The organism is Aliikangiella coralliicola, from assembly GCF_007004725.1.
Lineage (GTDB): Bacteria > Pseudomonadota > Gammaproteobacteria > Enterobacterales > Kangiellaceae > Aliikangiella > Aliikangiella coralliicola.
Window position 1 is genome coordinate 403,701 of sequence record NZ_ML660167.1, and the last position, 97,180, is coordinate 500,880.

18 protein-coding genes (1 of these 18 running past the window's edge) are annotated in these 97,180 nt (G+C 42.5%); all 18 read right to left on the reverse strand.

Features of this window, described 5'->3' with window-relative positions:
* Positions 1-1,254, reverse strand: partial view of an SDR family NAD(P)-dependent oxidoreductase gene (locus FLL46_RS19005; RefSeq protein WP_142932920.1) — the start only. 12,762 nt of this gene lie to the left of the window's left edge; the window shows 1,254 of its 14,016 coding nt (coding positions 1-1,254); its start codon is at positions 1,252-1,254; its stop codon lies beyond the left edge, outside the window.
* A 261-nt stretch (positions 1,255-1,515) separates the two neighbouring features.
* A complete protein-coding gene (locus FLL46_RS19010) occupies positions 1,516-18,441 on the reverse strand; it encodes an SDR family NAD(P)-dependent oxidoreductase (RefSeq protein WP_142932921.1) in 16,926 nt (5,641 codons plus the stop codon).
* Between the two features lie 322 nt (positions 18,442-18,763).
* The gene (locus FLL46_RS19015) at positions 18,764-29,224 is read right to left on the reverse strand and encodes an SDR family NAD(P)-dependent oxidoreductase (RefSeq protein WP_142932922.1); all 10,461 of its coding nucleotides are present in this window, start codon (positions 29,222-29,224) and stop codon (positions 18,764-18,766) included.
* Positions 29,225-29,226: 2 nt separating this feature from the next.
* On the reverse strand, positions 29,227-50,403 hold the full coding sequence (locus FLL46_RS27440; protein ID WP_142932923.1) for a non-ribosomal peptide synthetase: 21,177 nt from the start codon (positions 50,401-50,403) through the stop codon (positions 29,227-29,229).
* A gap of 355 nt (positions 50,404-50,758) precedes the next feature.
* A complete protein-coding gene (locus tag FLL46_RS19025; RefSeq protein WP_142932924.1) occupies positions 50,759-51,499 on the reverse strand; it encodes an SRPBCC family protein in 741 nt (246 codons plus the stop codon).
* A gap of 220 nt (positions 51,500-51,719) precedes the next feature.
* Positions 51,720-52,118: a hypothetical protein gene (locus FLL46_RS19030; RefSeq protein ID WP_142932925.1), complete on the reverse strand. Its 399-nt coding sequence runs from the start codon at positions 52,116-52,118 to the stop codon at positions 51,720-51,722.
* A 133-nt stretch (positions 52,119-52,251) separates the two neighbouring features.
* Positions 52,252-53,577 (reverse strand): MATE family efflux transporter, encoded by a 1,326-nt coding sequence (locus tag FLL46_RS19035; protein ID WP_142932926.1) that lies wholly within the window; start codon positions 53,575-53,577, stop codon positions 52,252-52,254.
* A 51-nt stretch (positions 53,578-53,628) separates the two neighbouring features.
* Entirely contained in the window at positions 53,629-57,867 is a 4,239-nt protein-coding gene (locus tag FLL46_RS19040) for a non-ribosomal peptide synthetase (RefSeq protein WP_142932927.1), read from the reverse strand.
* Entirely contained in the window at positions 57,864-64,562 is a 6,699-nt protein-coding gene (locus FLL46_RS19045) for a non-ribosomal peptide synthetase (RefSeq protein ID WP_142932928.1), read from the reverse strand. The genes FLL46_RS19040 and FLL46_RS19045 overlap by 4 nt, the downstream gene beginning before the upstream one ends.
* Complete coding sequence (locus tag FLL46_RS19050; RefSeq protein WP_142932929.1) at positions 64,559-67,528, reverse strand: beta-ketoacyl synthase N-terminal-like domain-containing protein; 2,970 nt, start codon at positions 67,526-67,528, stop codon at positions 64,559-64,561. Before FLL46_RS19050 ends, FLL46_RS19045 begins: the two co-directional genes overlap by 4 nt.
* 106 nt (positions 67,529-67,634) lie before the next feature.
* The gene (locus tag FLL46_RS19055) at positions 67,635-77,300 is read right to left on the reverse strand and encodes a non-ribosomal peptide synthetase (RefSeq protein WP_142932930.1); all 9,666 of its coding nucleotides are present in this window, start codon (positions 77,298-77,300) and stop codon (positions 67,635-67,637) included.
* A gap of 1 nt (position 77,301) precedes the next feature.
* Positions 77,302-79,149: an aspartate aminotransferase family protein gene (locus FLL46_RS19060; protein WP_168204239.1), complete on the reverse strand. Its 1,848-nt coding sequence runs from the start codon at positions 79,147-79,149 to the stop codon at positions 77,302-77,304.
* A gap of 12 nt (positions 79,150-79,161) precedes the next feature.
* Positions 79,162-90,060: an SDR family NAD(P)-dependent oxidoreductase gene (locus tag FLL46_RS19065; protein ID WP_142932932.1), complete on the reverse strand. Its 10,899-nt coding sequence runs from the start codon at positions 90,058-90,060 to the stop codon at positions 79,162-79,164.
* Positions 90,061-90,751: 691 nt separating this feature from the next.
* Positions 90,752-93,178, reverse strand: coding sequence for an ADOP family duplicated permease (locus tag FLL46_RS19070; protein WP_142932933.1), 2,427 nt, complete (start codon positions 93,176-93,178; stop codon positions 90,752-90,754).
* Positions 93,175-93,939, reverse strand: a complete 765-nt coding sequence (locus FLL46_RS19075) for an ABC transporter ATP-binding protein (RefSeq protein WP_142932934.1) — start codon at positions 93,937-93,939, stop codon at positions 93,175-93,177. Before FLL46_RS19075 ends, FLL46_RS19070 begins: the two co-directional genes overlap by 4 nt.
* A 35-nt stretch (positions 93,940-93,974) precedes the next feature.
* On the reverse strand, positions 93,975-95,225 hold the full coding sequence (locus tag FLL46_RS19080; RefSeq protein ID WP_142932935.1) for an efflux RND transporter periplasmic adaptor subunit: 1,251 nt from the start codon (positions 95,223-95,225) through the stop codon (positions 93,975-93,977).
* A gap of 1,087 nt (positions 95,226-96,312) precedes the next feature.
* Complete coding sequence (locus tag FLL46_RS19085; RefSeq protein WP_142932936.1) at positions 96,313-96,825, reverse strand: transcription termination/antitermination NusG family protein; 513 nt, start codon at positions 96,823-96,825, stop codon at positions 96,313-96,315.
* Positions 96,826-96,999: 174 nt separating this feature from the next.
* Positions 97,000-97,180 (reverse strand): hypothetical protein (locus FLL46_RS27130; RefSeq protein WP_168204240.1); only part of this gene is annotated, 181 nt, incomplete at its 5' end.

Genomic DNA, 97,180 nt, shown 5'->3' on the forward strand with positions numbered 1-97,180 from the left:
GTTTTTAACACCCATTTTATCGAGCTGCTTTTCAAGCCGACCGACTTGAACATCAGCCAATCCGCAAACCATAACGGTTTGTTGTTCAATCGATGTTTGTGCAGCCGCTTTCGGTTGATTAGCCGCGTCAATTTGGCTTGCTTTCCATTGCGGTGTGGCGAGTAAAATACCGTTGCTCGCAGTTGAAGCAATATTGGTTTCATTGGGAATGTCAGTATTTAATACTCGCGAAGTAAACTCTCTGATTTGTATACATACCTGCCCTTGCTCATCACAAAGGTCAATGTCCAACTTGGTGATCCTGTCATCTGGCTTAGCGCCTTCGGAATAACGTACCCAGGCAAACATTTGTGAAGTACAAGGCGAAAAAATGCGAATGGCGCCTAACGCGAATGGCAAAGACGGCTGGTCAGGGATTTGATTAATATCGTCAACTAAGCCAAGGGTCGATTGTAGTGCACTGTCCATCACACTGGGATGAAGGATATACTCATTTTGTGTGGACTCAACACTGGTGGGCAAATGTAGTTTAGCGAGTAACTGATTTTCGCCCTGGTAAATGGCTGAAACCCCTTGATGAGCTGCGCCATAATTGAGCCCCATATTGTTATACGCGGTATAAATGGAATCGGCATCGAGTTGTCCCCGCTGCATTTCATTTTTGAGTTGCTCAATGTTGAGTTTTTGCGGCGAGCCTAAGTTGACGTATGCTGCCTGGCCCTGACAATGAATTAATTCCTGGTCACTGTCTTCACTTGCCGAACTGTATACTTCGTACTCGAGTTGTTCGTCATAAGAGCCAGGCGATGACTCTGAACCATCGGCCTCGTCGACAAATAGCGCGATTGCGACATCCTTTGGTTCAGCCACAACGATAGGTTGTAACCAAACGATATTGCGTAGCTCTAAAATGGTTGACTCAGATTGCTCCGGCATTGCTTGCTCAATGGCAACACGGGCCATTTCCAGATAAGCCACTCCCGGCAACACACTGTTTGCTGTTGCCTCCGACTGTTGCCCTGACCTCATGCTCACCTGATGATCAGCCAGGAAGAATTCGTCTCCAGTAAAAGTAGAACCGTAACTCTGCTGGCTTAAATCGGAGGTATTAATCTGTAATAGCGGATGAATGGCACTTGCTTTGGCTGAAGCATTTGAGTTCAGAGAAAACTGCTTAACAAGTGCTAGCGCGTTATTTTTTGATAGTCGCTTACTTTTTAATTCTGAAACTACGTATTCTATAAAATCTATCATTTTGCTGCTCGCTATCTGGAATTTCTATTTCGTATCAATGATTGGTTAACACTTTTGACTTAAGCGCTCGCGCCAGACAACAACTCAATGAACAACAGCTCACTGGACAACAATGAAGCATTGTTATCCAGGCAAGCATGTTCAAGCACAGCTATTAAGCACAATCGTCCAGGCACAATTATCCTGGCGTGCAAAAGCACCTTGTTAAAAGGTCAAACAAAATTCAGGTTAAATTTTTATTTCATTTAAAATTCAATTCTTTTAAACGATTTTCTTCAACAAGGTAACCCCTTGTTTTGTTTCGATGGAATCGTTGGCGATTCGATTGATAATGTCTTCGATTGATTCGAAGTTTTTATTTATCTTCGCCTCATGACTCGATCGACTATTCGAGTTTGTCTGGTTAGTTGCCTGATGACTGTTTTGTCTTTCAGTGCCCTGTATTTCATTGTCTGGTCTCTCACTATCGCGGTTGTAACCTGATTGAGAATTGACAATATGGTCATCTAACCAATATCGCTCTTTGGCAAAGGGATAAGTCGGTAAACTGATTCGCTTGGGTTTGCTTTCCCCGCGACGGAGGTCTGCATAAAATTTATTCCAATCCAGTTCCAATCCTTTAACCCACAAGTCTAATAATTTTGAGTATTTTTTGTGGGCTATCCATTTGTCAACTACGTCTTTCATGTCATCATCCTGGCTGATGATATTAATGCCTTCTTCGTTGCGGTTCACTGTTCCTTGATAACAATCGTTGATATTTTGTTCACCGCCGGATTTTTCACCGAGTGTTTTTTCACCGACAATAAAGGCTTGGAGTCTATCGGCCAGTTGCTCAATTGAGCTTACTATAAATCCTAAGCGTTCCTCCATCGATTGTCTACCCACTTGTAACGTATAAGCTATTTCTTCGAGAATTATTTTTCTTTGTGTCGGATTACTCACATGTTGCTTTTGCTGGATAAAGGCGAGTAAATCAACAGATTTTTGTTTAAGTTGCTCTCGAGATTTTGCGGAAAGCAGGATCATCACATTGGTGTTGAGCTCCCCGGTGTTGCCCACTGAAGCCGCTTGATGAGCAGGCTGAGCAACCGGCGATTGATATTCGGCGATTACCAGGTGCGCATTCGTTCCACTGAATCCAAAGGAACTAATCGCCGCCTGTCGCTTTGGTGAATGATTAAGTTCCCAAGGCTGTAATCGATCATTAATATAAAACGGGCTATCTTTTAAATGAAGACCTTTTAAACCTCGATCGCCTTTTGAATTATCTCCTTTTCCAATATGGCCATTGAGTTGCTCAAAGTTAATCGTCGGTGGCAGCTGTTGATGTTTTAATGACAGGATAACTTTGATAAAACCAGAAATTCCTGCCGCAAAAAGGCAATGACCGATATTGCTCTTGACCGATCCCAACGCACAGTAGTCAGTGTTTTGAGTATATTTTTTGAAGGAGTCGCGCAAACCTTCTACTTCAATAGGATCGCCTAACTGAGTACCTGTACCATGTGCCTCAACTAACTGAATGTGTTCAGGGTCAATAGCAAACTTGTCATAAACTTCCTGCTGCAAACGGGTTTGCGATTTTGGGTTTGGCGCAGTAATTCCGTTGGTTTTGCCATCCTGATTGACGCCCCAGCCCTGTATAACCCCTTGAATAATATCCTCGTCTCTTTCGGCGTCGGATAGTCGTTTTAACATGACAACACCGACTCCTTCTCCAGGTACAAACCCATTCGCTTTCTGATCGAAAGTGAAGCAGCGCCCCTCAGTGGATAACATACCCGATTGTGAAGTACCAATATGCATCGACGGGCCGGCCAGGACGCAAACACCGCCGGCCAACGCAATGTCACTTCCTTTAGAAACTAAGCTGTCACAGGCATTCGCAATCGCAACCAGTGACGAAGAACAAGCGGTATCAATAGATAAACAGGGTCCCTGCAAATTCAGGAAATAGGAAATGCGCGCGGCTAATATGGAAACGGAGCCGCCCATTCCTTGTGCAAATTGATGGTAGTCACCGGTGCCACAACCGACAAAAACACCACACTTACTACCAGAAAGTGCTTCGGCGTTGTAGCCTGCGTCTTCAATTGTTTGCCAACTGGTCTGTAAAAATAATCGCTGCTGCGGGTCCATATTCTCCGCTTCTAACGGAGAAATATTGAAAAACAAGGGATCAAACAAATCGTATCCTTCTAACGCCCCCATCCATTTGCAATTGGTTTTCCCGGGGACAATATCGCCCGGCTGATAATAGCTATCGATATCCCAGCGCTCTGCCGGCACCTCGCTGATGCAATTTTTACCCGAGGCGATATTTTTCCAAAACTCTTCCAGATTATTCGCTTGCGGAAATTGCCCGGCCATACCTATCACAGCAATCGGTTGAGTTTGACTAACCGCAGATTCAGAACTCACGCGTGAGTTGTTTATTCGGACTGCCGAAGAGTTGCGCCAAGAGGCCAGTTGCTTTGCCGGCAACATGACAGAATTTTTTACTGAAGTCTGAGTGTTACCACTAACAGATTCTGAACAGTGGATACCATCACTCGAATTGGTCGCAATGATATCAATATTGTTCGCCTGGTTCGAAGCTTCGCTCTTCACCAGGTTCCCTTCTCGCTCGGCCACCTCATGAACATACTCGCCGAGTTCGGTTAAAGTTGGATAGCTGTATATTTTAGTGCCTTCGATTGAAATTTGATATTCTTCATTGATTTTACGCACCCAACTCACGCCGATGATAGAATCCACTCCAAGATTAATAAATGGCGTGTCTTTTCCAATATCCTGCTCCGACATCTGTAACTCTTGGGCTAATAATTTTTTGAGGGTGGCAACAATGTCGGGTAGCGTATCTGCTTTCTGCGACATCTCTGTGACAGAAGATAGATCGACCTGGTTAATCTGAGTAGAGCTGATTCCACTGGTTGTAACCTGATCTGATGCATTTTTTCTTTCAAGCGAGTTTCTTTCAAGCGAGTTCCTTTCAGGTATAACTTCTTCTGCAGGCACTGTCTCAGAACTTTCAACAACCCTATTCTCCTGACTATTGCCTCTTAACTGATCAACTTCTTCCTTTACATATTCACTTAACTCAGACAAAGTCGGGTAGCTATAGATCTTGGTTCCTTCAATGGAAATGTTGTATTGTTCATTAATTTTACGCACCCAGCTCACACCAATAATCGAGTCGACGCCCAGATTGGTAAACGGCGTGCTTTTTCCAATGTCCTCTTCTGACATCTGCAATTCTTGCGCTAACAATTTTTTCAGTGTCGCATTAATACTCGATAATGATTCAGTTGCTGAATTATCGGCCTTGTCATCTTGGGGTTCTAAGTGAATGTCACTCGCTGGACTTTCCACCTGTTTACTATCAACAACAACTGAACTGGTTCCCTTCGCAAAACTAGTTTGAATTTGCTCGAATGTTTCAGATTGACCGACGAAGGTTTTTTCATGCATAGCCAGCTCAAGTTGGAAAGTGTCTTCTAATAAATCATGTAAAGGCTGGTTCCATTGTTGCTTAAGTGAAATTAATTGACTGCTTGGGCGTTGCGCGATTTGTTGAGCTAAAACCATTGCCTCCGCAACAACATTTTTCCTTGGTAAAATGCTCACTGACAAACCTTTTTTCTTTAACTCACGGCCAGAATACTCTTGCGCCGTCAACATGGTATCTCTGGCCAGGTCATAACCGATTTTATTGGGGAAAATCGCGGTTGAACCCGCACCTGGCGTAAACCCATAATTCATATAAGGACTGACAAAATGACTTTCCTCACTCATCAACGTCAGGTCAGCATACATACCCATGGCCCAACCGGCACCGATGCCATGTCCCTGCATTGCTGCAATTACCGGCAAGCGACAAGTCATCGCTAACTGAAAAACTTTTCGATCGGTAAATTTATACTGGCCATCCTGAATCGCCAGTAAACCTTCTTTGGTTCCACCGGATGAGAAATAACTATCATAGCCAGTAAGAACGACAACTTTGTATTCAGGTGTATTCTCTATGTGCTCGAAAACTTCAAACATCCCTTCGATAAAGGCATCAGAAAACATATTTCTGGCTTCTCTGTCTTCCATTCTCACTAACAAAACACCATCAGGATAGATAGAGGCCGAAATCACTTTTGAATTTAGAGTCACCTTTTTTTCTTTTTGATTTTTGGCGTCAGAATCGATTTTATTAACAGACCCATTTTTTGTCGAAGACTCTAACTCCTTTTCCACTGACCATTCAGGTATATCTATCAGCTTGTTTTTAAGTAAAGCTGAACCTTGCTTTTTCCAGGCCAGCAATTTTGACAAAGGTTGTTCGTTCCATTGTTGGGCGAGTTCAACTGCAGTTGGCAACACCAAATGATGATCAACCAGATTTAAACTCGCGCACCTTTGTTGCAAATCTTTCCCGGAGTAGTCGGTCGCCGTCAGAATAATTTCTTTTCCGAGGAAACGCCCGAGTCGATATTCGAAAAGCGAAGCAACTCGCCTGAGAAGGCCAGGTGATTGCCACAATGCTTTAACAGAATAACGACCTTCTTGACTATAGACACAGGCATCGCAAATCTGACTAACCATCCAGCCGCTTCCGTTCGAATCGCCTTTAAGCGCCGCGACAACAGGCAGTGGCGAGTCAACAATAAGCTGCTCTAACGCTTCTAACACTTCCAAATTAGATTTCTCTGTTAGCGGCGGTAAGAAATTATCGTGTTCACTGGAAAGTACCAGTGATTTGTAACGCTTTGAACGACTAACTTGATTAAAAACATGGCTCAAATCTGAAATCAACAAATCAGATTTCTGCTTCTTCTTTGGCAATTTTTTCTTAGTTGCTTTCAGATTAATTACGAGGACATTTTTGGCATGCTCTTCCAGTTCAATCAGGTTAGAATTGATTTTTATCTTACTATTCTTCTTCTGACTATTTTCAGAAGACAAACCAGCATCATTTGTTTGATCAATATCAAGAACTTTAAGTTCATTGACTAAACTGATTAAATGCCGCGATAAATGCTGTTTGAGCAACCTGAGTGCATTTTGAGATTTGGTTGTCAAGCTGGTGGCAAATTTCTGTGCATAGGTTTCGATCTCGGATGATACAATCACCGCGCATGTCCAACCTTTCGCTCGCAATGCCTTTCCAGTCAGTTTTGTCTGACCATGTAAAAAATCATTGGTAGCGATTTGTCCAAATCGCTCGCTGAATAAATTCTCATCATTTACCGAAGGATAAAAACCAGAAGCTACATCAACGAAATTGTAGTTCCCGCTTTCGCTGCAAATCATGAAGTCACACAAGGCTCCCAACATAAAACCGGCGCCTACTGCATCACCTTGCATAACCGCAACAACCGGAACAGGAAAGCTGATGACTTCCTGGTAAAGTCCTTCGGCGACCGCGTAGTTATAATCATCTCTTTGTCCATGTAAGAAACAGGTTTCCGAGCCATTGATTAACAGAACTTTGATGGTGCTCGATAGTTTGGCTGTGCCAATCGCTTGCAATAATTGCTGCACAAGATTTTCCGTCAGTTGATTATTATCAACATCGTTAATAATTTGAATTGAATAAATTCCATTACCATAATCAAACAAACTAACCGACGCATTATTCAATTCTTCCGAGCCAGAATCATCCGCCTTCCCAATATCGCTAAAAACAGTATTTGAAAGTCTTACTTGCGGCTCGCTACTGATGTTTTTCTCGCTAACATTTGTCTCTCCGGGAACGTCGATGTTAGAACTCTCAGAAAAACATAAAACATCAGAATTCGCCCCATCAATAGAACTGGCCCCATCAATATTTGATAGAGCAATGCTATTCGGCTTGTTTATTTTAGCCGGAGAAGTTTGTTCAACTTGCGAAGCAGGAACTTTTTCACAATCCAGGTTTTGCAAGCCCGCCAACTTAACTTTAGTTGGCGCTGCTTTATTAATTTTTACTAATGGCGTGGGTAGCGAAATTTGTTTTGGTGCAGCGCTTGTCTTGCTGCTCTCCGTTGCTTGTACAACTTTTGGCTGCTCTTTCGAAACGACTTGTTGATAGCTTAACCCGCGGACCTGCATACAAACCTGCCCCGCTGTATCACAAATATCTATATCGAGTTTTAATTGACTATCTTGTGCGCTCTTTACTTTTGAAAAACGTGACCAGACAAAAACTTTCTCGCTACAAGCAGAAACAAAGCGAATAGATTTGAGCGCAAAAGGCAAACAAGTTTGCGCTTCACTACCAACTAAATCACTTGCCGAAAGTAAAATAACATCGATTAAACTCGGGTGAATAGTAAAGTCAGTTTTGTTCTCCTTGACAGCTTCAGGTAGTTGCGGAATCAGAACCTCAATCAGTCTCTGATTTTCGTTTTGCTGAAACTGCTGCACAACAAGTTGATTTACTTTGTTCTGATTACCCTTCCAGGCGGCAGTTTTCATATTTGCCTGAATTGCACTGATATTAACGGCTGGTATATCGCCTTGCTGGACAAAATTAGCATGTCCTTGACAATGAACGATCTCATCAGCATTGCTTTGGCTGTAAATTTCGAAGTCAACCTGCTCAGGTTGCGTCGCGAACAAGGCAATTGAAACGCTGTTATTTTCGTCAACAACTATCGGCTGTGCCCAAACAACATTGTATAATTCTAGATTGTATACTAAGTGCCGCTTTTGTTCCGACTGTTCGCTTTCCTGATAATTCGGTACAGCCAAATCAATTGCAGCTCTGGCCATTTCCAGACTAAGCATCGACGGTAAAAACTTTTGCTTATCCGGTAGCGTTTTTAAGAAAAATTCATTGCCATCAAAGCAGGAAGTGTAGCTCTGTTGAGTCAGATCAGAAGTATTCGTGTGTAGCAATGAATGGAGCACGTCACTAAGACTTGAATTAACAACTTCGCTTCCAGCATTAACTTTGTTTGTTGCAGATTGTTGGTTGTCCGGTTGAGAGTCACCAGTCTGAGAGACAGAATCGACAACCGGTTCAATCCAATAGCGCTTATTGTCAAAGGGATATGTCGGCAACGGTATTCGATTAGGCTTGGTTTTAACGCTTCCCTCTGATTGGTAAAGTTTATTCCAATCAAGTTCTAATCCGTTAACCCATAGCTCAAGGAGCTTCGACAGTTTTTGACTACTCAGCCATTTTTCAATCACAGTCTCTTTCATTTCATCATCTTGGCTGATAATGCGCATTCCTTCTTTGTTGCGCTCTACCTGCCCTCGATAAGCGTCATCAATGTTAATAACTGAGTCGTTATCGGAGTTTGAGTCATTAACAAATGCCTCTAGTTTCTCAGTTAACTGGCTGACCGAGTCAACCATAAAACCTAAGCGCTCTTCCATTGCATCTCGACCAACTTGCAATGTATAAGCGAGATCAACTAACTCAATGGAATGAGATCTTGTGAGTAAGAAGGCTAGTAGCTGTTCTGCTTTTTGGTAAAGTTGTTTTGAGGTTCTCGCTGAAAGTGGAATAACCAACTTTCCATTCTCTGTTATCGCAGATACATCCGGTTTTGAATCGACCTCAGGTATATATTCGCCAATCACCATATGGGCATTGGTGCCACTAAAACCGAAAGAACTTATCGCAGCTTGACGTTGTTCTTTCTCATCGACATCCCAGGCTTTTAAACGCGTATTAACAAAAAACGGCGTCCCTTTTAAACCTTTCGATTGACTACCAATATGTTCGTTTAACTGCTCGAAGTTTGTCGTCGGCGGAAGTTGTTTGTGTTTAAGCGCCAGTGCAATTTTTATTACACCGGAAACACCGGCGGCAGTCAGGCAATGACCGATGTTACTTTTCACTGAGCCTATCGCGCAATAATCGGTTTTGCGAGTAAACTTTTTAAAGGATTCCTTCAGCCCGTCAATTTCAATTGGGTCGCCAAGTTTAGTTCCGGTGCCGTGGGCTTCAATTAATTGGATGCTAGCCGGATCTATCTGGTGCTTTTCGTAAACATCTTGAAGTAGCTGCCGCTGAGCTTCCGGATTTGGCGCGGTTATTCCATTAGTTTTACCATCCTGATTAACACCCCATCCTTTAATCACTCCCTGAATAATATCTTGATCTTTCTCTGCGTCTTTTAAACGCTTTAACATCACAACACCGACACCTTCCCCAGGTACAAAGCCATTGGCGCGTTGATCGAAAGTAAAGCAGCGACCATCAGGTGAAAGCATTCCCGTTTGCGAGGTTTTAATCAGCATTTCAGGCCCTGACATAACATAAACGCCGCCGGCCAATGCCAAATCACTACCACCAGCGCTTAAGCTGTCACAGGCATTGGCAATCGCAACTAAAGAGGAAGAACACGCTGTATCAATTGATAAACAAGGCCCTTGTAAATTGAGAAAATAGGAAACTCGTGCCGCCAGAATAGATGTCGCTTCCCCGGTAAAACCCTGTGCGCTGATTTGTTGTTGTCTTGACAATAAATGGTAGTCGCCCGCAGCACAACCAACAAACACGCCACACTTAGTACCGGACAATGATTGCGCGCTATAACCGGCATTCTCAATTCCGCGCCAACAAGTTTGTAAAAATACCCGTTGTTGCGGATCCATACTCTTGGCTTCTTTCGGCGAAATGTTAAAGAACAGAGGATCGAACAGGTCAAACTCTTCTAACGCGCCCATCCATTGGCTGTTAGTTTTTCCGGGCATCGCGTCTCCCGGTTGGTAATAAGCATTAATATCCCAACGATTTGCTGGAATTTTATCAATACAGTTTTTGCTTTGGGCAATATTATCCCAAAAAGAATCCAGATCTTTTGCCTTAGGAAATTGCCCAGCCATTCCAATGATTGCAATGTGCTGGGACTTCACTGAAAGCCGTTGTTTGTTTTGACTTTTCGTTAATTTTTTTCTGCGCCTGGATACCAGGTTTTTGACTGCCGCTGCGATGGGTCTCAATGAGTTGGTTGTGTTCAACTCAGTGGCAATATTACTTGATTTGTTTGAGTCGTTAGTTTGACTTGTTCTTTGCACCGGCTGACTTTGAGAAACCTCGTTTAATACCGGTGGAGTTTCGCGAGGCGAATCATCGATTAATATACCCGCTTCACTTGCTTGCGCCTGGACATAATCACTCAATTGCTTTAACGTCGGATAACTGTAAACTTTAGTCGCCTCTATCGACGTCTTGTACTTATCATTAATCTTTCTTACCCAGGTAACGCCGGTAATCGAATCCAATCCAAGTTCTACAAACTGAGCATCCTCGTCAATTTCTTCAACCTGTAATCGTAACTCTTGTGCCAATAGCTTTTTTAGCGTTTCGTTTATTGAAGTTAACAGGTTACTCTTGTTTATTTCTGGCTTGGGTAACTTTTCTGATTGCAGTGTCTTTTCTGATTGGAGTAACTTTTCTGCTTCAGATTTTACTGCCTTTACATTTTTCGCTGACACATTTTTCGTTGACACAGTAACTTTGTCGACATTTTCAGCCAACTTATTATTTATCACCTCTACATCGACAGCATTCGAAGTCTCAGCGATAGCTTCAACTTCCTGCTTAACATATCGGCTAAGCTGTTTCAGCGTCGGGTAACTATATACTTTAGTCGCTTCGATCGCTGTGCCATACTTTTCATTGACCTTTCTAATCCAGGTGACGCCGGTAATGGAGTCTAGCCCCAAGTCAACAAATTGCTCATCTTCTTCAATTTCATCGGTTTGCAACCGTAACTCTTCTGCCAACAGTTTTTTAAGAGAAGTCATTAATTCAACTTCATTGATCGCAACAGCATAAGTTTGTTCGTCAATTGGCGAATGCTGCAAATCTGCGACTTTCTCATTCTCGGCGTTTGTATTCGAACCAGCAGAAAATTTATCTTGAATCTGCGCTAATGTTTCAGATTGGCCAACGAAAGTCTTTTCATGCATTGACAGTTCAAGTTGATAGATTTCATCTAACTGGCTTTGTAAACTAACCGTCAGTAGACTTTTAAGCGCGACTAGCTCAGCGCGAGAATGCCTGGCTATTCTTTCGGCCAAACTCATCGCCGCAGACAAGACGTTCTTTCTTGGTAAAACAGAGAATGATACGCCTCTATCCAGTAAAAGAGTCCCGCTGGTTTCTAGCGCAGTAAGCAATGTTTCTCGTGCCAGATCATAACCAATTTTTTCAGGAAAAATTAAGGTAGAACCAGCCCCTGGTGTAAACCCGTAATTCATGTAGGGACTCATATACTGGCTTTCTTCACTAAATATTGTGAAGTCTGCAAACATCCCCAAAGCCCATCCAGCCCCAACGCCATGGCCTTGCATCGCCGCGACTACCGGCAACGAACATTTCAACGCAAGTTGATAAATTTTGCTATCGGTAAATTTAACTTTACCTTCTTGAATTGCAACCAATGTTTCTTTGGTGCCGCCCATTGCAAAATAATTATCATAGCCGGTTAAAACCACCACCTTGTATGACGGTGTTGCCTCGATATGAGAAAAAACTTCGATCATTCCTTCGGCCAGCTCATCCGAAAACATATTCTTCGCCTGGCGATCTTCCATAGTTACTTGCAAAATACCTTGTGGGTAAACCTGCGCAGAGATCACTTTCGAATTAAGCGATAAAGGCATCGGCGAATCAGGTAACGCAATTGGCTCTTTGCCCTTTTCTTCCTTAATTTGCAATGTGTCATGTAAATCTGCCAAGACCTGTTGAATACGCAACGAATCCCGTTTTTTACGTTCGATAAGAACTGGACGTGGTTGTAAAGACCAGTTTCGTGCAACTTGTAAAGCTTCAACGGCCACTTGGTTTGGTTGTGCTATTTTTACCGATGGTAATTTTTGCTGTAAATCGACGCCGGAATATTCACCGCCAGCGAATAAAATTTCTGTGCCAAGTTGGTTGCCCAAACGACAAGTAACGATAGCTGCTGCGTGGTTTAACCATTCTGCCCGTTCTTTAATACTGTCAATCGTATAACAACCTTGTGCATGATAAATACAAGTATTGCAGAACAAACTCATTAGCCAGGCCACACCTTGCACGTTTGAATTTAGCGCGGCGACTACCGGAATATCCGAAGCGAGAATGAGTTGGCTAAAAGCGGTTACGACTGCGTTAAACTCATTAGATTCGACCGCTGGAAGAAATTCGGGATATTCACTCTCTATCACAACGGCCTTGTAAATTGCGCTTTGTTTAAGCTGGCCAAAAATCTCCTCAAGCTCGTCAATTAACGCTCTGATGTCGAGAGAAATATCGTCGTGCTTAAGACTGATAACAAGAATACTATCCGCCTCCGTTCTTAACTGAATCATTTCAGTTCGGGAGTTTGGCTCGGTGGTATTGTTATTTTTTTGTTTAACCGATTCGATATCATTCGAAGGTTCAACAATTTCAAGGTTATCGGCCAGAACGCTTAAGTGACGAGCCAAGTGCTGTTTTAACAATTTTAATGCGGGTTGTGATTTCTCAGCTAATGTAGAAGTAAGTTTTTGAGCATATGGGTTAATTTCGTCCTTCGGCAGAACGGGACATGTCAAACCTAGCAATCTCAGTTCTCGACCATTGAGCCCGTCGATTGAATCAAGTAGTTCACTAGTTATTGACTCGCCAAAGCGTTTGGCGAGTAAATCCGCCTCGTTTTTTGACGGGTATAAACCAGCTTGAGTACCACAGTATTGATAGCTTGCTTCTTCACTAACAATCATAAAGTCGCATAAAGCAGCGGCTAAAAAACCTGCTCCTGACGCATTGCCCTGAAGAACAGCAACAACAGGATAAGGAAAGGAAATAATATTTTGATAAAGCCGGTGCTGCAAGGCTTCGTTGCTATGTTGCCTGCCGCCATGTAGAAAATGTTTTTCGGTACCCTTCAATAATAAAACTTTTGCGTCTTCGGCCTGCTTAACAATCTCGAAAGCTTCAGTCAGCAACTCAATCACAGTTAACTCAAGCAGGTTATTACTACCGTTCTCATCCTTGCCTTCTCCTACTTGAATTGAATAAATCCCATTTCCCAGGTTAAATAAATTGACTGGGCTCGCTAACACTGTCGCCTTTTGTGTAGACCTATGGGTATTGACTTTTTCTCGCTGTAAATCAGCTAACTCTGACTCAGTTGCTTCTAACCCCATTAATTCTAAGTTCTGATTTTGAAAATCCACTAAACCAATTGAAGGCCGCTCTTTGCTTTCGTAGTAAGACTCTTTGTTAGTGTAAAAATCAATTGGCGCTAAAGTAATATCTTGAGGTTTTTTCTGAGTTCCTCGGTTAAATGATAAATGACTGATTCTCTTTTGCCGGCGGAAACTTGAGCTTAATGCTATTTTCTCTGGCACTAATGTTGCTTTTTCAATCGCCGCATTTGTAAGCGCACCCTCTGTTCTAAGAGAAGGTGTTGATGAATCAGTTAAAGAAGGAGGTGTTAAACTTAGAGCCTCAGACTCAAAGGTAATGCCGTGTAGTTGTAAACAAACATTGCCTGCAGCATCACACAAGTCAACATCTAATATTTTATAGCCTTCACTCTCTTGTGCAGAAGCATTGTTATTGGCATGCCTCACCCAGGCAACCATTTGCTGCGTACAACCAAAGATAACACGCGTTGTCCTTAAAGCAACCGGCACGTAGTTTTCGTCCTCACGATTAACTAACCCAGTTGCGAGGTAAACAACTGAATTAACGATACCGGGATGCAAAATAAAATCACCTAGCTCTCCTTCCGTTTCTGCTGAAAGATCCAGGTTCGCGAGCATTTCACCTGTTCCCACGTAAACCGAGCTGGATAACGGCAATGATAGTTTTTCATCTAATTGCAATGACTGTTTTATTTTTTCCAGGTCGTGTTTTTGCGGCGCTGGGCTAGTGGTGAAAACAGCTTTTCCCTGACAGTGGATTATTTCATCATCAAGTTGGCTCAATGGTTTATCGGTTGGAGAACTCTCAAGTTCAGTTCTTTCACTGTAAATTTCAAACTCAATTTGTTCGCCAAAACCATCGCTATCATCAGCTGAAAACAAATCGATCTTAATGGCACGTTCGCCACTCACCTCTGCAGGTTGCCCGAGAACAAAGTCTTGCAACTCTAAAGTCACAGACTCTCGCAGGACGGGCATGGCATGCTCTGCAGCAGCGCGAGCCATCTCAAGATAAATAGCCACAGGTAAAGTTTGTGAATTGACTTCAGCTGGCAAGATTTTTTTAGACTCACTCGACTGACTTAACCTGTCAAAGAAAAATTCTTGTCCGCTAAAAACACTACTGTAACTTTGTTGGTGCAGATCGGAGTGATTATTATGGAGTAAAGGATGAATCGCCACACCTGCAGTCTGGGCTGACAATGGTAATTTAGACATTACTGCAACTGGGTCGATCCAATATTTTTCCCGGGCAAAAGGATAAGCAGGTAGACTGATAAGCCGAGGAAGCATTTTTCCAGATGAATTGATGGAGTCAGCCACTTCGGGATAAAAAGAATTCCAGTCCAGCTCAAACCCCTTCACCCATAAATCGACAAGCTTGGAGAGTTTTTTTCGACTCACCCATTTATCAATGGTTTCTTGAAACTCTTTATCCGCATTTAATAGTGAAACCGTTTCTCGGTTATTTTTTACCTGCCCATGGAAAACATCTTCAATGTCGAGATTGTCTTTAACAAAGGCATTCAGCTTATCTACTAGCTGTTCAACGGAGTTAACGATAAATCCAACGCGTTGGTCCATCGCTTCCCTTCCAACTTGCAGCGTATAAGCGATTGCCGATAACTCAAGGGAGTCGCCAACATTGTTGCCAGTGTTTTTCTGTTGCTGTTCAACAACATAATTCAACAGGTCGAGCGCTTTCTGTGTTAACTGCTCTGCCGTTCTCGCGGAAAGCGGAATTATTGACCTTTCACTCTGGTTAGCAAAACTAACTTTTTCTTGATTTCTAGCCCCTCGAAATTCTTCAATAATAATATGGGCGTTCGAGCCGCCTGCGCCAAACGAAGACACGCCTGCGATTCTCGGAACATCAACGCCATCGATGACAGGTGTTTTCCATTCGGTCAACTTCTGATTAACAACGAAGGGCGTATTGTCAAAATCAATATGAGGATTCAGCGTTGAAGAATGTAATGAAGGCACAATTTGCTGATGCTTCATTTGTAGTAAAACTTTGGTCAACCCGGCTACACCAGCAGCAGATTCGCAATGACCCACGTTTGATTTCGCGGAACCAATCAGACAATAACCAAAACTTTCATCTGAAACGGTGTTTGAATCTTGTTGATTAAATGCCCTGGTTAAAGCTGCAATTTCAATTGGGTCGCCTAACTTGGTTCCGGTTCCATGGGCTTCAATGTAGCTCACCTGGCGAGGTTCAACTTCCGCTTCAATTAATGCCTGAGTAATTGCACTACTTTGTGCCTGAGGATTAGGTACTGTATAGCCATTGGTTTTACCGCCATGATTCAGTGCGCTACCTTTAATAACACCATAAATATGATGACCATCTCGCACAGCTTCAGATAACCTTTTCAGAATAACTGCGCCAACACCCTCGCCGGGGATGTAACCATCGCCGCCCTCACCAAAACTTTGGCAATGTCCGTCGGAAGAAATAAATTGTTCGGCGCTTAGCATCTCGTATTTATTCGGATGAATTGTCACATTGACGCCGCCCGCTATCCCAAGATCAGTGCGGCCATGTTTAAGATCCTGGCAAGCCAGATGAATTGCCGTTAACGACGAAGAACACATCGTATCCAACGTCATGCTCGGACCATGTAAATTTAATACGTACGACACACGATTAGCGATGCTGGCCAGACTGCCTGATAAATTATATTCGCCGTACATCACGCCGACATAAACCCCTACTTGACCTGCTTGCGCATTCTCGTGTGGGATTTGTAAAGTCTTTCTGGTGAAACCGGCGTCTTCCACCGCCATCCAGGCATGTTGAAGAAATAGGCGTTCCTGTGGATCGATGGTTTCTGCTTCACGGGGTGAAATATTAAAGAAACGTGGGTCAAACTCATCCACGCCTTCAATAAACCCGCCCCACTTACTGGCGTGGGATCCATCAACACTGCGATCTTCGCTGTAGAACTTCTGCCAATCCCACCGTTCTTTGGGAATGGAAATAATACAGTCTTTTCCGCTACTTAAGTTTTTCCAGTAGTCGTTGAGATTAGCAGCTTCAGGATAACGACCACTCAGTCCAACAATAGCAATATGTTCAAATTTCGTTGATTCCGACTTAGTTCGATCCTGATGTCCGCTTTCATTAGTCGATAACTCTGTTGAAACAACTCGTTGACGACTTTTCCTGCGCTTTAATGCAGATTTAATTTTAATTGATTGAGACCTGGCTTCTTTTGACTCCGCTGCTAATTGATTTCGATTTAAGCCGATATTTTCTTCACTGTTTGTATTATCTGTTTTTACTGCAAACAAAGATTCAATTTTAGCCGAATGTGATCGTACAAAGTATTGAGCTAACTCAGCAATGGTCTGATATTCAAAAAACAAAGTCTTCGGCAACGAGCCAAATGTCTTTTCCAGCTGACTAGTCAAGTTCATCGCCATAATCGAATCAATACCATATTTCTCCAATGGCGCCTGAGCGTCTATTTTATGGGACGGAAGTTTTAATAACTTCGAGAACTGTTTGCATAGATAGCCTTCTGTACTTTCCTGAAGGTTTTGTTGTGAATGCTTAGCTTTTGAAGGAGCATGTGAAACAACTTCGTTGTCTGATTGAGTCGTTACGTTTGCTGTTGCTATTTCATCTTTTGAAGAGGCTTGCTGAAGGCTCGTGTTTTCCAATAACGCTACACGCAATTTTTGTATATTACCTTCAGTCACCGAAAACTGGCTATAGGGTAACTGTAAGCTGCGATAAAAAGCACCTAGTCCACTCGCGGTTTCTAGTTGTACTGCACCGGTATTCTGTTCAATTTGACTCAGCATTGACGGCTCAATCTCCATGCCCCCTTCTCGCCATAATGACCAGTTGACCGACAAACTTTTTCCTTGTCTTTCTCCTTGTGTCACTAATTGATGGCGATAAGCTGAGAACTGGTCCATAAAACCATTGGCTGCTGCATAATCCGATTGACCAACATTGCCTAGCCAGGAAGCTGCAGATGAAAACAACACAAAAAAGTCCAACGCTAAATCACGGCTCGCCTGGTCAAGATGATAAGTGCCCAATACCTTGGGGGCTAAAACCTGACGAAATTCTTCAGATGACTTCTTGATGATAAAGTTATCCGAGGTCATTCCCGCACAATGAATAATCCCTTTCAGTGATGCCTCTGGCGTATTTATTGAAGCGATGAGTGATTCAACCTGCCTTTCGTTCTCAATATCTAACTGGCGGTATTCTACCCGGCTTTCAGATTGTGTATTCAGCGTCGAGAAATTCTCCAGAATGGATTGCTTTTCAGCTGTTAACGGTGACCGCCCTGTCACAATGATTTTTCCGTGACGGGTTTGTTGTAGAATTTCCTGGGTCAGTAAAACACCCAGACCACCTAATCCGCCGGTAATCAGGTAAGTGCCCTGCTCTTTAAAAGCGGTTTCTTTAAAAGCTGTCGCTTTAATTTCTTGCCAATGTAAGAATTTTCGCTCGTTTTGCTGATAACGGATTAAGGTTTCCTGTGGGTAGTTGCGCGCATCGTTTAACTGTTGAACAAGTTGGTCAGCCCCCTCTGGAGAATCAATCACATCGGTGAAAACAATCTGTGCAATCAGTTGAGGGTTCTCTAACATGGCGGTTTTGAGTAAACCGGATAACCCTGACAACATTGTCATTTGTTCATTATCAGCGGCGACAACTTGAAACAGTACCGGACCTTGTGGACGGCTTTTTAGCATGCTTTGAATCTGTTCAAAACAATTCAGTGCCAGCTCGCTGTAGTCGGCTGCAATATCTTTATTGCGTTGAACAATTGAGACAACTTGACTGGCCGACAAGTCAGACTTTAACTGCGGCGCATTAAGTGTCGGCAAATGACATAACAACACACAATGTTCAACGGTGGGCAACGGGGAATTGGACACAACCGAAGCATCCTCTTCCCAGACCGGTGTTGCCAGCAATACACCCGATGCATTTTTCTGCTTGAGTTTAATCGCTTTGATTTTTTCCAATGCTTGTTGTTGAGTTAGTTTACCTTGAGACAAATCACGATAAATAGTTTTTAATTGGTTAGTTTGCTCCATGGTTATTCTCCTAACAATCCGTTAGTAACGTATTTAACATGATTAAATTTGAAAACCTCATACCCTACAAAATACTTCATCACACTACTCTCTTTCTTAATTTTTTATTAAGCACTTGCCCCATAAAAGTTATGGCTTCGTTCCTAAAAAGTTCGAAGAATTCAACCTGATAAAGGGAAGGCGTTTTTAGCTATTAGGTAGGTTGGGGGAAGAATGAAACCCGACATCGGCGCTAACTCCTACCAATGATGTTGGGTTTAGTAACCTAACCTACAATATTTATTTTTGATATTTGCTCTTGTCTAACTTTAAAACAGAATTTCTAAGCCAGATTTTTTAACAATTTGACTGCTTGATTAGTTTCAATCGAATCATCATCAACCTTGTTAATGATGTTTTCGATAGACTCAAGATTTTTAACAACCCTTAACTTATCAGGCTTAGTTGCTGTCTCAATATTCTGCTCCTTAGCAGAGACATCGATCCAGCACCGCTCTTTGGCAAAGGGGTAAGTCGGCAAACTAACTCGTCGTACTCTCTGAGCCGAAGGAACATTGGCAGGATCATCATTCGACAACTGGTGCTGTTCATCATTTGCAAAGTTTGCCCGATAGCCTTGTTGAGTCAGCTCGGCAGTATTGATGTGCAATAACGGATGTAGAACATTATTCAAATGTTCCGTGCTATTACTGGAATTCTCGGCAGTAGCGTGAGTTGCAACAACATCTTTTTCAAGCCAATAACGTTCCCTGGCAAAAGGATAAGTTGGTAAATTAATTCGTTGGGGTTTCAATTTTCCATAGAGTTTATTCCAATCCAGATCTAAACCTTTTACCCATAAATCTAACAGTTTCGATAGCTTACGACTGCTCATCCAGTTTTGAATAATCGCATTTTTCATATCATCATCTTGACTGATAATACGCATACTTTCTTTATTGCCTCTAACTTGACCACGGAAAGCATCCTCGATGTTTTCGACACCCTCATCTTTTCCACTACTAACAAAAACTTCTAGCTTTTCGATTAAATGCTCAATCGAATTAACCATGAAACCGACTCTTTCTTCCATTGGCTCCCTGCCAACTTGCAAAGTGTAAGCGACTTCACTTAATTGAATAGATGCTTTTTGCTTGGAAATGAACTGTAGTAAGTTGCCGGCAATTTGGAATAACTGTTCTTCATTTCTTGCCGATAATGGAATCATGAGTTTGCCATTTTCGTTGATGCTATCAACCGCTTTCTTAACAACCTGGTTATTTACAATCCCTGATGAGGAATATTCGGCGATAACCATGTGAGCGTTAGTCCCACTAAAGCCAAATGAGCTAATAGCCGCTTGTCGTCTTTCATCTTTACTAACTTCCCACGGCTGTAATTTATCGTTGATGTAAAATGGACTATTATCCAAACCTATATGTTCATTCACCTTTTCAAAATTAATGGTTGGCGGAAGTTGTTTGTGTTTCATTGCTAAAATAAGTTTAATCAACCCGGCAACCGCGGCTGCCGTCAGGCAATGACCAATATTGCTTTTCACCGAGCCGAGTGCACAATAGTCTTTCTTATCGGTGTATTTTTTAAAGGATTCTTTTAATCCAGCAACTTCAATCGGGTCACCAAGTTTTGTTCCCGTGCCATGGGCTTCGATTAACTGAATGTTAGCCGGATCGATTTTAAATTTGTCGTAAACTTCCTGTTGCAAACGTGTTTGAGAGTCAGCGTTGGGTGCTGTAATACCATTGGTCTTACCGTCTTGATTAACGCCCCAGCCCTTGATGACACCTTGAATAATATCTTGATCTCTTTCGGCATCAGCGAGCCTTTTTAACATCACTACACCAACACCTTCACCGGGAACAAAACCATTGGCACGCTGATCGAAAGCGAAACAACGACCATCGGTTGACAGCATTCCAGCTTGTGAAGATTTAATGTGCATATCAGGGCCCGCCATTACATACACACCGCCGGCAAGTGCTAAATCGCTACCGGCAGAATTCAAGCTATCACACGCATTTGCTATAGCGACTAACGAAGAAGAGCAAGCCGTGTCAATTGATAAACAAGGCCCTTGCAAATTTAAAAAATAAGAAATACGAGCTCCCAGGATCGAAGCAGCTCCACCGGTAAAGCCTTGGGCGCTGATCTGTTGCTCACGAGATAACAAGTTATAATCGCCCGCCGCACAGCCAACAAAGACACCACACCGACTACCAGAAAGCGCTTGAGCGTTATAACCCGCGTCTTCAATAGTATGCCAGCACGCCTGCAAAAACACGCGCTGTTGCGGCTCCATGGTTTCTGCTTCTGTGGGCGAAATAGTGAAAAATAAGGGATCAAATAAATCGTATCCGTCCATTGCACCAACCCATTGACTATTCGTTTTTCCTGGTGTCGGTGCCCCCTCTTGATAGTAAGTATCTAAATCCCAGCGCTGCGAAGGTATTGATGTGATGCAGTTTTTGGCCGAAGCAATATTATCCCAAAACTCATCCAGATCATTAGCCTGAGGAAATTGTCCGGCCATACCGATAACCGCAATTGGCTGCGTGTGATCCTGCGTTCGAGATTCTGCACGTAACTTTGAGTTGTTTTTTCGCCAGGATATTAATTGCGTATAAGTTGACTCAACATCGAACTGTTGGACGTTTGGTATTTCCGTGCGCGTTGGCGGTAAGCCCTTGACCTGCGCGTCACTATTGCGACCAACTTGTGCAACAGTTTCCGGCGCAATTTCTGCCGACAAGTCATCAGTAATTTGCTGCGTTTTCACTGACTCTGTTTGTACAAATGTACTGAACTCTTTGAGCGTGGGATAACTATAAACTCGAGTCGCTTCAATCGACAGCTGGTATTTATCATTGATTTTACGTACCCAGGTTACTCCGGTAATGGAATCTAAGCCCAGGTCAACAAATTGCGCGTCTTCATCAATTTCAGTTGTTGACATATGTAGCTCATCCGCCAATAACTTTTTAAGTGTCGTTGTAACCTGCGATGAATTTATGTTGACTGAATTTATTTCAATTGTTTTTTCATCGGCTGCTTCAGCAACTTGACTGTCCTGAGCAACGTTAGAGATAGCGGCTTCCGTATGAACACTTTTAGCAACTGTAACGGTAGGCGCCGCAGTACGACTTTGAGTTTGAATTTCTGACTGACTAGATGAATCAGCCTGCGCATCAATTTCTGTTTTAACAAACTTTGCAAACTCGGTCAGCGTCGGAAAACTATAGACTTTTGTCGCCTCGATTGTTGTCTGATATTTGTCATTAATTTTACGCACCCAGGTGACGCCGGTAATAGAGTCTAACCCCAGATCAACGAATTGAGCGTCTTCTTCGGCCTCGGCAACGTCCATATGTAATTCATCGGCCAATAACTTTTTAATGGCAGCAGTGATCATGGAGACTGTTAACGAGGAATTTTTATTAACAGTATTAGCGGTTGACGTCAGATTGACGGCTTTCTCTTCAACAGCTCTTGCTGTAGCAGTTGCTGAAAGTTGAGGAACATCGTCTCGAGAAGCTATCTGGTCGAAAAAATTTTTCTGAATTTGTTTAAGCGTGTTTGATTCACCGACAAAGGTTTCATCATGCATGGCCAACTCAAGTGCGCAGGTATCTTGCAATGGTTGATGCAAATGGTAAGTCCACTGATGTTTTAGTGCCATCAATTGGCTTTGCGAATAGCGAGCAATCTGTCTGGCCAAATCAATCGCTGTTGAAAGCACTTTTTGTCTTGGCAGAACAGATAATTGCAAGCCTTTGGTTTGTAGCGCTTTACCTTCATACTCTCTGGCAGTGAGTAAACTCTCTCTGGCCAGGTCATAACCCATTCTAAGGGGTGATATAAAAGTTGCCGCTGCACCAGGTGTAAATCCATAGTTCATATACGGACTCACATAATGGCTTTCTTCGCTTAACAGAACAAAATCTGCAAATAGGCCTAAGGCAAATCCCGCACCAATTCCGTGCCCCTGCATCGCCGCGATTACCGGCAACCGACATTTCATTGCCAACTGAAAGGTTTGTGTGTCGGTAAACTTCGATTTGCCCTGTTGAATATCAAGCAAACTTTCCTTAGTTCCTCCAGAAGAAAAATAACTATCATAGCCGGTCAAAACAATGACTTTATAATCTGGTGACTGATCGATATGTGCAAATACCTCATTCATCCCTTCGACCAAAGCATCAGAAAACATATTCTTTGCCTTTCGATCTTCCATTTTCACCACCAGAATTCCTTCTGGATGGGTCGTCGCAGAAACTACGGAAGATTGAAGTTCGACGAGTGTCGGTTTATCGACTGGCGATGTCTTTTTGAGTCCAGTATTCAATTCATGACTAAGCGGAATTTGCTTAATTTTTTCTTGAATAATCTGGTTGGAGCGTTTTTTCTTCGCGGTAAGAAACGATAGTGAATTCTGTGACCAGCGTCCTGCTAATTCTAAAGCCTGTTCAATAACCTGTTTTTTATCAACGATTATCTGATGAGTATGCCTCTGCTTTAACTCAACGCCAGAGTAATTGCTCTGAGCTAACAAAAGATTTCTGGCCGAATAATCTCCGAAGCGGTGAGACAAAAGAACCTCGGCCTTCGTTAAAAAGTCAACGCTATGTTCGTTACTTGCAAATGAATACTTCCCTTTATCGTGATAAATTATCCCATCACAAAGTTGAGCAACAGCCATTGCTAACGCACTCGCATTTGCCTCAAACGCTACAATCACCGGAGTCGCTATACTTAACAGCAGCGTCTGAAAATCATTCAATAATTGACCCTGCTTGTCTTTTTCGGCTTGAGGTAAAAACTCAGCATGCTCGCTCGCGAGTATGACCGCTTTGTAGTGAACATTTTGATTAACTTGAGAAAATATTTTGCTCAAATATCCAATCAAAGAAGCGGTGCTAAATTTCTTCTTGGATTGTAGGATCCTGACGATCAGAATATTGTCGTTATGGGTGCTCAGCCGAATATATTTCACCGGGGACGCAATTGCTGATTTTTGCTTGGCTGTTGTTTTATCAGATTCGGATTGAAGCTTTTCTAACTCCTGGCTAACCGGCGTTAGTTCTGCGACCAATTCAATTAAATTCCTCGCTAAATGTAACTTTAATAGCTTCAACGCCTGTTGCGGCTTTTCCGCAAGTTCTTGTGCAAGCTTGTCGGCTTTAAGATCAACATCCACTTTGGGAGTGATCAAACAAGACCAGCCATTCGCGCGCAATTGCGTACCCTGGATTGATTCTTTGCCATCCAGCAGTTCTTCAGCAGCCATCATGTCAAATCGTTCGACCAGTAACTTTTGTTCAGCGGCGCTCGGAAAAGAATGGGTGTCAAAGTCAGCATATTGATAACTGGCTTCCTCACTACATATCATAAAATCGCACAATGCACCTACGAGAAAACCAACTTTCGTTGCGCTACCTTTCATCACTGCAATAACTGGATAAGGAAACTCCACTAATTTTTGATAAAGTTTTTGTTCGATCGCACTATTGTGAGATTGTTGCTCTCCACTCAAAAAATAATCATCGGTACCTTTCAGTAACAGAATCTTGATTTGGCTTTCCTGCTGTGCAATTTCTAGCGCAGATTTCAATTCGCTAATTGCTCTTTCCGATAACACGACGTTGCCATCAGCGACCTGGTTAATTTTGATGGTATAAATTCCATTTCCGTTGTTGTATAAGTTGACCATAGCTTGCGAACTGTTCATTTCGCCTTGTGTACTGCCTGCTTTATTGTCTGAGAAAACAGCGTTCGATAAAGTAATCGATTCACTCATTGCAAGTCGATTAACAGTTGGCGATTTTTCAATAAAGTTTGAACTATCAGTCACTAATTTACTTGCCGACGTCAATGTAATACCTTGCGGTTTCTCCGTTTGGATTTGAACTATTTCACTATGAATTTCTGTTAATTCAATTTTTTTGGAAAGGCTGTTATCAATTACATTTTTGCTAGCACCAATACCAATATCGACAAGACTGTTTGCTTCCGCCGTTTTTTTATTAGATTCCGACTCATCATCTACAACAGGTAGATTTTGTCGCGGCTGAACTGCTTGTCTACTTATCGCATATTCAGCGCCTTTAACCTGAATACAAACATTGCCATGCTCGTCGCACCAGTCAATATCCAGCTTTGCATTCGCGCTACCTTGTTCATTTGAAAAACGTATCCAGGCGAACATCTTTTTAGCACCTGGAAAAATGATCCGAATGGAAGATAAGCTTAATGGCAGTAAAGTAAGACCCGCGGATTGACTACCCTCAGTTAAACTCAACAGGGCTTGTAGCATAGCGTCTAACCAGTTGGGATGTAAAACGTAATCCGTGGTAAGACGATCATTGTCGCCTATAGTTAACTCCGCAAGTAGCTGGTTATTTCCAGCGTAAATTGAAGTGAGGTTTCGGTTAAATAAGTTGGGCAAGCCTGGTGAATTAGTATTCGTTTTTTCTAGCTGTTTTTTCAAAAATATTAGATCGAGCTTTGTCGGCGCAGGATTCCGGCTCAATACTCCGTGCCCCTGACAGTGAACAACATCTTGTTCTTGATTATAAATTTCAAAGTCAATTTGCTCCTTGTCTTTAGCCAGTAACGCAATTGATACGCTGCGACTTTCCTCCACGACAATAGGCTGCGCCCAGACTATATCATGTAATTCCAGCACAAATGCTTCAGAATCTGGCATTGCATTTTCAATCGCCGCTCTGGCCATTTCGATATAAACAGATGTGGGCAACACTTTCTGGTTACTTTGATGTCTGATGGAGAAATCTGATTGAAAGAAAAATTCTTTGCCGCTAAAACTTGTTTGGTAGCTTTGCTGAAATAAATCGGAAGTATTAGTGTGAAGTACAGGGTGAATCGGTTTAATACCACCCTGTATCAACGAGTTGCTATCGCCGGAGATTGCCTGTCCTGAAACAATCTGCGCTGAAACTTCCAATGGATCTATCCAGTACTTATCTTGAGCAAATGGATAAGTCGGCAAACTAATCAATTGTGGCTGGATTCCTTGACTGAAATCTTGTTCATAAAGCTTATTCCAATCTAGTGCTAAGCCTTTAACCCATAAATCTAATAATTTTGTTAATTTTCGATCAGTAATCCATTTATCAAGGGTCCGTTGCATATCATTGTCGCTGCTAAATAGCGACAGCGTTTCTCTATGATCTTTAACTTTACCTAGGTAAAGATCTTCAATGTCCTCTGCGCCAGAAATAAAAGCGTTGAGTTTTTCAGAAAGCTCTGTCAATGAACTGACTATCAGTCCAAGTCGCTCGCCCATTGCTTCCCTGCCTACTTGTAATGTGTAAGCCATCCCATGTAAATCTATTGAAGATTCATTGCATTCAATGAAACCGATTAACTCGCTACATTTTTGTCGAAGCTGGGCTTCTGTTCTTGCCGACAAAACTATCACTTTAGTTGGCCAGGAATCATCTTGCCGGCGTTTAATCGTTTGATTATTGAGTACCGAGTGTTCTTGTTCTGAGTATTCTTCAATAATGATATGAGCATTGGAACCACCGGCACCAAATGATGAAACGCCTGCGATTCTTGAAACTTGCCGACCATCAATTACTGGCGGTTGCCACGCTTTTAATGTCTGGTTGACAATAAACGGTGTGTTATCAAAATCAATATGAGGATTGAGCTTAGCGGAATGTAAAGATGGCACGATTTTCTGATGTTTCATCTGCAACAACACTTTTGTTACACCTGCCACACCAGCGGCAGATTCACAGTGACCGACATTCGACTTTGCAGAACCGATCAAACAAAAACCGAACTCTTCAGTTTCGCTGGATGAGTTTTGGTTAAACGCTTTAGTTAGCGCAGCGATTTCAATTGGGTCACCTAACTTGGTGCCGGTTCCATGGGCTTCAATGTAACTGATGTGACGAGAATCAATTTCTGCTTCTGCGAGCGCGCGGGTAATTGCGTTGGCTTGAGCACCGGGATTAGGTACGCTGTAACCGTTAGTTTTACCACCGTGATTTAGTGCACTACCTTTAATAACACCATAAATGTGATTACCATCTTGTTCGGCTTGTGACAGTCTTTTCAGAATGACTGCGCCGACACCTTCGCCAGGAATGTAACCATCACCGCCTTCACCAAAACTTTGGCAATGCCCTGCACTGGAAATAAATTGTTCAGCACTTAGCATCTGGTATTTTCCCGGGTGAATGCTGACATTGACCCCACCGGCAATTGCTAAATCAGTTCGCCCTAGTTTGAGATCCTGACAAGCCAGATGAATGGCCGTTAACGACGAAGAACACATCGTATCCAACGTCATGCTCGGACCATGTAAATTTAATACGTACGAAACTCGATTAGCAATGCTGGCTAAGCTACCCGACACACTATATTCACCATACATGACGCCCACATAAACGCCCACCTGACCCGGCGCGTCTTCCTGATGAGGTATTTGTAAAGTGGTTCGTGTGTAACCTGCATCTTCAACGGCCATCCAGGCGTGTTGTAAAAACAATCTCTCTTGCGGGTCAATTGACTTGGCTTCCCGTGGAGATATGTTGAAAAAACGCGAATCGAATTCGTCAACACCAACAATAAAACCGCCCCACTTACTAAAGTGTTTTCCTTTCTGAGCACGGTCTTCACTGTAGTATTGTTGCCAATCCCATCGTTCTTGCGGTACTTCTACAATACAATCTTTCCCGTCGCGAAGATTTTGCCAATAGGCTTCAATATTTGGCGCTTCCGGGTAACGACCACTTAATCCGATGATAGCAATCGGCGCTGTTTTTTCTGCGCCGAATGCGTTCGAAATCTGAGTCTGACCTAATGCTGTTTTATTCGACAGAGTTGGCGATTGACTTTGTTTTGCATAACGACGCCCCAACTTTGATTTATTTATTTTGTTAGTCAGGCTTTGCAATTTTGCGGGGAATTTTTTCAATTCATTCGTTGGTGTGTTAACTTGATTAATGTCGACAATCGGCGTAATAAATAGAGACTCCACCTTGGCCAAATGTGATCGCACAAAGTATTGAGCTAACTCAGCAATGGTTTGATATTCAAAAAATAAAGTCTTCGGTAACGAGCCAAATGCCTTTTCCAGCTGACTCGTCAAGTTCATCGCCATTATCGAGTCAATACCATATTTCTCCAATGGCGCCTGAGCATCTATTTTATGTGATGGGAGTTTTAATAATTTCGAAAACTGTTTGCATAAATACCCTTCTGTACTTTCCTGAAAGTTTTGTTGGGAATACTTAGCTGAAGGAGCATGTGAAACAACTTCGTTGTCTAATTGAGTCGTTACGTTTGCTATTTCATCTTTTGAAGAGACTTGCTGAAGGCTCGTGTTTTCCAATAACGCTACACGCAATTTTTGTATATTACCTTCAGTCACCGAAAACTGGCTATAGGGTAACTGCAAGCCGCGATAAAAAGCACCTAGTCCACTCGCGGTTTCTAGTTGTACTGCACCGGTATTCTGTTCAATCTGACTCAGCATCGATGGCTCAATCTCCATGCCGCCTTCTCGCCATAATGACCAGTTGACTGAAAGACTTTTCCCCTGTCTGTCACCTTGCGCCACTAATTGATTGCGATAAGCTGAAAACTGGTCCATAAAACCATTGGCAGCTGCATAATCCGATTGACCAACATTGCCGAGCCAGGAAGCTGCTGATGAAAATAAGACAAAAAAGTCCAACGCTAAATCACGGCTCGCCTGGTCAAGATGATAAGTGCCCAATACCTTAGGCGCTAAAACCTGACGAAATTCTTCAGATGACTTCTTGATGATAAAGTTATCCGCGGTCATTCCCGAGCAATGAATAATCCCTTTGAGTGAGGCCTCTGGCGTATTTATCGAAGCGATGAGTGATTCAACCTGACTCTGGTTTTCAATATCTAACTGGCGGTATTCTACCCGGCTTTCAGATTGTGTATTTAGCGCCGAGAAATCGTCCAGAATAGATTGCTTTTCAGCTGTTAGCGGTGACCGTCCTGTCACAATGATTTTTCCGTGACGGGTTTGTTGTAGAATTTCCCGGGTCATTAACTTGCCCAGACCACCTAAGCCGCCGGTAATCAGGTAAGTGCCACTGTCCTTAAAAGCAGTCTCTTTCAAAGCTGTCTCTTTAACTTCAGTTTTTTCTGTCGCTTTAACTTCTTGCCAGTGTAAGAACTTTCGCTCGTTTTGCTGATAACGGATTAAGGTTTCCTGTGGGTAGTTTCCAGCATCTTGTAATTGTTGGGTAAGCTTCTCGGCAGAATCGACAACATCAGTGAAAACAACCTGTGCAATCAGTTGAGGGTTTTCTAACATGGCGGTTTTGAGCAGACCGGATAACCCCGACAACATTGTCATTTGCCCATTATCAGCGGCGACAACTTGAAACAGCACCGGGCCTTTTGGGCGGCTTTTTAGAATGCTTTGAATCTGTTCAAAACAACTCAGTGCCAGCTCGCTGTAGTCGGCTGCAATATCTTTATTGCTCTGAACAACTGAGACAACTTGACTGGCCGGCAAGTCAGACTTTAACTGCGGCCTATTCAGTTTTGGCAGATGGCATAACAACACACAATGTTGCTCAACGTTGAACATCAGGGAATTGGACACGACTGAAGCATCCTCTTCCCAAACCGGTGTTGCCAGCAATATACCCGAAGCGTTTTTCTGCTTGAGTTTAATCGCTTTGATTTTTTCCAACGCTTGCTGTTGAGTTAGTTTACCTTGAGACAAATCACGATATATATTTTTTAAATCATTCATCTGTTCCATCACTATAATTCCACCGCATCGTCAACAGAAATTTCATTATTTAAAACACTTTCAATGACCTGTTCGTAAAAGGCGTCATCGAAAGCCGCAATATTTTCCATGTCATTTATTGTTTGGTCTTGGCTATTCAAACTTGTACCAGGTTCAATTACGCGGGCAGAAAATCCTCGCATCTGCACGCAAATATTGCCCTGCTGATCACACAATTCGATATCGTACTTAACAATTTTATCTTCCGGCCGACTACCAGCCGAATAGCGAACCCAGGCAAACATATCGCTAGTACAAGCCGACAGTATCCTTAGTGACTCTAATGCAAATGGTATCGATGGTTTGTCTGGCAGCTGACCTAAATCAGTTAAACCGATACAGGCCTGTAGTGCGGAATCCATAATACTTGGGTGTAAGTGATAGTCATCTTCGGAGGACGCTACCTCTCGTGGTAGTTGCAACTGGGCAAGCACTTGTTTTTCGCCTTGATAGAGTGTGACAATTCCTTGATGCGCCGGACCATAATCCAAACCGATTTGGTTGAAAATAGCGTAAAGCTCATGCGGCGTTACTTCGCTTTGCAACATCTCTGATTTCAGTTGTCTCAGATCAAGTTTGGCCGGAGCCGGTTGTCGACTGAAAACAGCTTGTCCCTGACAGTGAATCATTTCCTTGATCTCATCTTCTCCATTAGCTTCACTACTAGTCACTTCACGACTAATAACTTCATAATCGATTTGCTCAATCACTCGGCCATCTTCGCCTGAAGTTTCTGACTCATTGGCAAATAAGGCTATCGAAATTTCTTTCGTTTCATTCACAACAACCGGTTGTACCCAGGCAGTGTTATGTAATTCTAAAGTTAATGCTTCATTGTCGTGAGACGCCGGCATTGCGTTTTCAACAGCAGCTCTGACCATTTCCAGGTAAGCGACACCTGGTAGCACTTTCTGGAAAGACGCACTATTCTCGTTTGCAGCGTTAGCACTCATCACTTGATGATCGGCTAAGAATAGTTCATCACCGGTGAATTGAGTGCGATAACTCTGCTGACTAAGATCTGAAATATTTTCGTGCAATAACGGATGCAGGACTTTGAGCGTACCATTAGAGGTTTTAGTCTCAACTTTTCTTGCAACGGCGATAAAATCATCAGACTCAATCCAGTAACGTTCTTTCGCAAATGGATACACAGGCAGACTGATACGTTTTGGCTTGTCTTGAGGGTAAAGCTTGTTCCAATCTATCTCTAATCCTTTCACCCATAAACCTAAAAGTTTGGAGAGTTTTTGGCTGCCAATCCATTTATCAATTATCGTTTCCTTAACATCTTCATCCTGGCTGACGATACTCATACTTTCTTTGTTTTGATAAACCTGGCCAGTATAAACACCGTCGATTTTTTTATTTCCGCCTTGCACCTGCTCTTGTACATAGTTATCGAGTTTTTCAACCAATTGCTCTATGGAGTCAACCATAAAACCAAGGCGTTCTTCCATCGGCTCGCGGCCTACTTGCAAAGTGTAACTCAGCGCAATGAGGTCCGGTTTCGTCTGGTTAGAGAAATTTTCTTTCGATAAGAAATTAAGTAAGTTGCTCGCGCTTTGTTGCAACTGCTCCTGAGTTTTAGCCGAAAGCGGTACGATAACTTTTGAGTTTTCGGTTATCACAGAAATGGTTTGATTATCTTGACCATTCGACGCACGCGCTTTCAGCGACGGAGCATGCTCAGCGACAACCATATGAACATTGGTACCGCTGAATCCGTATGAACTTATCGCGGCTTGACGTCGTTCCTTATTTTGCACTTCCCAGTCACGCAACTGGTCGTTAACATAAAATGGGCTATTTTCCAGTCCGATATGTTCATTCAGTTTGGTAAAGTTAATCGTTGGCGGCAGTTGTCTGTGTTTAATCGCCAGGATTAACTTTATTACCCCGGCAACACCGGCCGCGGTAACACAGTGACCAATGTTGCTTTTCACTGAACCAAGTGCGCAATAGTGCTGCTTGTCTGTATACTTTTTGAAGGATTTTTTCAGTCCTTCAACTTCAATAGGATCGCCTAACTTAGTACCGGTTCCATGGGCTTCTATCAATTGTATGTTATTCGGGTCAATCTGATATTTGTCATAAACTTCCTGTTGCAGGCGAGTTTGCGATTGAGGATTTGGTGCAGTGATTCCGTTACTTTTTCCATCCTGATTAACCCCCCACCCTTGAATGACGCTTTGAATAATATCGCGATCTCTTTCCGCATCGTCGAGACGCTTTAACATCACAACACCAACGCCTTCACCAGGAACAAAACCATTCGCCTGTTGATCAAAAGTAAAGCAACGACCATCGGGAGATAACATGCCGGACTGCGCAGCTTTAATATGCATGGCTGGCCCTGCCATTACATAAACACCACCAGCTAACGCCAAGTCACTACTGTTTGAGGTAAGGCTTTCACAAGCATTGGCGATGGCAACCAAAGATGACGAACAGGCAGTCTCTATGGATAAGCATGGTCCCTGCAAATTCAAAAAGTAAGAAATACGCGCCGCTAAAATTGAAGTGGCGCCACCGGTAAATCCTTGCGCACTTAACTGTTGTTCAGCGGAGAATTGTTGATAATCACCGTTAGCACAACCGACAAAAACACCGCATTTACTACCTGAAAGTGTTTGCGCATTGTAACCTGCATTTTCAATACTATGCCAACATGCCTGTAGAAATATTCGCTGTTGCGGATCCATATTTTCGGCTTCAATCGGCGAAATATTAAAAAACAAAGGATCAAACATATCGTATTCAGGTAACGCTCCCATCCACTGACTGTTTGTTTTACCGGCGACAGGTTCTCCTTCCTGATAGTAGGTATTAATATCCCACCGCGTTTGTGGAATCTGCGTAATACAATTTTTACCCTGGGAAATGTTTTCCCAATATTCATCCAGGTTGTTCGCCTGTGGAAATTGTCCCGCCATACCAATGACAGCGATTGGTTGCGTTGAGTGGATTTGCGAGGGCGACGATTTTGAATTTGATAATTGGCGCCATGAAGTCAGTTTATTCACAATGAGTTGTGACGCGACTTCGACTTGATTAAGCGTATTAACATCGGCAGTTTGCTGTGCAATTTCTCCCGTTGTTAAAGGCTGACCAGCAGAAGATTCAGGCTGCTGCAATTCAGGCTGACTTGAGCTAACAACTTCTGACTGCAGGGAAGTTGCAGTTTCAGAAATCACTTGTTCAAGGGATCCAGCTTGCTCAGCTTCTTCTTTCACATACTGGCTAAACTCAGCCAATGTCGGATAACTATAAACTTTGATCGCTTCTATCGAAACCTGGTATTTTTCATTCACTTTACGAACCCAGGTGACGCCGTAAATCGAATCTAATCCTAAATCAACAAATTGCGCTTCCTCGTCGATTTCATCCAGTTCCATATGCAATTCGTCTGCAAGTAATTGCTTGAGGGTCGCAGTGATACTGGACAAAGTGTCGACACTCGACTTTGTTGGAATAGCTTGGGTTTGTTGTGATTGTGGTTGTCGTTGTGGTTGCGTTTGAACCAGCTGTGTTTGAGCTTGTTGCGTCTGAGTGTTTCTGGGCTGCGCCAGGTCTGGTTGAGCAGCAGGAATATTCTGAGTCGACGCAGTGGTTATCACCGCGCCGTTCTTCTCAGCCTCTTCTTTTACATACTCACTAAACTCGGCTAAAGTCGGATAGCTGTATACTTTAATTGCCTCAATTGATACCTGGTATTTTTCGTTCACTTTGCGAACCCAGGTAACGCCATAAATTGAATCTAAACCTAAGTCGACGAACTGAGCGTCTTCGTCGATCTCATCCAGTTCCATATGCAGTTCGTCAGCGAGCATCTGTTTTAAATTGGCGGTAATAGAAGACAGTTGTTCGCCAGCTTCCGGTTGCGAACTTTGTTGCGGTGTGGGACTGGTGCTCGCTTGTGATTCAACATTAGCAATCGCAACCGGCGAAACATTTGATACCGTTTTCGCGGCTTCAATTCGTGGTGATTCGATTTGTGCAACTTGTGCTGTTACGTTATTTGCTACGGTATTTGCTACAGTCGCAGCCGGCGCAGGTTGGCTTAAAGGTGTTTCCTCAACCGGGCTAGCCACTTTTTGCACTGTATTGTTATCAGCTTCTTCTTTTACAAACTCACTAAATTCCGCCAGAGTTGGATAGCTGTAAACTTTAATTGCCTCAATTGAAACCTGGTATTTTTCGTTCACTTTACGAACCCAGGTAACACCATAAATTGAATCTAAACCTAAATCGACAAACTGAGCGTCTTCGTCGATTTCATCAAGCTCCATGTGTAGTTCATCGGCCAATAGTTGTTTCAACGTCGCAGTAATCGAAGTGAGAGACTCGCTGGTCGGTGTATTGACCTGCTCTTCGTTAGATGGCTGCGCTAATTTGGCTGGTTGATTATTTTGCGAAACACTTTCTGAAGCAGGACTTTCCAGCGCCACTTTTTCCTGCTCTGCTTTACGGGCTTCACTTTGTCGTGCCTCAGCCAGATCGAAGAAGTTATTTTGGATTTGTTCGAGGGTATCAGCACGACCAACGAAAGTTTTATCGTGCATTGCCAACTCTAATTCATAGGTTTGTTCCAGCGGCTTGTGTAACTGCTGAGTAAATTGATGTTTTAATCCAATTAACTGTTCACGAGCGTTATTAGCAAGAGTTTTTGCCAATGCCATCGCTGCAGGTACAACTTCTTTTCTGGGCAATACTGGAATCGAAAGTCCCCGAGCTGCGAGTTCACCGCCGGCAATCTCCTGCGCGGTTAGCAGACTTTCTCTCGCCAGATCATAGCCAAGTTGTTTTGGTAATATTAAAGTTGCACCAGCGCCCGGCGTAAATCCGAAATTCATGTAAGGGCTTAAGTATTTACTTTCTCTACTGAAGAATACGAAATCGGCAAACATTCCCAGCGCCCATCCCGCGCCAATTCCGTGTCCTTGCATAGCTGCGATCACCGGTAGTTTACACTCCATTGCTAAATGGTAAACTTTAACGTCAGTAAACTTGGCCTTACCTTCTTGAATAGCCACAAGATCGTCTTTGGTACCGCCGGTTGAGAAATAATTATCGTATCCCGTCAAAACGATTACTTTATAATCGGGCGCTGTTTCTATATGTGAAAATACTTCTATCAGGCCATCTAAAATAGCATCGGAATGCATATTCTTAGCTTCCCGATCTTCCATTTTAATTTCCAGTATCCCTTCGGGGTGAACCGTCGCAGCGATCACTTTCGAAGCCAATTGAATTGTTGTCGGTGAGTCGGGTAATGTTTTACCTTTGCTCGACTTAACTTCAAACCATTGAGGCTGCTGTTCAAATTTTGCCTCAATGTAAGCAACAGCCTGTTTTTTCCAGACCTTTAAATTTTCTAATGATTGTTGATTCCACTTTTCAGCCAGACGCAATGCCGTCGATAAAACTTCACCTTGCTTGCTGACTAACAAACCTGGCAGATTCTGTTGTAACTCGGTACCGGAAAATTCCGCGCCGGTGAGTAATATCTGTTTCGCTAATTGATGCCCAACACGATAAGCAAAAATCATCGCCGCTTGTTTTGCCTGTTCAGAATTGGCGCTGATTCCAGCCATTGAATATTGGCCGTCAGCGAGGTAAATACAAGCATCGCAATATTGGCTAACTAACCAGGTGATTCCTTTCGCACTGCAATTTAACGCTGCAATCACTGGAACACTTGATACTAAGATCGCACGCTGTAATGCCTGCGCCGCTTTATCAGTTATTTTTTGTGTGGCCTGAGTAAAGAAATCATCTGTTTCGCTGGTTAATACAACAGTTTGGTAATATTGGCTTTGATTAACCTGATCGAGAATTTTAGTTAAATGATTCGCCAGACCATTCGTATTAGAACGCTTACCCGCCGCGCCGACTTTGATCACTAGCGTCGTTTCAGCATGAACCGATAACTGAATTTGTTTAACGGGCGAATTAATTTTTGGCGCGGATATTTTTTTCGACTGCAGCTTCGACGGCTGTTGTGCAGAAGATAAGTCAACTGGCGATAACTGATTGACTAATTCAACCATATGACGTGCCAGGTGCTGTTTCAATAATCTTAACGAGTGTTGCGGCTTTTCTGCTAATACCGTTGCAAGTTTTTGCCCATGCTCAACCACTTTTGCTTGCGGTAAGATTGGCGTTACCCAACCACTTTGTTTTAGTTGCTTACCGGTAAGGCCAGTGGATAAATTAACGAATTCGTGGGCGATAACATCACCGAAGCGCTCGCGTAGTAAGTTTTCTTCACTACCCGATAAACTTAAAGGCTCACAATATTGATAGCTGGCTTCTTCGCTGCAAACCATAAAGTCACATAGCGCCCCAACCAGGAATCCAGCACCCGCGGAATTCCCCTCCATTACAGCGATAACTGGGTAAGGAAACTCGACTATTGCATGGTAAAGCTTTTGGCTCACAGCCTGGTTAAAACACAGGCGATCACCGTTAATAAATTGCTGTGATATACCGTCAATCATTAATACTTTTAGCGCACTAATTTGTTTTACCCTGTTAAGCGCTTGTAACAGTTGCTCGATCACCTCGTTTAAAAGTGTATTGCCATTTTCGGCGTCGGAAATTTGAATAGAATGTATTCCCTGCCCTAAGTCAAACAGGCTGACCAGCGGCACGCTTAAATCACGCACATCATCCGACACAGAAACCAGGTTGGCTTCCGTGACATTTGACAATGTAACGGTACCTTTTGGCAACACTTGCTCTGCATGTTGAATAACCGGCACTTCAGGCGCTGCCAAATCGATTTGGGTTGGTTTTTCAAGTGTTAGACTCGCGCCTGATGAAGCACTCAGCGCTTGCTCGTTCAGACGAACCGGCGTAGGTTGAGTCGACGGCTCTTGTTTGTCGCTAACCTCAATCGACTCAGGCTTAGCTAATAGAATTCCCGATGGTTTATCCACGGGATCCACTGATAGTGAATCTTCTTCGACTTCGCTCGTTTGAGAAAATACCGACTGAGCGGGATCACCAATTGACAACGCTAGCTCACTCTTCGAGTTGAATGTAATCGGGATCCTTTTTGGTTGAGAGAATGTCGGCTGGGTGGATGTTGGCTGAGCTGAGCGGCTAACATTAGGAATATTTTCAGATGTAACTTCTAATTCACTTGCAGGAACCGCCGTGGTGCCGATGTGAACAGCACTAGCGTTGCTCGTAGCAACAGTGTCTAGACGGTTTGAAATTCGTTGATAAGCAATACCTCTTATTTGAACACAAACATTGCCTTGTTCATCGCATAAATCCACATCCAGTTTAACCATATCGCTTTGCAAATCGCTTTTCGCTGAGTTGCGGATCCAGGCGAACATATTTTGAGTGCAGGCAAATATAATTCGGATTGAGTCAAGACCATTAGGTAACGCCGGTAAATAAGTGGTTAAACTTGAAGCAGAAGCATATTGGCTTGCTAAATAAAGCGAACTTTCCAGTGCCGCGTTTAATGCTTCGGGTTCAAGGATATAATCGCCCGAATGATTCTTCTCTGTGGCAAGTGGCAGTTGTGCTAACAATTGATTATCGCCAAGGAAAACTGACGCAACTCCCTCAACCGTTGAAGTTGTATTGGCTTCCACCATTTGTGATTTTAGTTGGGCAACGTCCAGTTTTTCCGGTGCCGGTTGGTAGCTAAAAAGAGAATATCCCTGACAATGAACGACTTCACTTGCACTTAAGTTGGCACTAGCTGTTAAGCCGTCATTTTGGTTTTGTAAACCCTCATTTTCTTCACCAGGATTTTTATCTTTGCTGTAAATTTCAAAATTGATATTTTCGCTATCTTGTGCGAATAAGGCGATGGCAATAGCCTGATTAGCGTTTACGATAGCGGGCTGGCCCCAAGCGATATTATGAAGTTCAAGTATGCGAGAATCTTGCTGAACAGGTGACGCATGCTCTATCGCCGCGCGAGCCATCTCAAGGTAAGCTGCAACCGGCAGTAATTTTTGGTTGTTTTCAGCGACACTGTCTGCCGGCTGGTTTAAGAAATTATCAACCAGAAAAGATTCTGTTCCATTAAAGTGAGTTTCATAACTTTGCTGGTTAAGATCAGAAGTATTAGTATGCAACAAAGGATGAAGCCATTGGCTAGCCTGAGCGCCTGAGACAGAGCTTAAAGCCGGTAGTTGATGAGTATCAATATCGATCCAGAAACGCTTTTTCGCAAAAGGATAAGTCGGCAAACTGATCTTGGCTGGTTTGTTTTCGTCATACAGTTGATCCCAATCAAGCGCGAGTCCTTTCACCCATAAATCGAGCAGCTTTGATAGTTTTTTACGGACAACCCATTTGTTGATGGCCTCTTTCATATCATCGTCCTGGCCAATCAACATCATTTCTTTTTTATTTGCTTTAACTTGCCCCTGATAAAAATCTTCAATATTCCTTTGACCTTCGACAAAAGCTTTCAGATTTTCAATGAGCTGGTCGACAGAGTTGACCATAAAACCTAAACGCTCTTCCATCGCTTCGCGACCAACCTGCAGCGTGTAAGCCATATTAGCCAAATCAATATTTTGTTTTTCGTTCACCACGAAATGATAAAGCTCGTTAGCCTTCTGGTTCAGCTGTTCGCTGGTTCTCGCCGAAAGTGGGATTACAACGTTGACGTTTTGCTCAGCGCTCACTCTTTCTTGAGAATATTCTTCAATTATCATGTGCGCGTTTGCGCCGCCTGCACCGAAAGAGGAAATTCCAGCGATACGAGGAATATTTATTCCATCGACTAATGGCTGTTTCCACTCAGTCAATGTCTGGTTAACCACGAAAGGCGTGCTGTCGAAATCAATATGGGGATTAAGCGTCTTCGAATGCAACGATGGGAATACTTGTCTATGCTTCATCTGTAGCAATATTTTTGTCAACCCGGCAATTCCAGCCGCAGGTTCACAATGACCGATGTTCGATTTAGCGGAGCCCACAAGGCAATAGCCAAATGCTTTTTCTAGCGGTGCACCGCTCGCATCGGTCGCTGGCGTTTGTTGATAAAAAGCTTTAGTTAAAGCGGCAATTTCAATGGGGTCGCCTAATTTTGTACCAGTGCCGTGGGCTTCAATATAACTGACATGGCGCGGGTCTGTATTGGCTTCGATTAATGCCTGACTTATTGCGCTGGCTTGTGCCTGAGGGTTAGGTACCGTGTAGCCATTAACCTTACCGCCATGACTAAGGGCACTCCCTTTGATAACGCCATAGATGTGATCGCTATCGCGCTGCGCTTCAGATAATCTTTTCAGAATAATCGCACCGACGCCTTCGCCGGGAATATAACCATCGCCACCGATACCAAAACTGTGACAAGCTCCTGTTGTGGAAATATATTGACCGGAACTTAAGATCAGGTATTTGTTAGGGTGAATGTTGACGTTAACACCACCGGCAATTGCAAGATCAGTACGACCTTGTTTCAGATCCTGGCAAGCTAGATGAATGGCGGTGAGCGATGACGAACACATGGTGTCGATGGTTAAACTCGGACCATGCAAATTCAACACATAAGAAACTCGGTTAGCAATATCCGCCAGACTACTGGCGAAACCCATCCGCTTACCGAGCAAACTAGATTCAGCGCCAATTAATTGATATTCGCCATACATGACGCCGACATAAACCCCCACCTGACCCGGCAAATTTTGCTCATGGGGTATTTGCAAACTAGCACGAGTGTAGCCGGCGTCTTCGACGGCCATCCATGCGTGTTGCAGAAAAATTCGCTCTTGTGGATCGAGAATTTCTGCTTCTCTCGGTGAAATATTAAAGAACTTGGCGTCAAACTCATCGACACCTTTCATAAATCCACCAAGCTTACTCAGGTGCACGCCTTCCTGGGTTCTGTCTTCAGAATAATAATCTCTCCAGTCCCACCTTTCCGGTGGAATTTCGGTGATGCAATTTTTACCATCACGTAAGTTGTGCCAAAATTGTTCGAGATTTTCTGACTCTGGGTATCTCCCACTTAACCCGATAATTGCGATAGGTTCCGCCTGAGAGTTTTGGGCTTTAGAGTTTTGGGTTTTAGAATTCTGAATAAATCCAGCAGAACTCTGTTGGTTCTCACTCGATTGCGCAGGTTGTCTCGAACCAAAGCGGCCGCCTGAAATCAGCTTGGTTAAACTACCAACCTTAATATCATTACTCGAGGCTAATTCTGACTTATTTTGAATGATTGCTTTTTGGCTTATTTCAGGCTTAGCTTCTTCGGCAGATTTTGCCACTGCTCCAGCATCAGTCACGGAGAACATTTGAGCAAGTTTTTCGGAATAAGACTCAACGAAATATTCTGCTAATTCCGCCACGGTTTGATATTCAAAAAGCAGCGTTTTAGAAAGCGAACCGAATGTTTTTTCTAACTGATTGGTTAAGTTAATCGCCAGGATGGAATCAATACCATAGTTTTCCAGCGGTGCCTGTGGATCAATTTGATGAGAGGGAATTTTGAATAAAGTCGCAAACTGCTTACGCAAATAATCTTGCGTTTGTTCAGAGAGATTTCCGGCATCAACTACCGCAGTGTTCGTTGCGGAAGTTGTTACCTCGACAGTTGACCCAGCAGAATCATGTAAACGTTGCGCTTTGATTTCGTTTCGTGTCGAATTTTCTAATGCCTTATTTTCTCCAAGCGGCTTTTCTTCAACTGAACTTTTATTAACTTTGGATTCATCAGCTATGGACTCATCAAAAAGTCTTGCGCGAATTAAAGGCAGGTTGCCTTCAATCACTAAAGTTTGCGTCTGCTGCAATGCCAGACATTGATAAAACGCTTTTAAACCGGTTTCAGTTTGCATTGCTTGCATACCCGTGGTTTGCAGCAATGATTCTTCTGTTGCCTGATCGACACTCATTCCGCCATTTTTCCATAAGGGCCAGTTAATGGCGAGTGTGTGCCCGTGACGTTGCCCCTTGGTAACTGATTGATTGCGATTGACGGCAAACTGATTCATAAAACCATTGGCACAGGCGTAGTCGGACTGTCCGAGACTTCCCAATGAAGACTCCGACGAAAACAGCACCATAAAATCGAGATCAATATTCTGGCTGGCAAGATCCAGGTTGAGGGTTCCCGTTACTTTGGGCGCCATAACCTGACTAAATTCATCGACAGTTTTACGTAAAATAAAATTGTCTGCGACCATGCCTGCGCTATGAATGATGCCATTAAGCTGGCCGTATTTTTTACGGATGGATTTAAAAACGTTGTTAATCTGCTTTGGATCAAGTAGATCAAGTTGTTGGTATTCCAATCGGCTATCGTTTATATCTGAATCCGACAGCTCTTCAGCAATTGCATTGAGCAGACTCTGCTTCTCGCTGGATAATTCCGCTCGACCAGTGACGATTACTTTAGCTTGACGGGTCTGTCGCAGAATTTCCTTGCTAAATATTACGCCCAGACCGCCGAGGCCGCCAGTAATCAAATAGACGCCGTCTTCTTTAAATGCGATGGTTTCTGAATTCGAACTTTCATTTTGTTCAAGTTGACTAACATCAGTCCAATCATTTGCTAATTCCTGCCAGCGGCGAACCATGCGCTGTCCGTCTTCATATTTCACTAATCCATCGTGTAGGAGACTTCGGTTTTGCGCGAGTATATTCGCTAATTCGTCAGTCGTTACATCGGGTTCAACGAAAATAATCTGGCCGATAAACTTTGGATTTTCCAGATTGGCAGTCGTCAACAGTCCGGTTAAGCCTGTGATTAAACTATTTTCTAAATCGTTAGCAACAATCAGTTGAAGCAGCACTTTTCCCTGAGGCTTACTTTTAATTATCGTTTGTACTTGCTCAAAACAATTCAAAGCGACACGAGTGAAATGAGCCGCCATATCGTCTGATGAGTTTCGCTGAGCCAACATCAGGCGCTGACTATCATCTAATAAAGCATTTAATTGTTTGTCATCAACATTAGTTAAATCCCCCAAAACAATTTCTTGCTGGGTAATATCGGCATTTAATCCTGCTAATTGATTGTTCGAATTGAATTCTGACGCTCTAGATGGTTGCCAAACAGGCTCTGCGTACAAAGTTCCAAAAGCGCGATTTTTAGCAGCGTCTGAACTTAGCTCCGAGGTTAAAACTCTGGACGAATAACCATGGATTTGTACACAAATATTGCCATCAAGATCGCAAATATCGATATCAACTTTAACGAGTTTATCTGTTGGTTTACTGCCCGATGAAAAGCGAACCCACGCGAGCATTTCTTTAGTGCAACTCGACACCATACGCAAAGATTCCAGCGCAAATGGGAGTGTTGTCTGGCTGGGCAATTGATTTAACCCGGCGATTAAAACCGTACAGGATTGTAGTGCTCCATCCATGATACTTGGGTGCAATTGGTACGTAGCTTCAGTACCTTCAACCGAGTCAGGTAAACTTAATCGCGCTAGCAACTCTGCTTGTCCCTGGTAAATTGCGCTGACGCCCTGATGGGATGGGCCAAAGTCAGTGCCCATTTCAGTAAAGGCGTCGTAAAGACTGCTAACATCTACACTTCCCTGCTGCATTCTCACTTGAAGTTGTTCGATATCAAGCTTAGCTGGCTGTGGTTGCTGAGTTAATACTATCTGGCCCTGACAATGCACAACTTCCTCATTATCAAGTCCACTATAAATTTCATAATCAATCTGTTCGTTTTCATTAATCGATAGAGCGATACCAGTTGGGCGTGGCTCGGTCACCACAATCGGTTGTGCCCAGACAACATTGTTTAGCTCAATGGAGATTGGTTGTTGCAAGGCAGGAATCGCTTCCATTACAGCCGCGCGAGCCATCTCAAGGTAAGCAACTGCCGGTAGAATTTTTTGTCCATTAATCACATGGTCAGCCAGGAAAAATTCCTGACCGCTGAAAATTGACCGGTAACTTTGTTGACTTAAATCAGAAGTATTACTGTGCAATAACGGATGCAACTGCGCTGTTGATGAAACAACGTTTGCGTCAGAAAAGCGAGCGTTAGAAGCATGGTCAGAAAAGTCAATCCAGTGACGCTCTTTTGCAAAAGGATAAGTTGGCAAACTCATGCGCAATGGTAGCGCTTGATCGTACAAGTCTCGCCATTGTAACTGGGTTCCATTTACCCAAAGTTTCGCGAGTTTATTAACCTTTTTCTTGGCCACCCAATGATTAATCAGCTCCTGAAAATCTTCGTCTTCCGCTAATGTCTCTCCTTCGAGTATGGCATCTGACTGATTATGAGTGAGAGTATTGCCGGTAAAATAATCGGGAGAACGTTTATTTTCTATAAAGCAAGATAACGCAGCTAACAATTCGTCTAGCTCTTTCACAACGAAAATGACACGATGCTCCATCGCTTTTCTGCCGGTCTGCAGCGTGTAGGCCAGTCGAGTCAAGTCGATATTTTTTCTCTTAGTGTTAACTAGAAACACCTTCAGACTTTCAGCATAATCTTTAAGTACGGTTTCTTTTTTCGCTGACAAAGGAACCAGGTATTTTCTCGCAGCATTGGTTGCCGACGGATTATTTGATTGTGAATCGGCACTGGAAGTCACAGGATACTCCTCGAGTATCGCGTGGGTATTCGTGCCACCGATTCCGAAAGAACTCAGCGCAGCACGCTTTGGCGACCGGCCATTTGTCCATGACTGTTCTTTGTCTGCCACATAAAAAGGCGAATTCTCGAAATCAATTTGCGGATTCGGTTTTGAATAATTGATCAGTGCCGGAAACTTTTTATGATAGAGGCTTAACGCCAATTTAACGCAGCCAACTAATCCCGCGGCAGTATCCAGGTGCCCAATGTTCGGTTTAACTGAGCCAATTCCGCAGAACTGTTTTTTATCAGTATAGTCCTGATAAGCTTCGCTTAATGCCATTAGTTCAATCGGATCACCCAGCGCCGTGCCAGTTCCATGGGCTTCAACATAATCAATTGACTCGGGATTTATTCCCGTTTTGTCCAATACTTGTTGTATGACTGAAGATTGTCCACTAACACTCGGCGCATAAAACCCTGCCTTATCAGCACCATCGTTATTGATACTGATCCCTCTCAGTAAACAATAAATATTGTCGCCCGCCTTAATTGCATCGGCAGCTCGTTTCACCAGGATAACACTGACTCCCTCGCCTTCTACCATGCCATCGGCATCGGCATCAAAAGTTTTACAGTGTCCATCGCTTGATAGATTTAAACCGGGTTGATGGATATAACCAAGCCCCAAAGTTGCAGAAAGTGACGCAGCACCAACCAATGCCTGGTCAACGTCCTTCGACTGTAAACTTTGATAAGCGGAGTACAATCCAGTTAACGATGATGAGCAATTAGTGTGAACAAAAACGCTAGGTCCTTTTAAACCTAACTGATACGAAATCATCGTAGGAATAGTTCCTCCCTGTCCCATCAGCCAGGAAACAAATTCATCAGAATTTTCCATCACGTGCGCATCGACGGGAATTTGGGTTGCAAGCGTCTGGTAAAAATGATTGCTGGCAGACATAAACACGCTGGTGCTTTCGATTTCCTCACAAAGATACCCGGCATCCTCAACAGCTTTCCATGAATGCATCAAAAGCTGACGAAACTGTGGGTCCATTAGTGCAGCATTGCCCGAAGAAATTTTAAAAAACTCTGGGTCAAAAAGCTCTTTTCCTTCTAACCAGGGTTTTGTAGGTACATAGTCAGGGTGATCTAATATATCTGCTGAAATATTATTTCTCTTGGCTTCATCCCGTGAAATAAATTGAACGCTTTCTTTACCTTGCGCTAGATTTTCCCAAAACGCACGATGATCTTTCGCATCAGGAAAATGACAGGAAATTCCAACTATCGCCAGACTATCCTGGTAATAATCTTGCTCTGCCTGTTCGATGAATTCGTCAGATTGAGCGACTTGCTCTTTTTGCTGAGAATGAACCTGACTGTTTTTCGAAACTTTTGTGTCTATCGTATTTTGTGCTTGTGCAGTTTGATCTTCAACTGTCTGCTCTTCAACAAGCTGCTCTTCAACGGCCTGCTCTTCAAAAACACGCGGATTCGTTTGCTTCACGTGGTCATGCAGATGTTGGCTGATATCACGAATGGTATTATGTTTAAATAATGTAGCCGGTAAGAATTGACAAGACATCATCTTTTCAATATTGGTTGCCAAGGTAATGACATTCAACGAGTTGCCGCCGACAGCAAAGAAATTATCGTTTAAGCCGATGGTTTCCGCTTCTGTGTTAAGTATTTCCGCCCATAACTCGACAAGTTGTTTTTCTATTTCATTGCGCGGGGCCAAATAAGTTTGGTTGGACTGTAGACTCACGTTCATGTGCTCCAAAACACGGCGATTAACTTTGCCATTGGGGGTTAGCGGAATGGACTCCAGACTGACAAATGCAACTGGCACCATATATTCAGGCAAAACCTGTTGCAGGTGAGTTCTTAGATCTTCATTGGCCAACTCGACAAGATTGTTGTTATTCGTGGTGTTGTTATTCGTAGCGTTGTTATCTGCAGCGCTGTTATCTGCTGTGTTGCTATTATCAGTTACGTCGGTTTGAGTCGATTTAGCTTGATAAAACGCGACCAATTGCTTATTTTCGTTCTGCCCTTGAACAATCACCACGCTATCATTAATTTGCGGATGCTGATTGAGTTGCGCCTCGATTTCGCCGGTTTCAATTCGGAAGCCGCGAATTTTCACCTGAGTATCTATTCTACCCAGGTATTCAATATTGCCGTCATCTGACCAACGCGCTAAATCACCACTTTTGTACATCTTACGGCTGGTATAAAAGTCGTTTCCATAAAATGGGTTAGGCACGAATTTCTCGTCAGTCAGCTCAGGTCGATTTCGGTAACCTCTGGCCAGGCCATCGCCGGCAATATGTAGTTCTCCTGGTACGCCTATCGGCTGTGGTCGATTATTTTTATCGAGGATAAAAATTTGAATGTTATCAATAGGTGCACCAATAGGCACCAGCGCCGAGTTAAGTTGTGAACAATCAAAAAACGTCACATCGATAGCAGCTTCGGTTGGACCATATAAATTGTGTAATAAGGCATTAGGAAATTGTTCACGGTAATTTTCAACCGCTTTCTTGCCTAAGGCTTCACCACTACAAAAAACTTGTCTAACACTTTGACAATTATGCTTAGCATTTTCCAGATAAGTGTTAAGCATTGACGGAACAAAATGAAGCGTTGTTACATTCATTTTGTTCATCAGACTTTCAAGGTAATGAGGATCAGTATGCCCGCCAGGTTTGGCAAATACTACCGATGCACCTGTCATCATCGGCCAGAAAAATTCCCATACCGACACGTCAAAACTATAAGGCGTTTTTTGTAGTACGATATCGTTTTCGGTTAAGCAATAGCGACTCTGCATCCAGTGAACACGGTTCACTAACGCTTTGTGTTCAACCATCACGCCTTTAGGCTGACCGGTAGAGCCTGAGGTATAAATCATGTAAGCCAGATTATCCGGCTCCACTTGCTGCTTTAATACTACTGATTGTTTTTTCAGTTTTGCTGAATGGTTTTCAATCGACTGCCATTGCTGATCAACTAGCACCAGTTGAGTGTCTTCTGCGACAAGCTTAGCTAGTTTGTTAGTTAACTTTTCCTGCGTGAGTACAATTGTCGCCTCACTGTTTTCCACCATGTAGGCCAACCTGTCATCGGGATAATCAGGGTCAAGTGGTACATAAGCACCACCAGCCATCGTTATCCCCAATATTCCGATCATCATATCGGGCGATCGTTCCAAACAAAGCCCAACCAGGCTATCAGGCGTTACTCCTTGTGCCTGTAAATACAATGCTAAATCATAGCTTTTTTGATAAAGCTCCTGATAGCTGAGGGTTTCTGTTGCTGCACTATCAGGCCCTTCAAATACAACCGCGGTTTTCTCCGGGTTACTTGCGACTTGCTCAACAAAAAACTCATGAATGCATTTTTCTTCCGGATAGTCTACTTGCGTTTGATTAAGTTGATAAAGTAACTGTGATTTTTCATCTTCGCTTAAATAATCTAAATCGCTAATTTTTGTTTCGTTACCTTGAACAATAGCCTGACACAGATTCACCAAATGTTTGCTCATTCGGCCAATAGTCTCAGGTTTGTATAGCTGAGTATTGAACTCAATGAGTCCATTTAAACCTGCAGCTGTTTCGGTAAATTCAAGCGTCAAATCAAACTTGCTGGCCTCACGATCTAATGGAAATAGCTGAACCTTATCATTGGGTAATTCAAGTGGCGCGTTTTGCAAAATAACCATTATCTGGAACAAAGGGTTAATCGCAATATTTCGCTGAGGTTGAACCAACTCAACAATTTTTTCAAAAGGCGTATCTTGATGCTGATAAGCTTCCAGACAGGTAGTTTTTACTTTTGCCAAGAGTGTTTCGAATGTGTCCTGATCATCGAGTTGATCCCTTAACGCCAAGGTGTTAACAAACATACCAACCAGATTTTCGGTTTCTTCATTCTGTCGATTCGCAATCGCGCTCCCCACACAGATATCTTCCTGACCCGTGTAACGGTAAAGCAGAATTTTGAAAGCAGACAATAACGCCATATAAAGCGTCGCATTTTGCTTTTCGGCTAATTGCTTGAGTTGCTCTGTTACGCGCTGATCTAGTTTAAAGGTTTGTGATGAGCCATCAAAACTCTGCATGCTCGGTCTCGGATAGTCTGTCGCCATGTCGAGGCTTTCAGGCACACCGGTCAGTTTTTCCTGCCAATAATTCAATTGTCGATCGAGTTTTCCGCCCTGCGCTAACCACTGTCTCTGCCAGACGCTATAGTCCAGGTATTGGATGGGTAAATTCGGTAAATTTATTTCTTCTCCTCGCTGAAGCCAATCTATTGCCAGGAAAAGTTCTTTTAACATGACGCCTACTGACCAGTCATCACTGATAATGTGATGCATATTAAGCATCAGGATATGCTCGTTTTTATTCAGGGTTATTAGTTTCGCTCTGAAGAGTGGTCCACTCGCTAAATCAAATGATGAAGCGACTTCTGTCTGGCATAGTTGTCTGGCTTTATTTTGGCGAGTCTTATCCGTTTTATAGTGACTCAGATCGATACTCTCTAGTTCGAAATCCAACTTATCTAGAATGACTTGTTTAACCTGACCGTTTTCCGAAGGGAAACAAGTGCGAAGCGTTTCATGACGCTCAATGACCAGATTAAATGCTTGAGTCAACAAAGCGCTGTCGACTTCAGTATTAATAGTTAGCGCAATCGGTACATTATAACCGGCACTGTCGACATTTAATTGATCCACCGACCACAATCTTTGTTGAACAAAGCTGAGCGATTGAGATGGATCAACACGGCTGCGATCCACCGCCACTAGCGGTGACATCTGACTCTGTTCAGACTGGGTAATCAAATTAGCGAGTTGACGAATGGTTGCCTGTTCAAATAACACCGTTTGCTCGACGTCGACATTAAAGCGACTTCGAATTAAGGAAATTAAACGTGTCGCTAATAACGAATGTCCGCCTAACTCGAAGAAGTTATCGTCGATACCGATGCTGTTTGAATCACGATTGAATACTGTTGACCAGATATCAACGAGTTCAGTTTCTAATCCATTACTGGGTGCGACATATGTTGTCCCAGTCTCAATTAAAACTTCCATATTCTCTAGTTCGCGGCGATTAATTTTTCCATTTTGTGTTAACGGAATCGAATCGAGTACAACAAAAGTTGCTGGTATCATGTACTCAGGTAAACTTTGTTGAAGGTAAACTTTTAAATCTTCGTTAGTTATTGTGTGCGAACCTTCAGTTGAGTTAACATCTTCAACCACGTAAAAACCGACCAACTGCTTGCTCCCACTCTCCCCCTGCGCGACCACAACACTTTCCTTAATCTCCGGGTGCGAGTTTAGCTGTGCCTCTATTTCACCGATTTCAATTCGGAATCCCCTGATTTTGACCTGGGTATCAATCCGACCTAAATATTCCAAAGTCCCGTTATCCAACCAACGTGCCAAATCTCCGGTTTTATACAAACGCGTTCCCGGGTTAAAAACATTATCAATAAACTTTTCATCCGTCAGCGCCGGTTGATTCAGATAACCCCGCGCTAATCCGTCACCGGCAATATGGAGTTCTCCTGGTACACCAATCGGTTGAGGATTTTGATGTTTATCCAACAGGTAAACTTGAGTATTGGCAATCGGCCGACCGATACTCTGCGGTGCGTTCTTTTCTCTTAAAATAAATGTCGAGTAAGTGGTATCTTCTGAGGGACCATACAAATCATAAACTTTACTCACCTGACTGTTATCGTAAATTTTATCCACCAGGGTCGGTAACAGAGGTTCACCTGCCAGGTTGATGGTTTGCACAGAATCAGGAATGGCATTGAGTCGCACCAACTCTTCCATCGCCGAAGGAACAGTGTTGATTAATGTCACTGAGTTTTTATCGGCTAAATTCGGTAGTTCCAGCGCATTCGGCGCGAGGATAATTTTACCGCCATTGGCTAATGTCAGGAAGATTTCATAAACCGATAAATCAAAACAGATTGAGGTTGATGCTAATACCCCTGCTAACTCTTCTTGACTATAAACTTCGCTCCCCCACTGCACTAATGTCACCGGACTGTGGTGCTCTATCGCCACGCCTTTCGGCTGACCGGTTGAGCCGGAGGTATAAATGATGTAAGCCAGATTATTCTCGTTGGCTGTCTGTTTTAATTCAATGGCCTGCTCCGTTAATCGGGCCGCTTCTGCTTCAATATCTGACCATTGCTGGTCTAGCTCTATCAATTGTCTGTTTTGTGCACCATCAAATGTCGATAGTCTTTCTTTGAGCGATGCTTGAGTTAACAGGATTTTTGCCTGACTGTCTTTGAGAATATATGACAAGCGATCATCGGGGTAATCTGGATCCAGCGGCACGTAGGCACCACCGGCCTGAAGGATCCCCAGCATTGCCACAATCATATCCGGACCTCGGTCGACACAAAGTCCTATCAGGTCATCGGGTTTGACTCCTTGTTGTTGCAGATACAAAGCTAAGGTAGTGCTTTTCTCAAACAATTGTTGGTAGCTCAGCTCAGTTTGATTAAAGCTGATTGCTATTTTTTCCGGTTCGCGTTTAACCTGCTCTACAAATAAATCATGCAAGCATTTTCCCTGGGGATAGTTTGCTTGCGTATTATTAAAAGATTCTAATACTTTTTTACTTTCTTGCGGCGGAAGAATTGAGTATTCGCCCAAGGGTCGATCGGCTTGTTGACTAATCGTTTTCAACAACGCGCAAAAACGCTTATAAAAATCGCCCATCACTTCTTTTGAATATAAAGCATCGCTGTATTCCAAGTGAAAGTGAAAAGTTTTTTTGTTTTCGACAACTTGTAACAACAGTTCGAAACGATGCACCGATGCCAACGAAACGAAGTCACTACTCGATTTATTTTCTGAAAAACTGTAGCCAACCGGAAAAACTGATTCACTGCTAGACTGTTGAGACTTTAGTAGGGCTTGTATTTGCGAAAACGGAACTGAATGGGTCAGAATATCTTTCAACTTTGCGCTGACACTTTGTTGAAAACTGTCCAAATTCAACTTTTCATCTAGAGGCAGGCGAAACGGTAATATGGTTTCATTCGCGCCGTATTCCTTTCGATTCTTTTGGCCCTTTGCTTTCAAATCCCCAAAACAATCTTTGCCAGTAGCTAGTCCAATAACGATATCTTCTTGCCCGGTATATTTGTGCAGTAAAATTCGAAAAACTGTCAGCAATACCTCTGAAGGTTGCATTGCGCTTGCTTTAGCATAGTCAACTAACCGCTTACTTAAATCCTTTGACAACTTCTTTGATAAAAGTTGATATTCGGAGTTACTTTCAGTCAAGCGATGCAAATTGGGGAGCAGTTCATAACGCGGTAGTTCAATGTCCAACTCTTGCCGCCAATAGTCCATTTCTATCGAAGCTGAACTTGCAATTTCATTTTGTTGTTCCATTTTCTGAGACTTTTTTAAGTGGCGAATAATTTCTGGTTCGAGCTCGTTAATTCTGGCCTCAATGCGCTTGGTAAGTAAGCGTTTTGGCGCGTCAAAAGTTAACTGCTCTCCCTTTAGAGATAATTGAATCCCCTTACCCGCTAGCTCTTTTAAAAATTCTATTACTTTTTCCATTATAGGCTCTTATTAAAATGTTATTTTTGCATAGTGACCAACATCTGAGCGACTCTAGGATTTACCCTTGCACGAACCACTCAATACCAATTTGCACTTACCATTTTGTAAGTATTAGTAAAACCTTGATTAAGTATTGTTGCCCTGACCAATTTTTTTGACTAGAAAATTAACACGTTTATTTTTGTTATTTTGGAACTTCAGCTTTACGAATGTTCTTGAATTTATTTTTAGTCGCCTCACCTTTTCAATCTCTAACAAACCAAAGGAGATAGAACGACTGGATCATCATGATGGGTAGTATCTAATCCATCATGATGATTGATGACTCGGAAAATAATTGCTCAGAAAATAATTACTCGGCGCTAGTCACTTCAACCGCAGCGACTTCGTCATATTCCATGACATAATCCACTTTTGCAGCCTGGTATTCTTTCTTGTCCAATATTTCTTGTAGTGCCGGAATTTCCAGGTGCATGGTATCAGTGAATTCCGCATTAACTAAAAAGTAAGGCAGCATTCCACCCGGATGATTATCCATAATGAACTCTACCTCGACTTCACCATTTCCTAGCGGTTTAAATTTCCAGATATTATGCATATGGGTTACGCGAACGCAGCAGTCATTCGGTGGTAATTTATCAACTGCGGCTTTGTAGTCAACGTAAATTTCTTTACTTTCAGGGTCCTGGTGGAACTCTGACAACACCACAAACTCTCTCGGTAGAAATGGATCTGGCATATCGTATCGAAAGGTGTAATGAACAAACCGTGGATAGTCTTCTTTATCAATAATATAGGATTCGTTACAACCAACATCCTCACAACTGTCAGGATCTCGCATTAACTTCATGATGCCTGATAAAGACGACTTAAACTTTCCATTAACTTTGTATTTCATAATCACAGATCCAGGTTCTTTCATAGAATGAACCACTACGCCGTCTATTTCGTGAACAAACTCCCATTCACCTGTGCCGGAACTTTTCCATACCCAGTGTGAAATAAAAAGTATCACGATGATCGACAACAATCCGTACAGCAAAAACTTTCTGACCAGTTTTTTAGGTTTATTGATAGTATTGTTATTTTCCATTTTTCTCTCCAAATGGTGGATTTTAAGCGCGATAATTCAAACAGGTTAAGTCGGCTCAATGTTATTGTTGATATCCCTTATAGCCACAAAGCTCTCGCTAGAAACTCATTCTAAGGGAAGGAAATATTTGGCTATTTTCTTCTAACTAGAATCGTCCTCTAATTAGAACTCTTATGCACAGGAGACCTCTTGTTTTTCAACCCCATGTCTCCCAATTTTTTTACTTTTCTCCTCGCCAGGGATGACTCATCAGCAACGGTTCATAACTCTTCGAGTAAGCTCTACCCAAAATAATGGTCGCAATAATTATCATTACGCCAATGATGGCGAAATCAGTCAGGATGAAAAAGTAGAACAAGCACATACCGGCTGAAATCGGCGTTATTAAAGCCAGCCCCAACGCCGGTTTATAATTAAACAGTAAGCTTGCGGTTCCAATAGTTTGAACTATCTTCAAGAATATCCAAAACCATGTTGTGTTAACCAATGTGGATAGAAATAGTGTAACCGGTTCACCTGTAAGATAAACATCGAACAAAATGACTCCCCAACCATCCACAACACAAATCAAAAACCACAATGCCAGAAAATAACGCGCTAATACCTCTACCCACTTCATAGTAATCACCCTTATAGTTGAAATTAAATATAGCTAAACTGTTGCACTAGAAATAGCTGAACAGTTTAACCGTCCCCTGAAAATTACTTGTTTAACTTGCTGATATTTTGATATCAAAATAAGTTAAAACCGCTTAAAGCTTAATTTCTTTCCATCGCCCATCACACCAAAGCATCGTCATCAACACCGTTGCGATTAAAGCGTAAACAGTTTGAACCAACCAGATCTCTAAAAGCCCATAATTTAAGTAAGGACCGATAACCCAGACCGCAGGCAAGAAAAACATCCATTGCGTAGTGAACGAGACAATTAACACGCGTTTTCCGTCACCTAAACTCACCAGAGTATAAGCAAATATAAAAATTAAGCTGGTAACACCGGTTAAAGCACCGGTAATTTGTAGTGGCACAATTGCTACCGCGACGGCCGCGGGGTCGGTAAGAAACAAAGATAAAAACCATTCAGGAAAAAGGAAAAGTGGTAGTCCTAATAAAGTTATCCAGACAATTCCAACTTTGCCAGAATCCCATCCCCATTCGTTGGCAGCGGCAACATCACCCTTACCTAATGCGCCTGACACCAGCGTCGCTGAAGCCATGCCAAGAGCCAATGGAAATAAACTCATAACCAATGCCACTCGAATCAATACATTGGTGGCTGCCAATTCTAACGTGCCTATTTTTCCTACTAACCAATAAAAAACGACGTATCCGAGGGAAAATAATGCTTCGCGAATGCTCTCTGGTAAGCCTACATTAAAAATTCGAACAACCAGTTCTCGCGCTGGTTTGATACTAAGAAAGCCCTCTGTGCGAAAGTGCACAAAGGTCACAATAAAATAAGCGAGTGCACCAATAAAAACGGACATAGTTGAGGCAACACCGGCTCCTAAAGTTCCTAATGCTGGTGCGCCAAAATTTCCGAAAATAAACATATAGTTAAACAAAATATTCAGGCTGTTCATAAAAAGAATATTTAACATATAAACTTTCGTTTTTGACATGCCCGCCCAATGCCCGCGGAAAGCTTCACCAACTCCAACAGCCACTAAGGACAGAAAAAGTGCTCTTAGATAAGGAACGCCTTCACTGGTGACTAAAGGATCCGAAGAAATCAACGCAAAATATGATGGGGTCAACAAATAACAGAACAACGTCAGTGGAACACCTATCATTAATACTAATAATAAACCCGCATTCAATGGCAGACATTTCGGCTCTTCAGATTCTTCGCCTTCGCGTCGGGAAACGACACCTTGCACTGCGGGTGCCACGCCAATGACAAAAGCCAGAATCAGCGTGTAACTAAAACCAGCCAGGCCGATCGCCGCTAACGCTGCAGTGCCAAGCACGCCAACCATCGCCAGATCGACAAAAACCATGATGAATGAAGACGCCAGCCCGACAGTCAACGGCAACGCTAACTTTAAAATAGTTACAACTCTATCTTTGGTTATCACAAAAAATATCCAGTATTTAATCTATCAATGAAAAATGAAAAGTTCGGTAAGTTATCGGGTAGTTGTTAATGTATTAAGAATGCTATCGGCAATTTTTCCAATATGCTCTTTTTCTAATAGAGAAAAGTGATCCGCATGTACATCTTGTATATCAACAGAGTTGTTTAACAACTCTCCCCAACCGTAATCATCAGCTAACTTTAGAATATCGCCATTTCCTTGAACTGCGCGATACAAATACACCTTGATATTTTTCGGTAAAAGTAACGGATGATAGTCTCGATAACAGCGCTCGTTGGCTTCAAACACTTTATAGTAGGTATTGAACTGTTCGACACTGATATCAACACCCTGAGTTATCATCAGCTGCGCAACATAATTATTTCGCTCGCTTTGAGCCACTTGTTGTAGTGTCTCGACATTAAGTGTCAGTTGAATATCTGATAATTCAGCGATCTTGGTACATACTTCGATAAGCGTAGTAATTTCGTCACTGACAACTTGTTTTCTGGCAATCGACGGTGCCACTGAATCTAATAAAATAAGTGAGTGGATTTCTTCATTTTGCTCAAGTAACAATCTGGCCATCTCGAAAGCAACAACCCCGCCATAAGAATGACCAAGAAGACGATAAGGTCCCTTCTGTTGAATTCTTCTGAGCGCATTGACATTGGCCACAGCCGTCTGCTCCACACTATAGAATGGGGTGCTTTTGCCATCAACTCCAACGGCTTGTAAGCCATAAAATGGTTGAGTATTACCTAAAGCTCGACTAAGGGGTTGTAAAGATAATACATTTCCTCCAACTCCCGGCATCGCAAATACAGGCGGGTTATTTCCCTCAGGTTGTATTGGAACCAGAATATCAAATACGGTGGTATTTTTGCTACGTAACTTTTCCGCTAGAGAAGCAATATCTGGCGTCGCGAATAGTATCGATAAAGGTAACGACTGTCGAAATTGTTGATTGATTTTTGCCAATAATTGAACCGCTAACAATGAATGACCGCCAAGTTCAAAAAAGTTATCATTAACGCCAATTTTCTCCGCATCAAGGTTTAATACCTCTGCCCATATTTTGGTCAGTATTTTTTCTGATTGATTGCTTGGTGCAACGTAGACTTGACTCGATTCCAGACTGACTTCCAAACTCTCCAAAACTCGACGGTTTATTTTGCCATTCTGAGTCAGCGGAATAGTTTCGAGACTAACGAAGTTTGCAGGTAACATATATTCTGGCAAAGACTGCTTCAGATAGTTCTTAAGTGAGTCGTTAGTTATCGAATTATTGGCTGGTGAAGAGTCAGAATGATTAATAACATAAAATGCCACAAGCTGTTTACCCGCACCTTCGCCCTGGGCAACAACCGCGCAACTTTTTATTTGAGGATGATCATTTAATTGTGATTCTATTTCACCAATTTCAATACGGAATCCACGAATTTTAACTTGAGTATCAATTCTTCCTAAGTATTCAATGGTTCCATTATCGAGCCAACGCGCCAGATCGCCAGTTCTATATAAGCGAGATTTTGTGCTGCTCTTGTGAGAAGTTGTTTCTTCTGAATAAAAAGGATTCTCGATAAACTTCTCATGCGTGAGTTGCGGTTGATTGAGATAACCTCGCGCAAGGCCGTCACCAGCAATGTGCAATTCGCCAGGCACACCTATCGGTTGGGAATTTAAATTTTGGTCAAGTATATAGACTTGCGTATTAGCGATTGGTCGACCGATTGTTTGCGGCGCATTTTTTTCTCTTAAAATAAACGTCGAATAAGTTGTATCTTCAGAGGGCCCGTATAAATCATAAACTTTTTTCACCTGGCTATGTTGATAAATTTTGTCAACTAAAGTTGGTAAGAGCGGCTCACCGGCCAGATTAATTGTTTGGACCGATTCTGGGATCGCGTTGAGTCTGACTAACTCCTCTATCGCTGAAGGTACAGTATTAATAAGCGATACCGCACTTTTATCTTCAAGATTCACGATCTCCAATGCATTTGGCACTAAAATAATTTTTCCACCATTAGCCAAGGTTAAAAATATTTCATAAACAGACAAGTCAAAACAAATCGATGTGGATGCCAATACGCCACTCAATTCCTGACGACTATACACATCACTCGCCCAGTTTATCAGTGTAACAGGACTATGATGTTCGATAGCAACGCCTTTCGGTTGACCCGTTGAACCCGAAGTATAAATAATATAAGCCAAGTTTTCCGGCGCGGCTAACTGACGCAACTCAACATTGTGATTTTTTAATTCTGCCACACATTTGCTAATTTCGGCGCCCTGTTGATCGATAGCAATCAGCTGAGTATTGGCAGCAACTAATTGGTTAAGCTTCTCTTTTAATTTCTTTTCAGTTAAAACAATATGAGCTTGACTGTCTTTGAGAATATACGCCAGTCTTTCATCTGGATACTCTGGATCTAATGGTACGTAAGCAGCGCCTGCCTGCAAGATGCCAAGCATTGCGATCAACATTGAAGGAGAACGGCGTAAACAAATTCCGACTAGGTCGTCAGGTTTGATCCCTTGATCTTGTAAATAAAAAGCCAACTCGCTACTTTTTTCAAACAGCTGTCGATAAGTCATCTGTGTCTGTTCAAACACTACCGCAACATTATCTGGATTGCATTTCGCCTGAGCTGCAAATAGTTGATGCAGGCATTGGTCTTTCGGATAGTCTACAGCAGTATTATTAAATTCAATCAGCAATCGATCTTGTTCTTTCTTCTCAATAAAATTGAAACTCTTAATTTTCGTTTCTGGAGCGGCAACAATTGCGTTACACAAATGGCGAAAATGTTCTGCCATTCGCACCATTGTATCTGATTTAAACAATGCAGTGCTATATTCGAAAAGTGCAGATAGTCCTTGTGATGTTTCGGTAAACTCAACCGTCAAATCAAACTTACTGATACTGGTGTCCAGCGGATAAGGTTGTATTTGGGAATCGAGAGAATCGGTCTCGATATTTTGCAGAATAACCATCACCTGAAACAACGGGCTCATCGCCATATTACGTTGAGGTTGTACTCGTTCAACAATTTTTTCGAATGGTGTGTCCTGATGCTCATAGGCTTCCAGACAAGTTCTTTTAACCTTGTTTAATACCGTTTCGAATGAATCCTCACCAGTCAGTTCACTTCTCAATGCCAGCGTATTGACAAACATCCCAATTAAGCTTTCCGTCTCACCATATTGACGATTGGCGATCGGACTGCCGACACAGATATCTTCCTGCCCGCTATAGCGAAACAACAAGACTTTAAAAGCCGCCAATAATGTCATAAATAAAGTGCAACCATTTTGTTCGGACAATTCTTTCAATTTCTCAGTCAACGGACTTTCAAGTTTGAACGAATAATTAGCACCGTTAAAACTCTGTACACTCTGACGCGGGTAATCCGTTGCCAATGCCAGGCTTTCAGCTACCCCATCAAGTTTCTGTTGCCAATAGGTAAGTTGTTGTTCCAGTACGCCGCCCTCTTCCAACCATTTTCTTTGCCATACACTATAATCAACGTATTGAATTGGCAGTGGCGGAAGCATATTTTCATTACCCTGTTCTAATCCCTCCATAATCGCACCAAACTCTTTAATTAGCACAGCGATCGACCAACCGTCACTGATAATATGGTGCATATTGAGTATCAGAATGTGGGCATGTTGAGCCAGCTTAATGATCTTCCCTCGAATAAGAGGGCCGGAAGCTAAATCAAACGGTGTGGCGGCTTCAACCTGACACAATTGTTTTGCTTTTTTCAGAGTTGACTCTTTCACGTCTTCAAGATTGATACTTTTATCTTCGTTGAGATCAATGATTTCTAGCTTGAAATCAATTTCTTCCAGTATTTTCTGCTGAGCAACACCATTCTCTGTTGGAAAAGTCGTCCTTAAATTATCATGGCGAGCAACAATTATGCTAAATGCCTTTTCAACTTGCGCAATATCAAGTTCGCTTTTTATCATTAACGCGCCGGGGACATTGTAACTAGCACCAGGCCCCTCGAGTTGTTCAATAAACCAGAGTCTTTCCTGGGCAAAACTGAGCGGAAGTTGTTGGTGTTCGTTTCTATCTACCGGCAATATCGGCGGGATTTTATTCGTTGTAGATACCTGCTGTAAAAAAGCAATAATGTCACTTTTATTAGCCACTAACTGTTCGCGAATTTCTTCGGTTAAAGCACCTTTTGGCGTTTTTAACTTTAACTGTCCACCTTCTTCCCACAATTTAATCCCTTTCGCATGGACTTTATTGATCAAAGCAAAAACGGTCATAGCGATACTTCCTCAAGTTCCGATTCATCAACTTTCACATCAAGCATTTGTTCACTTTGTTCTTTAATTGCTTTAATCGCGTCAGCGGAGTCAGCTAAAGAGTAAACATCAAAAAGTGTTTTTAATGGTAAGTCGACGACCAGTTGTTCGCGAATTTTCGCGACCAACTGAGTGGCTAATAACGAATGTCCACCTAACTCGAAAAAATTATCGTTGACGCCTATTTTCTCTACTTGCAGATTTAAAATCTCGGCCCAAATTTCGACAAGCTGCTTTTCCATTTCATTGCGAGGTGCAAGGTAATCTCGACTAGATTCAAAACTGACTTTTTCGTTCTCTAACGCACGACGATTGATTTTTCCATTTTGTGTTAGCGGAATCGAATCGAGTACAACAAAAGTTGCCGGTATCATATACTCAGGTAAACTTTGTTGAAGATAAACTTTTAAATCGTCGTTAGTCATAGCTTGATTAACATCTTCAACCACGTAAAAACCGACCAACTGCTTGCTCCCACTCTCCCCCTGCGCGACCACAACACTTTCTTTAATCTTCGGGTGCGAGTTTAGCTGTGCCTCTATTTCACCGATTTCAATTCGGAATCCCCTGATTTTGACCTGGGTATCAATCCGACCTAAATATTCCAAAGTCCCGTTATCCAGCCAACGTGCCAAATCTCCGGTTTTATACAAACGCGTTCCCGGGTTAAAAACATTATCAATAAACTTTTCATCGGTCAGCGCCGGTTGATTCAGATAACCCCGTGCTAATCCGTCACCGGCAATATGCAATTCTCCTGGTACTCCAATCGGTTGAGGATTCTGATGTTTATCCAACAGATAAACTTGGGTGTTGGCAATCGGCCGACCGATACTCTGCGGTGCGTTCTTTTCCCTTAAAATAAATGTCGAGTAGGTGGTATCTTCTGAGGGACCATACAAATCATAAACTTTACTCACCTGACTGTTATCGTAAATTTTATCCACCAGGGTCGGTAACAGAGGTTCACCTGCCAGGTTGATGGTTTTCACAGAATCGGGAATGGCATTGAGTCGCACCAACTCTTCCATCGCCGAAGGCACAGTGTTGATTAAAGTCACTGAATCTTTATCCGCCAGATTCGGCAATTCCAGTGCATTCGGTGCGAGGATAATTTTCCCGCCATTGGCTAATGTCAGGAAGATTTCATAAATCGACAAATCAAAGCAGATTGAGGTTGACGCTAAAACTCCCGCTAACTCTTCTTGACTATAAACCTCGCTCCCCCAGTGCACTAATGTCACCGGACTGTGGTGCTCTATCGCCACGCCTTTCGGCTGACCGGTTGAGCCGGAGGTATAAATGATGTAAGCCAGATTATTCTCGTTGGCTGTCTGTTTTAATTCAATGGCCTGCTCCGTTAATCGGGCCGCTTCTGCTTCAATATCTGACCATTGCTGGTCTAGCTCTATCAATTGTCTGTTTTGTGCACCATCAAATGTCGATAGTCTTTCTTTGAGCGATGCTTGAGTTAACAGGATTTTTGCCTGACTGTCTTTGAGAATATATGACAAGCGATCATCGGGGTAATCTGGATCCAGCGGCACGTAGGCACCACCGGCCTGAAGGATCCCCAGCATTGCCACAATCATATCCGGACCTCGGTCGACACAAAGTCCTATCAGGTTATCGGGTTTGACTCCTTGTTGTTGCAGATACAAAGCTAAGGTAGTGCTTTTCTCAAACAATTGTTGGTAGCTCAGCTCGGTTTGATTAAAGCTGACTGCTATTTTTTCCGGTTCGCGTTTAACCTGCTCTGCAAATAAATCATGCAAGCATTTTCCCTTGGGATAACTAGCTTGTGTATGATTGAAGTCCTTCAATAATTTTTGCGTTTCTACCTCATCAGTGTATCGCAATTCAGTTAGGTTATTTTCAGGCTGAGCGATTATGGCTTTACACAATTCGGAAAAATGCCTGACTAGTCGTTTAATGGTTTGTGACTTAAATAGCGCAGTACTATATTCGATAGTAGCCGCTAATCCATCGGCATTTTCGGTAAATTCAAACGTCAGGTCAAAGTTGCTTATGCTTGTTTCAAGCTCATAAGGTTTAATTTGCTGATCCAGTACTTCCATCTCAGTGTTTTGTAAAATAACCATCACCTGAAATAATGGACTCATAGCCAAGTTACGCTTCGGCTGTACAACTTCAACGATTTTTTCAAAGGGAGTGTCTTGGTGCTCATAAGCCTCAAGACAGGTATTTTTCACCTTGCTTAATATATTGTTAAAGTTATCTTTGTCATCAAATTGACTTCTTAGCGCTAAGGTATTAACAAACATGCCGATTAATTTTTCAGTTTCGCCATACTGCCGATTCGCAATAGGACTACCGACACAAATATCCGCTTGTCCAGTGTAACGGTAAAGTAGTGTTTTGACGGCTGCCAGCAAAGCCATATACAAAGTACAACCCTTCGATTCAGCGAGCTTACTCAATGCTCTGGTCAACTGAGAATTCAGAACAAAAGATTCGCTGTCTCCTGCAAAGCTTTGCACGCTTGGTCTGGGGAAGTCGGTAGCTAAATCTAAGCTCTCAGGCACGCCAGCTAATTTTTTACGCCAATATGATAGTTGTTGTTGAAGAACACCGCCTTGCTCTAACCAATTTTTCTGCCAAACACTATAGTCGACGTACTGAATTGGTAACTCTGGTAACTCCGGCGTTTGACCGAGTGCAAAAGCATTCATTATCGAACTCAACTCTGCTAGCAATACACCCAGAGACCAGCCGTCACTGATAATATGATGCATATTAAGTAGCAAAATATGCTGCTGTTGCGAAAATTTGATCACCTTACCTCTAATCAAAGGGCCCTTTGTTAAGTCAAATGGCTTTGTCGCTTCTTGCAAGCAATATTTTTTAGCGCGAGTATCTCGTTCTTTCGGATCGGTTATCTCGCTAAGATCAAGGTAATCCAGTTTAAATTCTAACTTCTCTAAAATAACTTGTTGTGCTTTACCATTCTCACTGGGAAAAATCGTTCTTAAATTATCATGACGCTCAATAATTAAGTTAAACGCGCTTTCCAGCTCCTCAACATCTAGCTTTCCTTCTATACTCAAAGCACCCGCCGCATTATAACCGACACTGCCGGGCTCTAGTTGATCGATAAACCAGAGTCTTTCCTGGGCAAAACTGAGCGGTAATCGATCATATTGTGTTTTATCAACGGGTTTAATTGCTGGAATTTGGCTTTTTTCAGCATTAACGATTAACTGGCTAAATCCAGCGACGCTAGTATTTTCAAACAAAGCTTTCAATGGCAATTCAATATCGAACTTGCTACGAACTTTGGAGATTAACTGAGTAGCTAATAAAGAGTGCCCCCCCATTTCAAAGAAACTATCATTAATACCAACCTTCGCAGATTGTAAATTTAAAACATCAGCCCAAATATCAACCAACTGCCGTTCTGTTTCATTACGCGGCGCTAAGTAAACTTGACTTGACTCAATGGTCACCTGATAACTTTCCAGAGCGCGGCGATCAACTTTACTATTCGGCGTTAGTGGAATTTTATCGAGACAGACTAAAGCCGTTGGTAGCATATACTCTGGCAGCCGTTGCTGTAAGTGAGCTCTTAATTCACTATTTGCCTGCTCGTGATTTTTCACACCGTTGATGTTCTTATCTTTCGCTACGTAAAAAGCGATCAAATGTTGGTTGCCAGATTCTCCCTGCGCCACTACAACACAATCCTTTACCACTGGATGTTGAATGAGTTCGGCCTCGATTTCTTCCATCTCAATTCTGTAACCGCGAATCTTTACCTGATTATCAATTCGTCCGAGGTATTCGATAGTGCCATCATCTAACCAGCGAGCGAGATCGCCACTTTTATACATTCTTTCGCTCGTCTTAGCAGCAACCGTTTCTGAACTAGCGATTTTTTCAATGCCGTCATTGGGTTCAATATAAAACGGATTGGTAACGAATTTTTCCTCAGTCAACTCCGGACGGTTCAGATAACCTCGAGCAAGACCATCACCTGCAATATGTAGTTCTCCAGGTACACCAACAGGCTGAGGATTGCTATTTTTATCTAGAATAAATATTTGAGTATTCGCAATCGGTTTGCCGATTGGCACATTAGGGTATTTTTCCAGAACTGATTGAGTTACTAAAATCGAAGTGCTAATAACCGTTGTTTCTGTCGGCCCATAAGTATTATGAACGCTGACATGTGGGTAACGCCGAAGAAACTCACCCGCTTTTAAATGATCCAGTTTTTCACCGCCAAAAATCATTTTGTCAACACTGCCTAAATCAATGCCCGATATTGCCAGTTGATGAAAAAAAGCGGTTGGCACATTCAATGTTGTCACACCGTAAGTTTCGATCATACCTTTCAGGTAATCCAGAGTTAACAAATTGTTCTTTTGTTCTAAAATTAATCGAGCGCCCTGGTTTAAAATAACAAAAGCTTCTTCGACAAATAAATCAAAGCTAATACTAGAAAATTGAATTTGTGTATCGGCTTCGGTGATCCCGAACTGTTTTATTGCATATTGGTTGTGATTGACCATACTGCGATGCTCTACCATTACGCCTTTCGGATGCCCGGTGGAGCCAGAGGTATAAATCACATAAGCAAGATGATTGGGTTTAACCTCTTGTTTCAATTTGATCGACCGAGACATGAGTTCGGTCGTAACCTCACAGATTTCTGACCATTGAACATCTAACTTGATCAACTGAGTTTGCTCACCGACAAAAGCGCTTAATTTGTCATGAAGCTTTTGCTGGGTGAGGACAACATCAGCCTCGCAATCTTTTAGCATATAGGCTAAGCGATCATCGGGATAATCCGGATCTAAGGGCACATAAGCACCACCAGCCAATAGAATGCCGTAGAGACCTATCAGCATATCCAGTGAACGTTCAACGCAAAGCGCAACCAAGCTATCAGGTTTAACACCCTGTGACTGCAAATATAGGGCTAACTGCGCGCTTTTATCATAAAGCTGTTGATAGGTGAGTTGTTGTTGGTTAAAAACAACAGCGATATTGTCAGGTGTTCGCTTGACCTGCTCCGCAAATAATTGGTGAATGCATTTTCCTTGCGGATATTCCGTTTGACTCTCGTTGTAGTTAATTAACAATCGTTTTTTTTCAGATTGCTTAAGGTAATCTAGCGCGTCAATTTTTGCGTTTGGTTGTTCAGTTATAACACGACACAAGGTATCGAAATGCGTAATAAGGCGTTCGATAGTTTTTGGCTTATAAAGTGCAGTGCAATAGTCAACAGTACCGACCAAGCCTTCTGCAGTATCAGTAAACTCTATGGTGAGTTCAAACTGGCTGACGCCGCTATCTAACGGATAAACCTGTACATTATCGTCGAGCATCTGCATTGGCGCATTTTGCAATACCAGCATCACTTGAAATAATGGACTGATTGCCATATTTCTTTTCGGTTGAATAAGATCAACAATTTTTTCAAAAGGCGTATCTTGATGCTCGTAAGCTTCAAGGCAAGTGTTTTTGACGGTAGATAAAAACGCATTAAAACTTTCGTCGCCGCTCACCTGATTTCTTAAAGCAAGTGTATTCACGAACATTCCAATTAAGCTTTCTGTTTCACCATATTGACGATTGGCAATAGGACTACCGACACAAATATCTTGTTGATCTGTGTAGCGGAAAAGTAGCACATTGAAAGCTGCGAGTAACGTCATAAATAAAGTACAACCTTGCTGTTCAGCTAAACCTTTCAGCGAGTTAGTCAACGCCGCATCTAAGTTGAAAGTCTGGCTTGCACCATCAAAATTTAATGTGTTAGGTCGCGGAAAGTCCGTGGCTAGATTCAGAGTTTCAGAAACACCTGTTAATTTCTGTTGCCAATAAGCAAGCTGCCGATCAAGTATTCCGCTTTGCTCCAACCAGTTTTTTTGCCAAACACTGTAATCAACATATTGAATTGGCAAGGCGGGTAAGTTAACTTGCCGCCCTTCTCTCAACGCATCCAGAATTAAACTAAACTCATAAATCAAAACGCCCATCGACCAACCATCACTGATGATGTGGTGCATATTCAACAAAAACAGGTGCTTTTCCGGTTCGACCTTAATGACCATGCTTCTGATTAATGGGCCTGTCGCCAAATTAAATGGTTTAACCGCGTCATTCAAGCAAGCTTGTGCTGCTCTTTCTTCCCTTGTTTCTGACGACTCTTCCTGACTGAGATCGATTACTTTTAATTCAAAATTTAGTTCATCCAATATGAGCTGTCGTGCGCTACCATTTTCACTCGGGAAAACAGTACGCAGATTATCATGTCTGGCAATAATGACTTTTAACGCCTTTTCTACATGTTGAGTATCGAGCACACCTTTGATAGAGACTGCGCCGGGAATATTATAACTCGCGCTATCTGGTTCTAGTTGATTAATAAACCAAAGTCTTTCCTGCGCAAAACTCAATGGTAGTTGGTCAAACTCACTTCGATTGAGTGGTAGTATCGGTGGTATTTGACTAGCCGTAGAAAGCTGCTGCAAAAACGAAATAATATCCGCTTTGTTATTAATAAGTTGTTCACGAATGTCTCCTGTTAAAGCACCTTTTGGGGCTTTAAATTTCAGTTCTCCATTCTCTTGCCATAGCTTTATTTTTTTCGCTCGCAACTGTTTGAACAACGTATTAATTGTCATAGCGCGCCCTCTTCGAATTCAGCGTCTAACTCGTCATCAACGTCGACTTGTTCTTGTTGATATTTGATTGACTCAATGACTTCGGCTGCACCAGCAATAGTGCTCACATCAAGAAAAGCCATCAAGGGTAAATCAATTTGCAACTGGCTACGGATCTTAGATACAAGCTGAGTAGCTAACAAAGAGTTTCCGCCCATCTCAAAGAAGTTGTCATTTACGCCTACTTTTTCAGGATCAATATCAACTGCCTTCGCCCAAATCTCAACGAGTTGTTTTTCAGTTTCGCTAGTGGGTGCTTGATAGGTTTTACTTGATTCATAATCTGATGGGTCAAACTTTTCTATTTCTTCGTTGATGATTGATTGTTGAGAAATTTTTGGCCCATCTAATTCTTGCTCGTCACTACTCGACAACCAGTACCTTTGTTTCGCAAAAGGATAAGCCGGTAAGGAGGTTCGTTGAACCGACTTCCCTTGCCAAATCTCCATCCAGGGAACGAACACACCATTCGTCCACAACAAAGCAACCTGCTGCCACTGAGCCGTTTGAACACTCTCCCCAACCATCTGGCTCGCCATTTCTTCAGTGATGGAATCCACCAACGGATTTTTTTCTGCCTGGTTTAAGTCACAGTGATAAATGCCCCGACTTTCAAACTCGCTGGCTTTACCTTGCCCATTCAGAAAGTTGGAGTCCTTAATCAAAGTCAACTTATTAAGTAATTCATCAGCCGATGTCGCAATCACCGCCAACCTTTCTGTCATCGCCTCCCGACCAGTCTGTAAACTGTAAATCAAATCTGCAAATTCAACGTCCGATTCAGCTGTAAGAAAATCAATATACCGGTCAACATAATCGGCCAGTCGAGCCCGGTCCTTCGCTGAAAGAATAAATAACTGCGCCTGATTGACCGCAGCAGTTTCCTGTTGAAGATGATTGTTTTGTTTCGAGGTGACATACTCCTCCAACACAATATGGACATTCGCCCCGCTATCGGCAAAGGAATTAACCCCTGCACGAATAAGCCTGTCCTGCTCCCCGCGAATGCCCTCAAACTCGATTGCATGGTCCGCAATATAAAGCGGGTGGGATTTCTGCTTGATATCAATAAAATCACTCACCTGACGTTTCGTTATCGTCGCCGGGAATCTCCGGTGCTTCAGCGACAACGCCACTTTTATCACACTGGCAATCCCACTCGCCGGCTCAAGATGACCGATATTGCCTTTTACACTGCCTAATGCACAATGTTTATGGCGATTGGGTTTATGGCCTGGCTTCTGCCCCTTAAACACATTCTTAATCCCTTCAAACTCAAACGAGTCGCCCCATTTGGTTGAATAACCATCCACTTCAATATAATCGATTGTTTCCGGATTAATACCTGCCTTGTCATAACAATCCCCTATCACCCGGGTTATCGCTTCATGTTTAATTTCCGACAGGTCATTAGCACCACCCCGGTTATTCTGATGACAGGCTTTTATCACCCCGTAAATGCGATTGTTATCTCGCTCAGCATCGGCCAGGCGTCTTAATATCACCACACCAACCCCTTCTCCCCGGGTAAAACCGTTGGCATTATCATCAAACACACCACAGGTCCCATCCGGGGATAACATCCCATACTGCGAGCCGGTGATATAGTCATTCACAAACAGGTTCAGACAGACACCGCCCGCCACTGCCACTTCACTTTCCTGGTTCAGCAGTGAATAGTAAGCCCGGTTAATCGCCACTGCCGAAGAAGCGCAATTGGTATTAATCGATTCACTCGGTCCACAGAAATCAAACAGGTAGGATAGCCGGTTGGCCAGGTAATAGGTCGGACTCGATGAGTTAAACAGCGGGGCATTCTCTATCTGGCCTGCATGGTCTCTTAAGTACTGCTCATACTCAGCATATTCATAACCGATAAACACCCCGGTATTGGAGCCGCGCAGACGCCCCGCATCTATCCCGGCATCTTCTAACCCCAGGTAGACCTGTTGCAATAACAAACGCTCCTGGGGGTCGAGCACTTTGGCTTCATCGGCTGACAGGTTAAAAAACGTTGGGTCGAAACAATCCACATCCTCAATCAGCGCGCCCCATTTGGTTACTGTCTTTCCCGGTGTCGGGGCTTCGGCGTAATGTTCTTCCCAGTCCCAGCGTGACTTGGGGATTTCTCGAATACTATTTTTCTCTGTTACCAGGTTATTCCAGAATGTCCTGGCATCGGGGGCATCGGGAAAGTGGCAGCTTAATCCGACTATCGCAATGTCCATTGTTTGCAACGGATGCTGGCGCGCAATTTGATCATTTGTCAGCGAAGTTTTTTCAATCGGTGATTTGAGAAAGTTTTTTTCAATCGACTCAGCACTATTAGATATCCCATAATGCGCCATTAAATCGTCGAAATGATTAGCAACTAAAACCTCAACAACTTCGTCAACATTTGCAAATGATCGACTCCCTAAATCCACTGAGTATTTTTCTTCAATGTAGTTTAATAAATTTTGAAGTGCCGGTTGACGGTTCGCTTTTCTACTATTATTTCTTCGCAAAGACTGTTGTCTTAAAGTTTGTGAATTTCGTAATTTAGCCCGACTAGTCTGCTGATGTACTTGAGAACTAGCATTTCTCTGCAATTCAATACTCGACAGATCAAGCTCACTAGCGTTTTGTCCAGCTGTTTGAATGTCTACCTGACTTTCAACCTCCACAGCACTGTCATTTTCGACAAGACTTTCTTTAATCGTGCTAGCCAATTCGCTAACAGTGTTAACATCAGTAAATTGTGCAGGAGTAATCGACACGTCGAATTTTTTTGATAAATTAGTCATCAATTCCATGGTAATGATGGAATCCATTCCGAAACTTTCAAATTCAGCGTCAACATCTAATTTGCCCGCGGGCATTTTTAATGTTGATTCAACTATCTTGCTTACTTCGCTTAATACATTTAGCTCTGCCGCCGCCTGCATTTTAAATCTCCTCTTCTGGGAAGTTTCGTAAATCAACTTTGATAAAGTTCACTTGTTTTATAAAATAATTTTTGCTTGATTAGATCGTGTTTACCGAGAACGACGACTATAGTGAGATTTCTTCAAACTCAGTATCGCTATCGATAACGTCAGAATTACTCTTTTCGATATCAATCATTTGTTCTGTTTGAGCCTTAATAGCTTTGATAACCGATGCGATATCTGCCAAGTTATTGACATCAAATAAGACTTTTAAAGGTATATCTACCGCTAGTTGTTCGCGGATCATTGAAATGAACTGAGTAGCAAGTAAAGAATGCCCGCCAAGTTCAAAGAAATTATCATTGATGCCAATCTTCTCTGATTTAAGGTTGAGTAACTGCCCGCAGATAATTGTGAGTTGCTGTTCAATTTCGTTACTTGGCGCAACATACTCATTAGTCGATGCTATGCTTATTGGCATCTGCTCAAGCGCGCTGCGATCAACTTTTCCGTTGGCTGTTAACGGAATCGCTTTAAGACCAGCAAAAGTTGCGGGAACCATGTAAACCGGTAGAGTTTGCTGTAAGTGTGCCTTCAGTTTTTCGGTTGAAACGCTGGTAAAATCCCCCGTCTCACTATCAATAGCCAGATAAAATGCTACTAACTGAGGATTACCATTATGTTCCTGAACCACAACCACACTGTCTTTTATTTCAGGATATAAATTAAGCTGAGTTTCAATTTCACCCACTTCAATTCGAAATCCGCGAATTTTCACCTGGGTATCTACTCGACCTAGATATTCAATCGTGCCATCTACTAACCAGCGAGCCATGTCACCGGTTTTATACAAACGAGTACCGGGATTAAATACATTGTCGATAAACTTTTCATCGGTCAATTCAGGTTGATTGAGATAACCTCTCGCTAACCCATCACCGGCAATATGTAATTCGCCGGCAACTCCAACCGGTTGTGGATGATGATTAGCATCCAGAATATAAACTTGAGTATTTGCTATCGGACGACCGATATTCTGAATCGGGAAATCCCCTTCGATTGGGAATGACGTGGCCACAACCGTCGATTCTGTTGGGCCATAATTATTCACCACGGTAAATGGATAATTTTTATCTTCATACTTTGATAACTTATCGCCGCCAATTAACAGGTATTGTAATTTCGTTTGCTCGGCCTGTTGGCTCTTGCCGTCAAATTGTTGCAGCAGCTGTTGCGCGATTGGGGTGACCAGAAAGCTATGAGTGATTTCATTATCAATAATCAACTGGTTCAGTTGCCCAATATCTAAACTCAACTCATTAGGCACAATCACCAGACTGGCTGAATGCAATAAATAAGGCCAGATTTCCCAGGTGGCCGCATCAAATGCAATGTTCGCGACTTGAGTCGCCCGACTTTTCTCGGTTACTTCAAAGGCTTTTTTATGCCAGGCACAAAGTGACTGCAGACTTTGATGTTCAACCATCACCCCTTTCGGTTGACCGGTTGAACCTGAGGTGTAAATCACATAAGCCAGATTATCCGGCTTAACTGTTTGGCGTAATTTGAACGACTGCTTTTTAAGCTTGGCAACACGATGACTGATTGTCGACCAGTTATCCAGGTCAACTAACTGGGTTTCATCAGCAACCAGCTTGTTCAGTTTGTCTTGCAATTTTCCCTGGGTGAGTACAATGCTGGTCTCATTGTGCCGGGAAATATCTTGCAGCATATAACTCAAGCGCTCTTCCGGGTAATTGGGATCTAACGGCACATAGGCACCGCCTGCTTGCAAAATTCCCAGCATACCAACGAGCATATCCAGTGACCGTTCTACGCACAATCCTACCAGGCTATCGGGTTTGACACCTTGCCCTTGTAAATACAACGCCAGCTTGCTGCTTTTCTTATACAACTGCTGATAACTCAGTTTTTCCTGGCCAAACACCGCCGCAATTTTGTCGGGGTGACGTTTAGCCTGTTTAGCGAATAATTGATGAATACATTGTTTACGCGGATAACTCATTTTGGTTTGATTGTTATCAACGAGCAACCCTTGTTTTTCAGAATCACCTACATAGTCCAGAGCTGCAATTGGCGTATCTGGTTCATTCATCAGTACTTGGCACAAAGTCGTAAAGTGTTCAACCATGCGAGAAATAGTCTCTGGTTTAAACAACGCCTTACAGTATTGAATGGAACCACTTAAGCCATTCTCGACTTCAGCAAACTCAAACGTCAAATCAAACTGACTGATTTCATTGTCTAATGAAAAATCTTCAATTTCGAAAGGAAGATTTTGTTTTTCTACCTCACCGCGTTTCGTTCTATCAAGGTCTGTGTTTTGCAAAACAAACATCACCTGAAATAATGGGCTCATTGCCATATTTCGTTGCGGCCTCAGCAAGTCCACAATCTTTTCAAACGGCGTATCCTGATTTTCGTATGCCTCTAAGCAAGTATCTTTAACTTTCGAGACTAAGTCAGCCAAAGTGTCCTGGTCTTTTATTTGGCTTCTCAAAGCTAGCGTGTTGACAAACATGCCGACTAATTTTTCAGTTTCACCATATTGACGATTTGCAATAGGACTACCAACGCAAATATCTTCCTGGCCGGTGTAGCGATACATCAACACTTTAAAAGCAGAAAGCAAAGTCATATAAAGCGTGCAACTGTGTTTTTCTGAAAATTGTTGTAATGACTTTGTCAGTTGGCTATCAAACGAAAACGATAGATTAGCCCCGGTAAAACTTTGTACGCCAGGTCGCGGAAAATCAGTCATTAAATTTAAACTTTCAGGTAAACCTGCCAACTTTTCTTGCCAATAAGCTAGCTGCCGCTTTAATACCCCTTCATTCTCTAACCAGTTTCTTTGCCATGCACTGTAGTCCGCGTACTGAATTGCAAGTGGCGGCAAGGAGATCGACTTATTTTGTTCTGGATGGTATTGGCTTAGTTCATTTAAGATCAATTCAAATTCATTAATGAGTACCACCATAGACCAGCCGTCACTGACAATATGATGCATGTTGAGCATAAGAACATGTTCTTGTGCCGCAAGCTTGATCACGATTCCTCTGATAAGCGGCCCAGTTGCCAATTTGAATGGCTTGATTGCATCAGCCTGGCAGAGTTGAATCGCCTTTTTGTGACGTGTTTTTCTGGCTTTACAATGGCTAAAATCCGCTCGCTCCAATTTGAAACTGAATCCTTCTTGTATCAATTGTTGGGCTTGACCATTTTCAACTGGAAAAGTTGTACGCAAATTTTCGTGACGTGCAATAATCAGATTAAATGCCTGCTCTATCAGGTTAATATCAATATCGCCCTTAAGAACAACTGCACCAGGAATATTGTAAGTTGCATTGTCGGATTCCAGTTGATCAATAAACCAGAGTCTTTCCTGCGCGTAACTTAGCGGTAAGCTTTCTAGCTTTGAGCGGTCCACTGGAATAATGGCAGGCGTTGCTTGTTCTTCACACTGACTGATTATCTGCGCTAATGCTTTGATGCTGCCATGTTCAAATACAGCTTTTAGTGGTAACTCAATTTTTAGTTCACTGCGAATCATTGAAATAAGTTGAGTCACAATGAGAGAGTGCCCGCCAAGTTCAAAGAAATTATCATTGACACCAATATTTTCAGAATCCAGATTCAGTAGCTCTCCCCAAATAGTCACTAGCTGTTTTTCTATTTCTGTAGTTGCGGCTGAAAAAACTTGAGTCGACTCAATATTAACGGTTCTTTTTTCTAAACTTTTACGATCAACTTTTCCGTTAGCCGTTAATGGAATCGCTTTAAGACCAGCAAAAGTTGCGGGAACCATGTAAACCGGTAGAGTTTGCTGTAAGTGTGCCTTCAGTTTTTCGGTTGAAACGCTGGTAAAATCCCCCATCTCACTATCAATAGCCAGATAAAATGCCACTAACTGCGGATTACCATTATGTTCCTGAACCACAACCACACTGTCTTTTATTTCAGGATATAAATTAAGCTGAGTTTCAATTTCACCCACTTCAATTCGAAATCCGCGAATTTTCACCTGGGTATCTACTCGACCTAAATATTCAATCGTGCCATCTGCTAACCAGCGAGCCATGTCACCGGTTTTATACAATCGAGTACCAGGATTAAATACATTGTCGATAAACTTTTCATCGGTCAATTCAGGTTGATTGAGATAACCTCTCGCTAACCCATCACCGGCAATATGTAATTCGCCGGCAACGCCAACTGGTTGTGGATGATGATTAGCATCCAGAATATAAACTTGAGTATTCCCTATCGGACGACCGATATTTTGAATCGGGAAATTCCCTTCAATTGGGAATGACGTGGCCACAACCGTCGATTCTGTTGGGCCATAATTATTCACCACAGTAAAGGGATAATTTTTATCTTCATACTTTGATAACTTATCGCCGCCAATTAACAGGTATTCTAATTTCGTTTGCTCGGCCTGTTGGCTCTTGCCATCAAATTGTTGCAGCAGCTGTTGTGCTATTGGTGTGACCAAAAAGCTATGGGTGATTTCATTATCGACAATCAACTGGTTCAGTTGCTCAATATCTAAACTCAACTCATTAGGCACAATCACCAGACTGGCTGAATGCAATAAATAAGGCCAGATTTCCCAGGTGGCCGCATCAAATGCAATGTTCGCGACTTGAGTCGCCCGACTTTTCTCGGTTACTTCAAAGGCTTTTTTATGCCAGGCACAAAGTGACTGCAGACTTTGATGTTCAACCATTACCCCTTTCGGTTGACCGGTTGACCCTGAGGTGTAAATCACATAAGCCAGATTATCCGGCTTAACTGTTTGGCGTAATTTGAACGATTGCTTTTTAAGCTCGGCAACACGATGACTGATTGTCGACCAGTTATCCAGGTCAACTAATTGGGTTTCATCAGCCACCAGCTTGTTCAGTTTGTCTTGCAATTTTTCCTGGGTCAGAACAATGCTTGTCTCATTGTGCTGGGAAATATCTTGCAGCATATAACTCAAGCGCTCTTCCGGGTAATTGGGATCTAACGGCACATAGGCACCGCCTGCTTGCAAAATTCCCAGCATACCAACGAGCATATCCAGTGAGCGTTCTACGCACAATCCTACCAGGCTATCGGGTTTGACACCTTGCCCTTGTAAATACAACGCCAGCTTGCTGCTTTTCTTATACAACTGCTGATAACTCAGTTTTTCCTGGCCAAACACCGCCGCAATTTTGTCGGGGTGACGTTTAGCCTGTTTAGCGAACAATTGATGAATACATTGTTTGCGCGGATAACTCATTTTGGTTTGATTGTTATCAATGAGTAACCTACGCTTTTCATCAGCGTCGATGATCGGATAGTCACCGATATTCAAATCAGGTGAATTAGCAATTTCCTTGAATAAGACACAATAATTTTCAAACAAACGTTGAATAGAATCTTGAGAATAAAGATCTGAGTTATATTTTAAGTAAGCACTAAATGACTCTTGATCTTCCGAAATTTCCAAACCCAAATCAAAGTCACCTTCTTGGCTTACTTGGTTTAGTGTTTCAATTTCTAGCGCTTCAAGATGTGGAAACAATGAATAGTCTGCTTCCGGCACAAAATTGTGGTAAGCGTAAGACACTTGAAAAACTGGATTTTTCTCTCCTTGATTTAACTGTAGCCTTTCCAACATCAAAGGAAATGGATAACTGGAATGATATAACGCATCCAACATATTCGACTGCACATTACGAAGAAACGCTTTGAATTTAAGGCTGGGTGAACAGTTGTTACGCAATGGCAACATGTTAATAAAATAACCAATTTCATTAGCGAATTCTCGCTCGGTGCGTCCCATTACCGGCATCCCGATAATGATATCTTCTTGACTGGTATATTTATGAAGCAAGAGTTGAAATACAGCCAGAAATATTGCTGAAGGTTGTACCGATTGTGACTGAGAAATTTGATGAACCCATTGTGCAATTTCGGCGGGCAACTCTTGAATGAGTGTTTTACCCTCAAAGGTTGTTGTCTGTGTTTTAGATGTTTCGCTAAATAATTCAAAACTGGGCAATTCACCACTGAGCTGCTGTTGCCAATATTCTCCATGGGAAATCCCTTCGTTAGAATTAATAAGCGACTCTTCCCAGGAAACATAGCTTTGGTATCCAGCTAATCCCTCTTGCAGAAAAACTTTATCTCCCTGACACAGCTGTTGATAAAAAGTAAATAGCGAACGCAATAACACTTCAGCAGAAGCACCGTCAAATATGATGTGGTGAATTGTGATCAATATAATGTAGCAATCATTTGGCGCTTTTTGCTTTCCGTTATTTTTAGATCTGGAGTCTTTCAGAGCGAATAATTCGATTCGAGTGAGCGGCCCATGATTGAGGTCAAAAGATTGTTTCGCTCGATCTTGTAAGAAAGCTAAAAGTTCTTGTTCATCATCGAGATCGATATCTAGCTCGATAGTTTGTTTTTGAAACGATGTTTCACACTGCTCATCAAGTTGATGATACAAGACACCATCTACCTCACTAATTCGCGCTGTCAATATTGGAAATTGCTTTTGTAAAAATAGCCAGGCCTGTGCCAGCGCTTCAAGGTTGAGTTTTTGGCTCACCTTAAAGCACAACGGTACATTGTATGCGCTCATTTCAGGATGAAGTTTTTGTAGAATATAAAGTCCTTTTTCGCCGATGGACAATGGAAACTCTCGGCATTGCTCCTCTCTTTTTTTATTCACTTTCTTAACTGTGGTTAGCGGTGCCGATTCAACTGTAACGGCGCCGCGCTCACCTTGTCTGATTGCTAATTTTTTGCTTTTAGTAGCAGTAAGTCCGTCAACTTTCTCAGGAAAAGATTCCACCAGGTAGTCGCTTAGCTTTTTAATATCCATGTATTTAAATACTAAGCTGGGTGAAAGTTTTTCTTGAAGAAGTTGGTTAGTTTGTTGAATAAGATCTGCGATCCCCAAAGAGTTCATACCCAGTTCGAGGTAGTTTTGTTCAATGTCAATCTCATTGAGTTTCTTATCAAGTTGCCGCGCTACGACTTGTTGCAAAAACAATCTGATTTTTTCAACGGAGTCCATAGCAACAGCTTGACTTGATTGGTTACTATCTGCAGAAATAACCCATTCTTCTGTCAATGCAGTCTCAACAAACGGCTCTTCGTTTAGCGTATTGTTCTGAATTTCATTCAAGGGTGATTGTTGAGAAATCTTTGGCCCATCTAATTCTTGTTCGTCACTACTCGACAACCAGTACCTTTGTTTCGCAAAAGGATAAGCCGGTAAGGAGGTTCGTTGAACCGACTTCCCTTGCCAAATCTCCATCCAGGGAACGACCACACCATTCGTCCACAACAAAGCAACCTGCTGCCACTGAGCCGTTTGAACACTCTCCCCAACCATCTGGCTCGCCATTTCTTCAGTGATGGAATCCACCAACGGATTTTTTTCTGCCTGGTTTAAATCACAGTGATAAATGCCCCGACTTTCAAACTCGCTGGCTTTACCTGCCCCATTCAGAAAGTTGAAGTCCTTAATCAAAGTCAATTTCTTAAGTAATTCATCAGCCGATGTCGCAATCACCGCCAATCTTTCTGTCATCGCCTCCCGGCCAGTCTGTAAACTGTAAATCAAATCTGCAAATTCAACCCCCGACTCCGCCGAGAGAAAATCAATATACCGGTCAACATAATCGGCCAGTCGAGCCCGGTCCTTCGCCGAAAGAATGAATAACTGCGCCTGATTGACCGCAGCAGTTTCCTGTTGAAGATGATTGTTTTGTTTCGAGGTGACATACTCCTCCAGCACAATATGAACATTCGCCCCACTATCGGCAAAGGAATTAACCCCTGCACGAATGAGCCTGTCCTGCTCCCCGCGGATTCCCTCAAACTCGATTTCCCGGTCCGCAATATAAAGCGGGTGGGATTTCTGCTTGATATCAATAAAATCACTCACCTGACGTTTCGTTATCGTCGCCGGGAATTTCCGGTGCTTCAGCGACAACGCCACTTTTATCACACTGGCAATACCACTCGCCGGTTCAAGATGACCGATATTGCCTTTCACACTGCCTAATGCACAGTGTTTATGGCGATTGGGTTTATGGCCTGGCTTCTGCCCCTTAAACACATTCTTAATCCCTTCAAACTCAAAGGAATCACCCCATTTGGTCGAGTAACCATCCACTTCAATATAATCGATTGTTTCCGGATTAATACCTGCCTTGTCATAACAATCCCCTATCACCCGGGTTATCGCTTCATGTTTGATTTCCGACAGGTCATTCGCACCGCCCCGGTTATTCTGATGACAGGCTTTTATCACCCCGTAGATATGATTGTTATCTCGCTCAGCATCGGCCAGGCGTTTTAATACCACCACGCCAACCCCCTCTCCCCGGGTAAAGCCGTTGGCATTATCATCAAACACACCACAGGTCCCATCCGGCGATAACATCCCATACTGCGAGCCGGTGATATAGTCATTCACAAACAGGTTCAGACAGACACCGCCCGCCACTGCCACTTCACTTTCCTGGTTCAGCAGTGAATAGTAAGCCCGGTTAATCGCCACTGCCGAAGAAGCGCAATTGGTATTAATTGATTCACTCGGTCCACAGAAATCAAACAGGTAGGATAGCCGGTTGGCCAGGTAATAGGTCGGACTCGATGAGTTAAACAGCGGCGCATTCGCTATCTGGCCTGCATGGTCTCTTAAGTATTGCTCATACTCGGCATATTCATAACCGATAAACACCCCGGTATTGGAGCCGCGCAGACGCCCCGCATCTATCCCGGCATCTTCTAACCCCAGGTAGACCTGTTGCAGTAACAAACGCTCCTGGGGGTCGAGCACTTTGGCTTCATCGGCTGACAGGTTAAAAAACGATGGGTCGAAACAATCCACATCCTCAATCAACGCGCCCCATTTGGTCACCGTCTTTCCCGGTGTTGGCTCTTGGGCGTAATGTTCTTCCCAGTCCCAGCGCGACTTGGGGATTTCTCGAATACTGTTTTTCTCTGTTACCAGGTTATTCCAGAATGTCCTGGCATCTGGTGCATCGGGAAAGCGGCAGCTCAGGCCTACTATGGCCACATCAAAATGATGCATTAATGTCTGATCAAAATCAGAGTCGGCTCTACTGGTGTAGTTATCACCACTAATTAACGAAGCCTCTGTTAATTGATAATGAGATAGCAAATCTTCAAAATGTTGAGAAACTAAAACCTCGACAACTTCGTCGAGAGTTCTGAAAGATTGATGGCTCAAATCAATCGAAAACTTTTGTTTGATGTAGTTCAACAAGTTTTCGAAGTAGGACTGGTTCGAGACTTTACTGCTTTTCTCATTTTTAATAAAACGGCGATTACTCTTATGAGAAAGTCGATTCGATTGCAAAGCATTAAAGTTAAAAGTATTAAAGTTGGCGGCAGCTATTAATTCTGGCGAGTTTATTTTTGCGTTGTCAAGTTGATTGATTTTGTGTTTACCAACTTCAGCGTTATCCTTTTGGGTGTCAGCCTGTTCTTTAGTATCAACAGCTACATCGGCCAAATTTTCCTGTATCGTTCTGGCCAGTTCATTAACTGTATTGACATCGGAAAATTGTGCCGGAGTCATAGACACATCGAATTTTTTTGACAAATTAGTCATCAATTCCATAGTAATGATGGAATCTAACCCAAAACTTTCTAACTCAGCGTCAACATCTAACTTACCAGCAGGCAACTTTAATGTTGACTCAACTATTTTGCTTACCTCGCTTAAGACATTAAGCTCAACCGCCCCCATCTTAATTCCCTTGCTCTTCTTGGAAATTCTGCAAGTCCGCTTTAATTAAATTCATCAACTTTTCAATCTGTTCATTATTGACTTGTCCCGAACTAACTTGACTGGACTCTAATTGACCGGACTCTTTTTGACCACCAACAGACGCAGACTGACCGAAATTATTTTGGCGAAGGTTGTCAAGCGTTGCTACATTTTTAGAAGGCGCAAGATGATGTTCCGTCGCGAACGACTGGGTGTTATTCTGTTCCTCCTGCTCAACTTCGCAGAAAAAGTTTTGTGCTATAAGCGTTTCTAAGCTTTCTTTTACGCCTTTGATTACAAATTCAATATCGTCATCGGTATGTGCGGTGGTTAAAAAGCAATTTCCCTGAATGTTAGTTTCAATTCCCTTCATTCTAAGCAAAATGAAAAATAACGCCTCGGTGATCCCCCAGTAACTATCGATAAATCTAAATCGAAACAATGAGCCAAAATCATCAATGGTAATTGGTAAATTTTTTGCCAGGAAAAATGCGTTCAGATTCTCAACCAGGTATTTGGTTTTCGCATTCAGTTCTTTCTGAAAATATTGGCAATTATCACTCTGAAGGTCGCCTTTACAGCGTTTCTTAATCTCAGATAAAGTCGCATAGACTGAAGCTATTTTAAGTGGGTTTTGCGAATGGGTTCCAGCCATACCGGTACGCTTAGATTTCGGCATGGTATCATCGTCTAAGTTCCAGGTACCACCGTCTACCAAGTCCATATATTTAGGCGATCCAGCAATAACGCCAGTGGGTAAACCGCCGCCTGGAATTTTTCCATAAGTCGCGATATCGGCCTTAATGTTAAAGTAACCTTGCGCTCCGCGATGGCTAATTCTAAAACCGGTGATCATCTCGTCGAAAATTAACGCCATGTTTTTTTCCAGCGTTAGTTTGCGAACTTCTTTGAGAAACTCAACCGGCTGAATATAAGGGTGTCTGGATTGAACCGGCTCGACTAAAACGCAAGCAATCTCATCAGCGTGCGCTTCAATAATATCGAGGTGCTCCATATTTCCATATTCAAGAACAATGATTTGCTCTGCAAACTCTTGCAGCATTCCGGGGCCCATCGCCAGGCTTCTGCCATGTTGATCGCTCATCGCCGTTACAGCGTCTGACAACCCGTGGTAAGAACCTTCAAAAATCACAATTTTCTTTTTGTTTGTCGCAGCTCTCGCGATACGCACCGCAAACATAACGGCTTCGGTTCCAGATTGGGTAAATAATACGCGTTCATGTCCGGTGATCTCAGAAAACAGCTTTGATGTTTCAAAGATTTTCTCGGAATAGCCCGCGAGTGGAATTCCCTGGTCAAGGCTATCTTTTACGGCATTAATTATAAATTCAGGTTTATGCCCGAATAAGTTGACCCCCATATCACCAGAGATATCGACGTATTTATTTCCATCGATATCGTACACGTAAGCGCCTTCGGCTTTTTGATAGGTGATTTGGAAATGTAATTTTTTCAAGTCTTTAATCAGATGAAATGGCCTTCGCTGATCAACAAAATAGTGTTGGTGTTTGGCGATATTTTTCTTAGATTCAGGGACAAACTTCTCATATTCCTGATTGAGTTGCTCGATATAATTTTGATGTTCTTCGGTAAGGTTCCTCTGATCAATTGCTTTAAGTGTGCTACCTGCCGCCTTAGCAGATAGTTTGTTCTTTAAAGCATCATCGCCAGACAACTTAACTTTCAACTGCGAGGTTAAAAGATCTTTTTCTTCCTCAGATAGTTTCTGAAAGTTTCGCAATGCTTCCTGCTTATCAATATTCTTTGAAAGAATTTTGTCCGCAATTTCATTCATTTCAACCGACATGTTAATCATCCTCTAATAAAGCTTTTCTAGTAATTCTTCAAATGTATAATCGCTGACCGTTTCTTGATGCTGAGAAGCATTCGAGTTTGAGTCGTATATCGAATCTAATAACGACTCAAAGTCACTTTGTTGTGCTTTGGCTTTCGGCGGCAAAAAGTCATTATTAAAGGTCAGTGATTTCATGGTTACACAAACTTTGCCCTGACTATCCAGCAGATCAATATCCAGCTTAAGCATTTCATCTAAGGTGCTACTTCCTCTTGAGTAGCGAATCCAGGCGTACATATCATTCGTGCACGGTGAATTCACTTTGAGATAATCAAGTGCAAATGGCATTGCCGGCTGAGTAGCTAACTTTTCAAGATCCGAAATTAGACCGGTAGCCGCTTGTAGCACACTTTCCATTGTGCTTGGATGTAAACTGAACTCACCCGCTTCGTTTTCGATGCTTTTCGGCAATTCCAGTCGTACAAGTTGCTGTTGCTCTCCTTGATAAATTGCTTTGAGTGCGCGCAGAGATTGACTGTAATTAACGCCGGTTTTCTCGATAGCACCATAAAGCTGCTCAAGGTCTAACTGATTATTTCCAATCTGATCGGCGAGTTGTTCCAAGTCCAGTTTCGGTGCTTTTGTGATAGGGTTCAACACCGCGGTTCCCTGACAATGAATAATATCTTCAGCACTGTCGCTAGTTGAATTTGCCGTTTCGTTATCTGAGCTCTCGCTGCTGAAAATCTCAAAATCAATTTGACCGTTTTCAACTTCAAATAACGCGATAGAAACTTGCCTGTTCTCATCAACCGCAATCGGCTCTCCCCAGGCCGTATCGTATAACTCGATAGTTGTTGTGTCTTTCTGCAAACGGGTTGCCTGAGTTATTGCTTCATGGACCATTTCAAGACAAGCCATCTCAGGCAACACTTTTATGGAGGAATGCTTTAATGCATCAAGCGCGTTCTCAGAATTTTCTGATACTAGCTGTTGTTCTTTTAAGAAAAATTCTTTTCCGTTAAAACGCGAACTATAGCTTTGCTGGCTCAGTACCGAAGTATTGGTGTGCAACAACGGATGTATCACAGCGGTTGTGGCATTTTTAGAACCCTGGTCACTATTCTTGGTGTCAAACCAGTATCTCTCGCGCTCAAACGGATAAGTCGGTAAGCTGATTCTTTTTGGTTTGTTATTTGAAACCGAGCCGGCTTGATTTGAGTTCGACTGATAAAGTCGATTCCAGTCAATCTCTTGACCTTTAACCCAGGCGCTGATTAGCTCATCATAGTTTCTCTCGTTAACCCACTCACCGATAGTATTATCATCAGCTTCAAGTTCATCTTTTTTCCGGCTAATTCTTCCCTGATAAACACCATCAAGTTTATCGGTAGAAATTGCCTGCTCATTCGCATCATCCACAGCAAAAGCACTCAGTTTTTCAACTAATTGTTCAACCGAGTTAGCAACAAACCCCATGCGTTCTTCCATGGCGTCACGACCAATCTGTAGCGTGTAAGCAAAATTAACCAGGTTGACTTCATATTTTTCCAGATGAGACAACATTAAATTGGCGTAGGCTTTAAGTCTTTCTTTGTTCTTTGCTGAAAGCACAAATACCAAAGGTTCTTCGCTAACAGATAGTGGTTGATTCTGGTCGCAAATAAATTCCTCTAACACTACATGGACATTGGCACCACCAAAACCAAACGAACTCACACCTGCTCGGCGTGGTAGTTCATTACCAGCTTCATCCAGAATCGCATCCCACGGACGAGTTTTATCCACCATATAAAAAGGCGTGCCTTTTAGATTGATATATGGGTTGAGCTTTTCAAAATGAAGTAACGCTGGAATCTGCTTGTTTTTAATGGATAACAAGACTTTCAAAATACCGGCGATGCCCGCAGCAGTTTCCAGGTGACCAATATTGGTTTTAGCCGAGGTCAAACCAACATGCGGAGTTTTAGCCGGGCCTTTGTTATGCTTTTTATACAACTCAGAAAATGCTTTCTTCATTGCCTGAATTTCAATCGGATCACCGAGACTGGTTCCGGTACCGTGACATTCAATGTAACCTACTGTGGTTGGATCAACTTGCGCTTTCGAATAGGCTTCGACTAATAGATCCGCTTGTGCATTCGGATTCGGCGCAGTCAACATGGTTGCTTTACCGCCATGATTTTCTGCCGTTGCTTTAATCAGCGCGTAGATATGATTGCCATCAGCCTCAGCCATGGAGAGAGGCTTAATGAAAATGGCCCCGGAACCTTCTCCCCTGACGTAACCGTCAGCTCTTTCGTCGAAAGTTTTACATTTTCCATCAGAAGCTAACATTCCCGCCGCGCCGAATGAAATAAACGCAGCGGCGGTTAACATCACTTGAACACCGCCCACAATCGCCATGTCACAGCTGCCAGTGTGAATTGATTCAATGGCTCGGTGAAGTGCGACTAATGAACTGGAACATGCCGTGTCGAGCGGTGCACTTGGACCATGTAGGTTAAGCAAAAAAGAAATACGATTAGCTAAAATAGCGTGAGAGGTTCCTGATGCCGAATAACCGTCGAGTTCGGCGTTCTCCGCAGCCATCAGGTCAATGTAATCTCTGGTTGCCGCACCGACGAACAGACCAGTTTTAGTTCCTGATAATTCCGAAACTTTGTGACCGGCATCTTCGATGGCGTTCCAGACTGTTTCCAGAAAGACACGTTGTTGAGGATCCATCATTTCAGCTTCACGTGGTGAAATTCCCCAGAAAAGCGGGTCGAATTTATCAACCTCTTTCATAAAACCGCCCCATATGGATTTGGTTTTATTTTCTTCTTCTAGAGGGTCTCCATAGTACTCTTCCCAACTCCATCGATCTTCGGGAATAACAGTCACCATGTTATTCTCCGCATTCTTCAATTTTTCCCAATATTCTTCTAAATCCTCAGATTGCGGCATCACACCGCTAGCGCCAACAATCGCAATAGGCTGTTGCACAAATCTTAAGTCTGGTGAAAAACTTCCTTCGGCCACCGGCGCGTTAGAAACCTGGTCTGCTTGCGGAGCCCAACCTTTGTTAATGATAATTGGGTCTTGATTATCAGTAACAGCATTAGTTGATTCAGGCTGCGAGCTTGCTGCAGCAGGACTTGAACTGCTTGAAGTTTGATGAACTTTTAGTACTTCATCGGTATGTTCCTCGGCAATATATTTTGCAATTTCTCGAATGTTAGGATATTCGAAAAATAATACCGGCGTTACATCTAACGGATAAATATCATTAACCGCATTGGCGAAAGTGGTTAGTCCAATTGAGTCAAATCCAAGGTCAAGTAAAATGGTGTCAAGATCAACGTCTTCTGCATCCAATTTCAGAAAATCCATGACAATCTTAGAGAGTTCGGTTTGGACTAAAATGGTTAACTCGCCATCGGCCTCAGTGTTCGAGGATGATTCCGCACCAGAAGATTCAGCATCAACAGAAGTAATTGTTTCAGGCACCTCTTCTTCAATCAGCCCCCAAGCTCGCTCAATTTTTTCCTGAACGCCTTCAATAACAGCGAAGTTTGCCTTACTCGATCCCAAACCCTTGATGAAGGTTTCAAGTCCAGTTTCACTACTTAGTGGTTTGATGCCCAGATTCTTTCTGAAGAAAAGCTCGGTTTGTTCATCTAGCTGCATTCCTCCACCAGCCCAGATTGACCAGTTAAGACTCAAGGTTTTTCCTGTACGCTCCCCTTTCATTCGCGCAAGCTCACGTTTGTGCGCGAATGAATCCATAAAGTGATTGGCAAAAGAATAATCACTTTGACCTGCGTTTCCGGCGAGCGCGGCCAGCGAGGAGAACATGACGAAAAAGTCCAGGTTCTCATTTTTAGTTAGCTCATCTAAATGCGTTGTTCCGTATAACTTGGGCGCAAAAACGGCTTTCATTTCATCGAGCGTTTTGTTCCTGACATAAGAATCTCTCAGCACACCTGCGCTATGAATGATGCCGTTTATTTCGCCAAAGTGAGATTTGCTTTCTTGAATTAAATTCTTGACCGATTCGTGCTTAGATACATCGGCTGGTACATAGAGTATTTCGGCGCCTGATTTTCTCAGCTCATCTAGTTGACTTTCTCGCTCCGCTAATAACTTAGAGCGACCAGTTAATATCAACTTAGCACGGCACTCTTTGGCTAAATACTCCGCAAAGATAAGGCCGAGACCGCCTGCACCACCAGTGATTAAATAAACACCATTTTCCTTTATTCTGAGGTGTTCCGACGATTCGCTTTTAGCGTTTTCATCAGCGTTCAGGGTTTGCTCTAGATTAAGCTCTTTGATGTGCTTAACAGATCGCTCCTGTTGTTGATAGCGAACGGTTAAATCGTAGCGTGTATCCAGCAGAAATTCGGACAAAACGACATTCAGCAGGCTATCGATGCTTGTATCATCTTGTTGTGTTTCTTGTTGTGTTTCTTGTTGTACTTCTTGTAGCTGAACTTCGAGAATTTTACATCTTAGCCGCGGGCTTTCAGCTAACAGAATTTTTGCGAAACCATTGATTGCTTCATTGTGAGGTTGTGGTTCATCTACATTCACCTGGTAAAGGTAAAGTAACTCGATCTTGCTTTCGAGTTTTTGCTCGATTATTGATTGACACAACGGAAGGAAAGAATAAACACCTCTTTCCAATGGTTCTTGTAATAAAGTATCTCGATCGCTCTTGTTATTTTTAACTTGAGTTGGCCAGGCAAAACAAACCTTACCGAATTCCCAACTATTGTCTTTTAAAGTTTCGAACAATTTAACAAAGTCGTCGCTCTTATTTGTGTTAACTGTGTAATTTCCATTGTCCAGCACTTTGAAAGTTTTACCCGGCTTAACCAAAACGATATCGTCTTCATTTCGCCCTGCTTGTTTGAGCCTCTTGCGATAAGCATCTGTGAGTTTTTCGTCTGTATCGAAGAGTAAAATTGACGGCAAATCACTATTAGAGTCAAGTACCCCGGCTAAAGGTGTACTTTCCCATTCGGATGAGTAGTAGAGTTTGGAAAATTCATCGTCATCACTTTCTGCTGCGGGCTTTTCGTGAACATCAGTTAAGGGAACGCCGACAGAGTCTTTGACTTTTACCAGGACTTTTCCGTCTTCACCAACAATAAAAACATTCTTTTTCGATAAGCCCGAATTCGACTTTTTGCCGCCGGTCGCGTCAGTCACATAGGTATAACAATTTTCAGTCAGCGGATGGAGGACTTCGACCTCGCCTAGAGAGTAAGGTACGATCATTTCGCCCGAAGCATCTCCTCCGAGTGATGCGCCCATAAATGCCTGGAAAGAACCATCGACTAACGACGGGTGCAGTATGTACTCATGAAAATCATTCATGCGAATTTCTGGTATCTTTAGTTCACCAAGAACTTCGTCATCATTTTTGTAGATGTCCTGTAAAACCTGAAAGCTAGGCCCCAAATCTAATCCAAGGGACTTAAATAACGGATAAGATGATTTTCCGTCGGTCACTTTGACACATCGAGAACGAATGCTTTCAACGTCGATGTATTCGTCTTCTGCTTCTAGTTCCTGTTGAGTCGCATAAAAAAGTTTTCCCTGTGAATAGAGCTGTTTGCCGCCATCTTCTCTTTCACTAAATACTTCAAATTGAACTGAATCGCCGCTGGGCTTCAGTTCAATAAAAGTTTCATTAGGAATCGAGTCCTCTACAGTAAGTGGGCTAACCCAAACAATATTTTTAATTTTCTGAACTTTTCTGCCAGCGGCTATCTCACCGGCTTTGCGGGCAAAATCCAGGTATCCAACACCGGGAAGCGTCGGGATCTCTGATACCAGATGGTCATAAATGAAAAATTCATTTTCATTAAAGGTTTTCTTGAAAACCTGGCGCTCAAAGGTCGATTCATTCGAATCGATTAGTGGGTGCATTCCCGAAATCATTGCACCGCTGTTAGATATTCCTTCTTGCCCATCGATTCTGGATATCCAATGACGCTTATCCGCAAAAGGATACGTGGGTAGTGAAATTCTTTTTCCTGTTTCATTCGCTGAACTTTGAGACTGCATTCCTTGCCAATCAGTCAGTAAACCATCAATCCAGAGTTGTGCTAACTTTTGCGCATTTCTGCCCTGGGAAAGCAAACCAATGAATTCTTCTTTTTCTTTACGATTAAGTAATTTGGTAATGCCTTCAGCATTTTTGACGTTGCCCGTCAGAATTTTTTCGTCTTTTTTGCCTTCAATAAAAAGATTAAGAAGTGTTGTCAGTTCCTTTTTATTTTTCGCGATCGCGACCAAGCGGTGGTCGAATGATTTTCTGCCGACCTGTAAGGTATGCGCAATATCATTAATATCCGACTGTCGTTCTTTATCTTGCGCAAGATCAGTTTGTAAATAGTGTTTGAGGCGTTTCGCTGATTCGCGTAATTGATCTTCATTGCGCGCCGATAACGGAAATATCAAATTTTGAGAAGGCTGCTTTTTCGATTCACTTTTCGCCGTATCCTCTATCGGTTGCGATTCATACTTTTCGATAATGATATGTGCGTTGGAGCCGCCAGCGCCAAATGAACTGATCCCGGCTCTTAGCGGGTATCGCTTTCCATCAACTTCTTTTTCTTTCCACTCTTCAACTTTTTGCTCGACATAGAACGGAGAGTTGTGAAATTCAATAAACTCATTGAGCTCAGATGAATGCAGGGAAGGAACCAGCTTGCGGTGTCTCATTTGTAGGAGAACTTTGCACACGCCAACGATTCCCGCAGCAGCTTCTAAATGTCCAATATTGGTTTTTACAGAGCCAATAGCACAGGTTTGATTTTCAACTTCATAATTCTCGAAAGCATTTGTTAATCCAGTAATTTCGATCGGATCACCAAGTTCGGTACCTGTTCCGTGGGCCTCGATATATCCAATGGTGCGCGCATCGATATCAGCTTTTTTAAGCGCCGCCAACACTAAATCGCCTTGAGCTTTAGGGTTTGGCACCGAGTAACCACTGGTGCGTCCGCCGTGGTTAATCGCAATACTTTTAATCACGCCGTAAATATTGTCATTATCTTGCGCAGCTTTCGCTAGGGGCTTAAGAACTATTGCGCCGATACCTTCTCCAGGAACATAGCCATTAGCCCCCTTACCAAAGGTACGGCATAAACCATCTTCTGACAGTAAGCCACCGGCAACAGTAATTTCCTGTTTACATTGATGAACATCCAGGTTGACACCACCGACAATGGCGCTAGAACATTCTCCTTTCTGAATGGCTTCGCTGGCGAGATAAATCGCTGTCAGACTCGCCGAGCAAGCAGTATCGACGGCAAGGCTCGGCCCTGAAAGATTCATAAAGTAAGACACGCGATTAGCGATACTCCAAAGAAAAGAGCTTGCAATCGCTTCGTTTCCAGCAAGTCTTTCTTCCGCGCCAACTGTCTGATACATTGCCCATACCGCGCCTACAAATACGCCTATGTCACGCTGCTTACCATCTTGATTGGCAGGATTATCTTTCGCCAGAGATTCAGGATAGTAGCCCGCATCTTCCAAAGCCTCCCAGGCAACTTCCATGAAAATTCTTTCTTGAGGATCGAGAGTCTCAGCTTCCCGTGGAGAAATGTTGAAAAACAATGAATCAAATCTATCAACGTCATCAATAAAGCCACCGCGATATTTTTTACTGGTCTCCCGCTGACGTCTTCTGCTAAAACGTGTATCTGGAATATCACCGATGCAGTCTTTTCCATCTACCAGGTTTTGCCACATCTCATCCATATTCTTCGCTTGGGGATAACGACCGGACATACCGACGATAGCAATTTCTTTAGCCTTGTTTTCGCTTGAAGATATTGACTCGGTTGAAAGATCATTCTCTGTCAGCAATTGATTTGATTCGAATGACTTGGATGGTTGAGATGCTGATGGTTCGCCTCCTGCCAGGTGGGAACCTGTATCGCTTCCAGTTGTATACTTGGAAATTGAATCGACAGGCGTATTTTCTAATTGAGTTTCTGCTTCGGTTTCTCGCACAACACTGGGAGAAACCATTTTTGCAGAAAGATTATGATACTGTTTTAAAACATAATTACTATTAACATTTCCAATCGCACTTGAGCCGTCCGTGGTAGCCACCACTTCAGGAATATTTTCTTTTCTGCTGAAAAGTCCTACTAGCTTGGTTGCTATCTCTTCAGCCGATTCTCGCGATAATCCGACAGGGATTGCCAGTCGTACCAAATCATTGAGAGAAGTATTTTTTTGCATTCCAACGCTATGCTCTCCAGCACGAATACCCGTATTGAGGTACAACCAGGCTAAAAAGGATTCGACTGGTTTTTCAAAGTCTTTAAACTCAGCAATTTGCTTGACGTCGATTAAAATACAATGCCCGCCGACAGGTTGTACGATAGGGATTTGGTTTTGCAGTAACGCTTTTGAGATAAGTTTGACCGACTGCATTCTTCGCAATGTCTGAATTTCGATTTGTTTCTTATTTTGCAGCGCAAGCCCGATCAGCTTCTTATCGATTACATTTAGCCCACTTCCCTCTTCCTCAGATTGCTTTTGCAATCGTTCAAAGAGTTTGGCGTCATTAGTAGCGATTAACCCGCCTTTATTAATGCAGAAATCCTTGGCTAAACTCACAGTGATGGCATCAGCATAGGAATATATTTCTTGAACCACCGACCAAACGTCCTTCTCTGCATACTCAGTTTCGTTTTCTCGTATATACTGCGCATTTTCAACTACGCGAGTCCCATCAATAACCAGAGGAATCGAGTGTTTGGTTAATAAGGACTTAACCTGCTTTAGATGCTGCATGGAGATTGGATGACCGCCAACAGCATTGTCGCTCACTTCAAGACAAACAAAAGCAATTGAATCTGGTTCATGTTCCACTTTCTTCTGCAGTGCTTCCCATTCTAGCTCTCCTTTATAAATCTGGTTCGAGTCTAACTTGAAAACCTCTGAAGACGGGATTTCCTGAGGCGTAAAACCGTTTTCGATCTGACTGAATATCCAGGTAGGAAAAAGTAGGTTTTGAGGTACTGTTCCCTTCTTAGGCCAGGCTTTACAGAAGATGCTTTCAGCGGCTCGGCCTGACTCAGTTAACAAAAAGTATGAGAAAGGGAAAATTGCTCTCAAGCTTTTCTCAAGGCTTCCAGGTCGCTGGAGTTGGCTGTGTAAAAGTTTCATCTGTTTGTCGATACAAGGCATTTTCAACTGCGCCCACGAGTCGGTTTTCAAATCAAACTCGACTTGTTCGCAAGGAACATTGAGAGGGTTGTAACCAAAATCAGATAAAACAAGCGAACGCTTCTCTCCTTCAATAACCATTTCAGCAAATGAGCTTTGCACTGATGAAGGTGCTGTTTGTACTGTTTTATTTTTGGAAGAAGTTTTTTCTTCGACGATTGTTTTATCTTCGACAATAGTCTGTGAGTTTTCTACTTTTGACTCGACAACAAGATGTGGGCTCGGAAGCGCCTGCGCTGAAGAATTTGTTTTCGAGGGATCAGCAATCATCATGATAATATCGATAACATTATCGGGGTTGCTACTACCCACTTCACGGCATAAATAAATGGTTTTATTCTCAGGACGAAACTTATTTTTAAACTGCAAATTACCTTCATCATTGAAAATATTTTGATCACGTAATTCGTCAAGGATTTGGTCGACAGCGGGATCTGCAGTTGGAGAAGACTCTAGTTTACAACCATAAGTGCCGCCGAGGCTGAGCATATTGCTACCTTCGGCAACAAGAATTTCAATAATTTTGACGATGGCAAATTCTAACCCGCCGAGCGGCATACTTTTGGGATAGAACTCCAAATCCATTAGATAGCCATTTTGCTCCGATGACATTGAGGAAATCAATATCGCGTTTTGTAGAACATCATTGCTGTAAGTGATAAAAACGCGATGTTGGTCACTGAGCTTACCAGCCAGGATTTCCTCTTTGACAATATGAATCAGCGGATTGACCATCGTTCTGGTCTCACACCATTGGTCAATGATGTCGGCGATATTTTGATCAATCTGAGGATTAGAACCACAACGATATTCTTCAGTGTGACACTTACCCGCCTTTTCAAACTTAGAGACTTGATATCTAAGGCGACGCATTGAACCGCCTTTCAGAGTAAATTTTTGCAGGTCTAACACACGTTGTACAACACCAAAAGGAGTCGCCGAAAACTGAACCTCGCCAACTTTATCGATGGGATGTCCAGAAAACATGTTCAATTCAAAGTTATTCTCAACGCAGTATTGGCGCAATTCCTCTGCGATAACGTCTAAATATTCATTGGGCCCCGTATAGGCATAAACAAGGATAATATTTTTGCCGTGGCTAAAATTGAAATAACCTTTCTTTTCACCGCCAACAAAAAGATAAGGCGCGATATTTCTGGTGCCTCTTGATACCGAAGTTTCATTTTTATAGTCTTCAAATAACTGTTGCACTGTCGCATTTAATTGGGCGTCTTTAGAAACCTCTTTTTCTAAAATGACAATAGGAAGTTTTTTAGACGATGCTTGAATTTGAGACGCTTCAGCCGCGTGTTCTTTTAGTTCAGTTTTGCTCGCTGTTTCACTCGGTTCCTTTGCTATGTCTTTCGAACCTGTATCGGTTGACTGAGTTGAATTTTCTAATTCTGCTGCAAACTTGGTGTTTAGCGTCTTATCGTGCTTTTTCACAAAATAAAGCGCTAAATCATTAATGTTGAAGTTTTCAAAAAGCAGCGTTTTAGGCAAAGTTCCAAAATCGGCTTCCAGCTTCTTAATAATTTTGAGCACGTGAAACGAGTTAACTCCCAGCTCTCCAAAAGGAGCGAAGGAATCAAAATTTGCACTTAACGAGTCTGCGGCCTCTGACATTAGCGACTTAAGATAAGACTCTGTCAATTCTTGTAATAATTCTTGATCAATCATTTTGTCTCTCTTGACATTTTGGAATGAGCTTTAGTTTGGTCTAGTAAAACACTCATATGCTTTATTCGAAATGGCGACACACACGACTAGATAATCTGACGTTAAAAGCAACGATCAGCATTAACGAAAAGATTCATTAAATTAAAAATTTAGAATGTGCGATCAATATCAGGTTGTTTCGTCAATCGTTGACAAGCCAATTTGCAACCGCTCGTTCGAACAATGTGGCCTATCTAATAAACCCCAACTCGAGATAAGAAAATCGATTTTCATTAGTGAATCGAGATCTGGAAAATTACTCAGTTAAAATACCTGAACTGAGGCAATAGGGCCTCTTCAGGTTAATTGATTTAAATTTCAGGAACGACCAATGGCCAATGCTCACAATGGTCTTCATTGCTAACAGTGTTTATCTTATCAACGGGGTGATAACACGGATTTAATCAGCCTATTAGTGGCTATTCAGGATACTTCCCTTCGTAACTTTTCCATGTCTTGTTCCATCTCCTTTTCTAGATTTCTATCAAAGCTTTTATAGCATGAGCTTTCTTAACATACTTTGTGTTGCAATAAATTTAAACTGTAAAGAAGTCAGCCTAACTTAAACTGAAATCATATTCCCTGGTTTAGGTTGATTTTCAAATTAAGTTAGGCTTGTTCGTTCAACTAAAAGATCAGTTGATCTTGACTATTATTCGTGACGTAATGCCTGACTTGGCTCCATTTGAAGCGCACGCTTTGTTGGCAAATAGGTCGCCATTAATACAGTGCCTCCAATAATTAGAACCAGTGACAATGAAACGAGTAGCAAATCAGCGTTACCGACTCCTAACATTGATGACATAGCAAATCCCATTCCGCATCCAGCGAGTAATCCGGGTATTCCGCCCCACAATAGTTGTTTCACGCCTGACATTAAGAACTCTTTAGTAATTCTTTGTTCGACAGCGCCTAGTGCGCGCTTAACACCAATTTCCTGTGTTCTCTGGTTAATGGTGTTAGACATAACACCGTAAATACCACTGGTCGCCAGAACGATTGCCGCAATTCCAAAAAGTAAAAATACTGAAGTGATAAACAACATCGGGCCAGTATGACGAGTGAAACTTTCAGCGTAGGCTTCAACTCTAAACGCAGGAAGTTCTGGATCAATTGACTCTAATGTTTTTCGCAATGTCCGAATAACCTTATCACTGTCCAATTTCATTTCCATGGCGACAGTCATTTGAGTTCTTGGAGATTGTGCGAAAGGTCTGAATACCGACGGCGCTTTACCACTTTCTTCATAAGAAGCGCCTTGAATTGTATGCTCAACAACGCCAACGATTGTTAACCAGTTGGGCTGATCACCATCTAATTCAACGGTGCGGATACGCTTTCCGATTGGAGATTCATTTGGAAAATGACGCGCAACGAAACTATCGGTCACAATGACAGAACCCTTGCCTAACCCTTCGTCACTGGTATTAAAGTAACGTCCTTTTTTCAGCTCGACACCCAGCTTTGCTAATGAGCCTGGAGTCACAACAATATAGTTTGCTCGGGGGTAACCTTTATCTTCGGTATATTCCCGACCTTCTAAAGCCAGTGCAGGTGTTGAGGTATAAGAGCCCGGTAAAGCTGACGCGATCATTACGTCGCCAATACCGACAGTGTTTTCCAATCGCGATTGTAATGCCTTAGCAAACTGCGCCTGTTTTTCTGGTGTATCGTATTTAGACTCAGTTAGCAGTACAGCGGCGGTTAAAATATTTTCCGTTTTGGCACCATAATCCGCTCTGGTGGCTTTAAAGTTTCCTACCATCATAACTGTGGCTGCGATCAAAACTGTCAATGAGACGAATATCTGGCTGATAATCAGAAAGCGGTTAAGTCGACCTGATTTTTTACTTAAGGCGCCTCTAGTGCCATCGCGAAGTACGGCATTGAAATCAGCACCGGAGTTTTTCCAGGCTGGAAGTAACCCCGTAATTAAAATCGTGCCGACTACGAAAATAAAGAATAATTTAATCGTAAATGCGTCGATACCAAACTGCCACCAAAACGGTGGTTTGTCGACGAAAAAGGTTTTTGTGATAGCTTGCGTTGCTTCAAGCCCCCATGCCAAAACTAATAAACCAACAATGCCACCGACGGTGCAGATAATAATACTTTCCCACAACATCTGGCTAATCAATCTCGAACGTGGAGCGCCGAGCGCAACCCGAATGGCAGTTTCTTTGCCCCGCTCTACAGCTCTTGATAACAACAGGTTTCCGACGTTAACGGATGCTAAAATCAAGATTAATATGGCGATAATATGAACTGAATAAATAACCGCAACAGTATCCGCATCACCTGCCAGAGGAATAGTTGAAATATAAGCGCCAATACCATTATTGGTTTTAGGATATTTCTGTTCAATGCGCTGCATTACTAGCGCTAATTGGCGGTTAAGCTCTTCCATTGAGACGCCATCTTGAATGTGAGCTAGACCAATAACATCACCAGAGTTTCCGCGGGTGAGTTGGGTGGCGTCTTCGCGTAATGGTGTCCAAAGTTCGGTGTTGGTAGGAAAAACGTAGCCTGCTGGCATTACGCCGATTATTCGGTGGCTAATGCCACTAATACGGAGTGTTTGGTCAATGATTTTAGGGTCGCCGCCGAATTGGTTTTGCCACATATCATAGCCAATCACAACTACTCGTTCTGCCCCAGCTTGATTTTCAGCTTTGGTAAATTCTCGTCCCAGTATGGGTTTGGTGCGAGTCAATTGAAAAATATTTGGCTCAGCCGCCACTGCACTATATCTTCTCGCGCCATCTCGCCCTGAAACATTCAGGTTAGAGACAGAATAAGCGCCGAACTCTGAAAGTCCTTTAAGGTTTGTTCTTATCTCTTGATAATCATGTAAATTAATTGGGCCAGCATTCCTGACACCATTTTGTGATGAGCTAAGCTGAACTAATGAATCACCATCTTCAAACGGCATTTCTTTAAAAACCATTGTGTTAAAAAATGAAAACAGGTAAATGCTAAGCCCAATACCTGCAGCCATTACAATAGTCGTTAAAATGGTAAAACCGGGACTTTTAGATAGCAATCTAATCGCGTATTTTAAGTCACTCAAAACCATCATGATAAAGCCCCTTCCGCCTCAACTGCTTTGGCTTCGTTAGACGTTTCCATGGCAACTACTTTCTCGGCAATATTCATTTTTTTATCTGCAACGACAAGGCCATCAAGGACGTCAATTCTACGCTCTGCTCTAGACGCCGAGCGCGGGTCATGAGTAACCATGCAGATGGTTGCGCCTTCTGCGTGTAACTTATCTAACAAGTCCATAACGGCTTCTGCGTTCTTGGTATCCAGGTTTCCAGTTGGCTCATCCGCCAGTAAAATAGAAGGATTACCAGCAATCGCCCGAGCAACAGCAACCCGCTGCTGCTGACCGCCTGATAACTGTGAAGGAAAATGCTTACCTCTATGTGCCATATCCACTTTTTCCAGTGCTTTTTTCACCATTTCTTTACGTTGATTTTTATCAAGGTTAGAGCGATAAGTTAGCGGCAGCTCAACATTTTCTTCTACATCCAAATCACTAATTAAATTAAATGACTGAAAAATGAAGCCTATTTCTTCGTTACGAATTCTCGCTCGCTCTTTTTTAGAAATATTCGAAACTTCGTGGCCGGCAAGCGTATATTTGCCTTCGGTAGAAGTATCTAATAAGCCAAGTAATGAAAGCAAAGTTGACTTGCCGCATCCAGAAGGCCCAGAGATTGAAATGTATTCACCTTTGTTGATAGTGAAAGTGATATTGCTTAACGCATGAGTTTCAACTTCTTCCGTATAAAATATTTTTTTTACCTTTTCTAATTTAATTAATACGTCGCTCATAACTTATTGCCTCCTGACTATTTTTCTGAATAGTTTTAATTGATGCGGAATTTTTCGTAGGTTTCGAAACGGGTTGGATCTGAAGTCACGATCTTGTCGCCGACCTGCAAGCCTTCGAGAATTTGAATTTGATTCACCGAACCATAACCCACTTTTACCTCGACTCTTTCAGCAAATTGACCATCCTCACTTAACTTATAAAATGCAGAGTTACTCTTACTTTGTACAAATAGCGGACGATCAACATACAGGGCATCAGCTATTTCAGTAATTTTAATTTCACCGTCAACACTCAAATCAGGTCGAGCGTCATCGGGTAATGTTTCCGAAAAAGCAACATCCACTTGAACATTGCCGTTGATCACTGCGGGATCAACTCTGGAAACGACTCCTTCGAACTTGCTGTTGCGGGTATCGATAATAACTCTTTGCCCGGTAGCAACATCTCTAATTTGAATTTCTGGGACTTGAAGTTCCGCAATCAACAAACCCTGCTCAGCCAGCTTAGCAATATTCGCCCCCATCGTAACTCTCTGACCGGCCTCAAGCGGAACTTCGAGAACGATACTATCCATAGTGGCTCTCACTTGAAGATCATCCACTTGTTGTTGCGTTCTTTCCAGGCTTTTTTTCGTTTGATTCAACCGCGCGGTGCGTGCACTATTTTGAGCGGTCAAATTCTCTTCCATTTTCTTTAATTCTTTTTGGCTAGAAATCCATCGCTCTTTGAATTGATCCATCGCTAGACGGCTACGTTCAAAAGCCAGCTTTGATACCGCACCGGTTTCAATCAATTCGCTATGAGCTTTGTACTCAAGCAAACCGCTTTCGTAATCTAGTTTGGCATTCAGAACGCTCGCTTTTTGCTGCTGCAACGCAGATTCTTGTGCAACTCTCGCTGCTTTTGTTTCTGCCTCCATCGCTTCAACCTCCCACTTGGCTTCAGCCAATTGTTGATAGAGCTGTGGATTACTTAACTCTACGATGAGATCGCCTTTCTTAACAACATTACCCGCTTTCACAATGAGTTTTTCTACTTTCGCCTCGACAGTTGCAGAAAGCCATTGAATGTTTTCAGGAACTAACACTCCGGTGCCACGAACTGAAACTGTAAATTTATCTCGTTTTACTTCACCGAATACCATGGTATTTCGGTCAACTGCAATATCGGCTTGACCAAGAAACCAAAGATATCTCACAGCAAATAAAACAGGCAACGCGATTAAAACAATAACCAAGTATCGCTTGGTATTGGTTTTCTTTTTTTTGGTAACGGCAATATCCATTAATGCTCCAGCTAATCAATTTGTTTAATGCAAAATTCAAATTAGTACTTTTAAGGTATCCATGTCTGTTAAGGCAGTTTCTATGCCAAACTTTAAGTGACTGATATTTATATCAAATTATCTAGCTGGCTATCACTGTTCCCAAAGTTGGGAAATATTCAATCAGCGAAAATCCCAACATTGGGACCAAGCTTTTTTGAGTGAAACACTAACTTGAAGAAGACACAAACGACTCCCTGTCATCTCAGCCAACTCCCTGTCATCTCGACCGAAGTGGAGAGATCTCCCAAAGGTTTCACTATATTCAACACCGAGATTAACCCACTTTAAAAGCGCCATGCTTATTTAAAGCCGAATGAAAACCGATGGCTTTCAAATGTCTGACGGAGCTTTCTACCGTCAAGCGGCATCGAGGTCCACGTTGGTCGAGATGACATTTAATTTAGTCGAGATAGTCGAAAGAAGATGTAGTCATAGCTCCGCCCTACAATTCTTTGCATATTTAACTTATCAGAAAATATCTCGTGCTAGCGAATAAAATCAATCGCTAAATTTCCACCTAAAATAATATAGAATGTTAATAAATGCAGCTATTTCGCACTATTTCTACCCTATTTTCCCCTAATTTTTTTATCCGTTTTTTATTGCATTTAATTTTTTAGTGGCTTGTCTTAATAAACTTACTTTTCGTGGTCTATTTTGTCTTTGCATCCTATAATATTCGCTAAGAACAAGTTTTTTCTTTCAACTTTATTGCATCATAAAAACTTTAGTAAAATGTAGCTATGTACTCACCAACTAGCGTTATTCTAAAATCAACGCGTTACTTTTAAAACTGCGAACATAGCTCCGCCCTACATCTTTTTGCAAGTCAAAAAATAATTATCAAAATAAACCGCAACTACACCAGAACTAACCTATTTAAAATCTCAAATGGAAGTCACTGGTCACTACATTTCTGCTATTATTAGCTTGGCAATCAATAATTAGGTTACTTTAAATCTTCGATCCTGTTTCGCTATTATAGTAATGCCTGAAGCGCTAATTTCTTTTCAACAAAACTTTGAAAAAATAGAGGCTATCTTTGCTAATAAGCTGAGGTTCTACTAACGTAACTTGATGGAATCGTTATTGTTGACATTCTGCCAAGCATTTTTAAAAGAACAATGACTCTATTATCACTACTCATTTCGCAAAATGTTGCTTTAATGTCCGTAAACCCTTCGCCATTGATATAAACCGTTTCTCCCTCTCTAAATCTAACACTATTATCCAAATCCATTTGCTGTTCCGATTCACAGACTTTGATGTCGTTGATTACTGAATCATCAACAGTTGAATATCTATCGCCGAATGTCACAAAACCAACAACACCAGGTGTGTATTTGACAGGAGTGATCGGCTTAATTTCAGGGTCAACATTTAAGAATAAATACCTGGGGAAAAGTGACTCTTCCCGAATACTTGGCGAACCGCCAACATGGCCTCCCCTAGCCCGACTTATCAACGGCCGGTACACTTCGAATCCTTGCCTTAACAAATTTTTTTCGGCAACTTCATCCTTTTGGGGCTTACAATATATTACAAACCAAACTTTCATATTTCAACTGCCAACCATCGAATATTACCCTTAACGCTTGTAGGGTTTTACCTAAATAATTGCATAGGGAAACTACCGATAACAGTAGAAATTAGAACTTAAAATCAGCAACTCCCCTTGCTCATTTAATTGTAAAGCTTTTTATATTTATGTTGTTACGGCAAACCAATTCGTTTAAGTGCAAATGTAATCAGGATCGTTTTTTTGTTCGTAAAACTTTGCTAACTCATCCAAAAAAAGTTTTTGAGTTTCAGCAAAATTAATATAAACACCTTCCTTGAAATCATTGCTACCTAAATTGTACCCTTGTTCAAATGCCAGCTTTATGGCTTCGATATTTTTTATATTGCTTTTA

Coding starts and splice junctions, on each gene's coding strand:
- FLL46_RS19010 (WP_142932921.1), bottom strand. CDS start 18,441: ATGGAGCAAACTAACCAATTAAAAACTATTTATCGTGATTTGTCTCAA.
- FLL46_RS19015 (WP_142932922.1), bottom strand. CDS start 29,224: ATGGAACAGATGAATGATTTAAAAAATATATATCGTGATTTGTCTCAA.
- FLL46_RS27440 (WP_142932923.1), bottom strand. CDS start 50,403: ATGGAAAAAGTAATAGAATTTTTAAAAGAGCTAGCGGGTAAGGGGATT.
- FLL46_RS19025 (WP_142932924.1), bottom strand. CDS start 51,499: ATGGAAAATAACAATACTATCAATAAACCTAAAAAACTGGTCAGAAAG.
- FLL46_RS19030 (WP_142932925.1), bottom strand. CDS start 52,118: ATGAAGTGGGTAGAGGTATTAGCGCGTTATTTTCTGGCATTGTGGTTT.
- FLL46_RS19040 (WP_142932927.1), bottom strand. CDS start 57,867: ATGACCGTTTTTGCTTTGATCAATAAAGTCCATGCGAAAGGGATTAAA.
- FLL46_RS19045 (WP_142932928.1), bottom strand. CDS start 64,562: ATGACAATTAATACGTTGTTCAAACAGTTGCGAGCGAAAAAAATAAAG.
- FLL46_RS19050 (WP_142932929.1), bottom strand. CDS start 67,528: ATGCAGGCGGCGGCAGAGCTAAATGTATTAAGCGAAGTAAGCAAGATA.
- FLL46_RS19055 (WP_142932930.1), bottom strand. CDS start 77,300: ATGGGGGCGGTTGAGCTTAATGTCTTAAGCGAGGTAAGCAAAATAGTT.
- FLL46_RS19060 (WP_168204239.1), bottom strand. CDS start 79,149: ATGTCGGTTGAAATGAATGAAATTGCGGACAAAATTCTTTCAAAGAAT.
- FLL46_RS19065 (WP_142932932.1), bottom strand. CDS start 90,060: ATGATTGATCAAGAATTATTACAAGAATTGACAGAGTCTTATCTTAAG.
- FLL46_RS19070 (WP_142932933.1), bottom strand. CDS start 93,178: ATGATGGTTTTGAGTGACTTAAAATACGCGATTAGATTGCTATCTAAA.
- FLL46_RS19075 (WP_142932934.1), bottom strand. CDS start 93,939: ATGAGCGACGTATTAATTAAATTAGAAAAGGTAAAAAAAATATTTTAT.
- FLL46_RS19080 (WP_142932935.1), bottom strand. CDS start 95,225: ATGGATATTGCCGTTACCAAAAAAAAGAAAACCAATACCAAGCGATAC.
- FLL46_RS19085 (WP_142932936.1), bottom strand. CDS start 96,825: ATGAAAGTTTGGTTTGTAATATATTGTAAGCCCCAAAAGGATGAAGTT.